Annotated in this window: 95 protein-coding genes, 1 tRNA gene and 3 pseudogenes (2 of these 99 cut by a window edge); 64 read left to right on the plus strand and 35 right to left on the minus strand. The window is 61.9% G+C overall.

Going from position 1 to position 115,343, the window contains the following annotated elements; translation table 11 throughout:
• From QUH67_RS14530 to QUH67_RS14555, 6 genes are all read left to right on the plus strand, one after another.
• Window positions 1-249: the 3' portion of an EAL domain-containing protein gene (locus tag QUH67_RS14530; protein ID WP_300947365.1), read on the plus strand. It extends 54 nt beyond the left edge of the window; 249 of the gene's 303 nt are visible here — the last part of the coding sequence; its start codon lies beyond the left edge, outside the window; its stop codon occupies window positions 247-249.
• A 342-nt stretch (window positions 250-591) separates the two neighbouring features.
• Window positions 592-1,317: a hypothetical protein gene (locus tag QUH67_RS14535; RefSeq protein WP_300947366.1), complete on the plus strand. Its 726-nt coding sequence runs from the start codon at window positions 592-594 to the stop codon at window positions 1,315-1,317.
• Between the two features lie 141 nt (window positions 1,318-1,458).
• Window positions 1,459-2,241: a hypothetical protein gene (locus QUH67_RS14540; protein ID WP_300947367.1), complete on the plus strand. Its 783-nt coding sequence runs from the start codon at window positions 1,459-1,461 to the stop codon at window positions 2,239-2,241.
• 30 nt (window positions 2,242-2,271) lie between these two features.
• The gene (locus QUH67_RS14545) at window positions 2,272-2,943 is read left to right on the plus strand and encodes a transposase (protein ID WP_300947368.1); all 672 of its coding nucleotides are present in this window, start codon (window positions 2,272-2,274) and stop codon (window positions 2,941-2,943) included.
• A gap of 152 nt (window positions 2,944-3,095) precedes the next feature.
• The gene (locus tag QUH67_RS14550; RefSeq protein WP_300947369.1) at window positions 3,096-3,632 is read left to right on the plus strand and encodes a hypothetical protein; all 537 of its coding nucleotides are present in this window, start codon (window positions 3,096-3,098) and stop codon (window positions 3,630-3,632) included.
• A gap of 21 nt (window positions 3,633-3,653) precedes the next feature.
• The gene (locus tag QUH67_RS14555) at window positions 3,654-3,995 is read left to right on the plus strand and encodes a hypothetical protein (protein ID WP_300947370.1); all 342 of its coding nucleotides are present in this window, start codon (window positions 3,654-3,656) and stop codon (window positions 3,993-3,995) included.
• Window positions 3,996-4,117: 122 nt separating this feature from the next.
• Here QUH67_RS14555 and QUH67_RS14560 read toward each other — a convergent pair whose 3' ends face one another.
• Entirely contained in the window at window positions 4,118-6,571 is a 2,454-nt protein-coding gene (locus QUH67_RS14560; RefSeq protein ID WP_300947371.1) for a PAS domain S-box protein, read from the minus strand.
• Between the two features lie 64 nt (window positions 6,572-6,635).
• A complete protein-coding gene (locus tag QUH67_RS14565) occupies window positions 6,636-7,394 on the minus strand; it encodes a thermonuclease family protein (protein ID WP_300947372.1) in 759 nt (252 codons plus the stop codon).
• A 196-nt stretch (window positions 7,395-7,590) separates the two neighbouring features.
• Here QUH67_RS14565 and QUH67_RS14570 point away from each other — a divergent pair, with 196 nt between their 5' ends.
• From QUH67_RS14570 to QUH67_RS14585, 4 genes are all read left to right on the plus strand, one after another.
• Window positions 7,591-7,800, plus strand: a complete 210-nt coding sequence (locus QUH67_RS14570) for a hypothetical protein (protein WP_300947373.1) — start codon at window positions 7,591-7,593, stop codon at window positions 7,798-7,800.
• A 138-nt stretch (window positions 7,801-7,938) separates the two neighbouring features.
• Window positions 7,939-9,954 carry an acetyl-CoA carboxylase biotin carboxylase subunit gene (locus QUH67_RS14575; RefSeq protein WP_300947374.1) on the plus strand — a complete coding sequence of 672 codons (2,016 nt, stop codon included), beginning with the start codon at window positions 7,939-7,941 and terminating at the stop codon, window positions 9,952-9,954.
• Between the two features lie 48 nt (window positions 9,955-10,002).
• Window positions 10,003-10,872, plus strand: a complete 870-nt coding sequence (locus tag QUH67_RS14580) for an isocitrate lyase/PEP mutase family protein (RefSeq protein ID WP_300947375.1) — start codon at window positions 10,003-10,005, stop codon at window positions 10,870-10,872.
• Entirely contained in the window at window positions 10,869-11,168 is a 300-nt protein-coding gene (locus QUH67_RS14585) for an acylphosphatase (protein ID WP_300947376.1), read from the plus strand. The genes QUH67_RS14580 and QUH67_RS14585 overlap by 4 nt, the downstream gene beginning before the upstream one ends.
• 52 nt (window positions 11,169-11,220) lie before the next feature.
• On the opposite strand, the gene QUH67_RS14590 is transcribed toward QUH67_RS14585, so the two are convergent.
• Window positions 11,221-13,173 (minus strand): diguanylate cyclase, encoded by a 1,953-nt coding sequence (locus tag QUH67_RS14590; protein ID WP_300947377.1) that lies wholly within the window; start codon window positions 13,171-13,173, stop codon window positions 11,221-11,223.
• Between the two features lie 242 nt (window positions 13,174-13,415).
• Between QUH67_RS14590 and QUH67_RS14595 the strand changes: the two genes are divergently transcribed.
• Genes QUH67_RS14595 through QUH67_RS14610 form a run of 4 tightly spaced genes read left to right on the plus strand, consistent with a single transcriptional unit; the run spans window position 13,416 to window position 16,545 of the window.
• Window positions 13,416-13,973 (plus strand): GbsR/MarR family transcriptional regulator, encoded by a 558-nt coding sequence (locus QUH67_RS14595; RefSeq protein WP_300947378.1) that lies wholly within the window; start codon window positions 13,416-13,418, stop codon window positions 13,971-13,973.
• A gap of 28 nt (window positions 13,974-14,001) precedes the next feature.
• Window positions 14,002-14,667 (plus strand): DUF4166 domain-containing protein, encoded by a 666-nt coding sequence (locus QUH67_RS14600; protein ID WP_300947379.1) that lies wholly within the window; start codon window positions 14,002-14,004, stop codon window positions 14,665-14,667.
• Window positions 14,664-16,100 carry a TIGR01777 family oxidoreductase gene (locus tag QUH67_RS14605; RefSeq protein ID WP_300947380.1) on the plus strand — a complete coding sequence of 479 codons (1,437 nt, stop codon included), beginning with the start codon at window positions 14,664-14,666 and terminating at the stop codon, window positions 16,098-16,100. Before QUH67_RS14600 ends, QUH67_RS14605 begins: the two co-directional genes overlap by 4 nt.
• Window positions 16,101-16,110: 10 nt before the next feature.
• On the plus strand, window positions 16,111-16,545 hold the full coding sequence (locus QUH67_RS14610) for a hypothetical protein (RefSeq protein ID WP_300947381.1): 435 nt from the start codon (window positions 16,111-16,113) through the stop codon (window positions 16,543-16,545).
• A gap of 6 nt (window positions 16,546-16,551) precedes the next feature.
• On the opposite strand, the gene QUH67_RS14615 is transcribed toward QUH67_RS14610, so the two are convergent.
• The 3 genes from QUH67_RS14615 to QUH67_RS14625 form a co-directional block, all read right to left on the minus strand.
• Window positions 16,552-17,646 (minus strand): hypothetical protein, encoded by a 1,095-nt coding sequence (locus QUH67_RS14615; RefSeq protein ID WP_300947382.1) that lies wholly within the window; start codon window positions 17,644-17,646, stop codon window positions 16,552-16,554.
• A 117-nt stretch (window positions 17,647-17,763) separates the two neighbouring features.
• On the minus strand, window positions 17,764-19,287 hold the full coding sequence (locus tag QUH67_RS14620) for a PAS domain-containing sensor histidine kinase (RefSeq protein ID WP_300947383.1): 1,524 nt from the start codon (window positions 19,285-19,287) through the stop codon (window positions 17,764-17,766).
• Between the two features lie 81 nt (window positions 19,288-19,368).
• Window positions 19,369-20,223, minus strand: a complete 855-nt coding sequence (locus QUH67_RS14625) for a LysR family transcriptional regulator (RefSeq protein WP_300947384.1) — start codon at window positions 20,221-20,223, stop codon at window positions 19,369-19,371.
• A gap of 117 nt (window positions 20,224-20,340) precedes the next feature.
• Between QUH67_RS14625 and QUH67_RS14630 the strand changes: the two genes are divergently transcribed.
• Complete coding sequence (locus tag QUH67_RS14630; protein WP_300947385.1) at window positions 20,341-20,769, plus strand: tautomerase family protein; 429 nt, start codon at window positions 20,341-20,343, stop codon at window positions 20,767-20,769.
• 48 nt (window positions 20,770-20,817) lie between these two features.
• On the opposite strand, the gene QUH67_RS14635 is transcribed toward QUH67_RS14630, so the two are convergent.
• On the minus strand, window positions 20,818-21,222 hold the full coding sequence (locus QUH67_RS14635; RefSeq protein ID WP_300947386.1) for a tautomerase family protein: 405 nt from the start codon (window positions 21,220-21,222) through the stop codon (window positions 20,818-20,820).
• A 114-nt stretch (window positions 21,223-21,336) separates the two neighbouring features.
• On the opposite strand from QUH67_RS14635, the gene QUH67_RS14640 reads away from it, so the two are divergent.
• Window positions 21,337-22,209 (plus strand): LysR family transcriptional regulator, encoded by an 873-nt coding sequence (locus tag QUH67_RS14640; RefSeq protein ID WP_300947387.1) that lies wholly within the window; start codon window positions 21,337-21,339, stop codon window positions 22,207-22,209.
• 6 nt (window positions 22,210-22,215) lie between these two features.
• Here the strand turns inward: QUH67_RS14640 and lipB are convergent, their stop codons facing one another.
• On the minus strand, window positions 22,216-22,944 hold the full coding sequence (gene lipB / locus QUH67_RS14645; RefSeq protein WP_300947388.1) for a lipoyl(octanoyl) transferase LipB: 729 nt from the start codon (window positions 22,942-22,944) through the stop codon (window positions 22,216-22,218).
• 63 nt (window positions 22,945-23,007) lie between these two features.
• Here lipB and QUH67_RS14650 point away from each other — a divergent pair, with 63 nt between their 5' ends.
• Together QUH67_RS14650 and QUH67_RS14655 are read left to right on the plus strand one after the other, a co-directional pair.
• Window positions 23,008-23,250, plus strand: a complete 243-nt coding sequence (locus tag QUH67_RS14650) for a FliM/FliN family flagellar motor switch protein (protein ID WP_300947389.1) — start codon at window positions 23,008-23,010, stop codon at window positions 23,248-23,250.
• A 96-nt stretch (window positions 23,251-23,346) separates the two neighbouring features.
• Window positions 23,347-23,431: transfer RNA gene (locus QUH67_RS14655), tRNA-Leu, on the plus strand.
• Between the two features lie 26 nt (window positions 23,432-23,457).
• Here the strand turns inward: QUH67_RS14655 and QUH67_RS14660 are convergent.
• From QUH67_RS14660 to QUH67_RS14675, 4 genes are all read right to left on the minus strand, one after another.
• Complete coding sequence (locus tag QUH67_RS14660) at window positions 23,458-24,921, minus strand: site-specific integrase (RefSeq protein ID WP_300947390.1); 1,464 nt, start codon at window positions 24,919-24,921, stop codon at window positions 23,458-23,460.
• A gap of 1,218 nt (window positions 24,922-26,139) precedes the next feature.
• Window positions 26,140-27,285 carry an NAD(P)/FAD-dependent oxidoreductase gene (locus QUH67_RS14665; protein WP_300947391.1) on the minus strand — a complete coding sequence of 382 codons (1,146 nt, stop codon included), beginning with the start codon at window positions 27,283-27,285 and terminating at the stop codon, window positions 26,140-26,142.
• Window positions 27,269-30,169, minus strand: a complete 2,901-nt coding sequence (locus QUH67_RS14670) for a LodA/GoxA family CTQ-dependent oxidase (RefSeq protein ID WP_300947392.1) — start codon at window positions 30,167-30,169, stop codon at window positions 27,269-27,271. The genes QUH67_RS14665 and QUH67_RS14670 overlap by 17 nt, the downstream gene beginning before the upstream one ends.
• A gap of 521 nt (window positions 30,170-30,690) precedes the next feature.
• Window positions 30,691-31,005, minus strand: a complete 315-nt coding sequence (locus QUH67_RS14675) for a hypothetical protein (protein WP_300947393.1) — start codon at window positions 31,003-31,005, stop codon at window positions 30,691-30,693.
• Between the two features lie 201 nt (window positions 31,006-31,206).
• Here QUH67_RS14675 and QUH67_RS14680 point away from each other — a divergent pair, with 201 nt between their 5' ends.
• From QUH67_RS14680 to QUH67_RS14690, 3 genes are read left to right on the plus strand one after another with little or no spacing between them, the layout of a single operon-like run.
• Window positions 31,207-32,820, plus strand: a complete 1,614-nt coding sequence (locus QUH67_RS14680; protein WP_300947394.1) for a hypothetical protein — start codon at window positions 31,207-31,209, stop codon at window positions 32,818-32,820.
• Entirely contained in the window at window positions 32,817-34,346 is a 1,530-nt protein-coding gene (locus tag QUH67_RS14685; protein ID WP_300947395.1) for a hypothetical protein, read from the plus strand. Before QUH67_RS14680 ends, QUH67_RS14685 begins: the two co-directional genes overlap by 4 nt.
• Window positions 34,347-34,406: 60 nt before the next feature.
• Window positions 34,407-34,631, plus strand: a complete 225-nt coding sequence (locus tag QUH67_RS14690) for a hypothetical protein (protein WP_300947396.1) — start codon at window positions 34,407-34,409, stop codon at window positions 34,629-34,631.
• Window positions 34,632-35,026: 395 nt separating this feature from the next.
• Here QUH67_RS14690 and QUH67_RS14695 read toward each other — a convergent pair whose 3' ends face one another.
• Together QUH67_RS14695 and QUH67_RS14700 are read right to left on the minus strand one after the other, a co-directional pair.
• Window positions 35,027-38,578 carry a Dyp-type peroxidase gene (locus QUH67_RS14695; protein ID WP_300947397.1) on the minus strand — a complete coding sequence of 1,184 codons (3,552 nt, stop codon included), beginning with the start codon at window positions 38,576-38,578 and terminating at the stop codon, window positions 35,027-35,029.
• Entirely contained in the window at window positions 38,575-39,969 is a 1,395-nt protein-coding gene (locus QUH67_RS14700) for a hypothetical protein (protein WP_300947398.1), read from the minus strand. The genes QUH67_RS14695 and QUH67_RS14700 overlap by 4 nt, the downstream gene beginning before the upstream one ends.
• 879 nt (window positions 39,970-40,848) lie before the next feature.
• Here QUH67_RS14700 and QUH67_RS14705 point away from each other — a divergent pair.
• The 7 genes and pseudogenes from QUH67_RS14705 to QUH67_RS14735 all read left to right on the plus strand — a co-directional run bounded on the left by QUH67_RS14705 (window position 40,849) and on the right by QUH67_RS14735 (window position 56,364).
• Entirely contained in the window at window positions 40,849-43,167 is a 2,319-nt protein-coding gene (locus QUH67_RS14705) for a tellurite resistance TerB family protein (RefSeq protein WP_300947399.1), read from the plus strand.
• Window positions 43,164-44,483 (plus strand): annotated as a pseudogene (locus QUH67_RS14710) (ATP-binding protein). The gene QUH67_RS14705 and the pseudogene QUH67_RS14710 overlap by 4 nt, the downstream one beginning before the upstream one ends.
• Window positions 44,452-46,707, plus strand: coding sequence for a DEAD/DEAH box helicase (locus QUH67_RS14715; RefSeq protein WP_300947400.1), 2,256 nt, complete (start codon window positions 44,452-44,454; stop codon window positions 46,705-46,707). Before QUH67_RS14710 ends, QUH67_RS14715 begins: the two are co-directional and overlap by 32 nt.
• A 24-nt stretch (window positions 46,708-46,731) precedes the next feature.
• The gene (locus QUH67_RS14720; RefSeq protein WP_300947401.1) at window positions 46,732-50,127 is read left to right on the plus strand and encodes a TM0106 family RecB-like putative nuclease; all 3,396 of its coding nucleotides are present in this window, start codon (window positions 46,732-46,734) and stop codon (window positions 50,125-50,127) included.
• A 266-nt stretch (window positions 50,128-50,393) separates the two neighbouring features.
• Window positions 50,394-51,344 carry a DUF4365 domain-containing protein gene (locus QUH67_RS14725; protein ID WP_300947402.1) on the plus strand — a complete coding sequence of 317 codons (951 nt, stop codon included), beginning with the start codon at window positions 50,394-50,396 and terminating at the stop codon, window positions 51,342-51,344.
• A gap of 622 nt (window positions 51,345-51,966) precedes the next feature.
• Window positions 51,967-53,262, plus strand: a complete 1,296-nt coding sequence (locus tag QUH67_RS14730) for a restriction endonuclease (RefSeq protein WP_300947403.1) — start codon at window positions 51,967-51,969, stop codon at window positions 53,260-53,262.
• Between the two features lie 1,114 nt (window positions 53,263-54,376).
• Window positions 54,377-56,364, plus strand: a pseudogene (locus QUH67_RS14735) (ParB/RepB/Spo0J family partition protein).
• Window positions 56,365-56,535: 171 nt separating this feature from the next.
• Here the strand turns inward: QUH67_RS14735 and QUH67_RS14740 are convergent.
• Entirely contained in the window at window positions 56,536-56,808 is a 273-nt protein-coding gene (locus tag QUH67_RS14740) for a hypothetical protein (RefSeq protein WP_300947404.1), read from the minus strand.
• A 265-nt stretch (window positions 56,809-57,073) separates the two neighbouring features.
• Between QUH67_RS14740 and QUH67_RS14745 the strand changes: the two genes are divergently transcribed.
• The 5 genes and pseudogenes from QUH67_RS14745 (at window position 57,074) to QUH67_RS14765 (ending at window position 62,955) form a co-directional block, all read left to right on the plus strand.
• Window positions 57,074-57,385, plus strand: a complete 312-nt coding sequence (locus tag QUH67_RS14745) for a DUF736 domain-containing protein (protein ID WP_300947405.1) — start codon at window positions 57,074-57,076, stop codon at window positions 57,383-57,385.
• Between the two features lie 643 nt (window positions 57,386-58,028).
• Window positions 58,029-58,352 carry a DUF736 domain-containing protein gene (locus QUH67_RS14750; RefSeq protein ID WP_300947406.1) on the plus strand — a complete coding sequence of 108 codons (324 nt, stop codon included), beginning with the start codon at window positions 58,029-58,031 and terminating at the stop codon, window positions 58,350-58,352.
• A gap of 596 nt (window positions 58,353-58,948) precedes the next feature.
• Window positions 58,949-60,037: pseudogene (locus QUH67_RS14755) on the plus strand (IS110 family RNA-guided transposase).
• A 502-nt stretch (window positions 60,038-60,539) separates the two neighbouring features.
• Entirely contained in the window at window positions 60,540-61,604 is a 1,065-nt protein-coding gene (locus QUH67_RS14760; RefSeq protein WP_300945523.1) for an IS110 family RNA-guided transposase, read from the plus strand.
• 1,171 nt (window positions 61,605-62,775) lie between these two features.
• On the plus strand, window positions 62,776-62,955 hold the full coding sequence (locus QUH67_RS14765; protein ID WP_300947407.1) for a helix-turn-helix domain-containing protein: 180 nt from the start codon (window positions 62,776-62,778) through the stop codon (window positions 62,953-62,955).
• Window positions 62,956-63,084: 129 nt separating this feature from the next.
• Here the strand turns inward: QUH67_RS14765 and QUH67_RS14770 are convergent, their stop codons facing one another.
• From QUH67_RS14770 to QUH67_RS14780, 3 genes are all read right to left on the minus strand, one after another.
• Window positions 63,085-64,134 (minus strand): TIR domain-containing protein, encoded by a 1,050-nt coding sequence (locus tag QUH67_RS14770; protein ID WP_300947408.1) that lies wholly within the window; start codon window positions 64,132-64,134, stop codon window positions 63,085-63,087.
• Entirely contained in the window at window positions 64,118-64,552 is a 435-nt protein-coding gene (locus QUH67_RS14775; RefSeq protein WP_300947409.1) for a hypothetical protein, read from the minus strand. Before QUH67_RS14775 ends, QUH67_RS14770 begins: the two co-directional genes overlap by 17 nt.
• A 127-nt stretch (window positions 64,553-64,679) precedes the next feature.
• A complete protein-coding gene (locus QUH67_RS14780; RefSeq protein ID WP_300947410.1) occupies window positions 64,680-65,534 on the minus strand; it encodes a restriction endonuclease in 855 nt (284 codons plus the stop codon).
• Window positions 65,535-65,636: 102 nt separating this feature from the next.
• Here QUH67_RS14780 and QUH67_RS14785 point away from each other — a divergent pair, with 102 nt between their 5' ends.
• The gene (locus QUH67_RS14785; RefSeq protein ID WP_300947411.1) at window positions 65,637-66,839 is read left to right on the plus strand and encodes a toll/interleukin-1 receptor domain-containing protein; all 1,203 of its coding nucleotides are present in this window, start codon (window positions 65,637-65,639) and stop codon (window positions 66,837-66,839) included.
• A 97-nt stretch (window positions 66,840-66,936) separates the two neighbouring features.
• Here the strand turns inward: QUH67_RS14785 and QUH67_RS14790 are convergent, their stop codons facing one another.
• Complete coding sequence (locus tag QUH67_RS14790) at window positions 66,937-67,479, minus strand: hypothetical protein (RefSeq protein WP_300947412.1); 543 nt, start codon at window positions 67,477-67,479, stop codon at window positions 66,937-66,939.
• Window positions 67,480-67,968: 489 nt separating this feature from the next.
• On the opposite strand from QUH67_RS14790, the gene QUH67_RS14795 reads away from it, so the two are divergent.
• Window positions 67,969-69,729 (plus strand): UvrD-helicase domain-containing protein, encoded by a 1,761-nt coding sequence (locus QUH67_RS14795; RefSeq protein WP_300947413.1) that lies wholly within the window; start codon window positions 67,969-67,971, stop codon window positions 69,727-69,729.
• A 143-nt stretch (window positions 69,730-69,872) separates the two neighbouring features.
• Here the strand turns inward: QUH67_RS14795 and QUH67_RS14800 are convergent, their stop codons facing one another.
• Together QUH67_RS14800 and QUH67_RS14805 are read right to left on the minus strand one after the other, a co-directional pair.
• The gene (locus QUH67_RS14800; protein WP_300947414.1) at window positions 69,873-73,496 is read right to left on the minus strand and encodes an AAA family ATPase; all 3,624 of its coding nucleotides are present in this window, start codon (window positions 73,494-73,496) and stop codon (window positions 69,873-69,875) included.
• Window positions 73,483-75,291 carry a hypothetical protein gene (locus QUH67_RS14805; RefSeq protein ID WP_300947415.1) on the minus strand — a complete coding sequence of 603 codons (1,809 nt, stop codon included), beginning with the start codon at window positions 75,289-75,291 and terminating at the stop codon, window positions 73,483-73,485. Before QUH67_RS14805 ends, QUH67_RS14800 begins: the two co-directional genes overlap by 14 nt.
• Before the next feature lie 905 nt (window positions 75,292-76,196).
• On the opposite strand from QUH67_RS14805, the gene QUH67_RS14810 reads away from it, so the two are divergent.
• Entirely contained in the window at window positions 76,197-76,526 is a 330-nt protein-coding gene (locus QUH67_RS14810; RefSeq protein WP_300948323.1) for a hypothetical protein, read from the plus strand.
• 33 nt (window positions 76,527-76,559) lie between these two features.
• Here the strand turns inward: QUH67_RS14810 and QUH67_RS14815 are convergent, their stop codons facing one another.
• Window positions 76,560-77,525, minus strand: a complete 966-nt coding sequence (locus QUH67_RS14815; protein WP_320416143.1) for a polysaccharide deacetylase family protein — start codon at window positions 77,523-77,525, stop codon at window positions 76,560-76,562.
• 8 nt (window positions 77,526-77,533) lie between these two features.
• Window positions 77,534-78,664, minus strand: a complete 1,131-nt coding sequence (locus QUH67_RS14820) for an FAD-dependent oxidoreductase (protein WP_300947416.1) — start codon at window positions 78,662-78,664, stop codon at window positions 77,534-77,536.
• A 308-nt stretch (window positions 78,665-78,972) separates the two neighbouring features.
• Between QUH67_RS14820 and QUH67_RS14825 the strand changes: the two genes are divergently transcribed.
• Genes QUH67_RS14825 through QUH67_RS14840 form a run of 4 tightly spaced genes read left to right on the plus strand, consistent with a single transcriptional unit; the run spans window position 78,973 to window position 82,180 of the window.
• Window positions 78,973-79,944, plus strand: coding sequence for an ABC transporter substrate-binding protein (locus QUH67_RS14825; protein ID WP_300947417.1), 972 nt, complete (start codon window positions 78,973-78,975; stop codon window positions 79,942-79,944).
• On the plus strand, window positions 79,941-80,762 hold the full coding sequence (locus QUH67_RS14830; protein ID WP_300947418.1) for an ABC transporter ATP-binding protein: 822 nt from the start codon (window positions 79,941-79,943) through the stop codon (window positions 80,760-80,762). Before QUH67_RS14825 ends, QUH67_RS14830 begins: the two co-directional genes overlap by 4 nt.
• A gap of 3 nt (window positions 80,763-80,765) precedes the next feature.
• A complete protein-coding gene (locus QUH67_RS14835; protein ID WP_300947419.1) occupies window positions 80,766-81,527 on the plus strand; it encodes an ABC transporter permease in 762 nt (253 codons plus the stop codon).
• 32 nt (window positions 81,528-81,559) lie between these two features.
• Entirely contained in the window at window positions 81,560-82,180 is a 621-nt protein-coding gene (locus QUH67_RS14840; protein WP_300947420.1) for a MarR family winged helix-turn-helix transcriptional regulator, read from the plus strand.
• Here QUH67_RS14840 and QUH67_RS14845 read toward each other — a convergent pair.
• On the minus strand, window positions 82,177-82,422 hold the full coding sequence (locus QUH67_RS14845) for an Lrp/AsnC ligand binding domain-containing protein (protein WP_300947421.1): 246 nt from the start codon (window positions 82,420-82,422) through the stop codon (window positions 82,177-82,179). The genes QUH67_RS14840 and QUH67_RS14845 overlap by 4 nt on opposite strands.
• Window positions 82,423-82,498: 76 nt before the next feature.
• Between QUH67_RS14845 and QUH67_RS14850 the strand changes: the two genes are divergently transcribed.
• The 3 genes from QUH67_RS14850 to QUH67_RS14860 all read left to right on the plus strand — a co-directional run bounded on the left by QUH67_RS14850 (window position 82,499) and on the right by QUH67_RS14860 (window position 84,986).
• Entirely contained in the window at window positions 82,499-82,639 is a 141-nt protein-coding gene (locus tag QUH67_RS14850) for a hypothetical protein (RefSeq protein ID WP_300947422.1), read from the plus strand.
• 173 nt (window positions 82,640-82,812) lie between these two features.
• Entirely contained in the window at window positions 82,813-83,994 is a 1,182-nt protein-coding gene (locus tag QUH67_RS14855; protein WP_300947423.1) for a GAF domain-containing sensor histidine kinase, read from the plus strand.
• Window positions 83,995-84,611: 617 nt separating this feature from the next.
• Entirely contained in the window at window positions 84,612-84,986 is a 375-nt protein-coding gene (locus tag QUH67_RS14860; protein ID WP_300947424.1) for a hypothetical protein, read from the plus strand.
• A 109-nt stretch (window positions 84,987-85,095) separates the two neighbouring features.
• Here QUH67_RS14860 and QUH67_RS14865 read toward each other — a convergent pair whose 3' ends face one another.
• Window positions 85,096-86,439 carry a polysaccharide deacetylase family protein gene (locus QUH67_RS14865; protein WP_300947425.1) on the minus strand — a complete coding sequence of 448 codons (1,344 nt, stop codon included), beginning with the start codon at window positions 86,437-86,439 and terminating at the stop codon, window positions 85,096-85,098.
• A 143-nt stretch (window positions 86,440-86,582) separates the two neighbouring features.
• Entirely contained in the window at window positions 86,583-87,329 is a 747-nt protein-coding gene (locus tag QUH67_RS14870; RefSeq protein WP_300948049.1) for a polysaccharide deacetylase family protein, read from the minus strand.
• A gap of 153 nt (window positions 87,330-87,482) precedes the next feature.
• Here QUH67_RS14870 and mgtE point away from each other — a divergent pair, with 153 nt between their 5' ends.
• The 4 genes from mgtE (at window position 87,483) to QUH67_RS14890 (ending at window position 91,199) form a co-directional block, all read left to right on the plus strand.
• Window positions 87,483-88,916 carry a magnesium transporter gene (gene mgtE, locus QUH67_RS14875; protein ID WP_300947426.1) on the plus strand — a complete coding sequence of 478 codons (1,434 nt, stop codon included), beginning with the start codon at window positions 87,483-87,485 and terminating at the stop codon, window positions 88,914-88,916.
• Between the two features lie 74 nt (window positions 88,917-88,990).
• On the plus strand, window positions 88,991-89,389 hold the full coding sequence (locus QUH67_RS14880) for a helix-turn-helix domain-containing protein (protein ID WP_300947427.1): 399 nt from the start codon (window positions 88,991-88,993) through the stop codon (window positions 89,387-89,389).
• A 105-nt stretch (window positions 89,390-89,494) separates the two neighbouring features.
• Window positions 89,495-90,313, plus strand: coding sequence for an aldo/keto reductase (locus QUH67_RS14885; protein ID WP_300947428.1), 819 nt, complete (start codon window positions 89,495-89,497; stop codon window positions 90,311-90,313).
• A 61-nt stretch (window positions 90,314-90,374) separates the two neighbouring features.
• Window positions 90,375-91,199, plus strand: coding sequence for a hypothetical protein (locus QUH67_RS14890; protein WP_300947429.1), 825 nt, complete (start codon window positions 90,375-90,377; stop codon window positions 91,197-91,199).
• Here the strand turns inward: QUH67_RS14890 and QUH67_RS14895 are convergent.
• Window positions 91,186-91,884 (minus strand): DUF599 domain-containing protein, encoded by a 699-nt coding sequence (locus tag QUH67_RS14895; protein ID WP_300947430.1) that lies wholly within the window; start codon window positions 91,882-91,884, stop codon window positions 91,186-91,188. The two genes, QUH67_RS14890 and QUH67_RS14895, sit on opposite strands and share 14 nt — an antisense overlap.
• A gap of 95 nt (window positions 91,885-91,979) precedes the next feature.
• Between QUH67_RS14895 and QUH67_RS14900 the strand changes: the two genes are divergently transcribed.
• The 4 genes from QUH67_RS14900 (at window position 91,980) to QUH67_RS14915 (ending at window position 94,680) form a co-directional block, all read left to right on the plus strand.
• Window positions 91,980-92,636 carry a glutathione S-transferase family protein gene (locus QUH67_RS14900; protein WP_300947431.1) on the plus strand — a complete coding sequence of 219 codons (657 nt, stop codon included), beginning with the start codon at window positions 91,980-91,982 and terminating at the stop codon, window positions 92,634-92,636.
• Window positions 92,637-92,880: 244 nt separating this feature from the next.
• A complete protein-coding gene (locus tag QUH67_RS14905) occupies window positions 92,881-93,084 on the plus strand; it encodes a hypothetical protein (RefSeq protein ID WP_300947432.1) in 204 nt (67 codons plus the stop codon).
• A gap of 149 nt (window positions 93,085-93,233) precedes the next feature.
• On the plus strand, window positions 93,234-94,199 hold the full coding sequence (locus QUH67_RS14910) for a hypothetical protein (RefSeq protein WP_300947433.1): 966 nt from the start codon (window positions 93,234-93,236) through the stop codon (window positions 94,197-94,199).
• 40 nt (window positions 94,200-94,239) lie between these two features.
• The gene (locus QUH67_RS14915; protein WP_300948050.1) at window positions 94,240-94,680 is read left to right on the plus strand and encodes a DUF1489 family protein; all 441 of its coding nucleotides are present in this window, start codon (window positions 94,240-94,242) and stop codon (window positions 94,678-94,680) included.
• 25 nt (window positions 94,681-94,705) lie between these two features.
• Here QUH67_RS14915 and panC read toward each other — a convergent pair whose 3' ends face one another.
• Window positions 94,706-95,557, minus strand: coding sequence for a pantoate--beta-alanine ligase (panC, locus tag QUH67_RS14920; protein WP_300947434.1), 852 nt, complete (start codon window positions 95,555-95,557; stop codon window positions 94,706-94,708).
• Between the two features lie 267 nt (window positions 95,558-95,824).
• Between panC and QUH67_RS14925 the strand changes: the two genes are divergently transcribed.
• The 4 genes from QUH67_RS14925 (at window position 95,825) to QUH67_RS14940 (ending at window position 100,161) form a co-directional block, all read left to right on the plus strand.
• Window positions 95,825-96,760, plus strand: coding sequence for a division plane positioning ATPase MipZ (locus tag QUH67_RS14925; protein WP_300947435.1), 936 nt, complete (start codon window positions 95,825-95,827; stop codon window positions 96,758-96,760).
• An 840-nt stretch (window positions 96,761-97,600) separates the two neighbouring features.
• Window positions 97,601-98,509, plus strand: a complete 909-nt coding sequence (locus tag QUH67_RS14930) for an alpha/beta fold hydrolase (protein WP_300947436.1) — start codon at window positions 97,601-97,603, stop codon at window positions 98,507-98,509.
• 97 nt (window positions 98,510-98,606) lie between these two features.
• Window positions 98,607-99,368: a vWA domain-containing protein gene (locus QUH67_RS14935; protein ID WP_300947437.1), complete on the plus strand. Its 762-nt coding sequence runs from the start codon at window positions 98,607-98,609 to the stop codon at window positions 99,366-99,368.
• A gap of 67 nt (window positions 99,369-99,435) precedes the next feature.
• Window positions 99,436-100,161 (plus strand): DnaJ domain-containing protein, encoded by a 726-nt coding sequence (locus QUH67_RS14940; RefSeq protein WP_300947438.1) that lies wholly within the window; start codon window positions 99,436-99,438, stop codon window positions 100,159-100,161.
• Window positions 100,162-100,499: 338 nt separating this feature from the next.
• Here QUH67_RS14940 and QUH67_RS14945 read toward each other — a convergent pair whose 3' ends face one another.
• Window positions 100,500-102,290 (minus strand): serine hydrolase, encoded by a 1,791-nt coding sequence (locus tag QUH67_RS14945; RefSeq protein ID WP_300947439.1) that lies wholly within the window; start codon window positions 102,288-102,290, stop codon window positions 100,500-100,502.
• 400 nt (window positions 102,291-102,690) lie between these two features.
• Between QUH67_RS14945 and QUH67_RS14950 the strand changes: the two genes are divergently transcribed.
• From QUH67_RS14950 to clpA, 3 genes are all read left to right on the plus strand, one after another.
• Window positions 102,691-103,029, plus strand: coding sequence for a phasin family protein (locus QUH67_RS14950; RefSeq protein WP_300947440.1), 339 nt, complete (start codon window positions 102,691-102,693; stop codon window positions 103,027-103,029).
• 524 nt (window positions 103,030-103,553) lie between these two features.
• A complete protein-coding gene (gene clpS / locus QUH67_RS14955; protein WP_212421771.1) occupies window positions 103,554-103,886 on the plus strand; it encodes an ATP-dependent Clp protease adapter ClpS in 333 nt (110 codons plus the stop codon).
• Between the two features lie 320 nt (window positions 103,887-104,206).
• The gene (clpA, locus tag QUH67_RS14960; protein ID WP_300947441.1) at window positions 104,207-106,609 is read left to right on the plus strand and encodes an ATP-dependent Clp protease ATP-binding subunit ClpA; all 2,403 of its coding nucleotides are present in this window, start codon (window positions 104,207-104,209) and stop codon (window positions 106,607-106,609) included.
• A 184-nt stretch (window positions 106,610-106,793) separates the two neighbouring features.
• Here the strand turns inward: clpA and QUH67_RS14965 are convergent, their stop codons facing one another.
• Together QUH67_RS14965 and QUH67_RS14970 are read right to left on the minus strand one after the other, a co-directional pair.
• On the minus strand, window positions 106,794-106,979 hold the full coding sequence (locus tag QUH67_RS14965) for a DUF1737 domain-containing protein (RefSeq protein ID WP_407080433.1): 186 nt from the start codon (window positions 106,977-106,979) through the stop codon (window positions 106,794-106,796).
• A 36-nt stretch (window positions 106,980-107,015) separates the two neighbouring features.
• Window positions 107,016-107,372, minus strand: coding sequence for a PilZ domain-containing protein (locus QUH67_RS14970; protein ID WP_300947442.1), 357 nt, complete (start codon window positions 107,370-107,372; stop codon window positions 107,016-107,018).
• A 224-nt stretch (window positions 107,373-107,596) separates the two neighbouring features.
• Here QUH67_RS14970 and QUH67_RS14975 point away from each other — a divergent pair, with 224 nt between their 5' ends.
• The 5 genes from QUH67_RS14975 (at window position 107,597) to tsaA (ending at window position 111,383) form a co-directional block, all read left to right on the plus strand.
• Window positions 107,597-108,562 carry a lytic transglycosylase domain-containing protein gene (locus QUH67_RS14975; protein ID WP_300947443.1) on the plus strand — a complete coding sequence of 322 codons (966 nt, stop codon included), beginning with the start codon at window positions 107,597-107,599 and terminating at the stop codon, window positions 108,560-108,562.
• Window positions 108,563-108,775: 213 nt separating this feature from the next.
• Window positions 108,776-109,519: an AzlC family ABC transporter permease gene (locus tag QUH67_RS14980; protein ID WP_300947444.1), complete on the plus strand. Its 744-nt coding sequence runs from the start codon at window positions 108,776-108,778 to the stop codon at window positions 109,517-109,519.
• Window positions 109,516-109,860, plus strand: a complete 345-nt coding sequence (locus QUH67_RS14985) for an AzlD domain-containing protein (RefSeq protein ID WP_300947445.1) — start codon at window positions 109,516-109,518, stop codon at window positions 109,858-109,860. The genes QUH67_RS14980 and QUH67_RS14985 overlap by 4 nt, the downstream gene beginning before the upstream one ends.
• A 59-nt stretch (window positions 109,861-109,919) precedes the next feature.
• A complete protein-coding gene (locus QUH67_RS14990) occupies window positions 109,920-110,891 on the plus strand; it encodes a Bug family tripartite tricarboxylate transporter substrate binding protein (protein WP_300947446.1) in 972 nt (323 codons plus the stop codon).
• A 3-nt stretch (window positions 110,892-110,894) separates the two neighbouring features.
• Window positions 110,895-111,383 carry a tRNA (N6-threonylcarbamoyladenosine(37)-N6)-methyltransferase TrmO gene (gene tsaA, locus QUH67_RS14995; RefSeq protein WP_300947447.1) on the plus strand — a complete coding sequence of 163 codons (489 nt, stop codon included), beginning with the start codon at window positions 110,895-110,897 and terminating at the stop codon, window positions 111,381-111,383.
• A 186-nt stretch (window positions 111,384-111,569) separates the two neighbouring features.
• Here tsaA and QUH67_RS15000 read toward each other — a convergent pair whose 3' ends face one another.
• From QUH67_RS15000 to QUH67_RS15015, 4 genes are all read right to left on the minus strand, one after another.
• Window positions 111,570-111,992: an HIT family protein gene (locus QUH67_RS15000; protein WP_300947448.1), complete on the minus strand. Its 423-nt coding sequence runs from the start codon at window positions 111,990-111,992 to the stop codon at window positions 111,570-111,572.
• Between the two features lie 51 nt (window positions 111,993-112,043).
• Window positions 112,044-113,282, minus strand: coding sequence for a GNAT family N-acetyltransferase (locus QUH67_RS15005; protein WP_300947449.1), 1,239 nt, complete (start codon window positions 113,280-113,282; stop codon window positions 112,044-112,046).
• A gap of 106 nt (window positions 113,283-113,388) precedes the next feature.
• Window positions 113,389-114,141 (minus strand): glycerophosphodiester phosphodiesterase, encoded by a 753-nt coding sequence (locus QUH67_RS15010; protein WP_300947450.1) that lies wholly within the window; start codon window positions 114,139-114,141, stop codon window positions 113,389-113,391.
• Between the two features lie 13 nt (window positions 114,142-114,154).
• Window positions 114,155-114,622 (minus strand): RidA family protein, encoded by a 468-nt coding sequence (locus QUH67_RS15015; protein WP_300947451.1) that lies wholly within the window; start codon window positions 114,620-114,622, stop codon window positions 114,155-114,157.
• 386 nt (window positions 114,623-115,008) lie between these two features.
• Here QUH67_RS15015 and QUH67_RS15020 point away from each other — a divergent pair, with 386 nt between their 5' ends.
• On the plus strand, window positions 115,009-115,343 hold the 5' end (the start) of the coding sequence (locus tag QUH67_RS15020; RefSeq protein WP_300947452.1) for a cell envelope integrity EipB family protein. The gene runs 526 nt beyond the window's last position; only the first 335 of its 861 coding nucleotides appear in the window; it begins with the start codon at window positions 115,009-115,011; its stop codon lies beyond the right edge, outside the window.

A 115,343-nucleotide genomic window follows, 5' to 3' on the forward strand; every position in this document is an offset into this window, starting at 1 on the left:
GACCGCTCCTTCGTCAGGGAAGTGACGCGCAACGAGTCATCGGCCTCGATCATCCGCGCGGTGGTCAGCATCGCCGCCGACCGCAACATGCTCACCACCGCCGAAGGCGTCGAGACGCTGCAGCAGCGCGAGACGGTGCAGACTCTCGGCTGCACCCGGATGCAGGGTTTTCTGTTCGGCGCGGCAAGGCCGGCACAGGAGATTCGGAAGCTGCTGGTGGCGAAGGCGGGTGTCGAGGACGCGGCGTGAGTGGAGGGCGTTGCGCGGGGCCAGAACACAAAATCTGCAAAACAACCCCATGCAAAGTAGGATGCAGCGCCTTCAAGTGAAGTAGAAATCGTGTCAAAACAACGGGTTCGAGTTCAATTCCAATTCGATCCGAACGTAGCCCTAACGCCTCTCGCTTAGTCCAGGGTTGGGTGAAAGCGTGTATGTGCAGCCGGCGAGAAAACGCCTGCTCGCAGCCAGTCGGCGGTGCGAAGCGCAGCGTTGGACTTCCTTCATCGATGCTTTGAAGCTTCCAAATCACTGTTCGGCTGAATTGTCTTCCGGTGCGTGTTCCCGGATAGAAATGTTCGGGATTGAGCTCGCATGACAAGATTTGTCGGCCGCTTGCCCTATGCTCTTGTCGTGGCGATTTGTGCAGCGGGCGCACCTCTTTTGGTTATGTTGCCCTTTGCTACCGCGGAAGTCCGGCCGTTGGTTGTCGTGCCCGGCATGGGGCTGGTTCTTGGATTTTTCGCAGCGATCATCATCCTGTGGAGCAAGAATCTTCGCTGGTCGGCGACCACGGGCGAGTTGAGGTCAGCGATCCGCGCGGAAGGTGGAGCCGACAGCGGAGCAATCTCGTGGTCGTGGCGAGAGAGCCACGAAGTCGAGAGTGGAGTTTTTTGGACGCGCGCAGTCAGCTTCAGTGATTTCTGTTTGCTAAACCGACCGCAAATCGTTCGAATGTGGATCGTCGATGGCCTCCTCGGAATTTTAGTTTGGAGTGTGGCCTTTCTTCTTTTCAGCGGGCCAAGTTTTGCGCTGACTGTGACATTAGCCGGCTTGCTGGCAGGACATATCGCCCGGATTGCGTGGCTAATACGCCAGCGCAATTTAATGCTGACACTCAACCAATCCACAGTGACAATAGTAGTTGGAGGAGTAGCAGGCGCAATAATTGTACTTCTCGCCTATGCGATCAGTGCGCTGGACCTCATAGGATCGTGGTCAGTGTACCGCAGCGTCAGCCTCGCACTTGCCCTGCTTGCCTTCTTCTTCGTGCTTGTCGACATCGCAATCGCTTCGATTTTGCGTAAGCTCCAGAGATAAGAAAAGGAAGGCCGTCATGTCAGTGCTTGAGCCTTTGGACACAATTACCGGAGCTTATAACAACTGGGTGGACGGCATTAAGGATTACGACCCAACGTTTGTCGGTCAAATAAAGGGAGACCTACATCTCGGAGTCCGATCATGACTAATGAGGGCAAGCCACCGCCGTTCAAGGTAAGGTCCACGATTCCAGGCCGAGGAATGGGACTTAAGGAGTGGTCTCAGGAAGAGCTCTCTATTGCCTCGTATCAAGATCGTTTTCCGGAGCAGTGGAGCGCTTATTTTGACTCTGAGAGCGAGCGTGGCTTCATCACCAACGCGATGAACGATCATATCGTGGCTCACCTGGAGCAAGTTGTGCCGGGACTTCATACCAAACACTATCGAGTGGGAGTCATTGACTTCCGCTTTGCTAATGAGCGCACCTTTCGCTTTCGCATGTGGCAACCTCAGAATCGGCTGATCCGTTTAGAGCAATATTGGGCTTACGTCAGGGAAATGCAGGCTAGTCGTCAAGCGCTGTGTGTAAACGGACATGCCGAGTGGACGATTGAGCAGATTCACATATTCATGTCGTATCTGCAGCAAGAGGTTCCCGCCTTCTGGGTGAAAATCTGCGAAATTTACAATGAGATTGGGTTTTCCGAAGCGTCGATTGTGCAAGAGAACCGAAAACAGGCTGCCGCTGTGTTTTCGGTGCCGGAAGATATCGATTACGCCACCATCGGAGGGGGGCTAATCGAAGAGGCCGATCGGATCCATCATTTCGAGATGCTGAAACCAAAAAACCAGGACGAGCGAACTCGTCTGCAGGACGAGTGGTTCAACAAAAATGAAGCGGGCCTAACTTTTGATGAATGGCGGCTCGCCGTCAGGGCTCGAAAGAACGGCCAGCGGGTTTACGGTGACAGTGCACTAAATTGACTTCCCGTTTCCCGTGCGGCATGTTGCGGCATGGCTCGTCTCGCCCGCGTTGTTATTCCCGGCCTGCCGCACCACGTGACGCAGCGTGGCAATGGCGGGGCGCGGACGTTTTTCGGCGATGACGATTTTGCGTGCTATCGCGACCTGCTGGCCGAGGCGTGCCGCGCGGCCGATGTCGAGGTGTGGGCCTGGTGCCTGATGCCGAACCACGTCCATTTGATCCTGGTGCCGTCGGATGCGGACGGATTGCGCCGTGCGCTGGCGCCGGTGCACCGCCGCTATGCCGGCATCATCCATGCGCGGCGCAAGCGGACCGGGCATTTCTGGCAGGGGCGCTTCGGCTGCGTGGCGATGGACGGGGAGCACCTCGCCGCGGCGTTGCGCTACGTGTCGCTCAACCCGGTGCGGGCGCGCCTGGTCGGCCGCGCGCGGGACTGGCGCTGGTCCAGCGTGCGGGCGCATCTCGGCGGCGGGCGCGACGGCGTCACGACGCTGGCGCCGGTGCGCGAGCGCTACCCGGATTTCGCGGCGTTCCTGTCCGAGCAGGCCGATGACGAGGCGATCACGCGACTACGCCGCGCCGAGACGATCGGCCGTCCGATCGGCAGCCGTCGATTCCTCGATGGGCTCGAGCGCAAGACGAGGCGGGTTCTCAAGCCGGCCAAGCGCGGACCGAAGCCGCGGGCCGGGGAGGAGAGTTAAGTGCACTGTCACCGTAATTCTGTCACCGTAATCTCGGGCCATTTTGTTTTATTCAGTCGCGAGGCGACTGAACGAGCGATTGAATGTAACGGAGCGTCTTGTTGATCTGAAGAGTGCAATGTTGACGAAGGTGCTGATGTGGAGTTGCGAACTTGCGACGAAAGATTTTCAGATTTAGTCGATCGCTCAACCGCTTCCTCTTCGGAGCGAGAATTGCTCACGCCAACGACCAAATCACTCAGCTTGAGGCGATCATTGCTGCTTACGCGGCTAATCTCGTTCTGGTTCTATGCCTCGTTTATATGTTGTTGGTTGCCGGCGGCCTTTATCAGTCACTTCCCGAGCCCTTTTTGTCGGTGCTCCCTCGCGCGCTGGCAATATCCAACATAGTCACGTTCGTGCTCACTTTCCTGGCGTCGTTGACTTGGATGGCAAATAGCCATCTTGTTCGACGCGCCCGTGAATTTGTCAGCGCTCAAGGGTCACTTCATGCGTTCATGGGCCGATACGTGGTTCCTGTTGCCATGGTGTTATGGGGATTGCTTTCTCTCACGCTCATCGCATTGCTTTTTCGTACGCTTGAACTTGGTTTGATGCACCCCTTAGCCATTGGTAGTTTGGCTGGAAGCGTTGGCGCGAACGCTCTCTTATTTCAAATGATCCTTATGCGTCGATCGCTGCGAGTCTAGACTGGGAGATTGAGATGAGCGTTGACATCATTCAACTTGCGGCCCAAATCGAGAGGCGGATGGATAGTCATATCCAGTTATACGTTCTGGCGCGTCTGGCAACTGAGCACTCAATCCCTTGTCGTCAACGAGATGAGTTTTGCCAAGGTAATAGGTTGCGTGTTCATCATTGGGTTGATGACCAGCTTGTTGTATCTGGGCGTAGTCACAAGCTACGACCCGGCCTCGGATAACATCGCGTGGCGGATTAAGGGGGCCTTTGCGGGCAACCTTGCCGTTGCGCTTGATAGTGCAACGCTTGCCGTGTTCGGAACCTTTGTGGTTGAGCAAGTTTGTGCGTTACTAAATCGGTATAGGATGTAGGAAGAAGAGATGGGCGTCGTAGTGTCGAATTACGGTGACAGTGCTGGACTGCACCCCTCGAGTGAGACACGATAATTGCGGCGACTATGCAGTTCCCGCGCCTCGTCTGATCCCGTCCCGCCTCAGCGGCGGCCCTCGGAGATCGCCTTCCTCAGACTGCGCGACAGCAATTCCACCGAATAGGGTTTTTGGATCAGCTCGAACCCGCGGTGGGCGTTCTCCGCCAACACGTTGCTGTAGCCGCTGGTCAGCAGCACGGGCAGGCCGGGATAGCGCTCGCGCACGATGCCGGCGAGTTCGACGCCGTTCATGCCGGGCATGATGACGTCGGAAAACACCAGGTCGGCGGAAAATTCGTTTTCGGCAAGGATGGCGAGCGCGGCGTCCGCGGTGGCGACGCGGCGGACGGTGTAGCCGAGATCTTCCAACAACTCGGTGGAAAACTGTCCGACGTCGTCATTGTCCTCGACGACGAGCACGCGGAAGCCCCGGCCGCGCGTCGCGGGTTCGCTGGCGATCGCGGCATCGTTGACCGCATCGGCCGGCACCGCGGCCTGCGGCAGGTAGATCGTGAACGTCGCGCCCCGGCCGGGCTCGCTCGCGACCGCGATGTCGCCGTTGGACTGCTTGGCAAAGCCGAACGCCTGGCTGAGCCCGAGGCCGGTGCCCTTGCCGACTTCCTTGGTGGTGAAGAACGGTTCGAAGATCGTCTCCAGCAGGGCAGGGGCGATGCCGGGGCCGGTGTCGGTCACGGTGATGGCGACGAAATCGCCGTTGCGGGCGGGATGCGCCCGCAACGGAGGAATGCTTCCCGCCTTGCGCACGCCGATGGTCAGCCGGCCTTCTCCCTCCATGGCGTCGCGGCTGTTGACCGCGAGGTTGATCAGCGCGGTCTCGAACTGGGCGATGTCGGCAATCGCAAAGCAATCGTTGTCCGATATCTCGACCTCGATCCGGATACGGGCGCCGACGAGGGGACGGACCATCTGGACGACGGCCTCCACCTGCGTGCCGACATTGAATATCTGCGGCTTCAGCGGCTGCCTGCGGGCGAATGCCAGCAGTTGCCCGGTCAGCTTGGAGGCGCGCTCCACGGTTTCGGAAATGGCGTCGATGTAGCGCCGCCGGCGTTCCTCCGGCAGTTCGCGACGGCGCAGGAAGTCGGTCGCGGAGCGGATGATGGTCAACAGGTTGTTGAAATCGTGCGCCACGCCGCCGGTCAATTGCCCGACCGCTTCCATCTTCTGCGACTGCCGCAAGGCTTCCTCGCTCTGGCGGCGCTCGGTGACATCGACGGCATCCGGCACGGCGCCGACGATGGCGCCGTGCTGGTCGCGCAGCGGACGCATCGTGAAATCGAAATAGCGCTCGCCGATCGGCAGGCTCAGCCGCATATCGATCCGGACTTCTTCACCTCGCATCACCGCGATGAAGGCGCCGCGGACGGCGTCGCCCGTGCCTTCCGTGCCAGAGAACCACGGTGTTTCCCAGAACGGCTTGCCGAGAACCGCGCCGGCCTCGGCGCGGATTCCGGCGAGCGCCGTCTTGTTGGCAAACAGCACGTCGCCGTGCAGGTTGAGCAGGCCCTGATACTGGTGGCTGGTCTCGAGGATGGCGCGCATCTGGGCCTCGTTGGATTCCAGCTGCGCGGTCCGCTCCGTGATCCGCAATTCCAGGATCTCGTTCAGCTGCCGCAGATCGTGCTCGGCCTGCTTCGCCGCGGTGATGTCGTGGGCGACGCCGATGAAGCCGATATGCTTGCCGGTCGGGTCCCAGCGCGGCTGGGATTCCGAGCGCAGCCAGCGGTATTCGCCCGAAGCGTTGCGGTAGCGCGCTTCCAGCACGAACGGCTTGAGCGAGGCCTCGCCGGCGATCGACTCCTGCACGACCCGCTGCTGGTCCTCCGGATGAAGCCGCTTGCGCCAATCGAACGCGATGGCTTCCTCGAACGGCAATCCGAGAAAGTCGATATAGGCCTGGTTTGCAAAGGAGCGGGTGCGGTCGAGCTTGGTGACCCACATCGGCACCGGTGCGCTGTCGGCGATGAGGCGGAAGCGCTGCTCGCTTTCGCGCAGCTTTTCCTGCGCCAGCATGCGGTCGGTGGAATCGATATGGGCGCCCACCAGCCGCAACGCGCGCCCGCTGCTGTCGCGTTCGATCTTGGCGACGACGTCGATCCAGCGCGTCTGGCCGTCGCTCGGTCGCACGATGCGGTAGGTGGCGGCATAGTCTTCGTCGCGGCCGGCAATGGCCTCGAGAAATTGCCTGACGGTGTGCTCGCGATCGTCGGGATGAATACGGTTGACCCAGTCTTCGTGGGATTCGTTGGCGGCATCCGCCGGCAGGCCGTGGATGATGAGATATTCCGGCGAGCGGCTGTTCTTGAAGCCCTCACGAAAGTCGACCTCGACGCCGCCGACGCCGGCGATGCGCTGGATCCGCACCAGCTCGGCTTCGCGTTCCTGCAGGGCGCGATGGGCGCGATCGCGCTCGCTTTCGATTTCCTGCAGATGTTGCCGCAAGCGTTCGTCCGCGGCAATTTCGGGCACGATGTTCAAATCGTCGGAAGTGGTCATTCGGCCCGGCAACCTCTGCCCGCAGTTTCACACAGGAAGCGGCGGCTTTGCCAGCTTCATTTGCTCATTTGCCCTTGGCGGGTGAGCGGCAATTGTAAGCCCGGCGGAACCCGGCGGCCTGTGCATCATCCTCGGAACAAAACCAGCGGTCCGGATGGGTCAGGCCCGGATAGGAGCGGCATGCCTGCAGATGATAGATGCCGAGGTTCCCGGTGACCCGGGCGCGGACGGCAAATTTGCCCTTGATGTTGCAGCTCGCCGGCATCACGAGTTCCTCGGGGAACAAGGCCTCGCGGATTTCGCGGTCGCGATCGGCGCGGCACGCGGCGCCGAGCAGGCCGCCATCCTTCTTCGCAACGCGGAACTCGCGCGGCGCGACGAAGCAACCTTTCCATAGTCCCTGACGGTCGTCCTTGGCGCGGGCCTCGTCCGCCTTGAAGCGCCCGCCGGCATCGGCATTCAAGGCAAAGCCGCTGCGGACCAGCAACTGGCTGAGGCTTGTGGTTTCGCCCTCGACCTTGCAGAGGCCGATCTGCCGCTTCCTGGTTGCGGGATCGGGACCGAGATCGTCGCAACGGACCTGCTTGCCGCCGGTCAGTTTGACCAGCTGGTCGCGCGCCTCGATCCCGCAGGTCCAGCTATCGGCATTCTGGTCGATGCAGAGTTGATCGACGGTCGGGGCGTCGATGCCGTCGAGCCGGTAGGTGACATTGCCGAGCTGAAGCGTGCCGCCATCGCGGACGATGGCGGTGGCGGCCGAACCCGGGCCGGCCGGAAGGACGATCGATAGCAACGCCGCAACCAGGAAAAATCGTGACCGCATCTGTTTCATTTCAAATCAATTCCAACTGAGAACGCGTTCTAGCATATGGTGAAGTGATTGAACCAAGGCGCCAATCGCGCATGAACCGGATTGGGGAAAACCGTCTGTGTGGAATCGGCGTCGGTCAAATGGCGCATTGACTTTGTGAGAACAAAATAGGAACATAAGTGCCGTTGCTCAACACGGAAATATTGCCATGTCGTCCTCTTCACAGCCGAGCTCCGAAGAGGACGACGGGCTGGAAGCCGCGGTGGATCAGGCGATTTCTGCCTGCGGGGGTGATACCAGGGCCACCATCCGCGCGCTGATCGTCGCCAATGAATATCTGGAATCCGAGGTCAGTGAGCTGATGAAAGCGGTATCCCGCGCCTATGCGCGGGGCCGGTTCAAGGCCTATTCGGGGTGAATTGCCGGCGGCCGGCGCCATCCGGCGCTACGAGACCGTTGCCTCCATCGATTTTTGCTGTACGACGGGTTTGTTACCCGCGTTGGCACATGTCATATGGCGGGTGAGGATCCTGCCCAAAGCTCAAGCAAGAAGAACATGTTCAAGAGAATTCTGATCGCAAATCGCGGCGAGATCGCCTGCCGGGTCATCAAGACTGCGCGCCGGATGGGGATCGAGACGGTGGCCGTGTATTCCGAGGCCGACCGCGACGCACTCCATGTCGAAATGGCCGATGATGCCGTGCTGATCGGCCCGCCGGCGGCCAGCGAGAGCTATCTCCTGATCGACAAGATCGTGGAAGCCTGCCGCAAGACCGGCGCCGAGGCCGTGCATCCCGGTTACGGCTTCCTGTCCGAGCGCGAGGCGTTTCCGCGCGAGCTGGCCAAGGCCGGCATCGTCTTCATCGGGCCCAATCCGGGCGCGATTGCCGCCATGGGCGACAAGATCGAATCCAAGAAGGCCGCCGCGAAAGCAAAAGTCTCGACCGTGCCGGGACATCTCGGCGTCATCGAGGACGAAAAGCACGCGGTGAAGATCGCCGACGAGATCGGCTATCCCGTGATGATCAAGGCTTCCGCCGGTGGCGGCGGCAAGGGCATGCGGATCGCGCATTCGAAAGCCGAGGTCGCCGAAGGATTCAACGTCTCCAAGGCGGAAGCGAAATCCTCGTTCGGCGACGACCGCGTCTTCATCGAAAAGTTCATCGTCGATCCCCGCCACATCGAAATCCAGGTGCTGGGCGACAAGCATGGCAACGTGATCTATCTCGGCGAGCGCGAATGTTCGATCCAGCGCCGCAACCAGAAGGTCATCGAGGAGGCGCCGTCGCCGCTGCTCGACGAGACCACCCGCCGCAAGATGGGCGAGCAGGCGGTGTCGCTGGCGAAGGCCGTGAACTACGATTCCGCCGGCACGGTCGAATTCGTCGCCGGCCAGGACAAGAGCTTCTATTTCCTGGAGATGAACACCCGTCTGCAGGTCGAACATCCCGTCACCGAACTCGTCACCGGCATCGACCTCGTCGAGCAGATGATCCGCGTCGCCGCCGGCGAAAAACTGTCGATCGCGCAGAAGGACGTCACGCTGACCGGCTGGGCGGTGGAATCGCGTGTCTATGCCGAGGACCCGTTCCGCAACTTCCTGCCGTCGATCGGCCGGCTGGTGAAGTACCGGCCGCCCGCCGAGGCGAGCCATGACGGCATCACCATCCGCAACGACACCGGCGTGCAGGAAGGCGGCGAAATCTCGATCCATTACGATCCGATGATCGCCAAGCTCGTCACGCACGCGCCGTCGCGGGCGGCCGCGATCGAAGCGCAGTCCGCCGCGCTGGATGCGTTCTACGTCGACGGCATCCGTCACAACATCGCGTTCCTGTCGGCGCTGATGAACCATCCGCGCTGGCGCGAGGGCAAGCTCTCCACCGGCTTCATCGCGGAGGAATTTCCAAAGGGCTTTTCCGCGCGTCCGCCGGAAGGCGAGGTGGCGCGACGGCTGGCGGCGGTGGGCGCTGCAATCGACCACGTGCTGGGCGAACGCAAGCGGCAGATTTCCGGCCAGATGAACGGCCGGCTGGTGCAGCGCGAACGCCGCCGCGCGGTGTGGCTCGACCGCGAGGAAATCGCGCTCGACGTGGCGCGCGAGGCCGAGGGCATCGCGGTGCGCTTCATCGGCGCCGACGGCCTGCCGGGCAACCCGCACAATCTGGTCTCGAGCTGGACGCCGGGTGAGCCGGTCTGGCAGGGCACCATCGACGGCCATTTCGCGGCGATGCAGGTGAGGGCGATTCCGAACGGCATCCGCCTGGCGCATCAGGGCTTTGATGTTGCGGTCAACGTCTTCACCGAAAGCGAAGCCACCGCCGCGCGGCTGATGCCGGTGAAGTCGGCTGCCGACACCGGCAAGAAGCTGCTGTGCCCGATGCCGGGGCTCGTGGTGTCGATCGCCGTGACCGAAGGCCAGGAGGTCAAGTCCGGCGAGACGCTGGCCGTGGTCGAGGCGATGAAGATGCAGAACGTGCTGCGCGCCGAGCGCGACGGCACGGTGAAGAAGATCCACGCCGCGGCCGGCGCCACGCTGGCGGTGGACGCGCTGATATTGGAGTTTGCGTAGTCGTCGCTTCGCATCTCGCAATGACGGCCGATAGGACTGAGGGCAACCATGGCTTTTCGTCAGCGCCGCGAAAAACTGCGGTCCATCCTCAACGGCGCGGCCTGCATCCGGCCGGGCTCGGTCTATGACGCCACCTCGATCCGGATTGCCGAAGACCTCGGCTTCGAGCTCGGCATGTTCGGCGGCTCGGTGGCTTCACTGGCCGTTCTCGGCGATCCCGACATTGCGCTGATCACGCTCACTGAACTGGCCGAGCAGATGCGCCGGATGTCGCGCGCCGCGGCGCTGCCGGTGCTGGTCGATGCCGATCACGGCTACGGCAACGCCCTCAATGTCCGCCGCACGGTGCAGGAACTCGAAGCGGCCGGTGCCGCCGGCCTGACGATCGAGGATACGCTGCTGCCGCAGGCGTTCGGGCAGAGCGGGATGCAATTGATCCCCATGGAGGAGGGCGTCGGCAAGATGAAAGCGGCAATCGACGGCCGCAGCGACCCATCGCTGGTCGTCATCGGCCGCACCGGTGCGGCATCCGTCACCGGTCTTGACGATGCCATTGTACGGGCCAAAGCGTATGAGGCTGCCGGCGTCGATGCGCTGTTCTTCACGGGCATCCAGAACCGCGGCGAACTGGAGGCGATCTCGGCCGCCACCGCATTGCCGATCGTGCTCGGCGGTGCGCCGGAGGACATGGCCGCGCCCGACTATCTCGCGGGGCGGCGGGTGCGGGTCGCGCTGCAGGGCCACGCGCCGTTCGCTGCTGCGACACAGGCCGTCTTTGAAACGCTGAAGGCGCTGCGCGAAGGCGCTTCGCCAAAGAGCTTGAAAGGCCTGCCGTCGTCCGAACTGACCGGCCGGGCGATGCGCGAGGCCGACGCGAAAGCGCGCAGCAGCGAATTCCTCGGATTGAAGAAGCCATGAGCGAGGCCATCCGCCACGTCACGGTCAACGGGCGGGTGCAGGGGGTCGGCTATCGCTACTTCGTGGAGCGCGAGGCGCAGTCCCGGGACATCGAAGGCTGGGTGCGCAATCGCCGGGATGGCAGCGTCGAGGCGGTGTTCGCCGGCCCCGTGGAGGCCGTGACGGCCGTAATCGCGGCATGCCGGCGCGGGCCGTCACCGGCGCGGGTGGAGGCGCTGCGGGACGAACCGGCCAATCCCGACATGCTGAAGCTGCGGGATGCAGGCGAGCGGTTCTCGGTGCTGCAGACGGTCTGAGGGCTTGCGAAAGCGCTCACGGCCCGGATGAGCGAAGGTGATAGCCCCGGGCTCAGGTCGGGGCCAGCCGTCCGGCCAGCGCGGACTCGCCGTCAGGCTGGATGGATTCGCTTGCGACATGTCGCAGGGCGAGCGAGGAAGCCACGACGCTGCGGTTGCGACCGAGACGCTTGGCTTCGTAGAGCGCGGAGTCGGCGTCTCCCACCAACGCGGAGTCGTCGCGTGTCGCGTCGGTCCTGGCGGCGACGCCGGCGCTGACCGTAATGTATCCGCGGCTGCTGATCGGGTTGGCAATACCCAGCGCCCGAACCGCCAGCCGGATCGCCTCGGCAACCTTCAAGGCGTCACCCTCGCCGGTGTCCGGCAGCACGACTGCGAATTCCTCGCCGCCATAGCGCGCGGACAGGCCGGATGTGTTCAGGGTCGCGTCCCCGATCACTTTCGCCACCGCGCGCAGGCAGCGATCGCCCGCCTGATGCCCATGGGTATCGTTGTAACCCTTGAAACCGTCGATATCGAGCAGCAGCACCGAAATCTCGTCGCAGCATTCGTATTGCCGCAGCAGGAAATCGTCGAAGGCGCGGCGGTTGGTCAGCCCGGTCAGGCCGTCGGTGGCCGCAAGCTGGGTGAGACGGCGGTTGAGCTGGTTCAACTCATCCTCCATCCGCTTGCGTTCGGTGACGTCGCGGATGACGCACAGGAACTCAGCCTGCGCCGGTTTGACCGGCAATGCCGCCAGCTTGAAGTTGCTTTCGACCCAGACCGGCGTTCCGTCGGCACGCCAGGTCCGAAATACCACCGTGCTGACGGTGTCGATCCCGCTCAGTTGCGCCGTCGCTGACCTGACGCTTTCCTGGTCGTCGGGATGGATCATTTCGAAGCACGACTTGCCCAGCATATCCTCCGGACGCTGTCCCAGCACGGGCTCGACGGATTGCGAGACGTAGCGGAGTACGCCGCGGGCATCGATCAGGATGATGATGTCGGCGATGTTGTTGGCGAGCAAGCGGTAGTGCGCCTCGCGCTCACGCAGCGCGAGTTCGGTTCTCATGCGGAAACGGAACTGCGAGAACAGTACGGCGGCGAGCAGCAGGATCATGAATAGCAGAGCGGCAGAGACGAGCACGTCGGTGCGCAACGTTTTCTGCCAATCGGACAGCACCCACGCTTCCGGAATCGCCACGGTGACGACCGCGGGAAAATGCCTCGCTCTCTCGTAACCGATATATTTCTCGATACCGTCGAAAGGAGAGGTGGTCTTGTAATACCCGACCGCACTGTTTTTCAGGTGCTTGGAAAACAGGTCGGTCGATGCAAGGTTCGTGCTTCTCTCCGACGCCGGCCAGCGGATCAGAACGACACCGTCGTCCCGCAGCAGACTGATGCTGCTGTCGGGGCCGAACTGGAACTTCCGGTAGAACCGGTTGAAGTAGTCGCTGTCGATCGTGGCGGTGAGGACGCCGCCGAAGCTGCCGTCCTGGCGGTCGATACGCTTCGACAGGATGATGGTGGAGCGTCCGGCCAGACGCGACTGCAATGGTTCGTTGATGCGAAGCGCACGTCCCGGTGTGTCGCGATGATAGCTGAAATAGGCCCGGTCGGGATCGTTTTGCAGCGGGGGGGGCGGCAACGACGAGTACAGCCATTTGCCGTGGACATCGAGCACGCCGATCTCGCGCAGCTGCGGCAGCGAATTGACTGTCTCCGTCAGGTACCGGTTGAACCGCTCAGGGACCGGGTCGCGATATTTCAGCAATTCGACCATCCCAGCCATCGCGATGTCGGCTGATTGAATGGCGTGGGTCGCGTGCTCGGCCAGCGAGTGCGCGAGGTTCATGGTGTCGGTCTGGCCGCGCGCGAGCGTGTTCTTCTTGGCGTCGAGCGCCTTCCAGGCCACGACGCCCAGCACGCACGCCGTCATGACGAGCGCAAATGCGACGACGACCACCGCCGGCGATACGCGGCGGAGCGGTCCGTCGGGTTCTCGAAGCTGAGGATCGGGCATGCTTCGCCTTGGTGAACGTGCCGAATCCATTGGCCGGCAACCGGCAAAGCTTACGGAGCGCCGGTGCCGAAGTGGTTAATACAACCATTACGAGATGTGGAACCCCGTGATGCCGCGGGGGTCCCGGCGTGGATCAGAGGACAACGGGTGGTGAAGTCGAGCGATCGAGCGGGGGAATTGGCCGCGAAAGGCAACGCGCCGAGGCCCTTGACAATGGATCCGTATCGTCAGATATTTCTGTCATGACAGAAATAACCGAAAAGAAAAAGCTCCCGCCCGTCGTCGAGCGCTTCATCCTGCACTGGGGCGACATGGGTGACGAGTGGGGTGTCAACCGCTCGGTCAGCCAGATCCACGGCCTGCTGTATCTCGCCGAGGCGCCGATGACCGCGGAAGACATCGCCGAAACGCTCGGCATGGCGCGGTCCAACGTCTCCAACTCGATCAAGGAATTGCTGGCCTGGAACCTGATCAGACGGGTGCCGATCCTCGGCGACCGCCGCGATCATTTCGAGGCCGAAACCGACATCTGGGAAGTGGCGGCGCGGATCGCCGCCGGTCGCAAGGCGCGCGAGATCGATCCCGCGGTCGACGCGCTGCGCGCCTGCGTCTCCGACGCGGCTGACGATCCGACCATCAGCCCGGTCGCCAGCAAGCGGCTGAAGGAGATGCTGGCTTTCACCGAGCTGGTCGACCGCTGGTACACGCAGATGCTGAACGTGCCGCGGCCGCGGCTGGTCGCGCTGATCAGGCTCGGCGAGAAGATCGTCAGCTTCCTGCCGGCGGGGAAAAACAAATAGCGCAGAGGGGCAGGACAGGAGCGTTGAGATGGCGTCCACCAGACTACCAAGGCTTCCCGCAACGTCCGCCGCGAACACCATCCTGCTCGACGATCGCCGCTTCCATAATCTGTTGCCCGACGAGGCCTGGGGCCGCCTGCCGCTGGCGATCTGGCGGCGTTTTTCCAAGCGCTTTGCCGATGGCGAGACCGTCGTCTATGTCGGCACGGTGGAGGAGGCGAATTTCAGCCGCGCCGGCTGGTGGCTGGCGCAGCTGGCGCGCATCATTGGCGGGCCGCTGCCGACCGGCGCCGAGACCGGCGTGCCGATGATCGTGACGGTAACCGAGGATGCGGCGAGCGGCGGCCAGATCTGGACCCGCATCTGCGCGCGCAGCAGCGGCTTTCCGCAAGTGATCCATTCCGCAAAACGCTTCGCCGGGCCGACCGGGCTCGAGGAATATGTCGGCCACGGCGTCAGCATGGCGCTGACCATCTCGGTCGAGCACGAGGCGCTGGTGTTTCGCAGCGCCGGCTATGCGTTGCAGATCGGGCCGCTGCGATTGCCGCTGCCTGATCGTTTCACGCCCGGCGATCTCACCGTGACGCATTCCGATCTCGGCGGCGGCCTGTTCCGTTTTACGCTGGAGATCGTGCATCCGCGCTTCGGCCAACTCCTTCGTCAATCTGCGGTGTTCCGGGAGTCTTCATCATGACGTCGCTGCTTTGGATCCTGATCGCCGTTCAGGTCGCGATGGGGGTATTCGACACCTTCTATCACCATGAGCTGACCGAGCGGCTCGCCTGGCGGCCCTCGCAGCGCTATGAGCTGCAGCTCCACAGCCTGCGCAACATGCTCTATGCGCTGCTGTTCCTGGTGCTGGGCTGGCTGGAGGTGCACGGCATCCTCGCCATGCTGATCATCGCGGTGCTGGCGGCGGAAGTGGTCATCACGCTGATGGATTTCGTCGAGGAAGACATGAGCCGGAAGCTGCCGGCCAGCGAACGCATCAATCACACGCTGCTGGCGATCAACTACGGCGCCATACTGGTGTTGCTGCTGCCGGTCCTGACCGGCTGGGCCGCGCAGCCGACCGGCGTTAAACTGGCCTATGCGGGATGGCTTAGCCTGGTCGCGGCGGCGGCGGCCGTCGGCGCCGGGCTGTGCGGCCTGCGCGATTACGCGGCGTCGAGACGACTTTCGCGCATGGTCTGCACGCCCGCGGCGGGTCTCGTGGAAAAACTGCCGGCGCGGCAGACCGTGCTGGTGACCGGCGCCACCGGCTTCATCGGCAGCCGTCTCGTCGCGGCGCTGGGCGGGGCAGGGCATCAGGTCATCGCGTTGGTGCGCAATCCCGCGAAGGCCGACATGCTGCCGCCGCCGATCACGTTGATCACCAGCCTCGACCAGCTACCTGATGACACGCGGATCGACGCGATCGTCAATCTCGCCGGCGAGCCGATCGGCAACGGGCTATGGACCGACGCCAAGCGCCGCAGGATCATCGCTTCCCGCGTCGACATGACCGGCGATGTCATAGCCCTGATCGCACGGCTCGAACACAAACCGGCGGTTCTGATCTCGGGCTCCGCGATCGGCTGGTACGGGCTGTGGCAGGACCAGGTGCTGACGGAGTCGGCCAAATCCCATGCCTGCTTCAGCCACGCGCTTTGCGAGGCCTGGGAAAGCGCGGCGCGTCCGGCGGAGGCGCACGGCGTGCGCGTGGTGTACCTGCGGATCGGGCTTGTGATCGGCACCGAGGGCGGCTTCATCACGCGGATGCTGACGCCGTTCGAGTTCGGCCTCGGCGGGCCGCTCGGCTCGGGCCGGCAGTGGATGTCGTGGATCGAGCGCGACGATCTGATCCGACTGATGGCCCATGTGATGGCGCGCCCGGAGATTTCGGGGCCCGTCAACGCGACGGCGCCGATCCCGGTGACGAATATGAAATTCAGCGAAGAGCTCGGCCGCCGGCTGGGCCGGCCGGCGCTGTTCCGGATTCCCGATGCGCTGCTGCGCCGGATCGGCGGCGATTTCGCCGGCGAATTGCTGCTGGGCGGCCAGCGCGTGCTGCCGAACAAGGCGCTCAGCCACGGCTTTGTGTTCCGCCACGAAACGCTGCGCAGCGCATTCGAGGCGATCCTGTGAGGAGGATAAGTTGAAGTCCGGTTGGCTTTGTCGTGTGATGCAAGGTTGGCTCGCGGCATGCGCGACCGCAACCGCTGCCATCTACGTACTCGCGTTGCCGTTCTCGATATCCGGGGCCAGCGCACGTTCGATGATGCTCAGCTGGGTCGACCTCGTCGCGAGTCTGATTTTCTTCCCTGTAATTCTCGTCTTCACCTGCGGGCTGACCGCCATTCCGGCCGCTCTTGTGGTCTGGATAGGCGAAGTGTCTCGGATACGCTCGCCACTGTTCTTAGGCGGGGCCGGCGGGACGATAGGGGCCTTGAGCCAAACGATTGCCTTCAGATCGTTTGACCTCATTTTCGCGACGCTATTCGTTCTGGTCGGGGTTCTCGCGGGGCTGACCTATTGGCGTGTTGCGGTAAAACCTGCGGACGGCGAGCCAGACCAAGTGCCGTCAGCGTGACGGCGATCAGCCGCCTCTCAACATCGACAAAATCTGTCGCGTCGATTTGTAGCTGGCGATCGCGTTGTCGCGAAAACCCGGGGTCCAGTTCACGGCCTGGCGTTCCTCCGAACTCATCGACGAATAGGCATTGAGGATTCCGAGGCTGAGCTGGGACGGGTCGCCGCTGGTCTGGCTCTGGTTGAGTGCGGCCAAAATGCTGGCGCGGCTGCGCGACCCCAACAACTGCTTGGCGGCAAAGCTTTCCTGATTCGAGAACAAGCCGTCCTGGTTGAGCGAGATCGCCGCCAGCGAGCGGTTGTCGAACGAGCCGAGGTCGGCCTGCTGGCCGGTCTGGCGGCCGGGGTCGTACACCAGTTCCTTACCGGCGGCCGTGGCTGCCTTGGCCTGCGCGTCGAGTGCGGCGCGGACTTTCTTCGCGACGGTCGAGATGTTCTGGGTCGCGGGGCTGCTGCCGTCGGCATTCCGCGACAGATAGGCCGCGACCGGATCATTGGCGATATCGGGCGCCGCTGTCGGATTTTGCTGGGTGGCCTGGACGCCCTTCACGACCGCCGCCCGCTGCGCCGACCAGGTCGCGGTCGCCTTCTCCTCGTTGCTGGCGCCGTCGAGATAGTCGAGTGCGGCCTTGTAGAGCGAGGAGAAGTCGCCGGTCAGTTTTGAGGTCGCCGCGGGCGGCGCCAGAACATTGTCCAAGCGGTTGCCGAGTTCGGTGGCGGCGGCCTTCTGTTCGTCGGGGCTGAACTTGCCGCCATTGTTGGTTGCGACCGCAAACAGCGAACGGCGGTCGAGCGAGGACAGATCGATGGTCGTCTTGCCTTCGGCAGCAATCGGACCCGTGACCTTGGCGGCGGAATAGAGCGCATCGAGCGCAGCGCGCGCCTCGCTCGTCACCGTCGTAAAATCCTTCGATGATGTCCCGCCGGCGAGTTGCGCGCGCGCCGCCTGCGACAGCGTCAGATTGGTCGCGGAGTTGTCCTGGGGATTACCGGCCTCGGCATTGTTGAGCGCGGTGGCCAGCGATGTCTGGGTGGCAGCCGCACGGGCATAGGCGGAGCCCATCTGGGCGTAGGGATTGAGTCCGGTGTTTATCGAGGTCATTCGCGTTCCCCGTTTGGGCAACGGTTAATAGACCGTTACGGCCGCGCACCATTTCAAAGCATGGTTAAGGGATCGTGAATGCCTCGGTATTTTTACCGATAGTTGCCTCTTGCGCCGTCAGCGCTGCAGCTTGGCGATCGCCTGGCTGAGTTCGTGGATCTCGTAGGGCTTGCGCAGGATCGGAAAATCGCCGCGCACATTCAGCGCCGCGTCGCTGTAGCCGCTGGTCAGGAGGATAGGGAGGCCGGGCCTGACCGCTCGCAGGTGACGCGCGAGCCCGAGGCCATCCATCTTGCCGGGCATCACGATGTCGGAGAACACGAGGTCAATTCCGTCGAACTCGAGTTCGCGCAAGGCGGCCTCGGCGCTTGCTGCCTGGCGGACGGTGTAGCCGAGCTGTTCGAGCAGGCCGGCGCTGACGATTGCGACATCCGGATTGTCTTCGACCAGCAGCACGGTGCCGCTGCCGCCGGTATCGGCGATCCGGACTTCCTTGGTCACGGGCAAGCCCTCCCGCCGCGGCAGCAGGATCGTGATTTTGGTACCCTGGCCGAGTTCGCTCGCCACCTTGACCGTGCCGCCGGCCTGGTGCGCAAAACCGTGAACCTGCGACAGCCCGAGACCGGTACCCTTGCCGATCGGCTTGGTGGTGAAAAAGGGGTCGAAGATCTTGCCGAGGGTGTCGGGCGCAATGCCGGCGCCGGTGTCCTGCACCGAAATCGCGACATATTCAGTATCGGTTTCGCCGCCGGACGTTTTGTTGCGCGCCGATATCGTGATGACGCCGCCGGCCATGGCGTCGCGCGCGTTGATGACCAGATTGACCAGCGCGGTCTCGAATTCGGCGACGTCGACCATGACCGGCCAGACGTCGGGCGCGATGTCGAGTTGCAGCGTCACCGCGCTGCCGACACCGATGTCGAGGACGTTGCGCACCGCATCGATGTGCCGGGCGACGTCGACGGCCTGCGGGTTGACGCTCTGCCGCCGGGCGAAGGTCAGCAACTGGCTGGTGAGGGAGGCGCCGCGTTTGCTCGCTGCGTCGATCGCCGCCAGCGCCCGCTGGCTTCTGGGATCGTCGCCTATCGACTTTCTGAGGATGTGGAGACTGCCGCTGATGATCATCAGGAGATTGTTGAAATCATGCGCCACGCCGCCGGTGAGCTGGCCGAGCGCGTCGAGCTTTTGCGATTCCGCCAGTTGCCGGTGCATCTGCTCGAGCTTGATCTGGGCCTCGCGGCGCTCGGTGATGTCCCGGGTGATCTTGGCGAAGCCGACGAACTTGCCGTCCTCGTAGATGGGATCGATGACGACGCTGGCCCAGAAGAAGGTGCCGTCCTTGCGGACGCGCCAGCCTTCCTCCTCATAGCGGTGCTGTTCGCGGGCAATCTGCAAGGCGCGCTGCGGCTTGCCATTGGCGCGGTCGGATTCGGTATAGAAACGGGAAAAGTGCTGCCCGATGATTTCGTCCGGCGCGTAGCCCTTGATCCGTTCGCCGCCGATGTTCCAGCTGGTCACCACCCCGTCCGGATCCAGCATGTACAGCGCGTAGTCTGCAACTCCCTCAACCAGAAGGCGGAAATTGCGTTCGGATTCGAGAAGATCTCTTTGCTGCTGCTGCTGCTGATCTTTCCCAAACATCCCGACTGCCCATTTAATTGGCACAAACGCGCAGCTCGGCAATTGGTTCCCTCAAAATGGACTTATTGACGAGATGGTCCATTACGCCGGGCCAACCACACTTCTGAATGCCGCCGCCAACGTTCGCAACGCGGCGCGCTTGGCGGGATCGCTAACCTTCGCGTGCAGCATCACCTTCGAGGAAGCCAGCCGCGGCAGCCCTTCGGTCGGCCCGATATCGAGCAGACCCGGTGGCGCGATCCGCCGGGCGAGCGGCGCGACCGCAAGGCCGGCCAGGGCGGCGGCGACCACGGCGCTGACGCCGCCGCCGACAAAGCGCTCGGTCCAGGCGATGCCGGCCTTGTCGAGCGCGCGGATGGCGAGCGCGCGCACGCCGCAGGGCGGCGCCAGCACGGCCAGCGGCAACGTGTCGCCGCGCCGCCAGCCAGGGCGTTTTGCGGCGAACCAGCCGAACTCATCCACGGTCAGCTTCTCGCCGCCGCGGCGGCTGCCTTCCTGCCGCACCACCACGGCATCGAGTTCGCCGGCGTCGTAGGCGTCCAGCATCTGGCGCGAAAAGCCGATGGTCACGGACAGCGCCAGTTGCGACGACAGCGCGTGCAGCCGTTCGAGCATCGGCACCAGCTCAGGCCCCGCAGCGTGATCGGAGATCCCGAGCGACAATTGCTGGCGCGCGGGCGTCTCGCCCGACAGCGCGCGATCATGGGCTTCCAGCAGCGCGCGGGCGTTGGGCAGGAACGCCGCGCCGGCGGCGGTCAGCGCGACCGCCCGCGGCGAGCGCTCGACCAGCCGCTTGCCGACCACGCGTTCCAGCCGCTGCAGTTTCATGCTGACGGATGCTTGCGTCGTGCCCCGCGCCTCGGCGGCGCGGGTAAAGCTCTGCAGCTCTGCGACCAGGAGGAACGCCTGAACGGTGTCGATATCCAGTGTGTTCATGCCATCATCAATAATCGTTATCACTGTTATGAATAGAGATAAGGTATCAAAATGATAGACCCGGGTTTACATCAATGCCAGCGCGATGTCAGCGCGTCCTATCGAAGGAGAACGACCATGCCGCTCATCACCGTCACCTATTCCAGCGTGCGCACGTCGCCGTCGCTGAAGGCGGAGATTGCCTCCGCCGTCAGCGACCTCACTGCGCGCATCCTGCGCAAGGATCCCAAGGTCACCGCCATCATCGTGAAATCGGTCGATGCCGCCGACTGGTTCGCCGGCGGAAAGTCGCTCGCCGACCAGAGCCTCGCCAGCTTCTGGCTCGACGTTCACGTCAGCGAGGGCACCAACACCAAGGACGAGAAGGCCGCCTATCTCGCCGCGCTGTTCCAGCGCATGGGCGAACTGCTCGGGCCGTTGCACGAGGAAAGCTACGCCCATGTCGATGAAGTGAAGGGCGACGCCTATGGCTTCGGCGGCCTGACCCAGGAGCGCCGCTATATCGCCGGCCAGCTCGAGGTCGCGCCGCGCAAGGCTGCGGCGTAAGAGCCTGACTAGCGGACGGCGTTTGGGGCGTCGTCCGCCCATGCGCCGTCAGCGCGACACCGTCATCGGCGCGTGCTGGTCGCCGAATGCAAGGCCGCGACCGAGCGACCAGTCCACCGGGGCATTTTCGGTGAGCGCGATCATGACGTCGTCGCCGGAAAATCCGGCGCGGACGGCATGATCCGCGATGCGCCGAAACAGATTTCTCTTCTGATCGACCGTGCGACCCTCGAGAAAAAGAATCTCGATGATCGAGGCATCCGACGTGCGCGCGAGGTCGGGAAAGGTCGGATCGATGAACATCATTTCCCGCGCATAGGTCGAAACGAGCTGAAACCGATCGTTGGGTGGTACGCCGCAGGTCTCGACAAGACCTTCGTGCGCAGCGTCGGCCAGGGCGCGAATTTTGGCCGGCGCCAGATGGGCCGGAACGGATATGCGGGCGAGAGGCATGGGAGAGGTCTCCGGGTTGCTGGGACCTCCGTGCTATTCGTGCTATAAGCGGAGATAAACATCGCTTTTGAGAAGTACTCCTGCCAAAAAGTCATGAATATGCTGATGCACCCGATGTCCGACCTCGCAGTCTTTGTCCGGACGGTCGATTTGGGGAGTTTTGCGGCCGTGGGCGCCGAAGTCGAGCTGACCGCCTCAGGCATCTCCCGCATTGTCACCCGGCTGGAGCGCCGCATCGGGGCCAGGCTTCTGCATCGGACGACGCGGCGGCTGGTGCTGACGCAGGAGGGCGAAACCTTCCTCGTTCATGCCCGCGGCATCCTCGCTGCGGTCGAGGCGGCCGAAGCCGACGTCGCGTCCGTCCACGGACGGCCGCGCGGGCATCTGCGGATCAACAGCGGCACCGCGTTCGCACGGCACCGGCTCGCGCGGCTGCTGCCGCCTTTCATGGAGCAGTTTCCCGAAATCACCGTCGATCTGTCGGTCTGCGATCACCGCATCGATCCGATCGCTGACCAGGTCGACGTCACGATCAGGGTAGGGCCGCTTGGCGATAGCGAGCTGATCGCGGTCCGGCTCGGCGAGGTCAGGCGCATCATCGCCGGCAGCCCGCGATATCTGGAGCGCCATGGCGTGCCTGCACAAGCCGCCGATCTCGCCCGGCACAATTGCCTGCAGCTCAGCGGCTTCTCGCGACTGGCGCCATGGCCGATGGTCGAGCAAGGCAAGCGGGTCATGGTGCCGGTGAATGGATCGATCCGCTCCGACAGCGCCGACTTTCTGCTCGATCTCGCGCTGGCGGGCGCCGGCCTCGTGCGGTTCGGCGACTTTCTGGGGGAGGCGGCCTTGAAGGATGGCAGGCTGGTGCCGGTGCTGTCGCATTGCCACGATCCCGACCCGCAGCCGATCACGGCCCTGATCCTGCCCGGGCGGCAAAACATCCCGCGGGTTCGCGCGTTCGTTGATTTCCTCAAGGCCAGCGTTTGACGACAATCAGATGGTTGCTTCCGGCAGGCGTGCAGCGGTTGCGCCGAACACATCTTCAAACGCCCGCCGCAGCGCAACGTCGACGTCTTCCATCGTCACGGGCAGGCCGAGATCGACCAGCGAGGTGACGCCGTACCTGACATCGACGACGCCGCAGGGCACGATCGCGGAAAAATGCGACAAGTCCGGCTCAACATTGATGGCGATGCCGTGGAACGAGACCCAGCGTCGCAGCCGCACGCCGATAGCGGCGATCTTGTCCTCATAGCCCGCGCCCTTGTCCGGCCGCCTGACCCAGACGCCGACGCGATCCTCGCGGCGCTCGCCGCGCACGTTGAAGGCGTCGAGCGTGCGGATGATCCATTCTTCGAGGCCCGCCACATAGGCGCGAACGTCCGGCCGTCGCCGCTTGAGGTCGAGCATCACATAGGCCACCCGCTGGCCGGGGCCGTGATAGGTGAGCTGGCCGCCACGGCCGGTGGTGAACAGCGGAAAGCGCGGGTCGAGCAGGTCGCCTTCCTTGCCGCTGGTGCCGGAGGTGTAAAGCGGGGGATGCTCCAGCAGCCAGACCAGTTCGGCGGCCTTTCCATCGGCAATATCGGCCGCGCGCGTCTCCATCGCGGCCACGGCGTCGGGGTAGGGCACGGGGGCCGCCGAGATTCGCCATTCCACCTCGCCGCCGCCCGAGGCCACCGCGAACGTCGTCAAATCAAGGCTTTGGCGGTCATTAACCATTGGCTAACCATAACGTGGTCAGGTGAAACCAGCTCAATCTACTCCCTCTTTGGCGGTAAATAAGTGGCCACCCTCGATAAAGTCAGCGTCGATCTGATGGTGGTGCTCGGCACCACGACCATGCCTATCCACCAGGTGATGCGGCTGTCCCGCGGCGCCATCATCGAGCTGGACGCCACCGAGGCCGACGAGGTCAAGATCCTTGCCAACAACCTGCCGGTGGCTTCCGGCGTCGTGCTGGTGGATCGCAACCGCATTGCCGTCGAAGTCAAGCGTATGCTGCCGAAATCCCCTGATGTCAGGTAGTTATCGGGGAGTAAAACCTCCTTGTCGCCCCATCCCTGATTTGTTACATCGGCGCCGTTGATCCGGCGGACGCCAGTCCTTCAGCCGGTATCCCAAGCGCTCGTGGCGGAATTGGTAGACGCGCTGCCTTGAGGTGGCAGTGAGTAAAATCGTGGGGGTTCGAGTCCCTCCGAGCGCACCATAAACCCACATTTCACATTGAAATGATTAGGCTTTTTTCTGGGTTTTACCCGGGAAAGTTACCACTCCGTTCCGGCTTTGCGTTCGCTTGCTGTTCTTGGCTGCTGGTGCCCCTAGCCAGTCATCGAGCGACTGGTTCTGATCGAACGTCACGATCTTCTCCATCCCGCTGATTCCGAGCCGCTCTCGATTGGCTTGCGCGATGTAGTGGGCCGGCATTTTGGGGTCGGTCCAGCCGAACATGGCCATCATCTGGCTCTCCGTGCAGTCAGCGTAAGCCGCCACTTCGGCCCGGGCCTTGCGGACGCCATGACAGCTTTTCTTCGGCTCATTCACACCGGCCAGGACCGCGTATTTCTTCAGTTTGGCAGCCCATGCCTTCTTGTTCATGGGCAGAACCCGACCGCGGACGAGCTTGCCGGTGAATACCTCGGCCCCGATGATGTTTGCCGCACGGGCAGCCCTCAGGCTCTCGGCGAACTCCGGATGGACGGGCACCGTGACGGTGGTATTGCCCCGGCTCTTCTCGGTGGCGATCTGCACGGCCATTTTCCGAACGATCTGACGCAGGTGAGGTGGCCCGAAACGGTGGGCATCTCCAAGCCGAAGGAACGTGTAGTGCAGGATGTCGAACATCAGCCGCGCTTCGGTGCCCAGCGGCCACTTCGCCCGATAGCGGGCCATGTCGTCCTCGGTCCAGGGTAGAAAGCCGCCACTCTCGCGGCTCGCTCTTGCCTTGCCGGACTTCAGGCCGATGGTCGGATCGTCGTCCTCGTCGAGATGTCCCTCGTCGATCATCCAGCGCATCATGCCGCGAACCGCAGATAGCAGATTGCCCGCTTGCGACGGGGTACGCGCCTTCATCTCCGCCCTGATGACTTTGCGCGTCAGCACCGCAAAGGGCTTCTCGCCATTCTCAGGCAGCAGCGACTCGATCAGTCCGGTACGCTGGAGCCGGGTGGACTCCGCAAGGCCCTCGTGACCGACGCTGAGATCGCCGAGCCAATGATCGCTTCGCTTATAGCCGTTCCAGTACCAGCGCAGTGTACCAGGTCGCGCCGGTGTCTTCGGTAGAGCAGGGCGCTCCTCGTTGCGCTGCTTCTGCGCATTGATGTAATCGCTCTCGTCGCCGTATAGCGCGATCTGCGCCGCAATCGCAGCATCAACCTCGGCGCCAAACTCAGTCGTGCCGTATTCAGACTTGATCCGGATCTTCGGCAGGCGGTTGCGCAGTTGCACGTAGTACCTGACTTGACCACGTTGGCTGACGTCGACGTACAGATAGCGGCGTTCCGGCTGGTCCGGCTTCGCCATGCCCTTGACGCGACGCATGCGCAGAACTCCTCCCAGCGCCGCAACGCTCGCCTCATAGGCGGTGTCGAAGGCTGTCGTTCCGTATTCCTCGGCGATCCCGATCCTGCGGCCTTTTGCGCTGACCTTTACATACCAGCGCAGCGAGCCGGACTCGGAATAGTTGAAGTAGAGATACATCCGGCGATCCCCAGGAGCGCGGGGGTGGCGTCTTTCCGTCCCAAGCATTGGCGTCTCCGTGGACCCATGCCTGGAGTCTAGCGATGCGGTGACTCCGCATCAATTGTGTAAGGTGCGTTTCACCCGCTTTCGGTGCTTTTCAGGTGACGCCGCAATGCTTCCGATGGTGTCCATACCTCGTCGGCATCGCTTGTCGGGGCGACCGGTGTGGCGTTTGCCGTTAGTGCGATCCGAATATTGCCCTGTCCATCGACAGTGACCGCGCTCGCGCCGGCTTCTTTGGCGGCGCGGATCGCGCGAGCGATTTCTGCTTGTGTAACTCTGGCTGGACGCCGCGGCATGGCCCTTCCTATAGTGTTGCAAAATCGGCTTCTCGCCATCCCGGACTGGCGACCGCGAAGTCGAATAGGAAGAAGGGAAGGCGCGCCGCGTGCGTTCACTTAACTACGCGTCCAATAGTGACTCTAGGGAAGAGAAAGAAAGCCTGGAACACTATGGGATAGCTGGGGAGCAAAAGCATCATCGTGCGGCAGCGAAATCAAAGCAGCAGATAGTGTTCATTTTCTCTTGATCAGCTTTTGCCGCGGTGCGTCTCGCGACCAATCCTACGTTTCGCCCCGCGTGCAGCTCAGAAGGACATTTCGCGACCTCGCGCTCCGTCTTAGGGAGCGATCGCGGTGGCTTGGTTGACTTTCGAGATTCAGACGCCACCTGCGCGTAGGCAAATCTGAAATCCAAGTGCCTGTGATTTGAATGCGCTAGAGCGATCCATGACTGCGACGATGGTTTTCGCAACAGTTGACCGGATTTCATCTGGAAGTGGAGCGCGGTGTGGACTGCGCTGACAAACCTATTCGGAAATTCCCTGTTCCTGATGTTAGAAGCAACGTACGAGGCGCCGATGCGCATGCCTTGGGTCTGGCGCGTGACCTACGGGTCCGAGTTGTAGCCGTAATCTCCCTAAGTTCGGAGAAGCTCTTCCATCGCTTGGTTCTGGGATCAGTTGCGACTTGAATGCTCATCAAATTCAACTCAAAGCTCTGACAGAACGTTATATGCTCGCGTGTCTTCTGCCAACACAGACGTTTTGTCTCATCAAGACACGGATCGCACTAGATTGCTTTTCGGCCCCGTCGTCAGGAAGATGAGCTACCTATACCCTGTTGGTGCTCGAACATGCACCTCTATCTCTCTGCCACTGCACTCAAGCTCGCGGGTTCACTCGGTGACCGACTGACGTCTAGCCCAAAACTCACTACCTCCGAATCGCGTCTCCATTCGATACACGGCAGCGATATTCCGTCGATAGGCCTCTCGTACGCGCACCAGCCGAGACCGGTAGTTCGCAAGAGAATTTGTGTCTCCAGCTAGCTGCGCCGAGATTGCCTGTCCGCCTCTCAATCCGGTATAGAGCGCGTTGAAGAGTCCTTGCGAAGAGAGTGGGTCGAATGCGACGGCGCTGTCCCCGATCGCGCACCAACCCTCCCCAGAGGCGTTTGCCAGCCACTGACTGCGTGCCGATACACGTGCGACGGAGTCTTGCCCTCCATCGCCGCACACACAGTGCATCCAGCGCGTCTGCCTTAGCAGACGACGAAATCCATCCGTCGTCAGTGACAGCCGCGCAGCCGGAAGGTCGGAATCAGTATGGAAAGCAACTATTCGCGCGTGGTTGGGAAGCGTTGCAGTGTACCACCATCCATGCTCGACCGCCTCGACAACAGAGAAAGCGTCGAGATCTTTCAGATTCGATGAGGGCTGAAAATGTGTATAGCGACAGACAAGCCGATCCGCTGAAATGATGCTGTTTGCGTCCAAGCGACGAGCTATCGAAGCAGAACGACCGGTTGCATCAATGATCGCTTGCGCGTGCAATTCGCGCTGCATCGATCCGTCGTAGATGAGCACTCTCCACGCGAAGGCACTGTCTTTATTCCGGGACAGATGAGAAATACGAGCGGGAGCAAGAATTGTGGCACCGCGCGCGATCGCAGCGTTCATCAGCATAATTTCGAAGGCAAGACGATCGATCCTCCAACCCGGGCCACGTGGGTCGACGATCGAATCGCGCCGTACCATCTCGTAGCTGCCCCATACGGAGGCTTGGCCGAGCGACTGAAGATGGTCAGCGCTGGCAAACTGTGCAGCAACGCCAAGATCGCGCAGTAGCGGCGCGGCCGCGCCGATCAGGCTTTCTCCAATTTGGGGGCGCCGACTGGCATGGCGCTCAACAATGACCACAGAGTGGGCCGGCGCGAGTATGCAAGCTGCTGTTGCACCCGCGGGCCCGGCGCCTACGATCAGAACATCAGCGGTCAGCGCAGTCCCCAGCCCTGCAGTCGACGGTCTATCGTGTGGGGCCAAGAGGGAAACGACCTAGCCGCTCAATAAAGCCTGTCGGTTGAACCGTCCGCTGCGGCGCTCCAGCAACTGTCGCGGTCACGCTGATTGGGTCCTTTTCTTCTGGCTTCCTTCCGTCGCTCACGTAAATCTTCTCTGGAATGTCAGGATCGTTCGGTAGCCCGTCACGCTGGGCAACGACGCCCATATTGCCGAACCGATCGAGCATCTCACGAATCTGGATTAAATAGCCCGCGTCGCTCAGTGTTTGCGTTATCCAATCGGAACGATCTTTGAACGCAGCGATGCGTTCGGCTCGGGGCTTCGTGGCGTCCATGATCGTCCGATATGCCGCCTCGGTAATAATCTGATTTGGCACGCGAGCCGGCCAAAACGTTGGCACGTAGGGGTCGTAGCTCGGGTCGTAATCTGCCTGGGAGCGGCAGCTCGCCGTGTCCGTATGCCAGGGGAGTGCCATCCAACGCGTGAGCCATCCGGCACGCTGACCGTAGAGCGGCCCGTCGAATGAAAGGGCCTCCGCCGAGCTTAGGACATCTCCAATCGGATACGTCCGCTCGTCGGCGCGGCGGTGGCGAATACGAAATGGCGCCATGAACATGGAGGCATGGCGCATTGGCCAGGTAATCTCACATCCGGGATGGAACACATCTGCGAGGCAATAGTCGAGCGCCGCTCGGTCGAGCATCGCCGGCTGCTCCGCGATTGAAAGCTCCTCAATCCGATCGTGGCGGGGTCTCGTATCAGGATAATCTGATTCGAAGTTTCCTTCCGCCCAACGCTTCAGATACAGCAACTGATGTTTTGCGAGCCTGCTGTTTTGCCGGGGCGACTGCGTAAAGGGAATATCCATTGCGTCGCCGTAAATCCAGGGCCAAGGGTCCGGTGACCAGCCGTCTTTGTCATAGTCCCGAAACGAATTGGCGATCTGTGAGCGAAACGCTTTATTTCCGGCGCTCTTGTCTGCAAGTCGCGCGAGATTTGCCGGCGCAAGGAAATCAAGCCAGCCAGTGTGTCCGAAAGCCGCGGCGTAGCCAGCGTTGACCCACTGGAGCTCGGCCATCCGTTCAAAAATCGGCAGGACGTCATCTACAAACGAGACGCTCGCCTTGAACGGTAACATGCCTGCATCCATGAATACGTCGACCAAGGCGTCGTACATCGTGCAGATGCCCTTTAGATCGGGCGCGTAGTTTGGTGGCGCGACTACCACCCATGCAGGATCGACGGGGATGTCACGGCCGCCGATCGAGACGGTGGCTGTTACAGGGCCATCCGCGACATCATCATGCCAGCCATCATTGTTTGCGAAGGTCGTAATTTCAGCGCCAGGGATGCTTCCGGTTTTTCCACGGCCGCCAAGTACAACTAGACGGCCTTCTTCGTCAGTCTTCAGTTCTCCCAGATAGACGGGCTGATCGTAGAACCTCCCTTCGAACGCGACGGAGCCGCTCGCAGGCGCGTTCCTTCCCGAGATCATTTTTTCGCCTCCCAGAATGGCGAGCTTTTGTCTATCCTTCTCGTCCTTATTCCGACGTACTGAGGGTGGCGCTGTTGCCGCTTCCGGAATGTCGAGCGCAATCTGAAACTGATACCACGCAGCCTTGAGATTGGAGAGCTCCACCTTCCAGTTGATTGCCGCGTAGTCAGGAGTAAGTTCACTCACGACGTCACCGGCCCTGTTGTATCCATAAATGCGGAACCGCGCCGCTTGGCGCTTTAGCGCGCCGTGCGAATCTCTTTGTTCGTCCGGCTTGACCCTGGGCGGCCGAACGACCTCAGGACCAAAGTAATAGGCATCATCAGCATTACCGACGCGTGCGACGCCAAGTGCTGGGTGAATTTTTGCCTTAACGATTACGGTGTCGCGACCCGGCGGGTATATTTCGAGTGGACGTGGCTCAAGGGGTTCGCCGTTCGGCACGCCGTTCACGTTGTGCCTGAGCTGGGACGACGCGGCATACACGACCTTTCGTGCATCTGACAGCGAACCCTGCGGAGCGTGCTCGGCAAGGGTTCTCCAAGGGTGAATTGCGAGATTTTCACCATACTCTGCTTGGCCCCGGGCAAGGATGTCCTGCGTAGGGATAACCAAGGTCGCGACCTCGATCGGAACGCTGTCAGTTTCGCTCCAGCGCACCGTCGCGCGATCGAGCGGCATGGCTTGGTCATTCGTTTGGAATTGAACCAAGAAGCGAAACCGAGCCTCCGATTTCGCAAGCGTGGTCTGCAAGTCGATGGCCAGATAATTCGGATCGTTTGTCTCGGGATCTGCAGGGGCTTGTGATAGAGGCTCGAGCTTGTACTTCACGAAGCGATTTGAGCCGAACGCGTACGGTAAGACGCTCCAATAGGGAACGGCGAGGACACTTGGTACGACCTTTCCCATGTCTTTCAGGACGGTGTCAGTCACTGGGTGCGCTTTGCGATACTCAGTCTCGTTCCCCTCAAATGCCGCCCGCGTAAAGGCGCACATGTCAGCCGCAGTGTCGACAAAGAATACGTCATGATTCTGCAGAATGAAGTCGTGCGTTTGATCGGTGGGATTGCCGAGTTGCTTGGTCCCCGGCACATCGAAGAGCTTGATACCAATTCCGACCGTCGTTGTCAGATCCGGCAGCATAGGTATGGTGTCGCTCGAGATCCGAATCCAGGCGGGGTACTCAACGTTCTGCGCAAAAAGACCTACCTTAAGTTCTGCAGGCAGATTGTTGTTGACGATAAAGCGAGCTCGGGCCACGCCATGTGGTTTCAAGAAAACTGGGCGTCGGGCCGGTGATTGGCCGCGGGCCAATCGCGGTCCCATGGTCATATCGACGAACATCTGTTTGATCGCGCCGATCGGATCGCTTTCGCAGTCGATCACTTGCCTGGTTTGGTCATCTGCCATGGGAACGCCGTGCCAAGATTCAATGAAGGGAGTACACTTAGTCGCTTCGCCGCAACGCGTGTGGCTCGCCGTCCATTAGCCGAGGCTGCCCGCCGGCGACCTCAACGAGCGCTGCATTCGTCGGGTCACCCACGGTCGCGATTTGCGGACAACGAAAGCATGCAGCGCTCCTTTTCTGCTGAAACCAGCGGCAGGTTTGTCGAATTGTGCAGGGAGGGAGGCGGTCAGCAACGGCGGGTAGGCCCGTGACGATGCGTTCAATCAACTGACAGCGTGAACCGTTGAAGTGGGTGCAACGCGATTCCTGACATGGAGCGGCAAGCCGAAAAATGGCGCCCACGGGCGCGGGCTCAGCCATTTGCAAAATGTCGGGAGTTGCGGCGACTCGTTCACTTAAATACGCGACGCTAGGTTCGTCCCCGCTCGCGTCGACAATACCGAGAATGTGTGCGTCGGCCATTCCTGGCTGAGCACTCGGACACTGCAAGTCAGGCGCGGTGCGCTTCTGCGCAGCCATAACGCTACTCTTTGAACAATGTGACGGCCGATTCTTGAATAAAGCCGATGATTATGTGGCCGCCATGTACGAGGGCAGCGGGCTGGGCTCCCTTTGCCGCAGGAAGCGATTTAGCGACGTCGGCCGCGAGCTGGTTGAGCTCGCCGATCGAGCTATCCTTCAAATCCACATCCCGGATTAAGAGGCCGAGGATTGGTGGCTTAATCGTAGCAATGCCAGGGCTTGCCGAGGTGAGTTGCCTGAGAGTCTCGTTTTTGGCGACCGCCTTGCGCACTGCGCTTGTAATTTCTTTCGCTGAAATCGATTGTACCTTCGCCATAAGGGAAGCTCCAGCCTGAAATAGCAACTTATGCTACCGCAACTATCGCGGGTGGTCCAGAGATTTGTTATAGATTATCGCTGGGACTGGCGGACGCGGCGTCGGATAGCCGAAGATCCACTCCGTCCCGCCAATTACCTTTTCTACTTGTCCCGGGATTTCAGTATCGAGCTATTTGCAACAGGAAGAGGATTGCAGCCAGTGGATCCGAAGCTAGTCAAACTATTGGTCAAGTATGGATTGAAGCTAGCGAGCCCGCTTGTCGGCGCGTTTGCTTCGGATATTAGCGCCGAGGTTGCTGGTCTGTTCGTCGATGCAAATGCCTCGCGCTCGAAAGAAGATATCTTAGCGCGCCTCAACCGAGCCATCGCACGCGACCTCGAACAAATCCTTGATGCTGAGCACGCAACCCTCGAGGCAGGGCCGCTCCTGGCAACGCTCGAAGCTGCCATCTCGGACGAGCGCACACTCCGGTCCGCCTGGCAGGCAAGTGGCTACGATGCGGATACGGCCGCAAGGCAGATTATGTCCAGCAAAGCGGAGTTGATACGAGGGCTCTCCCAGGAGGAGACGGCGCTCTGCAAACAATTGATTGGAGCACTATTCGCGGCCGCAGCGCAGGAACGGAAAATTCTGGACGCGACTGAAGCTGAGTTCCGCAGGACGGTGCTGGCGAAGCTTGATTTGCTCGCCGCCCAACCAATTCCTTTGCCGCTTCGTGACCAACTGCTACGCGAAGCCGTTCTCTGCGTGCCATCGCGCCCTTTTATTCCTGGAATCTCGTCTCCGGGAGCCTTGCTGCGTGCCGACATCGACCGTCCGGTACCGTTTCACGGCCGCCACCCGGAGCTTGACGATTTACGTCAGTGGCTTGCGTCCTCTCAGCGGCTCCAGGTTCGCCTGCTGACTGGCGCCGGTGGTATGGGAAAAACGCGCTTGATGACCGAAGTCTGCCTGACGGCACGCGGGCTGGGGTGGACCTGTGGGTTTCTCGAACGGACGATGAGCAGCGATTTCAGAGGTGTGCTCAAGCATATTCTTGCTGGAGCGAAGCACGCCCTTGTGGTCATTGACTACGCGGAAAACCGTCGATCTGATGTCGCCGATGTAATAGCCGCGTCGCTTGAGGCTCACGACCGCTGCATCACACGTATCGTTTTGCTCGCTCGCGCTGCTGATGACTGGTGGGAAGCGTTACGCAGTGAGAGTAATGCAGTCGGCGACGTACTCTCCGGGCCTGCCTGCAGTCGATCGGCGCTCCGGCCTCTCGCTTCTACCGGTGACGAACGACGCGCGTCGTATGAACTCGCTCTAGAACACTTCACCAAGGTGCTCGGACGATCGCGAAGTGATGCCACTGCGCTCGACCTCTCCGATCCCAGCTTTGACAGGGCGCTGCTGCTGCATATGGCGGCGCTCGCCTCCGTGGAGGGGGTAGTCGTGCGTGGCGACCAAGGTGTGCTCGATCACGCCCTGGCTCGTGAACGGCGGTTTTGGCATGGCCGGGCGCAATCGTTGGGACTCGAGCAAATATATGAGCCCGCGATCCTGCAGGCCGTCGCGGCATTTGCGCTTACGGGCGGAGCTGCTGATCGAGATGTCGCTATCCGTGTGATCTCGACCCTGCCGTTGCTTCGTGATGAGCGCCCCGTTGTGCTCAACGCAGTCGGACAGCTGCTTCATGACGTGTACGCTGGCGAGCGATGGATTGACCCGATCTTGCCCGATCTGTTGGGCGAGCATGTTGTGCAGACCGCGCTTGGAGGGGAGCCTGGTGAGTTTCTTGCCGCGATTTTCGAGCATTCACCCCAATGAATCCCGCATTACATGCACTAACGATCCTAACCCGCCTCGCCGGTAGGCGTGCGGAGGAGACGGGCAAGCTCCGCGCGGCTCTCAGTGGCCGCATTGATAGTCTCGGAGCATTGGCAATTCAAGTTGGCATCGAAACGGGGGACCCCATCGGACGGGTGCTCGATCAAGTCCTGAGCGAACAGGGGAATGACCAAGTCGCACAGCGTTTGTTTCAACTGCTGCCAGAAAATAGCGTCGCGCTGCGCGAGTTGGCCGCGACCGTTACCTCGATGGTCTTGAGTGCGAAGAGCACCTCCTTGTCTCCGGAGGATACCGCGGTCCTCCGCCTGGATCTTTCATCGCGATTGAGTGCGATTGGTGAAAGACAAGCAGCGTTACGGGAGGCAGAACGAGCCGTCGAATCATTGCGCGGTGAGCACAAGCAGCGTGCTGCTGACCTTGCTCGTGCGCTGGAAACGTTGTCATCGTGCCTTGATGAGGTCGGAAGGTACGCGGACGGCCTCTCCGCCATTCGTGAGTCGGTAGAGATACGCGAAGGACTAGCTCGTATCTCCGATCCGGAGAGCCAAGCACGACTCGCACGAGCGCTGGGATTGCAAGCCGCGTCATTGCGGTCGATGGGCGAGCGCCCTGAGGCCGTCAGATGTTCAAACAGGGCCGTCGATCTAGTGCGTAGGATTATGCTGCAGCACCCAGGCAAATATCGCACGCTGCTTGCGGAACAACTCTCCAAACTTGCCACATTTCGCATTGAGGCAAATGATGTTGATGGGTCGATCGCTGCTGGAAAAGAAGCGCTCGATTTGTATCGAACGTTAGCCGATCGAAATCCCGACCAGTTCCTGCCGCTACTGGCCGTTGAACTCAACAACGTCGCAAACGAGTTGGCGATTGGCCGTTCCTTCAATGAGGCGCTCGGACTGCTTGAGGAAGCAGACAGCATAATGGCAAAACTGGCAGCCACGCGACCAGATGCGTTTGCCGAACAGCATGCTCGGATTCTAAACTCGCTTTCTAATCGACTAAATGACGTCGATCGAACAGAAGAAGCAATCGAGACGTCCAAGAGAGCTATTCAGATACTCAGACCCTTGGTAGAGCGAGATCCGGAAGCATTCCAACAGCGGCTTGGTATGGCATTGCACAGCCTGGCGTACCGATTCTTTGAAGCCAGCCGTATCGACGAATCCCTCGCAACGATTGACGAAGCGATTTTGATCCGCCGAGGTCTGCTTAGCGCCGCCCCCGCTGCCATGCGGGTCGCGCTAGCCATGTCTGGCGCAGTTCGAGCCTCCACATTGCGCAAGGCAGGACGGATACTCGAGGCCTGCGAGCAGATAAGAGAAGCGACTGAGAGTCTGATCGTAGCCGCGCGTGAGCTCGGAAGCTCCGTCTCGCGCGAAGCGAAGGAAATTGGTGGTCGGACGCTGAACTGGCATACGGAGGCCAACATTCCCTTGCCGCCACAATTGCTGACAGAGCTTGGGCAGCTCACCGGAGTAAAATCGTTCGGCGCGATCTCGTGACGGCTTTGTCGCATCGCTATCCTATTCGACCAGACAAGTAATCACTCAGAGGAGAATGCAATGACAGTGTACGATGGACCCCAGGTCTTTGAGGGTGTCGCGGATAGCCTTGAGCGCGCCGTTGAAATTGCTACGCTGAAAATTCCGCCGAGACAGGGGCGTGATTTCGTTGTAGCCCGCGTTGTCAGTTGGGGCATGCAATTTGGAGGATTTGCTCAGCAGAAGATGTTCTTTGCTCAGGTTGCCGAGGACCCTGAGGCGCCGTTTAAGCGAACAAGCGAGTAAACGCTGCTCGGTAGCTGCGGCGCCGGACCGCGTGCGAGGGTAGTGGCGTTGGCGAGGCGAAGGACAAGTGCGGCGGCATGAAAACAAGAACGTGACTGAAATGCCTGTGCCTCAGGGCTTTCGCGCATTCCATGTGGTGCTTTGAGCAATTATGCCCTGGCCGACAATCACCTAGCAACATAACGAATTGAAGTTGCGAAGGGTTTAGTCACCGATAGCTGCAAATACCAACAAGATGAACAGCGGCGTTCAGCTCGCAGGGATAAATGCAGGCGCTCGGCAGCAGATGAGGGAGACGAGCGCTTATGAGGTGCGCGATCCCTTCAATGGGCCCCGGAAAGGTTGTGCTACCGAGTGTCGGCGGTCAAGAAAGTGAGCGCGCTCGGGCGATCCCATCAAACAGCCGGAGCACGGGCAATGGGTGCGACGAGTTCCTTGCCCGCGCGATCAAACAGATCCTGGTTCTGCTCCATCACGTCGCGCAGCGTCATCCGGTAGAGGATGTCCGGCACGATGCCGACATCCTCCAATATCCGCCCCTCGTTGATCTTGACGCGCACCGCGCGGCGCATGGTGAGGCTTAGGATGAGCCCGGAAGGCAGATCTGCGAGCCCCGACAGGCTGTGATCAAGGTAGACTTCGAGGTTCGGGCTCATCCAGCTCTGGTCACGGACCGTGTGAGTAAGTGTATCGTCCTGAATGGTCCAGATCGTGTCGCCATCGTTGACCACGCCGGTCGATAGCGTCGCTTTCGCGGAAAGGGAGACGCCGCCCGTGTTGAACGCGTCTACGATACCGGCTGTGAGCGTACCTGTGGCCATGTCGGCCTTCAGCTTGGCGTCGAGCCGGAAGTCGGGGTTGTAGATGCGCACTACATCCCAGGTCCAATTGTTGCCACCAGCGGCCGCCATATTGCTGTCGGTACAGATCACCTTGCCTAGACCGTTGTCGATGAAGCCCGCAGCGAAAATGTCAGCAGTGCTGAATGCGAGTGCATCGCTGACGAGGACAACCGGGCCAGGATATTTGCGACCAACCTTATTGTAGTCTGCATCTTCTCCTTCGATGGGAATGCCGCGGGTATACTCTTCCCCCGTTGCGAACGCCTCGGCGAAGGACGGACGCCACCTGCTAAATTCGTCGCTCAGGTTCACCATCGCACGGGTCAGGTCGGTCACCCGGAATTCAAAGCGTGCCGGAACGATCGGCGTCGCGCTGAAGAGTTGCAGAACGCGTTCTCCCGCCGCGATGTAACCGCCGCTGTTCCCACGCATGTCGAAGATGAGGCCGTTCTGCGGGAGCGCGGGAAGGATCGGGGTTAGTGCATTTACGAGATCATCGACTGCGTTGGCTTGGAACGACCAGAAGCGAAGATAGGCAAAGGTGCCATCGCCAGTCGTCACAGTCCCGTAATCGATAACGCCAGCCGCAGCGTGGCCCAGGACCCTGGGAACGCCGATCGGCTGGGCCGCCGGTGCGGCAGGTGCTACATCGAAGCTTTGCGGCGCGAGTCGGATACGGCGCGCATTCTGGAGGTCGAGAAGCGGCAGGTCGCCACCAAAACCGGTAATGTTGCGACCGAGGCCGGGATAGGCGGGGGCGGCGGTAGGATTGAAACCGACCCATGAGAACCGCTCCTCAGACACAACGCCGTTGAGAGTGAAGCGAAGGTCGACCCACTCCTCCAGAGGCGGCCCAAAGCGATTGAGCGGCCTATGCGTCAAGAACGCCAAGCTGCGGGCGAGCGCTGCAGCCTCATTACCTCCGTCGAATAGATTGGAATTGAGGCGGATGTAACGATCGATCGGGATGCCGTTCCAATGGCTAACGCGTGCGCCCGGCTTGAGCGTTTTGGTCTGTGCGCTCGGATCAATCTTGGTCACGACATAGAGCTGGTCGCCGTTTTCCCAGCAAGTCTCGATAGTGAATGGCACCATCGTGGCCGCACCATACGGAGCCCGACCGAGCAAGATGACGTGCCTATCGCGCACTCGCGCGAGCAACTCGACGAGAGCCCCATGAAATTCACCGTCCGACATCGTGTCGATCTTGGGCGCCAGCAGCGCGAGTGCGCGAACTGGATCGAAGCCGTAGATCGCCTTCTTACGGTTGAGATGGACGTAAAAACTCACCAGTGCGAGCGTCAGCTGGTCGATCAAGCGGCGTCGATCGGCGATGGGATAAACCGGTACCGCAAGTGGGCCCGGCGGTAGCGTGAAGTTGGTCGCGAGCAGTCTTCCCGCGGGAGATAGGAGTAGCGTGCTGGTATCCTCTGCACCTAACGCCTTATTACGAGGCTTCTTTTGCGTTTTCTTGGCAACCGCCATGATCGCTCTCCACTCTCGCTCGAAAGCTTGCCCGGCCAGAGCGCGCACAGCGCTTATAGCCGGCGAAAAATAGAAGCCACCGCCAGTGGCAAAGACCCAATCCGGTTGAGCGGCTCCGGTCTCGGTGCGCGCCGCAGTCGCGCCGTCGTAGCAAACGAAGAAGCGTTCACGCTCTCCATCTGGATTTGACCCGATCACCATGTCGAACCCGTCTCCTACCACAACGCCAGGAAGTGCCGGCGCCACTGAAGCCACCGGGCGGTTCGCCGCATTGGCCCAGCGATTGGCTAGGAACATGAACTGATTCTGGATATCGGTCTGATAGGATAGGAAGAGCAGTCCTCGATCGACTCCATCGGCCGGAGCGCCTGACGCAAGCGGCGCTCCATAAGGGATACCGCGCCGCAGCAGGCGATGGCCGAGCGTGTGGGGCGCTATCCCGTCATCAGTCGCGACACCACGCGGGTTCACCTTGCGGATATGGGCGGCGAGCGGACAGACGCGGCCGTCCTGATCGTCGAGTAAGGTGAAGTCATTGTTGCGCGCATCGTCACCGCCCAGAATGGCATCATCGGCATTGGGCGATAAGCGAACAGGCGCGCCGCTCGGCCACCGGCCAACCACGAGTGCCGCAGCCCGTTCAGGGGACATGGGCTTGGCGAAGGCGGTCGAGGCGCTAGCCGCAACTCTCTGACAAAATCCCAGAAAAGCGGGTACGTCCTGATGTAGCCGGCGGAAGGCGAGGAAAGAGCCGTTCGCAGCCCACCAAGGTGCGACCGCGCTCTGATCGATCGCTGGGGCCGGTGGGCCGAGCTTTCGCCCTTTCGCGCTCAGCCGGACGAAGCTCAAGTTCTGCTTTGGATAGCCGAATACGAATTCGCCCGGCCAAACGAGGATCTGGCCGGGCTGTGCGAATTCTGGGTCGGTTGAAGGGCCAGGCTGCGCTGCGGGCCGCGGAGTGAGCCAGTCACCATCCGCGGCCGAGAGCTGACCACGCACACCCGGTTGCGAGATGCCGTCGCGAAATCCGAAATGCTCATGCCCGGCATCAAACTGATGCGCCGCGTCCGAATAGAAGGACGGGTCATGCCCGGCGTCGACGTGAATGATCGTGCAGCCCGCTTTGATCAACTCCGCTTGCCGGGCGGCCAAAGCGGCATCGAGTTGAACTGGATCGTCCGCGGCGATGATTAGGATTGCATCAGGAAGCGTGTCCGGACCACCAATTTTCCAAGTTGATATCTCACCCGGCGCGCCCGCAGTGGTCGGATCGCCGATGGTACGGGAGGCCGTCCCATCCAGTCCATTTATGAAAAGCGTATCGGTAAACTGAGTAGCAGTCGGGCTGAGCTTGACCAATCCCCGATAAGTGAAGGCGATATTCTGCCAACAGACCTTCATGGCCGAGGTATCGTTGCCGGCGACCTTCATCGCTAGGAGTTGCCGCTTGAACGCGACCACCTCGGCTAGGTCCGTAAGCGCCAAACCCTGCAGCCATTGACGCAGGGCGGCAAGGTCTACGGGGAACGCGAAATGCACGAGTGTCTGATGGTTCTTGTTGAAGCCTCCGAGCGAGTTGCCCTGGATCTCGCTGGTCGCGAGGACGGGCTCCGCCGTCATGGGATCACGATCGTCCCGGTGCGGCGTGCAACGCGCACCGTGGGCGCCGCGAGGCCGGCATCCTGGAGTCCGCCGCCGAGCCCCGCTTTGGCGGTCGCGTGCAGGTTCTTCACTAACGCCACTGCCGCGTCGCCATTATCGGGACACGGCGTGCCATAGTCGACTCCGTCGATGTAATCGGGATGGTCATGGTTCGGGCAAGGACTGAGTTGGCAGACTCTCGGCTCCTGGTGCGGTGCTCCCGCGACCGCTAGCCCGTACAGGGTCATCGTGACGTAGCGAGCCACTTGTCCGCCGGTTGCGATCGCTGTGCCGTCGACCGCCATGTCGCCGACGCGGAGTTGTTTGCCGCCATGCATTACCCCATCCGGCACCGCGAAGCGCGCGCGCAGGATCATGTCCTTGACGTCGGCGGGCTTGGGCCGGATTGGCACGAACCAGCTTGCGATGTTCTGGACCGGGTTACCGTCCAGGCTGAACGCGGTGGTGTCCAGACCCTTGATGTAGAGGCCGACCGGGTTGCGAAGGCTGACACTGTTCCCAGCTCGCACGAGGGAGTTGACCTTGGCACCGATGGTGGGATCGCTGTTGCGGTTAATCTCACCATAAGCGGCGCAGCAGATCAGATCGGGGTCGGATGTCTTGAGGACATCTTTACCCCAGAGATAGCTCGCATCGCGCCCGAGATTGACCTCAGCGCCTAACGAGTTGGAGTCGTGGGTCAGGTGGATTGCATATTTGAGATTCCATTTGTTCCAAGGATTGTAGTCGTGGACGGCGAAAGTGCGCGTCACGTTGCCGCCACCGTCGACCATCTCAGCGGGTCTGGAGAAATAGAGATCGGCGGCCGGAATGTGTTTGTCGCCGCTGAGCTCGCCATAGAGAGTTTCTAGGAGCGCCCGATCAGTATTGCCGATCGTCTCCCAATATTCAGGCCCTTCGCAGGTAAAGTTGACGGCCGTTATGATCCCATCAGCATCCTTCTCGAGCGACCATTCGAGATACTCGTCTTGGGGGCGGTAGAACAGGTCGAGACGCTGACGCGTCGCAGCATCTCGGACTAGCGAATAGGCAATCCCCTTGGGATGGCCGGGATCCTGGTCGCCCCAGCGGATCGGGGACTCGGCGACACGCGCGGCCGCGAGCACGTCACCGTCGTTCATCGCCAAGAGCATGTTGGGCATACCAGACCATTCAGGACTGGCCTGAGTAATCTGTCCTGCAGGCGGGTGGAGCGGGTTGAAGAAAGCGGGTGTCGCGGCGCGATTGCGGTTCACGGCGGTCATGTACCGGTCTATCGTCTGGTGCCACGCATCGTAGAGTGCCTGCTTATGAGCCAGCGATCTGTCGAAATCGCCGATCATCGCTGGCGGACCAAATGTTCCAGCCATCCCTTCCCCCTAAAAAAAAATCAATTATCTTGTGACGAGTCCGAGGCGTCCAACGGACTAGAGCTAGAAAAGACTAACCGTGTCACTTCTCGGCTTCTTATCTCGATAATTTCTTCAACAGCAATTCAACACGATTGTAATTTCAAGTTGTATCGTTTGCAAGACGCAAGTCGCCGCGCATGCAGATCGTACTTCACGCACCAGCAATCCGGCTTTCGTCATGCTTGGACCGCGTAGGCTTTTGAATGGACCGATGCTGCTGCGCATCACAAAGACCTGCTAGCAGTTATGTGATGTGTCGCTCGCCTGAGGCACTCGCGCGGACGGCTGCCGCTTCGCGGCTTCGCTATCACTGCGCGTCGCGCGCGTGCCCGGTTAACCGGTCTCGCGACTGCATCGGTCCCGAATCCCGCCGCTTTCGGCTCGGCGCTACGCTGCCCCTCTTGCGGGTGCCTCTTTTGGTTCTTTCACTCTTGCTCTTGTTTTCAATGTTTTGTTTTAACCCGCGCTGGCTTGCTCAATATTCCAACGCTTGAAATCTCACCCGAGCGGTCTCCCCGGTCTTCCGCGCTTCCGCTTGGCGCTCATTCTCTCGAAGGGCCGCCAAGCGACCGAGCAGAGACCTGCTCTTGCGAGCGGTGATCGCCGGGGGCGATCCCCCGTTGCCGCCGGGGCGGCCAGCGCTTGAGGTTCGCCCGCCCGGCGAGACCCCTTTTCAATCGGGCGTCGAAATCCCTCCGAAATATCGAGGCCGGGCCCATTCCCTACGGTTGTGCATCGTGCGAATGTCGCCCCATTAGACGGGCCGGGACCGGTGGTATTATCTCACGGATTTTCATGGCTAGGCGACGGGGCAATTCGTCGAGTGGAACGATCTTATTGATTTTGTTCGGCGCTTTGGCCGCCGCGGTGTCGGCCGTCTATCGCTTTGCGGTTGAGAATGCGCAGGCGATAGGTGTCATAGTCCTGATTTGCGCACTGATCGCCATCCCGTTCCTCATTGCCCGCTTCAGGTCGACGAAACGTGCGGATCCAGCCGGTCCCAGGCCACCGCCTCTGGACACCGGGTTGCGGACCCGCACTTCGGGGGCTTCCTCCACCCGGGGCGAACGCTCCCCTCCGGCCCGGTGGATCCGGAGCGGCGAAACCGTGAAGTTCGGCACTGCCGCGCTTTCCGGCGGCATGTTCTACTACGGGGACTGGCTCGCGCTCGCGGACAGTGCCACGCGCCAATACGCCATCAACCCGAAACTCCCGGCCTCTGGAGTGGCCGACGTCGAGGGCCGCTCGATGCCTTACTGGCCGTCCTACGCTGACATCTCTCCTGGCGCTCGCCGTGCCTTCCTCAATTGGATGGCCGGCGGCAGGCGGGATCCGTCGTACGGCATCGGGATGGTCTTCATCTTCCTGTATGGCCTCGAACATCGGCTGTTCCTGGAAGGAGGAGACGATGCAGACCTGATCGTCCGAGAGGTCGAGAGACTTCTGGCGATCTACGGCGCCAACAACTCGTTCCAAGGCTACGCTAGCAATTTCGTTGACTTCGCACGACTGGCCCAGGGCGAACGCCTTGAGGTGAGCGAGCTATCTCCGGAGCGGCGCGGCGGACCCGAGATGGACTTGCCGACCCGCCTCTACCTCGGCAGCCGCCTCGCTGAAGCACCGGCGTTGTCGGCTGAAGACGCGCTGCGCTGGGTCCTTGCGATACCCGACACCTATCTGAGGACGCCGGCGGTCCGTTGCTTCGACGAGTTCGTCGCGCTGTGGCGGTTGCGTTTCGACCGGATCTATCCCACGGGCCTTCCGGTGAGCGGCAAAGATCGGATCTCGCTGCGCTACCGGGCGGCGAGCGGCGCTTTCGACGTCGCGGTCAGCGGACCGCACGAGCAGTACGTCGATGTGGCCCGCGTGACGAAACCGGTGCCGGCATTGCAGAAGCTGGTGACTGACTGCACCGACGAGTTGGACTCCTTCAGCCGCTTCCTCGGCCGAAAACCTTCGGCCAGGAACTCGATGGCAGCGGCGAAATTGCTGCCCACCGATCTGCAACAAAGCACGACCGCGGGGGCGATAGCCGATTTCCGGCACCGGGTCGAAGCCGTCATGGGCGACCACGGACGCGGAAGCTGCACGGCGCAGATACTGTTGGAAATGGCAGGAATCGAAGTACCCGCGGACGGCAAGATTTCGGCCGCGTCTGCCGACGAACTCGGCCGCGCGCTGGATTCCATCGGAGTCGCCATCGAGCCCGACCGCCGATACGGAAGCAGCGTCCCACGCGCCGACGAGCAGGTGTTCGTGTTCAGGGCCGCGAACGGCGGCCCCGTCGATCCCGCTCGGGCTTCGTTCAGGGCCGTCAGGGCCCAAGTTGAGGTCGCGGTGCTGGCGGCCGCGGCGGACGGAGATGCATCCTACGAGGAGCTCCAGCGCACGATCGCGCGAATACGCTCCGCCACCGATCTGTCTGGAGTCGAGCAGGCGCGCCTCATCGCTTTCGCGGTCACGACGTTCAATAATCCACCTAAGCAGTCGAGAGTGATGCGGAAGCTCGCCGAAACCACCGAAGACGAACGCCAGGCTATCGCGGACGCAGCCATAGCGGTGATCGGCGGAAACGGAAACGTGGACGCCGGCGAGGTGAAATTCCTGGAAAGGCTTCACAAGTCGCTTGGGCTGCCGAAGGAGCGCGTGTACACCGGCCTCCATAGCGCCGCCGCAAGACAGGCCGACGATCCCGTGCCCATTAGCGGCGAGGATCGCGCCGTAGGGGTACCGTTACCGAAGGAAGCGCCGTCGCCCATTCCTCCTGCGGTTGCCGCCAGGGGAATTTCCATTGATGCTGCGCGACTAGCCCGAACGCGCAGGGATACGGAGGCGGTATCGGCTCTCCTTTCGGATATCTTCGCCGAGGACGTCGTCCAGCCGCAACAAGCTCCTCCCGAACAGGCCGCTCTCGATGGACTCGACGGGCCGCACACCGAACTGGTGGAGCTCTTGGAGCTTCGCGGGTCGATGACGCGGACCGAATTTGACCGACACGCGAAGGAGATGCGTCTTCTGCCGGACGGCGCCATCGAACGGATCAACGACTGGTCGTTCGATCGCTTCGACGAAGCGCTGATCGATGACGGCGATGAAGTCGTCGTCGCGCCGCATCTTCGAGGGAAAATCGCCGAAATGAAGGACAAGGCCGCATGAGCAAATCCGCCAAGACTATCCGGCCCAAGGAGCGCGATACGATCATCCAGGCGCTGTCGGCGGGCGTGGTTCCTCGCCTGGGACTGGCGCACATCCAGGTGGGGCGTGCCGGAGAGATCGCGGCCCTGCTGCGCGACGTCGACCGGATAGCGGACTCTGGAACCGCGGTGAGATTCATCATCGGCGAATACGGAGCGGGAAAGACCTTCTTCGCGAGCATCGTGCGTCTCATCGCGCTCGAGCGGAAATGCGTGACGATGCACGCCGATCTGTCGCCCAACAGGCGCATCCATGCGAGCGGCGGCCAGGCGCGTGCGCTCTATTCCGAAGCCGTGAACAACATGGCCACGCGAAACAAGCCCGAAGGCGGCGCGCTCCAGAGCGTGATCGAAAGGCTGGTAACCGACGCCGCAAAGGAAGGCGGCGAGAAGGGAGTGCCGGTCGAGAAGGTCATCGATGAAAAGCTCGCGCCGATCACCGGTTTCGCCGGCGGGTACGATTTCGCGACCGTCCTTAAGGCGTACTGGCGGGGTAGCGAGGAATCGAACGATGCCCTCAAGCAATGCGCCATCCGATGACTGCGCGGCGAATATTCGACGAAGACGGATGCGAAGAAGGATCTCGGAGTTCGGACGATTATCGACGACGAGAATGTCTATGACGCGCTGAAATCGCTGGCATGCCTCGTGAGGGTCGCGGGCTATGCCGGTCTGGTCGTGATGTTCGACGAGATGGCCAACATCTATAAGCTGCAGAATTCCCAAGCGCGAAAGCAGAACTACGAGCAGATCCTGGACATCGTGAACGACTCGCTGCAGGGCACTACGTCCGGCATCGGATTCGTCATGTGCGGGACGCCCGAATTTCTGCTCGATACCCGCCGCGGCCTGTTCAGCTACGAAGCGCTCCAATCGCGGTTGGCGGAGAACACCTTCGCGCAGGGCGGTCTCGTCGACCTTTCGGGACCCGTCATCAGACTCCAGAGCCTGACACCGGAGGATCTGCTGGTGCTCTTAGGCAACATCAGAATGGTCTTCGCAAGCGGCGACCCATCCAAATATCTAGTGTCCGACGAGGCCCTGACCGCATTCATGGAGCACTGCGATCGAAAGATCGGAGAAGCATATTTCAGGACCCCGCGGTCGACAGTCAAGGCGTTCGTCCACATGCTGTCGGTGCTCGAACAGAATCCGGGCACGCGATGGGAAGATCTTCTGGATCGCATACCAATCGCACCGGACGCACCGGAAGTTTCGGCGGATGCCGATGCAAGCGGAGACGGCGATGAGCTCACCAGCCTCCGACTCAACCCTTGAAGGCGCCTACGACAAGCTTCATCCGACGATCCGTCGCTGGATCCGAGATCAAGGTTGGGACGAACTGAGGGAAATCCAGGCTCGCACCGTGAACGCGGTGCTGGACGGCGATCGTGACATCCTGATCGCGGCGACGACCGCGGCCGGAAAGACGGAAGCAGCTTTCCTGCCTATCCTTACGCAGGTAGCGGAGCGCAAGGAGCCGGGCTTTTCCGTGCTCTACGTCAGTCCCTTGAAGGCGCTAATCAACGACCAGTTCAAGCGCCTGGACGAATTGTGCGACAACATGGGCATTCCCGTCGTGAAATGGCACGGGGATGCGCCGCAGGCCGATAAGAAGCGGGCCTTGGCCAAGCCGCAGGGTATCGCCCTGATCACGCCCGAGTCGATCGAAGCCATGTTCACTCGCCGACCGGCTGACGCCGCTCGGTTGCTGTCGACGGCCGCGTTCATCGTGATCGACGAACTCCACTCCTTCCTTCAGGGGCCACGGGGACTTCATGTGGCGAGTCTGCTGCGCCGCATCGACGCGATGTCGAGAAAGGCCGCTCGGCGCGTCGGTCTGTCCGCGACGATCGGCGATCTTCCGCAGGCTGCAGCCTGGTTACGTCCCGCGGTACCGCATTCGGTCGAGATCCTCGAGGCGAAATCCGATTCGCCCGAGCTCAGGCTTCAGATACGCGGATATGTCGAGCCGCCGGAGCTCGACGATCCCGATCATGCTGAAGGTACCTCCGGTGCGGAAGAGACGCCCAGAAGGATCGCGCTGGACGACATCGCAGATCATCTGTTCGCCACGCTCCGCGGGCCGAACAATCTCGTCTTCGGCGGATCGCGCCGCACCGTGGAGTCTGCAGCGGACAGATTGAGGAGGCGTTGCGAAACGGCGAAGGTTCCGAACGAATTCTTTCCCCATCACGGTAGCCTTTCGAAGACCTTGCGCGAGGATCTCGAGGACCGATTGAAGGACGCGAAGCTTCCGACGACCGCCATCTGCACGTCGACCTTGGAACTCGGCATCGATATCGGATCGGTGAAGTCGGTCGCGCAAATAGGGTCGCCCAGATCCTTATCGTCGCTGAAACAGAGGCTAGGACGCACGGGGCGCCGGCCTGGCACGCCGTCGATCCTGCGGGTCTACGTGCGCGAACCCAACATCGATCAGGACTCGGGCATTTTGGATAGGCTTCGGTCCAACACGATACGGTCGGTCGCTGTCGTGAGGTTGCTCTTGGAAAGGTTCGTTGAGCCGGCCGGCGAGGTGCCCGAAACGGCGTCGACGCTCATTCACCAGATTCTGTCGGTTATCGCAGAACGCGGCGGCATAAGAGCTAGACCGCTGTACGATCTGTTGTGCGGCCCCGGTCCCTTCGCATCGATAACCGTCGCCGAATTCGCGGACCTGCTCCGACATCTGTCTTCGGAGGCGGTCAAATTCGTCGAGCAAGCAAGCGATGGCACCATCATGCTCGGAAAGGAGGGTGAGCGGATCGTGCAATCGCGCAATTTCTTCGCCGTGTTCGAGTCACCCGACGAATGGCGCCTAACGGTCGGAGGGCGGACACTCGGAACTCTCCCGATTTCGTTTCCCGTCCATAAGGACAGCTTGGTCGTCTTCGCCGGCCAACGCTGGATCGTGCAGGATCTCGACGAAAAGACGAACACTCTGTTCGTGGCGCCGCATCCGGGCGGCGTGGTGCCCCGGTTCGAGCGGGCCAACGGAGAGCGTCTCCACGACCGCTTGGCGGCAGAGATGCGACAGGTCTACCTGGCATCTGACGTGCCGCCCTATCTCGACGACAAGGGGCGTTCGCTGTTGGCACAAGGAAGAGAGATGTTCCGATCCCTCGGCCTCGAGACGACGACCTGTGTGCAGGAGGAGAAGAACCTTCACGTCTTTCTGTGGCGGGGGTCCCAGGCGACCGCTGTCTTTGGGGCCGCCGCCGCTATGGTCGGCATTCCGGGAGAGGTCCATGACCTCGGTCTTACGCTTTCCGAAACGAACGTGTTCGATGCTTCAGCAAAGTTGAAGCTCCTGGCAGATACAGAGGACGTAGACCCCATGGGGGTAGCGGCGTTCGTCGAGAACGTGGCGGCCGGCAAGTTCCGGGAGCAAGTCCCGCAGCCCTTGGCCAAGGCGTTGTGGGCCAAACAGAACGTCGCGGCCATAGCCGGTATCAACGGCATGGCGCGGACCGTATGCGAGGCGGACGGACTCCACTGACGCGCTCCAACGAGCGGGGGAAACATGTACAAAGTCGCGGGAACGCTCAATCTCAGTGCCGGCGATCTGGTGGGGCACCTTAACTGCCGCTATCTGACGTCGCTCGACCTCAAGGTCGTGGACGGCGAGTTGGACAAGCCCAAGATCTGGGATCCGATCCTCGAAGTGCTGGCCGAGCGGGGTTCGCTGCATGAACGTGAATTCGTTGAGCATCTCAAGGCCGACGGTCGAGTCGCGACGGTCGTAGAAGGTGTCGGCGTCGACGCCAATTCGCTCGCGGCCACTAGCGCTGCCATGGCAAGGGGTGACGCGATTATCGTCCAGGGCGCGTTGCAGGTAGGGCGCTGGAACGGCCGTGCGGACATCCCCACGAGAGTCGAAACGCCGAGCCGCTTCGGCGCCTGGTCGTACGAAGTCATCGACACCAAGCTCGCGCGACAGACGAAGGGCAGCACGATCCTTCAGATATCCCTCTATTCGGACCTCTTGTCCGAAATTCAACAGGCCGAGCCGACATCCGCGCTGGTCGTCACGCCAGGCACTAACTTCACGCCGGAGACGTATCGGGTCGCCGATTACGCAGCCTACTACCGGCATGTCCGCCGCAGCTTAGAGGAAGCCGTGTCGGGGACGCTCTTGGGCTCTGTCTATCCCGAACCTATCGAGCACTGCGAGATATGCCGATGGCGGAGGCACTGCGACGAGCGAAGGAGGGCCGACGATCACATGTCGCTCGTCGCCGGTATCAGTAAATCGCAGATGGGCGAACTGGAGAGGAATGGGGTGGAGACGATGGCTGCGCTCGCCGCCTTGCCGTTGCCGCTGCAGTGGAGACCCGAGAGAGGAAACGTCAAAAGTTTCGAGAAGATCCGCGAGCAGGCCCGAATACAGGTCGAAGGACGCGAGAGCGGCGCGGTGCTCTACGAGACCTTGCCGCCGATTGCAGGATTTGGCCTGTCACGGCTGCCCGAACCCTCCCAAGGCGACATATTCTTCGACTTCGAGGGCGATCCGTTCGTAGGTGACGGCGGATTGGAATTCCTCTTCGGATACACGTACTCCGACGAAGACGGCCAGCCGCGGTACGTCGGCGATTGGGCTTCCAACCGACAGGAAGAAAGGATCGCGTTCGAGCGTTTCGTCGATTTCGTGACCGATCGCCTCAAAACCTATCCAGACCTGCATATCTACCATTTCGCGCCCTACGAACCGGCCGCGATGAAACGGCTTATGGGCCGCTATGCGACGCGCGAGAACGAGGTCGACAGTCTGCTGCGCGCCGAAACTTTCGTCGACCTCTATTCCGTAGTCCGCCACGCCATCAGAGCCAGCGTCGAGAGCTACTCCATCAAGAAGCTCGAGCCTCTGTATTCCTTCGTCAGAACCGTTTCGCTCGACGACGTCGGCGCGGTGATGGCACGGACGCAGGCGCGACTGGAGTTGTCGGACGCCGCCGGCATACCCGAAACCGACAAAGAAGCGATAAGGGGTTACAACCGGGACGACTGCTCCTCCACGGATGCTTTGCGACGTTGGCTCGAGTCGGTTCGGGCCGAGGTCGTCGCTGGCGGGGCAATAGTCGACCGGCCGGCGCCCGGGACGTCGGAGGTCAGCGCCGAACTCGACGAATGGCACAAGAAGGTCGCCGCGCTCGTCGGGCGTCTAACCGAGGGCGTGCCGGACGACGTCGCGGAACGAAGCTCCGAGCAGCAAGCGCGCTGGCTTTTGGCGTTCATGCTGGATTGGCACGGGCGCGAGAACAAGGCCGTTTGGTGGGAATACTTTCGGCTGCGGGACCTGTCCGCCGAAGATCTGCTTCACGAGCGCGACGGGATCGCGGAACTGACGTTCCTGCAGCAGGTCGGCGGAACTGCCAAGGTCCCGATCCATCGGTATCACTTCGCGCTGCAGGACACCGACATCCGCGTCGAAGACAAATTGCACAGCGTCGGCGGCGCCGATTTCGGACGGGTCGTCGCGATGTCGCTCGACGATCGTACCATCGACATCAAGAAGCGCGGAGACACGGCCTCGTTGCATCCCGAGGCGGTCTTCACGCACAGCTTCGTCGGCACTCAGGTACTCGCCGACTCGCTGATGCGGATAGGCGAGTACGTGGCCGACCGTGGAATGGTCGGGGAAGGCGATTATCGCGCCGCCCGTGATCTGTTGATGGCGGCGGCTCCGCGACTGATGGGGCAGCAATTCCAGGTGGACGGTGAGACGACCATGGAGGCTGCGATCCGGACAGCGCTCCACCTCGACAGCAGCGTCTTTCCGGTGCAAGGCCCCCCGGGGGCGGGAAAGACATATACCGGCGCTCGTATGATCTGTGCCCTCGCCAACGAGGGTAAGAAGGTCGGGATCACGGCGAACAGCCATAAGGTCGTCCGCAACCTTCTGGACGAGGTCGTCTCCACCGCCCGCCAACAGAGCCTTTCGATCGAATGCATCCAGAAGCCGTCCGAAAAGGAGGACGATCTCCCGGGACTGCGCTTCACGACGGACAACGCGGCGTTTCTCGATGCGCTGAATTCCGACTGCATGGTCGGAGGTGCGACCGCCTGGTTCTGGGCCCGACCCGACGCAACGGGGATCGTCGACGTTCTGTTCATCGACGAAGCTGCCCAGATGTCGCTCGCGAACGTTCTCGCCGTCTCGCAGACCGCGCGGAGCATCGTTCTATTGGGCGATCCACGGCAACTCGAACAGCCGATCAAAGGGAGCCATCCCGACGGAGCTGACGTCTCCTCTCTGGACCACATCCTCGGTCCCCACGCCACCGTGCCTCCCGACCGAGGGCTCTTTCTCCCCGAGACTTGGCGCCTGCATCCGCAAATCTGCTCGTTCAACTCCGAGATGTTCTACGACGGCCGTCTGCATCCTCATCCCGGTCTGGAAAATCAGGAGATCAGGTCGAGTGGTAGAATTTGCGGCGCCGGTCTCCGCTATCTACCGGTGACGCATGACGGCAATCAGAGTTCGTCGCGGGAGGAAGCCGACGCGATCCGCGAGCTTGTCTCGGAGATTCTAGGTACCCGAACGACCTGGACCGATCGCGACGGCGTCGAGGCACCGGTCGGTTTGAGCGAGATCCTGATTATCGCTCCCTACAACGCGCAGGTGTTCGAGCTTCGGGAGCGCATTCCCGGCGCCCGCATCGGGACCGTGGACAAGTTCCAGGGACGCGAAGCCCCCATCGTGATCTTTTCGATGACGACGTCCAGCTACCTAGACGCTCCCCGCGGAATGGAGTTTCTCTATAGTGCGAACCGGCTGAACGTGGCGACTTCGCGCGCGAAATGCATCTGCGCCATCGTAGCATCTCCTCGACTTTTCGAGGTGGAATGCAGAACGCCTCGACAGATGCAACTCGCGAATGCTTTTTGTCGATATCTGGAATTGGCGACGCATCTTTAGCTGGCAGAACTCGCATAGAAAGTCGGTCGAATATAAGGGTTCATATTTCCCTGAGTAGTGACTGGTGGGGCGCCATTTTCGTTCGAGGTCAGCGACGACCTCATCTTGCCGCGCAGTGTGGCGGAAGGGGGCCGTCCTCCCAACACGAGAGACGTGCCGGAGGTCGCGCGCTTTGTGGAAAGAAGCTGGACAGCTCAAGGATCGTGACTAACCTGTAAAAATATCGGTTTGGTGGCGCGATAGCCCTCGGTCAAATGGTGAGTGCTGTGGACGAAGAGTATCCTGAATACGCGGTGACTGCTGAACTTGGAAATAAGGGGCGTCGTATGGTTGAAACGCAGGTGCACGAAGCGCTTGGCTGGCTATTTCGCGATGTTTCGAGGGACGATCTAGGAATCGATGGGCTTGTGGAAGTCGTTGATCCCAACCGAGAGTCGCGGGGGCGGACATTCGCCGTTCAGATCAAGTGCGGGCATTCCTTTTTTAGCGAGGAGACCTCCGAGGGGTACATCTATCGCGGCTCTTTTAATCACCTGAACTACTGGCTAGAGCACTCGCTGCCTGTGGTGCTTGTCCTTTGCAATCCAGATAGCCGGATCTGCTACTGGATACCCATCGAGCCTCAGTACGTTGAACGCCACCAGAAGGGGTGGTCTGTTGTGGTTCCAAAATCTAAGACACTTACCGTTGAGTGTAAGCATGACCTTATGAATGTTGTCGCGCGTCCACTCGCAGACGACGTAATTCCACTCGCGCTGTATCGACTTGTTATGGAGAAGTTTCCGGGCGTCAAAATCGCACAGGTTCTCGAAATACCGCGGGATTTCTACTATTTCACCGAGTTGGCGCGGCACGACGGCAAGATACTGCTGATCACTTATATCTACAAGCCGACACGCAAATTGGATGTGGCTGACCTCGACGAGGTGATTGAGGGGCGAGCACAGTGCATCACGGGCTGCGGATGGGATTCACACCCAATGTCCGAGGAAGTTAGGACCGTCATCTTTCTGGTCGCGCACACTGCCCGAGAGCTAGAACTTTCACCCGAGGTGAAAGCGTGGCTGGCCGAATCGAAGGATGTCGATTTGTACAGAGTGACGTGCAACTTTCGCTTCGGCGTTAGTCTGCACGAGGTGACGGATGATGGCGGTTTAGTGCAGCTCTACGACCAGAGAACGGGTGCGCCTGAGACGTTCGGTTGGAAAGCGTCGTGAGGCGATTAAACGCGCGGCTTCGGTATGTTTCGAAGGTTTGCTAGATGGGAGCTTAAATCATCCCGTACTTCTTAACTCCATCCGACTGAGTGCCGCTGGACATTGCAAGAGGTCGCACTCCGTATCCGATTTGATGCGGATTTCTAGTGTGCTCTTGAGACAGAGTCCGACGGCCGATAATATTATTGCGGTTTGTGCAGAAGCGTTCCGACGGTATCGGCGAAGCACTCCTCGCAGCGCTTAAACGGCCGTCGAAGATGACTACGCCGTCTAAAAAACCAGGTACACGTTGGAGGGACAGCATAGCGCCGACGCGGTCCCCGGGACCGAATACAGTCGCGCGACCGGTTAAGGCACCCCGGGGCGGCGACAGGCAGTGGGCTGGAACGGCAGCCCTTCGGCGAGTCCCTCCGGCGAGCGACACCGTGTATAAGCGTGAGGATCGAAGTTGGATGGCCTAGACGCCACGCGGCTGCAGGTGACCCTGGTGTGGAAGTTTTTGGTGTGACGAAGAAGTCCTTCGAGTTGATTCCCCTGCTTAGTTCGGTGGCGCGATGCTAAGAATGGCTTCGCCTATTTCGCATACTATGTCGGTCCGTCGCGCTATTGATCGAGCGAAACCATGACTGAATATTTTTCGTCGGTGTTTGAGAACAATGTCAATCCATTGCGCACTTTTGTGAACCGTGTGGACGAAATCGAACGCATCGCCTCTGGTTTTTTCCGACGTGGCGAGCGGGTTATCGCGGTTACAGGGGCACGGGGGCACGGACGAACGAGCCTCATTGAGAAATTTTCGCATGATTATAGAGGGCATTTCGCCGACACCCTGCGGCTCGGAGGAATGGACACTCGAGAGTTTTATGAAATGAAGCGCCGGGGTGCGCTGGAACGCAGTACGATTGTGAAAATTGGACAAGCGGATGGAGATCTCGCTAGGATCAGCACGCCAGAGTGCGACCCGATGCCAATCATCGTCTCGGGAAATCTTTTGCGCTTCTGTAAACGTGTTGCGAGGAATTTTTCTGCACGCTATCTCGTCCTCATAGACGGGTTTTTTGACGAGTCGGACTATTACCTAAGTGTTCTTCGCGAATTGCTGCCTAATTCGTGTTTTTTGATTGTGACGACCGACGATGAAAAGCTCGACAATGTTGACCACTTCATTAAGCTCGGTCCGCTCAATAGATTGCATTTTCGCGAGGCTGTTCTGCGGCATTTCGGGTTGGCGCTGGATCAATACGCTCTCGACTCCTTCTTTGAAGGAAATAAGGATTGGCTCGCCGAATGGGAAGAGAAAGCCTCGGCCTTGAAGGCTACTATGGGCCTCACAAGCGAGGTATTTCGAAAGAGCTTTTCAGGCGATACATTGCGTGCCCGCTTGACGATGATCTTTGAGCGTCGGCATTTACTGACCGATTTTTTCTACTCGGGCTTAATTGGACCGGACGGAAAGTCATTGGCGCGAAGGCGGGAAGGTGCCGTCCTTGCTCATGTCCTTGCTGCTGATGCAGCGCTTTTGCAAATGGCTGCGAAAGACCCAACGTCAATGCACTCGATGTCACCGCGTCAATTCGAGGAACTAGTCGCCCATGTTTTAGAGCGGCTAGGATATTCCGTCACGCTAACACCAGCGACCAGGGATGGTGGCCTAGATATATATGCCGCAAAAAATGACGATCTGGGTCAGTTTCTGTATCTAGTAGAATGCAAAAAGTTTGCGCCCGATAGGCCCGTAGGTGTGCAACTCGTGAGATCCCTCTACGGGACGTTAGAGCATACGAAAGCGACCGCTGGAATTTTGGTGACAACGTCATCGTTCACGCGCGATGCGAAGTCTTTCCAAAAGGAGATCAAGGCGCGCCTCAGCTTACGAGATTATGTCGATCTTCAGAGTTGGCTAAACCAGTTGCGGTGATGTTGAGTGTGCAAGCGCGATCGGTGATGTATCTAAGGTGCAAAGGCTCGGTGCCCAAGAGCGGTTCCCGAAGGAGCGCGCCGAAAAGTAGATTTAGGTTCCCTAGGCAGATACTCGGCCTTTTGCGTCGTTTCCTTGTGCCGGTACTTCTAGGATTGAACGTCCACATACATCGTTGGGTTAAGCTGCTGTCCAATGACGACAGCAAGCCGGGCTGGCCCAGCATGGAACAAAGGCGCTCTCTTTGCCTTTGGCCAGCAATTGCCTGGTGCGTTTGCAGGCGCTCCTAGCCTCCCATGTGGCCCGTGACGGCTGATCTGGATGCGAAAGCCACCCTGTGCTTGGCTCGGCCACGCGAAACTGCAAAGTCGCGTGGGTCGCAAGTCCGGAGGAAGCGGCCTGTGGCAAAACCCGCATTCTGGTTTGCCTCGTCACTGGTCGTACTTTGACGTAGACCAGCTTCGCGATGCTTGGTTACATGCCGTTCGATCTGGGCGCGTGCGGCTATTGCCGCACGGGGCTCTTGTGAACCGAGCGCGTCGCGTTTCGGCCTTCGGCTTCGATCCTTCGCGCAAGAGATATTAATGTGTCGCTCGCCGGAGGCACCCCCACGAAGGGCTGCCGCTTCGCGGCACCGCTAGCACTGCCCGTCGCGCGGGTGCCTTGTTAACCGGTCTCGCGACTGCACTCGGTCCCGGGTCCCGCCGCGTCCCGCGTCGGCGCTATGCTGACCCTCCTGCGGGTGCCTCTTGTTCTCACCTGCGCTGGCTTCCTCAACATTCCGACACTTGAACTCAGGGGCTCCGCCCCTCGCGCGAGCCAGGGTAAAGCGCCGGCTATTGCCGGCGCCGGCCCGAACGGTATCCCCGGTCTTCCGCGCTTTTTCCACTCTGACGACTTGCAACTACAAAGGCGCACGCTTGTGCAGACCCGCTCTTCGAGCGGCCCTCGCGGGCGGGCGATCCCCCTCCGCTCGGGTCGCCCTGGCACTTGCTACCCCCTGGTCTCGCCGACGGGCAGGGGGGCAGGCGCGTGGTGCGCCTTGCACCCATGAAAGCAAAACGAAGAATGATCTTGTCGGCAAAGCTCGTTGAACAGGTGAAAATACGTTGAAATCACTGCCGCGAGCGGGACGGAGGTTCTGGTTCCGCTCAACAAGCCGAAGAAGTCACCAGACAATGCGCGCAAGACGCCGCACAGTGAGGCGGCCATCGAGGGCTATGCGGCGAGTATTGCCGCCAAGGGCATCCTGCAGAATCTGGTGGTTGAGCCGGAGTTGGATGGAGACGGAGCGGCCACGGAGTTCTATTTGGTGACCATCGGCGAGGGCAGGCGGCTTGCCCAGCTTTTGCGGGCGAAGCGGAAGGAGATCAAGAAAACCGAGCCGATCCGCTGCATCATCGACACCGCGAATGATCCCCATGAGATCAGCCTGGACGAGAACGTCACCCGGGAAAACATGCATCCCGCCGACCAGTTCGAGGCGTTCAGGAGGCTTGCGGAGGAGCGCGGCTTTGGTGCTGAAGAGATCGCCGCGCGCTTCGGGGTGACGCCGCATGTGGTGCGGCAACGGCTGCGGTTGGGGGCAGTTTCGCCCAGACTGATCGAGCTGTATCGCGAGGGCGATCTGACCCCTGAGCAGTTGATGGCCTTTGCCATTACCGACGATCAAGCCCGGCAAGAGGGCGTTTATGAGCGGCTGTCCTACGACCGCGATGCCAGCACCATCCGTCGTCTCCTCACAGAAACCCATGTCGCCGCAACGGATCGCCGCGCGCGGTTTGTCGGGCTCAAGGCCTATGTAGAGGCGGGCGGTACGATCCTGCGCGACCTCTGCACCGAGGATAGCGGCGGTTATCTCGAAGACGTGGCTTTGCTTGATCTCTTTGGTGACGGCACGGCTTGGTCGGGCGGCGGACGCGTTGCGGGCGGCTGAGGGGTGGAAATGGACCGAGCCCCATCTGGATTGCCGCAGGCCCACGGCATGCACCGCACCTATCCGCATCCGGTCGAGCTTTCGGTGGAAGACCGCTCCGCCCTTCATGCGCTCCAAACCAAGTTCGACTGGCTGACTGAACAGCATCAAACGGCGGACGAACTTCCCGATGAGGTGGATGCCCGGTTCGGTGAACTGGAGACCCAAATCGAGCAGCTGGAGGCGAAACGGCAGGCCTACGCGTCCGATGATGTCGCGCGCGGCGGTGCGTTCGTGGTCCTCAATCATGATGATTCGGTCAGGATCGAGCGCGGTTTCGTCCGCGCAGAGGACGATAAACCCCGTGCCGAAAACGGGCAGGAGGGCAACGGTCACGCCTCGGATGAGGAGGGTGGAGAACACGATCACGCCGGACGCGATGGAGAAGGAGAGGACGGAGAAAACAAGAATGAGGAGGAACAGCGGCTGTCCGATACGCTGGTTCGCGACCTCACTGCGCATCGCACCTTGGGACCGCGTCTCAATCTAAGTGAGCAGCCTGACGTCGCTATCGTGGCCGTCACCTACGCACTGGCCGCACAAATCTTCTATATCGGGCCAATGCCCGCGTCATTGGCATCCAGCCGGTCAAGACGGATTTGACCGTGCATGCGGTCGGGATCGAGGACACTCCGGCCGGCAAAGCGTGGTCGGATCGCCATGCCAATTGGGCGAGGCAAATGCCCCCGGGACGTTGCCAAGCTATGGGAGTTCGTGGTCGAACTGGACCACGACAGCCGCATGGCGCTGTTCGCGCATTGCGTGGCATTGACGGTCAATTCGGTCAAATTGGCATTTGACCTGCGACCGCGCGCGTTGGCGGCGGCGAGCCGTCTGGCCGAGGCCGTCGCCCTCGACATGACCGGATACTGGCGGCCGACGGTGCAGAGCTATGTCGGGCGCATCACCAAGGCGCGCATTCTGGACGCCGTCCGCAAAGGCGTTAGCTGGGGACGACCGAGCGCTTGTCGGGGATGAAAAAGACCGAGATGGCTGCCGCCGCCGCGCAGTTGCTGGCCGCAACTGATTGGTTGCCGCCGTTGCTGCGCACGCCAAAGACGGCGGATAATGCTGATGCGCCAGACACGGCGCAGCGCCATCAGTTCTGCTCGCAAGCAGCGGAATAAGAGTGAGCCGGGGCCGCAAAGACGACCTCGGCGCATCAGATTTTGCGGCCGCGCGCCTGACGGCGCGCGGCCGGTTTAGTTGAAACGACGCGGGCGGTGACGCGCGCTAGCCCGTCTCCAAATGCGGGCCACGGTCGGTTGATCTACGCCTTTTGCAGCGGCCTATGAGGCTCAGCCGCGCTTCCCTTTCTGGCCATGGCGAGGCGATCGAGTTGGGGACCGGATGGTGTCCAGACCTCGCATATCGAGAGCGTATTCGAGCGCATCGTCCCAGTCAGTGCCGCCGTTTCCCTCTTCGAGAATGTGGTGTGTGCGCTCTCGCTGCCCGGCGCTTTTTGACCCTGCCATGAGGTGCAGACGCCAATTTTTCTCTGATCGATCCGGCCGATTTCCGATGCTGTACTGGACGTTGGCAGCCAGGGCAATGACCGTCAGTTCGGTCAAGGGCTCGCGTCCAACGCATCCACGAATGGCTCATCTGGCCCGAGGGACGGCAAGAGCCTCGATCGCCTTCCCGCAACAGCTCACGCCTGCTTTTTTCCCCTGCCGCCAAGCGGCGGCATTCCTCGCGCGAGACAAAAAAGCAGGCGTTCGCCGTCCTCCGCTGCGCTGCGGGCCCAAGGGCTGCGGGCCGATCGCTCCCCCGGCCAAGGATCGCCATCGAGGCTGCCATAGGCGCGGCCCGAACAACAGACAGACGGAGATTACCATGGCGACCATCGGCACCTTCACCGCTTCGGACAACGGCTACACCGGCTCGATCAAGACCCTGACGCTGAACATCAAGGCCAAGTTCACGGCCTCCGAAAAGGACAAAGACAACGCTCCCGACTACCGGATTTTCGCAGGAGCGACCGAATTTGGCGCCGCCTGGAAGAAGACAGTTCGCGACAGCGATCGCGAATATTTCTCGGTCAAGCTGGACGATCCGAGCTTCCCCGCTCCGATCTACGCCTCGCTGGTCAAAGTCGAGGGCGAGGAGGGGTACACCCTAATCTGGTCGCGCCGCAGCGGCGACTGACGCCGGGGATCATCGGCCCCGCCTCTTCGGAGGCGAGGCCTTTTTGCGTTTACTGCGTCGCTTTCAAGAGAAGTAGAAGGGCGCGCAGCTACGGATGCGTTGCGCGACTCCGAGACCGTTCGAGGCTCTGCGTTGGAAGTGAATCGGGCTCCTGGGCGCGTTTTCGTTGGGGGCTTCGCGAGCTCAATCGCCATCTGTGAGGTCGACTAATCCTGCGGGCTTTGACTTGATGGCCGACAACAGGACCACGCCGCAAGATGCGAAACCAAGCCGCTCGCCAAGCCAAATAGCCCGGTCTGGATCGCGAGAAGATCGAGTTGTGAATTGCCTGCCAAGTCGCTGTGCACGCGCCGTTTACGCGGGTGAATGGGGTTCCGCGGAAGGCCTGGCTCCCACGTTTGGAGGTCACGATTCCCTACTCATAGCGCTACGACCTATGGCAGCCGTCCCCCATCCGAAACCCTCGCACGCTTCCTTTTTTCCCCGCCGGCAAGCCGGCTCCTCGCGGCCGCTTCGCTGCAAAAAAGGAGCGCGCTCGGGTGCGCCGCTGCGCTTCGCCCCAAGGGTTCGGATGGGGGCCGGCCGCCATCAGGGTCTCGCCATCGCAGGGCATCGGCCCTTGCGGCAACGAAGGAGACAGACCATGACCGCGATCGGATTCGTCACCCGCACGATGCACGGCGGCTTCAGAGGCCAGCTCAAATTCCTGCCAATCTGCGCTGATATCGACATCGTTCCGAACCGCGACAAGTCCGGTGATATTGCACCCGATTTCCGCATCTTCACTCAGGGGCTTGAGGTCGGATCCGGTCGGATTCTGCGCGGCGAAAGCCGAGGAAGAGATTACATCAGCCTGTCACTGGCGGCACCTGGTCTTGGGATCCGCAAGCTCTGCGCCAACCTTGGTCGAACGGTTGGGCTTAACGGCGACGGCAGCTTCTTCCTGATCTGGAATCCTGTCGATTAGATCAAAATGTTGGGCTCTCGCGCATCGCGCGGGAGCCCTTTTTCGTCTGCGGGACAGCAGGCTGGGAATATCGCCGATGGGTACGGGACAGCCCTCGACTGACTCCAAGTAGGGGGCGCAGGCGGGGCTGAGCAGCTTGCGAGACGTCCCATTTTGTTTGAAGAAATCTACTCGCTCGGAGTGAAATTGTGCCTTGAGACGGACGGTTGTTCGAAGATCTTTTCTCAACATTTCGAGACAGAAAATCGCTGCTCGGCATTGGAATTTGTGCCAATCGATGGACGGCTGAGAGGCTTCAATTGACGGCTTGGAAGCGTGCCGAGCGCTCGCTTTTTTCTACGAAGTTAGCGTGCTGATGTCATATGGGCGATGCCTTCGGTCCGCGCTCTACTCGTCGCTTCGCTTCTCACCGAGTCACCCTACGGTGTCTCGGCCCTGCGGGTAACGATCGCTATCGCAAAAGAGAGGAAAGCAAAAAAGCAGCGGAAGGGAGTGCCGCCCGTAATCGGTCTGCGCCGGGACTCGCGGCTGATGGCGTGGCTCGCCGGCTGAATATCCCCCACACTGCGCTGCCTCAGCAACGCGGGAGGCGTGCGATGGAATGGTTCTGTGGACTGGATGTCGGCATGGACGAGAGCGCGATTTGCGTGGTCGACGACAAGGGCTGTGTGGCGCTGCAGACGACGGTCTTGACCGATCCGGACGCGATCAAGGCGGCGCTCAAACCGTATCTTGGCCGCTTGCGGCGGCTCGGCCATGAGGCTGGATCGTTGTCGCCCTGGCTGCATCCGGAGCTCATCAAACTGGGCTTGCCGGCGGTGTGCCTCGAGACCCTTCACGTCCGCGCGGCGCTGAAAGCGCAGCGTAACAAGACCGACAAAACCGACGCGCTCGGCATCGCACATTTGATGCGCACGGGCTGGTTCCGCAAGGCGTATATCAAGAGCGAACCGTGCTACCGGCTGCGGTTGTTGTTGACCCACCGGCGCAATCTGAAGCGCAAGTTTCTGGACCTGGAGAACGCGGTCCGGCATTCGCTCAAGGCGTTCGGCATCCGTCTGAACCGGGTCGGGCGGGGCGGTTTGCGCAGGCCGTGCGCGACGCGGTGGCACAGGATGCACTGGTCGCCGAGCTGATCGACGCCATGCTGAACGCGCGCGCAGCGCTGTGGAAGGAGTACTGCCGGCTGCACAATTTGGTCGTGAAGCTGGTCGCCGGCCACGAGCTGTGCCGGCGCTTCATGCAGATTCCGGGCGTCGGCCCGATCGCGGCCTTGAGCTTCATGACCGCCATTGACGATCCTTCCCGATTTAGGCGCTCGCGCGATGTCGCGGCCTATTTTGGCCTGACCTCGCGGCGCTGGCAGTCCGGCTCCTCGATCGACGTCCAGGGCCGGATCAGCAAGGCCGGCGATGCCGATGTGCGGCGCGCCTTGTACGAGGCGGCGAGCGCGCTTCTGACCCGCTACAAGAAGAAGGACAAGGTCAAAAGCTGGGGGCTGGCGCTCGCCGAGCGCGCCTCCCATCGCAAGGCATCGGTAGCGGGTGGCGCGCAAACTGGCTGTCATCATGCACGCGATGTGGGTCGACGGCACCTTCTATTGCGGCGACCCGGACGCGTCCCAGGCCGATGTCAAGGCGCGCGCCGCCGCCAAGGAACGCAAGCTGCTGAGGGCTCACGCCTGACGCCCGCGGGAGGAATTTGAGAGCTCGATTACACGATCAACGCAACGCTTTGAACACGGAGCTCCGCCACTGGCGGAAGAGACCTGGTGCAGATCCACGACGACGGAACGCACGTTATCTTGCTTGTGGCCACGCCCCTTGTGGTGCGATTGGACCACGCGGCAGTGCCTGTGATGTGGCTCCGTCACACCGATGAAAACGGCGCCGCGACGGTTGCCAGCTGCCTTGCTGCAGCGATTTTTGGACCGTCGATGAGCGCGCAAGAGTGCACGGCGCACCCGGACTCTCGTATCTCGTGACGCTGCGTGGCGTCGATGCAAAGGTCTTGTCACAGCAGAGAGAGGAAGCGAAAATGGGTCAGATGAAGCAGGTCAGACGACCGATTAAGAGGGCTCTTCAAATCGGGCTTCGAGATACCGGTGCACGGGGATAGGAAGGTGGTGGCCGAATCCGGAGCCTGGTGCAACGACTTGGAAGGTCGTTGCCAAAAGGGAGAGCTCCGATGAAATTGTACGTTGGATTGGACGTCGGCCTTGAAGAAACCAGCGTTTGCATCGTCGATGGCGAAGGTCTCACAGTCCGCGAAGTCAAGGTCAGCACGGAGCCAGCGGCGATCCGCTCCGCTGTTGAGGGCTACGCGGATCGCCTCGATAGAGTAGGGGTCGAGGCGTCATCGCTGGGCATCTGGCTGTACCGTGAGTTGCAGCCCACTGGGGTGCCGATCGTTGTCGTGGAGGCACGCCACATGCGCGTTTCGCTATCGACGATGCGCAATAAGACCGACCGAAACGATGCACGCGGCATCGCGCAGATGATGCGGTTGGGCTGGTACCGCGCCGTGCATGTCAAGAATATCGACATGCAGAGAATGCGCACATTGTTGACCAACCGGAAGCTGTTGAAGCGCAAGCTGGTTGACCTCGAGAACCATGTTCGGGGCGCTTTGCGGGCCTATGGTTTGCTCGTCGGGGCCGTCGCCCGAGGGTCCTTTGAGGACCGCATCCGCGAGCTGATCGAGCACAGCGATCCGATTTTTGTGATGTCCATCCAGGTCATGCTCGACGTGCGCCGCGCCATCCTCGAAGGTTATGATCGGCTGCATCGCGTGCTGCTGCAGGTGGTCCAGCATGATCCTGTTTGCCGGCGTCTGATGACGGTTCCGGGCGTCGGTCCGGTGGTGGCGTTGTCATTCAAGGTTGGCGTCGATGACCCTCATCGTTTTACCCGCTCGCGTACGGTGGGCGCCCATTTTGGCCTGACGCCGAGGCGCCACCAGTCCGGTACATCGATCGACTTCGAAGGTCATATCAGTAAACAGGGCGACATCTCCGTGCGGGAGGCGCTCTGTGAGGCAGCTGCTAGTCTGCTGCTGCGGGTCAGAAAATGGTCGGCGTTGCGGGCGTGGGGTTTGCGAATTGCCAAGCGGTCGAGCATGCTGTGTGCGATTACGGCAGTAGCGCGAAAGCTCGCGGGCATTCTTCACCGGATGTGGGTCAGCGAGACCGACTTCCACGTCGGATTTGGTGCCAAGGTCACGCAACGGCTGCGCCTGAAGCCCGTGCAGTAACGACTGGAAAGACGAGCATAGGAAGGCCGCTGGGGCGACTCCCCAGCATGCTGAGGAGGGAAGGAAATTAGAGATCCGCGCGCGCGGTGAGCGTCCCCTGGCGGGGCCGCGAAACGGGGAATGTCCGCTATCTCTTGCCTGCTGCCGCCCTTCGGGGATGAGAGCGCTAAAGTGCTTGGACAGCCCTGTTTACCAACCTGATGAAGAGCATGCGACGGCCCTGGTGCTGAACGCGAAGGAACGCATGGACCCCGCCTGGTGAATGCCCGTCGCAAGCGCGGCTGTGGCGAGACTTGTGCGTGTAGATGGAGGGAAGCAGCGATGCTTGTTCTGCGAGAAGTCGAGAAAATCTGCAGGAGGGAGTTGACTTTGTCCGCCCGATTAGGAAGGCAAGATAAAAGCACTGGCGCCGAAGAGCGGCTAAGTGGTTGTCTGCACATCCAAGATTTGTTGCCATTGGTGCAACGCTTGTCGCCAACACGCGCCTAAGCCGCTCAATATTCTGCGCAAACTAGTCTGCAAGCTCGTTCGACCTGCCTCGTGGAATAGGAATGTGGACGAGAGACGAACAGTCCTTCTCGGCGTTTGATCGGGGTCGCCATTTGTTTGGGATGGAGGCACTCAGAGTTGCGCGAACCGTGCAATTGCTCGCTTTACCAGGTCCACGGAACGTTCAAGGCGATGAAGTAGAGCTTCCAATTCCGCGGGCGTAGCTTCTTCCATTCGGAGGTTGTCGTCGGCGACAGTCCGAGCAACTAGGCTGTCGACTTGTTCAGTTGCTGAGCCCGCGCCCGACGATGCTTCGACTTGTCCCGTCGGTGTTAGGACAATAGCGGTCTTCGATCGCCGAAGAATTGCCGATTCAGCTAGCGCGGCGGGTAGCTTCACCGCGCAGACGACCTCGCCGGTTTCGATAAGCCGATAGCCGGCGCTATATGACCGGTGAGCGAGGATATCGTCGCCGTCCTCTAAATCCAAGAACGCCTCTACTGATCCTGTCGAAAGGTTCACGTCATCCGCCCGTTGAGCCCTCATTCGCCTTTTGCGACGATAGCAATTTCCGAGGTCGAATGTAACTTAAAAGCGGTCGCCTTAAAGGCGTCAGTTTGGCCGATGTGTTCCTGTGAAACGGACACACAAAGGGCCCCTGCGAGACATCCTGGCGAAGAACATGCGTCGGCTTCGGGCTGCGCGTGGTCTGAGTCAGGAAGCGCTCGCGCATGAGAGTGGACTGAACAGGACCTATCTCAGCGGGGTGGAGCGTTCCGAAAGGAATGTGTCGATCGATAACGTGGCGCGGATTGCTAATGGCCTCGGGATCGAGCCTTGGAAGTTGCTTAAGGACGACTGAGCCTGATCCATTCGCCAAAGTGAAAAAAATTTTGGTTCAGGTCTATCGCGTCGAGAAGGATGAAGTTGATGCTGAGGTGAGTGACTGCGCCCCGAACGGATCGGGCGGGGCTGCATCTCCAAGGTTGGGTTAGCGGCCCGCCCGCAGAGCCGCCGTATCGATCCAGGCGCCGATGTTCTTATGGCCTTCCTCAGCAACGTAGTCATAGGTGGCCGTGACGTCGGAAATTAGTACCACAAAACCCACCTTCGGCGGGTTTGCCTGCATGTATTTCGGCAAAGATACGGGTGAGATGTACTTGCTGTACTTCTCCCACTGCCACTCCCAGGTAACCTGCCCATATTGCACGACCTGCCGCGCTACTCGTTCATAGAGGTAGTACGCGCCAGCCTGCTTCGGACACCCCACAGCCATGTAGTCAAGCGGGTTATCTCCGTGCGTATCTGGGGCTTGGCGCTGATGATGCCGCAGGCTGTTGAGGTGGACGGCCAGCAAGCCTTTCTTGTCGATAACAGAGCGTGCGATTTCGTACCTGACCCACGGCCGCACCCAAGTCTCGGTGCCTACCAGCACGCAGACCACGGAGGCGTGGGTCATGCCGGTCCGAATCAGGTTCTTGAGACCTTCCGGGTTCTTGCGCTGGACCGACTCCCACAGGCTGCGGTCGAAGAACTGCCGTTTGTCCTCACGGCCGGGGCAATTGATCTTCCAAGACTGGCGCACGTTGTTGACGCGCATGATGTCGGCGTAGTGGAAGGAGAAAAAGCCCTTCCGCTTGATCGTGGCCGGCGCGTACGTCGGTGCCGGCCTTGGAGGCGCCACAGGTGGTGCAACCAGGTCGGCGAGCCGGGGCAGGGGCCAACGAGGCGGCGCTGGCGGGGGGGCCGGGGCAGGGGTGAGAAAGGGCGCGAACGGGTTCGGCGTGGTCGAGGGCGTCGATAGCCCATAGGCGCCGAGCAGGCCCGATCCGGCATCGATGGAAGGTGACGACGGCGCGAAAGCGTTTACCAGGCCAGCCAGACCGTTTGACGGCGGCGGCGTTGGCGCAAGGAACGGTGAGAGGAGGCCCGAACCGAAAGGAGCAGTGAGACCCGAGCCGAACGCCGATTCCGTGGTCGGCGCCATCGGCTTGCCGAGCAGCGCATTCACCAGCTCATTCTTGTCATAGGAGCTTGTCATAGACCTGCCTTGCAATGCCTACCGCCACGACTGCTACGACTGCCAACGGCAGATAGAATCCCGCCACCGACCAGCTGAAGAAGGCAGGCCAATATGGCGAAACCGGGTTATTCCTGTTGCCCATGTCGAAGCCGGGCGGGGTGTCCCAGCCTTCTGCGGTGACTGCGTCGAATCGCTTCCGAAATCGGCGCTCGACCTGAAGGTAGCGCGCGTCCAGGAAGGCGAAGGCGAGGATCGGCACCAGCGTCAGCAAGGCGACGATGGGGCGCTGCAGGGTGATGGCGAAGCCGGCGATGGCGACCGAGATGGTGACGCAATAGTTCTTCAGGGTCGCGCACTGCGCCGCCATGCGCGTCACCACCCCCTGAAGCATCTCCAGTTGCTTCAGCCTCAGATCGGCGATTTTCTCCGGCGACAACGGCATCCGGGCAGGTTAGAACAGATGTGGAACATCGACAAGGCGGTTCCCGGCGCTATCCATTGGAATTTCAATGAGAAAGGGCCCCAGCTGGCAATTTGATGCGTCAAATTTCGGATGATTGTTCCTAAGGGCTCTTTTTTGCCAGCCTCACCAGCCACTCTTGAAGCTGTTTCCCGTTAACCAGTTCGAGTCGTGTCGGCATGAGCGCTGCGTACTTCGGATTCGTATAGATCTTTGGCGCGAAGTCTGAGGTGGTCGTGAGAATGCCTTTCGACGAATCTGGCTCCATCGCAAGTACGCCTACCAGTGCCCTTACATCATCGTGGCGCACCAAACGGCCAGGTCCGTATGCCTTCACCGAACCCAATATCTTTACAGTCCCGATACCTTTCCTTATCGCAATCACGTCTCGACCATCATCGCCCGAGCGTGGTGTCAGAATTACTTCATCATAGCCCTCCGCTTTGAAGGCGCCCGCGATGATTTCTTCCCATTTTTCCGGTGGGATTTCGTGCGCGTGATCCCAGTTTTTCTCCAGGTGCTTGACGATCGCTTGCCACGAGAGGGTTATTGTTTGAATGCTGAGGCCATCGGCGACAGTGGATTCGGGCACGATGAGCGCTGACATAACAAGCGTGGAAACCGGCTTCTCGGCGGCTTCTGCTTCAGGTTCAATTGTGCTCGCTGAACCATGATGAGGGACTTTAAGGAGAAACTCCCTTAATCCGGGATCGTAAACACCTTGTAGACCGTCTAGTACCCCTGTGGTTAGCAAGGCCGAAGGCTTGATGTCTGTATGAAGAGCGAAGCTTCCCTGCGTATGGATGTCTCGCGTTCGCTTGAGTAGTTGAACGGCCACCTCGCGGCGAATCTGCTCCGTTTTCGAAGTCCGACCAAAGCTCTCCACCAACTCTTCAAGCTGTCGAGCTAACTCTGGCGAGACATCGATGTTCAACCGAATTTTCGGCTTATCGGCCATAAATCGCGTTACCTAGAGTGCGGACGGGATCAAGCAAGATACCGTAATACCACTGTCCGCCGGCATCAAACGCGAAGAGCTTCTCCGCAAAGAGGTCTGCCCGTGATCAAATTTTCAATGGGGGACAAAGCGCTAGATCCCCGCAATCTCAAGGATGCTGTGATGGCATCAGTACTAGAGAGTATCCGCAATCAAATTCGCGAAAAGGTCGGCAACATTCGCGATCCAGACACAGGCGAATTCCCGACTATCGTCATTCGCGGCAACAGTCTTGACGACCTGAAAATCCAAGTCGAGGGCTCGCCAGCCCTTGTTGCGCTAGTCAACGCACGGCTGGGTCTCGAATCAGCGGGCGAACTTGGCGCGACGCCAGAGAGCCAGCCGCACGTCTTCATCAGTTATACATCCGAAGACATCGATATCGCGCAGCGTGTCGCGGAAGCGCTTCAGGGCGCTGGCATCGAAGTGTGGTGGGACAAGTGGTGCATCTCGTCCGGTGATAGCCTGCGGCAGAAAATCGACGAGGGAATTGGAGGCTGCACGCATTTTCTCGTCTTGCTCACACCACGTTCTATCAACAAGCCTTGGGTTAACCAGGAAATGGACGCGGGCCTCATTCGCAAGCTGAATGACCAATGCCGCTTTCTTCCCGTTCGTCACGAACTGCCGCCGTCCGAACTGCCGCCATTGCTTTCGGGTATTGCGTCCGCGTCGGTTGCGACCGATGCCGATGTTGCGCAGTTGATCAATGATATCTACGCACTGACGCGCAAACCGCCGCGAGGGCCCGCGCCCCCAGTCGTGCAAAACAGCAAGGCATCGCAGACCGTATATTCTGCTGCGGCCAACGCTATTGCGCGATACTTCGTGGAAAGATCTGAGAACGGGTTATTCGGCGACCCAATTTGCGAAGTCGATGAACTGGTCAAGGAAGTTGGGCTCAGTGTCGAAGATACCGAAGACGCCATCCACGAGCTCTCCGGTTTTCTCCGGCTTTCGACCGGTCACGTTCTGGTAGAAGGGGCGCTGTTTGCCGAGTTCGATCGCTACTGGAAGCCGTGGAATACGGCCGACGATGCACTTCGGTTGGCGGCGGACATCCTGAGCGACCCCAAGTTTCCCGATCCCTGCGAAGAAATCGCACAGCTGTATCAGTGGGAGCCGCGACGTCTGAACTCGACCGCCTATTATTTGTTGGAGAGGTCTCTCATTGTCGACTATCAGGGCATCGGTACAGCGCCGTGGGCCGTTTTCAGAATTGTCGGCAACCAAAACATGCGCCGTTTCGTGAAGAGCCGTCAGTGATGACAGGGCGTCACGATTGGGTAGTTGGAATTATTGTCTGCTAGGCAATTGACTGGCCGGAAAACCAGTAAGGCTCTCTAAATTAGTGTGGCGAAAGCTATGGAGAATTCAGGCAGAGGCGGCGAACCTCGGACCCTACCCGCTGCTGCAGATCGTCGGGATACCGGCCGTCCTTCTCAAAGGCGACCATATCGGCGCGCGTGAGCTTGGCCGCAAAATTGGTCGCGAAGCACTCGCACTGACTTGCCGCGCGGGCCGGCAGTTTTCCGTCGAAGCCGACCGTCTTGAGGGCTTCCGCTTTGCAGGCCTGTTCGAAGCCAGGGCGGACCACCTCGCTTTTGAAACGCTCCAGCTCGGCCTCTGAAAGCGCCGAGATGTTGAACGTCTTCGTCGACGGATACGCTGCCTTGTGCCAATCGAAATTGGCGTCCCACACATAATACGCGCCCATCACCGCGAGGACGAGGAAACCGAGCTGACCGATGAGGGGAACACAGGAGAAGAAGAGAACGGCGATAAGCGCACCAAACCAGGACCATCCCAAGAGGTGCATCACGGCGATGACGTTGAGTGGCAGCGACAGCAACGCGAAGACGCTGATCATCAGGCCGAACGTCGAGCCAAGCAGGCTGGTGATCACACCGAGAACCGCCTCACCAATACCTCGCCGTTTCGGCGGCGCAGGATATCGCAGCACGTCTTGCGTCGGTGAGCCTGCATAGGGGGGCGGCTCGGGTCGAGGTGCCGGCGCCGGTCGAGGCGTGACGGGCGCCGGCGTCGGTGTGACAGGACGGGGCTGTTGCGGTGCGGGCGCTGGCCGTGGAGCTGGTGCGGGCGCTGGTGGCGAGACCGGGCGCGCCGGCTGCGGGCTGGGAGGTGCGTCCTTCTCCACCTCAGGGTAAAGCGGCTCAAAGGGGGCCGGCGTAGGAGCTGCGGGCGGCGGCGTTCGGGGCCTTGCGGGAGGCGGGGCCCTTGGCGGGGCCGGCTCATCGCAAACATGCTGCTGGTCGCCCTCAAAGGCTACCCACTTGCCGTGCGGCATTTGCCGCAGGTTAATCCTGCGCCCGCAATGCCTGCACAGTCTGGTGTAACTGGACATCGCTCCCCTGCTCAGCCGGGAGTACCACCGATGGTAGCAGCGCTTCAAGTTGTTGTGATAATATGTAGGGCTGCTGCAGGGAGGCATTTCTCGGTGTCGCGCCAATATGCGAGTTGGTCGATTGCGCAACTCGAAGAGGAATTTGAACGCGCCCAAGATGGCGGTGACAGAGCGGTAATAGAAAGAGTGGTCAACGAACTCGGCTTCCGCACCACCGCGAAGGCTCGTTCGCTGCTTCAGGCAGCGCAAAGATTCTTGGGCGTTTCCGAGCAGCCGCGCAGCGAACCGCGGGGCGCGCCGAAAACGCCACCGAACGCAAAGACGGGCCCAGCGCCAAAGCCACCTCCCGCTGCGAAGGGCAAGCCATCGCGCAAGCCGACAGCGGAGCAGCAGCAAGCCATTGATCAGTTTCAGCGCGGCGGCTCGGTGAAGATCAACGCCTACGCGGGTACCGGCAAGACCTCGACACTCGAATTCTTGGCGCACAGCACATCCAGGCGCGGTCAATACATCGCGTTCAACCGCGACATTGTCCGCGATGCCAAAGAGAAATTCCCCAACACCGTGAACTGCTCGACCAGCCACGGTCTCGCCTTTAGGGCGACGTCGTCAGCCTACCGAAGCAACTCGGAGAAGATGACCGGGAAGGTCAACGCCAATCAGCTTGCCGAGATGCTGAACCTGAAGCGGTGGAACGTCGACGGCCGGCACGTCCTGCAGCCGAGGTCGCAGGGATATCTCATCCTTGATACGCTCCGCCGCTACATGCAGAGCGCCGACGCCGAACTAGGCGCGCATCACGTTCCCCGGCACGGCTCACTGCTCGCGGCCCCCGGCGCCACGATGCGGGCCGTGACCGAGTTCGCCCTCCACGGCGCAAAGCACGTGTGGGGCCGCATGAGGGGTGAAACCGATCCCATGCCGCTCGGCCACGACGGCTACTTGAAATTGTGGGCCCTCAGCAATCCTGCGATTGCCGCCGATTTTATTCTCCTCGACGAGGCGCAAGACACCAACCCGGTTGTGCTGGACGTGCTCCGGAAGCAACCTGCCCAGATGATCTACGTGGGCGACAAGTACCAGCAAATCTACGAGTGGCGCGGCGCTGTGAACGCGATGGAGAAGATCGAGACCCAGGGGGAGACCTACCTCACCACCTCGTTCCGCTTCGGCCCTGCCATCGCGGAATGGGCCTCGAAGCTTCTGGCTCTTCTCGGCGAAAAGCGTCCGCTCAGGGGGAACGTGGCGGTCATGAGCCGGGTCGGAAGCGTTGAGCCGCAGACCATCCTGGCGCGCACCAATGCCTCCACCATTTCGGCAATCATCGAGTGCCTGGATGAAGGCAAGAAACCCCACCTGGTCGGCGGCACCGATGAGGTGATGGACATGCTGCGCGGCGTACAGGATCTCAAGGAAGGCAAGCAGAGCACTGTCCCAGATTTCTTCGGGTTCGACAAATGGAAGCAGGTTGTTGAATTCGCCAAGAGCGGCGAGGGAGACCACCTGTTGTCATTCGTCAACCTGGTCGAAGCGCGCGGCGAGCGTCAACTGATGTGGGCCCTCAACCGAACCGTTGACGAAGAGCGAAGCGACCTGACCATCTCGACCGCCCACAAAGCAAAGGGTCGCGAATGGAGCACTGTCCGGCTCATGGATGATTTTCTGCGCAGTCAGCCGGGAAAGCCGAACACCAGCCCCGATCCGGCCGAGGTACGGCTTTTCTACGTTGCCCTTACGCGCGCAAAGGAAGCCGTTGAGCTCCCGTCGGTTGTCTTGTCGTTGATCAGATGATTGTAAACACCAGCATCGACTGTTCACTTGGGCCCTTCCCATCGAATTTTTCTGCTTGCTCGTGTCTGGAATCCCGTCATTTAGCTGGATTGTTCCCTGGCGCTACGATCTGACAAAGCCATCTCGTCCGCTCGTTTTACAATTCAGGAACCGACTCGCTCGATGAGTGGGCCGTCTTCGCCAATGGCGCGGAAACGGTAGAAGCGAACGCTGTTCTGCAAATAGTTGAATTTCTGGCGCGCGAGCTGGAAGAGCTTTTCGTCGCACGTCGAGATTATGAATTGTCGAGCGCCGAAGTCTGACTTGAGCAAACCCATGATCAGATCCAGCAGTGCGTACGTATTCAGATCGTCGAAATGCGTGACGGGATCATCGAGAAAGACCGGTGCCAAGGATGACCAGTTCTGACCGCTGCAAGCCGTGAGAAAGAGCCCGAGCTGCAGCGTCTGCTTTTGCGATTCGCTGAAATAGTCGACGGGCCGCAGATCGACGCCGTGCCGCTTAACCGTGACAGAAATCTCGGACCTGCGACTACTGATCTCGACGTCGTCGAAGCCGTAGACTGATCGAAGCCGACGCTGAATGACTGAGGTCCTCGGGCCGTACTGGCGCGTGAAGTTGGCGATGGCTGCAGCCTGTTCGTCGGATAAAATCTTCTCGATCGCAGCGAAGTAATCACGCCAGGGTTTTCGAGCGGCACGCGACGCCTTCTTCTCGGCGATGAGCTTTTCTTTCTCCGCTACGCCTGCTTCAAGCCGAGCAAGCGCGGCCGCCGTCGTCGCAGCATCGAGGCCGATTTCGGCACTTGCAACACGTTGGAGCAGGGCGCGCAGGCGGGCAAGCGCTTGGGTTTCGTCTCCCAGCTTGCTGATTAATTCCTGCTCGTCGGAATCTTCCGGTAAATCGGCATTGGCAAGTCGCGCAATGATCGCCTTCCTTGCCTGCTCGTTCTCGTTTGCGCGCCTGCGAAGGACCGGGAGTTCGCCTGCAAGCTCGGCGAGAGCGCGTGACTCCGCATCGAGCAGCCCCTGTAGCCTTGTCTGTTCCTGTGTTGAGGCATCGTGAGATTTGCGAAGCTCATCGAGCTGCCCCGAGCGACCTCGTTCCGCTTCATTCAATTCGTCATCGCTCGAATCCAACGTCACGCCACTCAAGCGCGGGTCGCTACGTAATGTCGTGAGCTCCTTGCGGATTCGCTCCAGCTCCGAAATCACCGCAGTCCTCGTCGACTCCTGCTGTGAAATCGACTTGGTGAGCGCGTCAACGGCACCCTTTGCCGCATCAGCAGCATCCGCAACCAACTTCACGGCAGAATTGCTATCTTCGATCTCCTTGCGTGCTTCGGTGGAGTTGGCCGCGATCTGTCGGGTCAATGCAGCCAGACCTGCAGATGCATCCAGACCGAGGCCATTTGCAGCGCTCGCCCAGAGATTAATCTCGCGATCACGTGCGATGCGATCGTTCGCGAGTTGGCCTAACTGCGCTTGGGTGGACTTTTGCGCCTCACGATTTCCTGCGAGCTGGCGGGTGATTTCCTGGATACGCTGCCGCAGCCCGGCAAGTTCGGTGCGTGCCGTTCCCGCGCTGTCGAGCGTCATCTGCTCCTGAATGTGACGGACCAGCGCATCCTGGCTACCGTGATCGACGCCGCACAGCGGGCAGTTGCCGTCCGTGATATGGTTTTGCAGCTGGGAAAGCAATCGTCGAAGCTCGGATTGGCTGCGATCGGCATCAGCGATCACCCGCTCGAGCGCTGCCTGCGGCGGAGCATTCGAATCCAGTTGCGCTTGAAGCGTGGGCTCCGCCGCGCGCAACTCCAGCAAGGTCTCGTTCTGAGCGGCCTCCTGTTGCCTAATTTCGGCGAGGCGGTCGGCGCTTGACTTCCAGGGGCCCAAGGCCGCGCGGAGTGCTTCCAGATCGGCGGAACGTTTTCTCGCCGCAGCCTGCCGTTCAACGGACATCTCAAGCTGATTGGATTTTTGCTGCAGATCGGCCGAGGCGGTTGCTAACCGGTTGCGATCTACGGCGATTTCGTCGGTCGCCCGATTGAGGCGCTCGGATTGGACGTTGAGCGAGTTGAGCGCGGTCGCGTAGCCCGGGCGTTGATCACGCACCCATTTGAGATTGTCGAGCGCCGATTGAGCCTGCCCGATCTGGGGCGCGATCTCTGCAACGCGCTTGCGGGCCGCGTCGAGTTGCTGCTGGACGGACGCTTTCGTTTGCTCGGCGGTCGCCCTGCGGGCATCGCCCGCTGCGAGCTGCGCCCGCAGGTCCTTCCCTTCCTGGACGAGAGGGGGCAGCCGAACCACTTCTTTCGCAAGCTCGGAAAGAAGGGCGATCCTGCCGTCGCTTTCAGCAATGCGGGCCTCCAGCGTTGCCCGCCAGCCACGCACCGCCGTGGCATCGGCTGCACCGGCGCCCGCGTCGACGCCGATATCTTTCAACGCGGCGCGCAAGTTGCGCAACTCGGCATTGAGTGCGCCAATGTTCGACTTGTCCTTGATGGTGCGACGAAGTCCGTCGAGCTCGGACTTGTCCGTCTTCAAGGAAGCCGTGGTATCCGATATCTCGGAGGAAAGCGCATCGAGGCTGTTCTTGAGTATCGCTACGATGCTGGCGGACTTTTTCAACGCGTTCTCATAATCCTCGAACGCCAGCATGCGCGAGACAATGTCGCGCGGCAGGGTGCAATGATCCTTGAAACTCTGCGTCAGAGCCTGATTGTCTTGGCTGAACAGGTGAGACGCACGAAACAAGTTGATGAGATTGTCGATTCGCTCGGCGACGGCCTCTCCACTCTTGGTCAGTTGCTTGAGGATGGGCTTTCGGTCGGTCGGCGATCCATCCAGCAATGCATGCGTTGGGTCGGCTACTGTCCGGTCGATCGTGTGCAATCTCCCATCTGATCGATACGTCAAGGTGACCCGGGCATCTTCCGGCTTGCTGTCGAGATGGGCGGCGACCTCGCGGAAGCGGTCGGTATCGGTAATCTTGAGGCGACCGATCGATCCAGTGATGCCGAAGTCGATGGCGTCGAAGAACGAGGTCTTGCCGAACCCGTTGGGTCCAAAGAGCACGGTAATCTCGCTGCCGATATCGAACGTCATCGGAGAGCGATATGCTCGGAAGTTCTCGATCGTGACAGATTCGAGTAACACGGGCGCGCTAGTTGGTTCGCCGGAAGCGGCGGACAACGTTGCCACGCGCGTCGGTGCTTTTGGACTTCCATACTCGTTGACAAGACAGGCTTCGACGATCCGTTCGGCGCTCCGTTCGTGCTGAACCACGATTTGCCGGGCCAGCGTCGTTGGGACCCCGGACTGTTGAAGGAATGTTTGGGCCGATGCCGGACGAAGGGCCGGGCCGTCAAGTTGCGTCAATGGAAGGAAGGGCAGCCGCGCCAGCGCATTCCCGACTTGCTCAGTGAGCGGCACCACGAACTTGCGGCAAAAATAGACGTCGGTTTCGATGTTCGATGCGAGCTGGTCGAGCTTGTCAGTGTCTGTCGCTATGCAGAGCACGTAGGACAGATCGTATTGATCCCATTCCTTCGATCGCTCGGCCTCGACCTTGAACGCCTCGTAAGTTTCTTCGAATGTTATGCGTGGGTCGGAACCCGCAAAGGCAAAGGCCGCGACGACCCGATCGGTTTGCAGGATGATGACCGGGACGCCTGTTCCTGCCTGCAACACCGACAGGGTGCCTCCCGGCACCCGACCGAGGCACGCCTTCACTGCTTCCGCGTGACCTTCGTTAAGCGCCGACATGGGCAGCTACTTTTTGTGAGAGTTCCTCAACGGTGGTCGCATCGTTGAAGGCGGCTATCAATCCTTGATAGTCTACGTGGATGATCGCACTTTCGGGATCGGTGATCTTGCGCTCATCACCGAGCTTCGGCACGGTGGTTTGAAGGATGCTGCCAGACCGGCGTTTGCGCGGCAGGTTGTCACGATCGCGCGTGACCAGGATCGCCTGCCGGCGAGTATTCGGCGTGAATTGGGTTTGGGCGTATTTGTGGCATTGGTCATGTGTCTTGCCCCGTACGGCGAGCAGGTCGAGTGTCTTTCCGCCGATCGACACCGTGGCATGTCCGGCATCCGGATTGCCTGCCGTGACCCCGCCGCACACGCCGAACAAATCGAGCGTATTCACTACGTGACCAAGGGCGCCGCGTTCATCGGCGTCCCACGCATCGGCGTCGTCTTCGAAAGCGGCGCGGCTGTTTGCGTCGCGCGCGGTGGCCAACTTAATCACCCGGTTGCAGGAGGGTGCGGAGAGCGCGCGCAACTCCTGAATCGACGTCGCATGAGCAGCGTCGGCGCGGGCGCCGAGGTCGCCCGCAGGCTGCACGTCGCTGAGGCTTGTTATGTCGTCGAGCTCATCGTTGATCCATTTTACGCAGGCCGGGACCATGTTGGATGGTGTGCGTGGATCGGGGGGAGCGGCCAGCGGGTAGACGAACGGTCGATCGACTGCGAACGAGCGGTGTGCTGCTCCAGCAATGACGGTGTCAGGGTTGATCTGGACGAACGAATGAATGCATGCGCCTTTCTCACGGAAATACGTATCGCGGAAGGCATTCAACAGCGGATTGCCTCTGAAGCGTGGACCGCCCCTCGCGACCGTAGGCCTTGAAGTGGCTTCCTGAAACAACGTTTGCGGTGAAAAAACCACGCTGGTGCCGCCGTAGAGTTCGGATCGTCCGGGGACGGGCTTCCCTGCGCTGTTGGCGAACACGAGGCATGTGCGGTCTCGCCGGACGTTCGGCACGATTGTTCCATCGAAGAAGGAATCTACCTGGCTCATGAAGGTTGGATGAGAGGGGCGCGGGTTGTACTGGATAACGAACATCCATGAAAGCGCCAGCTCGCCTTCGCCGGCTTGGATGCCGAGATCATCGAGGGCCCATCGCCATGACCGCTTGGCGCCGATCGTGGCGATCCAGTCGAAACAGACCAGCGAGGAAAAGCGGTACCTCAGGCCATTCGACAAATTCCCCTTGAAGGAAAAGATCGATTTGCCCCGATACATATTCTGGTAGCTGATGTCTTGCTCTTCCCAAGCTGGCCAAAGCTTGGGCTGCAACCAGCGCTCGACCGTACCATCTGCGGCCTTCGTCCAGGTGATCGCGCAATTGATCCATTCGTCGGCGCCGATGCTGCCCAGCCCGTTATGCACGGTGTCGGAGTGGCTACCGGCGCGACCCGCCAGACTTGCGAAATCGTGCTTCGAGAGCGCATCCACTCCGCCGATGACGATCGTTCCGGTGGGCCACTGCTGGTCCGCGAGCGTGGAGTCGATCAGGTCAACCCCATCCAAGCCGGGGATGCTGTATTCCGGGAAGATCGTGAAATGTGTTTTCCCGGCGTGATGCGGCGCGGCTCGCGAGACGGTCAGCGTGGCTGTCAAATTGGCCAAGAGCTCGGCTTTGCAGGCCGGGACAGTCCTGAACGGTTCCTGCTGCGTCAATGTCAGATGAGGTTGGGCAATCACTATGCCCACGCGATCGTGCGGCAGCAGGATGCCCCGCTCTGTCAGGTCTACGCGCTCGATGTGGATCATGCCGGAACGAACTTGCAGGAAGGCGTCGAAGTCTTGGACTCCGACTTGGGTTGCACCACGCGAATTGCCGCCCCTTAGGAAGGGTGTGGCCGCCGCCCCTACAACTTATAGGCTAGGCGGCAAAATCCGCACAAGGGAGTTCCTTGGATGTGCCGCGGACCTCCGTCGCGGGTGGCCGACGAATGCCACGGCCCGATCGCAACCTGCCTTATCTCCGAAAGATGAGGCCTGCTTTATCTAGGGAGCAACTGATCGCACGGAAGACCGGGGCAGGCCGTGCTGCGGCTCCGCTGGGCACGCTTTATTGCCCATAAACATCTGAAATATCATCAGTTCTGGCGGTTTTTCTGACAAAGCGAGTGGCGTAAACGCCTCGGGCGCTGCGATTTGGCCTTGGCGGTCTCGGCGAGGGGCCCGGCAAGACCTACACGTGCAGCCCGTTATGATCGGTCAGGCGCACTTGGCTGGCTTGACATATGACGGGTCACCCGTAGCCGTTTTCAGCGCCGCCCAAAGGCACCTTTGAGCGTGAAATGCACCTCAACTCGTTCATCGTCGCTGTAAGCCATTGAAATCGCGCCAAATGCGAACGCCCTCCGAGCGCACCACAAACCCGCATTCTCCATTGAAATCATTAAGCTTTTTGCCTGGGCATGCTGCCACTTCGGCCCCGCGTGGTGTTCGCGCGCTGTTTTCCTGAGGCGGGGACATAAAATCGTTGGGTGATTGGCTCTGATCGAACGCGTCGATCCTGTGCATTCCACTGATGCCGAGCCTCTCTCGATTCGCCTGAGCGGTGTGGTGCGCTGGCATCTTCGGATCGGTCCAGCCGAACGTTGCCATCATCCGGCATTCGGTACAGTCGACGTAGGCCGCGACCTCGGCACGGAGGCCTGGCGCACTCCATGGCAGCTCTTCTTGGGCTCATTTATGCCAGCCAGAACGGCATGTTGAACTTGGCCGCCCATGTCTTCTTGTTCATCGACACGACGCGGCTGCGCCCAACCTTGCCAGCGAATAACTTATTCTCATCGATCGCAGGAGCCGGGCCGGGAGACCAGCTACGGAAATTCTGGAGTGATTCAGAACGAAGCCGTGCGCCCGTACGCGATGCCCCTCAGTCCAAAGATGCTGGCGGATATCGCGCTCGGCGCATAGCGTCGGAGTTCCATATTCCGCTCGCGGTCGACAACGAGCAGGGCGGAAGTCTCGCCGAGATGATGCCGGCGCGATGACCGTGGGCTATCGCGCGCTTTGTCGGAAAATCCTCAGCTGGCTGGCGGAAAATGCATGCTCCAGTGTCGCGCGATGTCGATGCCGCGACAGAACCAGACGCCGTCAAAGGCCTTCATGTGCTGCAGCAGCTTGATCAGGCCGCCGGCGCGACCGGGACGGCCGATCAGACGGTCGTGCAAACCGATCGACAGCAGCTTCGGCGATCCGGCGACGCCTTCGGCGTACAGGAGATCGAAAGCGTCGCGCATGTAGTCGAAGAACTGCTCGCCGGTGGAGAAGCCGGAATTTTCGTTGAAGCGGTTGTCGTTGGCTTCGTACGAATACGGAATGACCAGATGGGGTCGATGCGCGGTGGCGATCCAGTACGGCAGTTCGTCGGCGAGCGAATCGCGATCATAAAGAAAGCCGCCTTCCTCAGCGATCAGCCGGCGCGTATTGGGACCCGGCCGCCCCGTCATCCAGCCGAGCGGGCGGCTGCCGGTGAGTTTGGTGAGCGTGTCGACGGCCTGGCGGATGTGCTCGCGCTCGGTCGCCTCGTCGACATCGCAATAATCGATCCAGCGGTAGCCGTGGCTGACCATCTCGTGGCCGCGCTCGACACAGGCGCGGGCCAGCGCCGGATTCTGCTCCAGCGCGCGCGCCACGCCCAGGATGCTGACCGGAACAGAGAATCGCTGCAGGATATCGAGCACGCGCCAGGCGCCGCGACGGCTGCCATATTCGAAGACGGATTCGACCAGCGGCACGCGCACGCCGCTCTTGGCGGCAACACCGATGTCGTTGAGCATCCCCTCCGACACGGCGTCGCCATTGGCCAATGTGGACTCGCCGCCGCCTTCGATGTTGAGGCTGAAGCTGACGGCAATCTTCGCGCCGCCCGGCCAGCGAGGATCGGGCGGCGTTTCGCCATAGCCGACCAGATCGCGCGCCTGCATCGGATCGGGCCGGATCTCGCCCTGCGCCATGGATTTGATGTCAATGGGTTCGACTTCAGACATGTCGGCTCCTATGCGGCGGCGTCGAGCGGGACAAGACAGGGATCGTAACCGAAGAACCAGTCGGTCTCGGTCGGGCCGTGCATCCAGGTGTTGTCGATCGAGATCTGCTGGACGTCGGCGACGCGGGGAATCCGGATTGCGGCATATCGCGCAAAGGCGCTCGATGGATCGGCGAACTCCGAGATGCAGCGGCTGAGAATGGCGGCGTCCTCGATCGCCATCGAGCCGCCGGCCGCCATGAACGGGCGCACCGCGTGGCACGCATCGCCCATCAGCACCACGGCCCCCTTGCTCCAGCAATCGTTGCGCGGACGATCGTGGATCGGCCACACCGTCACATCTTCCACGGCCTCCGCCGCGCGTATCAGGTCGCGATGCGCACCGTCGAAGGCGGCGATGAACGCGTCGCGGTTGCCGCGCTGCGGCGAACCGTCGCCGTCCCAGCGCTCGGCCGGCAAGGCAGCCATCACGTAGACCTCGTCGCGGCGCGCGGTCATGTAATACGCCAGCACGTGGCGGTCTGCCGCCCACCATTTGGTGCAGTCGCCGATCGGCTCGCCCTTGATCCGATCCGCCGGAAACACCGCGCGTGGCGCCGTGCGACCGATGAAACGCGGCTCTTCGGCGCCCAGCATGATCTCGCGCACCTTGGAGCGAATGCCGTCGGCGCCGATGGCGATATCGGCCTCGGCGGTTGCGCCATTGTCGAACGACAGCGTTACGCCGTGCGCGGTCTCCTCGATCCCCGCGAGTCTGTGTCCGTACCGGATCGTGCCGGGTTTGAGCGGCTGCTGCAGCAGCTCGTGTAGGTCGGCGCGGTGGATATTGACGAACGGCCCGCCGAACCGCTTCTCGCAGGCCTCGTCGAATTCCAGCCTGTAGAGTGTTTCACCGCTGTCCCAGGCGCGGCTGACGAAGGCGTCGGGCCGGATGCCGGTGGTGGCGAAAGCCTGCTCCAGATCGAGACGGCACAGCACCTTCGCGACATTGGCGCCAAGAATGATGCCGGCGCCGATGCGTGAGAAACTCGGTGACTGCTCAAACACTGCGACCGGGAAGCCGGCGCGCTGCAGCAGCCCGGCGACCGTGAGTCCGGCGAGCCCGGCGCCCAGAACGGCGATCCGCGTTCCGCGATCCATCTCAACACCTCGTGTCAAACCGCACCCATCGCCGTTGCGGCATATTGTTCGCTATCTAATGAAATCGCTTAAAGCGTCGAAGACGGGCCTGTCAAGAAAAGCCATGCAATGCCCGAGGATCGGGCGAAATGCGCATAGATTGCGCTGTCAATTGCGCATGCTGATCAAAATTTGCGCGGGCAGATCGTTGATCTTATTGGGCAGAAATCCAATTATCGTTCGATAGCGAACGAAACCATCGGCGTGCGCTTCATGACGGCGCTGGACGCCCGGCGCATTCAACACGCCCATTCAATGAAGGTAGGACCATGACACTGCGTGCTCGCCTTGCCGTTGCTCTCGCATTGATGCTGGCGGCGGCCGGCGCGCGGCCTGCGGATGCCGCCGAAATCAATTTCATCACCGATTTCGGTTTCAACGGCCGTCACGCCTATTTCTACGTCGCGCGGGAGAAGGGCTACTACAAGGCCGAAGGTTTCGACGTGAACTTCGTGCGCGGGCAGGGCTCGGCCGATGCGATCAAGAAGGTTGCTGCCGGCGTTGCGACATTCGGCTTCGCCGACGCGGGATCGCTGGTGCTGGCGCGCGGCAACGACGGCGTGCCGGTGAAACTGGTGTCGATCGTCTACGCCAGGCCCCCGCAGGCGATCTTCGCGATCAAGGGCAACGGCATTGCTTCGGCGAGGGATCTCGAAGGCAAGACGGTCGCCGATACCGCATCGAGCTCGGTCCGCCTGCTGTTTCCGGCGTTCGCCAAGGCGGCCGGCATCGATGCAAACAAGGTGAAGTGGGTGGTGGCGGAAGGCTCTGCACTGCCGTCGCTGCTGGCGAATGGCCGCGCCGATGCGATCTGCCAGTTCTCGGTCGGTGAGCCGCTGATCGCGGCCGCGACCGCGCCGAAAGAGATCGTCCGCATCGATTACAAGGACTCCGGCCTGGATTACTATGGCAATGGCCTGATCGCCTCCGAGGAGACGATCGCAAAGAATCCCGACCAGGTCCGCGCCTTCGTCCGCGCGACCGTCAAAGGCATGAAGGACGCCTTCGCCAATCCGACCGAAGCTGCCGCGATCATGGCGAAGTACCAGAAGGAATTGTCGCCGGCGGTGATCGAAGGCGAGACCAGGCTGGTGAGCGAACTCGCCGAGGTGAAGGGCAAGCCGCTCGGCCAAATCGACCCGAAGAGCATTGCGGGCACCGTCGAGGTGATGTCGGCAAATTTCACGCTGAAGAACCCGGTGCCGCCCGCCGAACTGTTCGCGCCCGGCTTCGTCGAATGATCGCGGCGACCGGCCTTCGCGCAGCGCCGGCGCCATCACCCGCGGCATCCGTTGCGGCGATCGACCTCAAGGGCGTCACCAAGGTCTATGCCGGCCGCGACGGCGGCGCGGTGCATGCGCTGGGTCCGGTCGATCTGCGGATCGAGCCCGGCAGCTTCGTCTCGGTGGTCGGCCCCTCCGGTTGCGGCAAGTCCACGCTGCTGCGGCTGGTCGCCGGGCTGGAGATGCCGGACCAAGGCAGCATGCAGCGTTACGGCGCGCCGCTGGACGGCCCATCACATGAAGTCGGCATCGTGTTCCAGGAGCACGTGCTGTTTCCCTGGATCTCGGTGCTGGAGAATGTGCTGCTGCCTGCGGACGTCCTGTCGCTGCCGAAGGCGGCGTCCAGCGCGCGCGCGATGCGCCTTTTGGAAATGACAGGCCTGAAGGATTTTGCGAACCAGCGCCCGCAGATGCTGTCGGGCGGCATGAAGCAGCGCGCCGCCTTCTGCCGCGCGATGCTGTCCGACCCCCGCCTGCTGCTGCTCGATGAGCCGTTCGGTGCCCTGGATGCTCTCACGCGCGAGGAACTATCGCTGGAATTGTCGCGGTTGTGGCAGGATCTCGGTCGCACCGCGCTACTGATCACCCATGACATCGAGGAAGCGATCCTGCTCGGCGACCGCATCCTGATCATGTCGGATCGGCCGGGCACGATTCGCGCCGAGATCGCCGTGGACCTGCCGCGCCCGCGCAATGCCGAGACCGTCAAGCTGCCGCGCTTTCAGGAGATCAAGAATCAGGTGCGCGACATCATCTTCAACCGCGCGCAGGCGTGACGGATGGCTGCTTCCTCTTCCTCGAAGTTGGTCAAACGCGCGGCCACGCCACTGATCTATCTCTCGCTGCTCGCGTTGTGGGAGCTGCTGGCGCACCTGCTCAAGGTGCCGACTTGGATTCTGCCGGCGCCCTCCGCGATTTTCGAGGCAGCGGTGAAATGGGCGCCCGAACTGGCGCACAACACCTGGGTGACCCTGCGTGAGACGGTTGTCGGCTTCCTGCTGGCGATCGTATTGTCGCTGCCGCTTTCGATCCTGATCAGCCTCAACCCGCTGGCGCGCCAGTTGCTCTACCCGATCCTGCTCGGCCTGCAATCGGTGCCCAAGGTGGCGGTCGCACCATTGATCATCCTGTGGTTCGGGCTGTCGGAATGGCCGAAGATCATCGTCGTCGTGCTGGTCTGCTTCTTCCCGATCCTGGTCAACATGGTCGCCGGGCTGGAGGCGGTGCCGAAGACGATGCTCGATCTGATGCGCTCGCTCGGCGCGTCGCCGCACAAGGTGTTTCGGCGTCTCCGGGTTCCGGTGGCGTTGCCGCACTTCTTCACCGGCTGCAAGGTCGCAGTCACGTTCGCCGTGATCGGCGCGGTGATTAGCGAATTCGTGGCGGCGCAGGACGGCCTCGGCTATCTCATTCTGATATCGACCGCGCAGTCGCAGACACCACTTGCTTTTGCGGCCATCGCGCTGCTGACTGTGCTTAGCATTGCGCTTTTTCACGGGATTGAATTTCTCGAGCGGCGCGTGGTCGACTGGACGCCGTGAGCATGGCGTCCGGCGCGCGACAAGGAACGAACATGAGCAGGTCGAAGCCGACAGCAGGTCGGTCGAAGGATAACGCGACGGCGACACCGCCGCTGCGCCGGGTCGCGAAGGGGCGTGCCGCGCGCGAGCAGGTCGACGCGATCTTTTCGCAGTGGCAAACCGAGCGGCTGGACATCGACACCAGCCCGGTGCATGTCTACGGCCTGATCGGTCGCATCCAGATGCAATGCACCGCTTTCATCGAGGAAGCACTTGAGCCGTTCGGACTGACGCGCGGCACCTTCGACGTGCTGACCGCGCTGCGCCGTGCCGGCTCGCCTTACTGCCTGTCGCCGAAGCAGATCGCGCAGTCGCTGCTGCTGAGCGGCGCGGGGCTGACCAGCCGCCTCAACAAACTGGAGGCTCAGAATTTTCTGGCGCGGCTGCCGGAGCCGAATGATCGCCGCACCCTGCGGGTGCAACTGACCGCGTCAGGCGAGGTCGTCATCAACGAAGCGATCCCGCGCGTCTTCGAGGCACAGCGCCGCCGGCTGTTGCCGCTGGGGTCCGACGGTCAGAAGCGGCTCGTCCAGGAGTTGACGAGGTTTGCCGAGGTGATCGACAGTTGGCCATCTGTCCCAACCGCCCAGCCGCTACGGCCGAAACTTGTTTAGCTCAACCGATAGCGATCTCTTGAGCGTTCGGATGCCGAACGTTGTCCTTGATTGGCGTATTCCGGGAACGCGGTAGAGCGATTCCCGCAAGAACCGTCGTAGTGATCCGTATCTCGGACCGCGAGCTTCACCAGATAATCGTAGTCACCCGTCACGAGATAGGCCTCCATTACCTCGGGTATTTCGGCCAGAGCGATGCGTGCGTGGACGCGGTCAGCCTCCGCCAGCGGTTTGTTCGGCATCCAACTCTGTCGTTCGTCGAACACGGGGCCAGGGCGTCGACCTGCAATTCGCCGGTCTGACGATACGGAGAAGTTGATGGCGGTTGTCCCGTTGCAGTTTCACGTGGCGAAGCCCGCCAGTCGTCCGGGTGAGAAGCCTGATTTCTCCCATGTGGCAATCCCGGAGGCGGGCGCCATCGCGCGGCCTGCCGTCGGCTGCTGCCTGCCGAAACGATAAGATCTTCAAAACGGCCCGCCAGGACAAAACGCACTTTTAAAACGATTAGTTAAATCTATTTGCGGAAAGCTTCGAAGCGGCAGCGTTCGAGAAGTGCCGGTGGCCAAACCGCCGGGCTTCTGTAAGATCGAAATCTCAGGCGATGGCGCAGGCGGTTTTTGGGTTTGTAAGTAATGGAAGGCTCGTTTCAGGCGGACATCGATGCGATCCAGCGCATCGATGCCGTTTCCAGGATTCTCAATGTGGTTTGCCGCGTGACCGGCATGGGTTTCGCGGCCGTCGCTCGTGTCACCGAGCAACGCTGGATATGCTGTGCTGTCCGCGACGAAATACAGTTCGGCCTCAAGCCGGGCGGCGAGCTCAAAGTCGAAACGACGATCTGTCACGAAATTCGGCAAAGTCACAAGGCTGTCGTCATCGACCATGTTGCTGAAGACCAGACGTTCTGCGGCCATCACACGCCGGCGATGTACGGCTTTCAAAGCTATATTTCAGTTCCCATAATTCTCGCGGACGGAACGTTTTTCGGCACGCTCTGCGCCATCGATCCTCGTCCGGCCCGGCTCAACAATCCCGAAACAATTGAAACTTTCAAACTGTTTGCCGAGCTTATCGGAAGCCACCTTGATGCCGTCGACCGGCTGGCCCAGAGCGAAGCCTCGTTGCTTGACGAGCGTCAATCGTCGGAATTGCGGGAACAGTTTATCGCGGTGCTGGGCCATGACTTGCGCAATCCGCTCGCATCAATTGCGGCGGGCGCGAGATTGATAGGGAAGAAAACGACTCCTGAGGCCGTCACCGAGATTGCCGACCTGATGCAGGCCAGCGTCAACAGAATGTCTCGCCTGATCGATAACATTCTGGACTTTGCGCGTGGTCGATTGGGCGGCGGTCTCAGCCTGGAGCGCACCACCAACGAGCCGCTTCAGCCCATTCTTGAACAGGTCATTGCAGAACTTCATTCGGGCAATTCTGCGCGAACCATCGAAGCCAGCTTTGATATTCGCAATCCAGTCTATTGTGACGTCCAGCGAATTGGGCAGTTGTTCTCAAATCTGCTTGGCAATGCCATTGCGCACGGGGCGCCCGATATGCCCGTTCGCGTACGGGCCGCGACCTATGGCAGTTCATTCGAACTGTCGGTCGCCAACTCAGGTGAGCCGATTTCTCCCGCCGCGATGGAGAGGCTGTTTCAGCCTTTCTATCGCGGCCAGGACCGCGCGTCCTTGCAGGGGTTGGGGCTCGGCCTGTTCATAGCATCTGAAATCGCCAAGGCGCACGGCGGCACCATGGAAGTCGATTCAAACGCCGAAGAAACCCGTTTCACTTTCCAGATGCCAACGGCGCTCCGATAGCCGGATCGGGCTCAGTATCTGCCCAGCTAGGTGAACGCCGGGAAAAACGCCGGAGAAGCCCCGGTGACGGGGTGGTCGGGGTATTCCAGCGTCCGCCGACAGCAGACCATCGCCGCCGCCGAATGCCTGCGCGTGCCCGGTGCCTGACAAACGCCAGAGCCACGCCAGGCGCGACACCTGTCATTAAGTCTACCGGCAACCGTCGGCGAAAGTCCGTAGTACACACAGGTGCCGCGCTCGCCTTAATTTGCTAGAAATTCCGGAAACTTGGACCCGCCGCAAATCGCGGTCGTTTTGCGATGTCCGACCAACAGAAGCCTCAGAGCGAGGAGTGGGCGCCCGGAGCAGCCCGCCTCCGTATTTGAGGAATCCGTCCCCCTGCGACATGCACCCTAGCGCTGCAATTTTGGTACATTGCAATCACTTCCGCGAGACCGGCGCGTGTCCTCAATGCCACGGCGCGCGAATCCTTTGCGGCAGGACGCGGGTTGTTGTCCCCGCCGGCGCAGCATTCGCGTAAACTGGGCGCGCCCGCCGCTCATCGATTCCGGCCGGCCTTGCTGCCGTCCGGCGTTTCCTGGAACTACGAAACTACGAAGACCACCCGGAGCATCTTCATGCTGTTTTTGAGTTACGCCTATCGCGTCCTGTCCAACTTCGTGTTCCTGGCGCTGGTGTATTTCGCGCTGAATTTCATGGAAAAGTACCAGCACCGCGTCGTCTTAGCGCTTCTCATGCTGATCTATGCCGGGATGCATGCGGTATCGGCGCTGCGGTCGTTCAGCTTCTTCCAGCGGATCGAACGGCTGGAACTGGAAACACGACGCGTGGCGGCGGCGATGGCCGAGGGGCCGAACACAACGTCGACGCGCAAGCAGGTCATCACCGACGTCACCGAGCTGCGTCATGCCGGCGAGATCAAGGCCTATATCGACCTGCTGTTTCTCGCCATCGTCATCCTGCTTTGCATCGCCAAGATCGTGACGAACTAGCGAAAGCGTGCCCCGGACTTGATCCGGGGCGGGCACCGGTTCGCGCTCACAAAACGCGCCAAAACAAAAACTGGAGCCCCGCTCCGGTTTAATCGGAACAAGCCCCAGGTCAGCGCTTCTTCAACCCGGCGACATCGACCGATCGCCCATTCCGCCTGGCTTGGGCCGCCGGCTTGGCGACAGCCGTGCTGGTGATTTGCGGAGTCGGCTCGCCATGCCCGGCAGGTGTCAGTAACCGGACTGCGACCTTGCCGTCCTGGCGGCTGCGTTTGCCGCCGGCCTTTGCGGCTGAGGCTTCCGTTGCGCGCGCTTGCGCCGCGGCCACGCGGCGGGTGGGGGAAGCCAGCAGGGTCAGGCGCGCCGATTCCGGAATCTTGAAAAGAATCGCCGCTGGAATCGGTAGCGCCGCCAGCGTACCGGCCGGCGGCAAATTCGTTGGTTGCGGCCATAGCGCCACCGGCGGCAACGGGGCCTTGCGTCCGCGTCGCGCGGCCTGCGCACCGAAATCGCTGGTGCGCCAGTCGAGGTGGGGCAGCGCCGGCGCGGGCAGCGCCGCTGGGCCGGCCGCGGCAAATTTCGGAACCCTTGGCCAGCGCGCGATGGCCACCGTCTCCGATGCCGGACGTAGCTGCCATTGCGGAGGCTCGGTCGGCGTTACCGGGCGGTCGGCGGCGGCCGGCACCACATGGACGATGCGGTAGCCGCGCGCCTTCAGTTCATGCAAAATCCGCGGCAGCGCCTCGACCGTGCGCGGCTGAATGTCGTGCAGCAGCAAAATGCCTTTTCCCTTGGCCTCCAGCCGCTGGATCGCGAGGTCGTAGACCCGGCCGGCGGTGACGTCGCGCCAGTCGTCGGCAGGAAAATCGGCACTCCAGATCTGCAGTCCCTTGGACCGGGCGAACGCCTCCATGCCGTCATTGACGCGCAGGCCCGGAATGCGAAGGAACGGCGCGGGCGCAGTCCCGTCGCCCAGCGCCGCGGTGACCGAGGCGATGCCCTGTTCGATCTCCTGCAGGGAGCGATCGAGCGGCAGGAGATGCATGCCGGCCGGGTGGTTCTGGGTGTGGGTGGCCACGGTGTGGCCGGCGTCGCGCACCTTGCGTACACCTTCAGGATTGCCCTGGGCCTGACGTCCGACCAGGAAGAAGGTCGCCTTGGCGCAATGCGCAGCGAGAATGTTGAGGATTTGATAAGAGTATTTCGGCAGCGGACCGTCATCGAAGGTCAGCACCACCTCGCGGTCCTCGAGCGGCAGAGTCTGGGCATACTGCATGGTGCCGATGACGGGATGGGCGCGCGGATCGACCACGATGGTGCGTGAGGTGCCGATGGCGTCGGGATGGCCCGGGCAATCGGCGGCCGACGCCGTCTGCGCGGCAATCGCGCCCAGTAGTCCGACGCACAGGGCTGTGAAAGGCCGCCGCCGAAGTTCTCCAAGCACGCTAGCAGTCATTGAACCCCGGCTTCATTCCATAAGCACGCAACAGCCTACATCCGGCGACATGAATGCCGCCCAAATCACCTTAATTCTACACCTAATTGGCCATTCGGTGGCGATCCACGTCACAGAACAGCGTCAACCAAACAGATCGTGATCTATTGTGGTTTGTCGGACACGATTTTGGCTCCAACCGGCACGATGTGGACCACGCGATATCTGTTGTCGCGGAGCCAGCGCAGGAACGCCGGCAGCATGGCTGATGTTTGCGCCTTGGGATCGTGCAGCAGGATGATGCCCTTGCGCGCGGCCTGCAGCCGCTCGGTGAGCAGCTTCAACTGTTCCGCCGGCGTCATCGGATTCCAGTCGCTGGCCCAGAGGTCGGCGCCGAACACCGCGATGCCGCGCGCCTGCAAGGCGTCCAGCGTCGCGGGCGTCATCTCGAAATAGGGAAAGCGAAAGAACGGCGTACTCGGCGTGGTCGTGGCCTTGCCGTGAAGTGCGGCTTCCACCGCCGCGATGCCCTTGTCGATTTCGCCGATCGCGGCTTCCGGCTTCATGTGTTTGAGATTGTGATGGGTCCAGGTGTGGTGTGCGACGGTATGACCTTCCGCTGCCATCCGCCGCACCAGTTCGGGATGGGCGGAGGCCGACCTGCCGATCAGGAAGAAGGTGGCGCGTACGCATTCCTGCGCCAGCGCCGCCAGGATCTTGCGGTCGGTCGCCGGCCATGGCCCGTCGTCGAAGGTCAGCACCACCTCGTGGTCCTCCAGCGGCAGCGTCTGCGGAAAGCTCTTGAGGCCGACGCGCGGCGTGACGGCAGCGTCCACCGTCAGAACGCGCGAGGTGCCGAGCGCGTCCTTGCGGGGGCATTCGGCAGCCGGGACCGCTGTCATGCAGGTCATCAATGCTGCGACCGACGAGCACAGCGCCGCGATGAAGTTCCGGGTCATTTGGCGTTGGACATATTTGGCATTGCGCTGGGTGTTACCGATTGGGTAAGCGTGCAGCGTAACTCAGACAAGTTCCCTTGATCTGTCAAACCGGCGAGGCGCGGCATGGCCGAGAATACCGACGTTGCCCAAGCCGGGGCACAACCTGCGGAAGGCTCCGTGCTCGACCGTCTCCCGATGCGGGATGACGAGGGGCAGCTGCGTCACGAATTCGTCGCAGAGATCGCGCGCGCCATTCACGCCGCCGACCGGCCTATGCTGTGCGAAGTGGTGGCGGAACTGCATGAGGCCGATCTCGGCGATCTGATCGGGGCATTGCAGCCCGAGGATCGCGTCACCCTCGTCGAGATCACGGGCACGGATTTCGATTTCTCTGCGCTGAACGAAGTCGACGATGCGGTCCGCGAGGAGATCCTCGAGGAACTCGAGCCTGAGACGGTCGCGGAGGGCGTTCGCGAACTGGAATCCGACGACGCCGTCGAATTGCTCGAAGGTCTCGATGAGGCCGACCAGGAAGAGATCCTGGAAAAGCTGCCGCCGGACGAACGCGCGCCGCTGGAACGGAGCCTGCTGTATCCGGAAAACTCCGCGGGCAGACGGATGCAGTCGGAGTTCATCGCGGTGCCGCCGGACTGGACCGTGGGGCAGGCGATCGACTACATGCGCGATACCCCCGATCTGCCGGACCGATTCTACGAGATCTACGCGGTGGATTCCGACAAGCACTGGCAGGGAGCGGTGTCGCTCGACACGCTGCTGCGGGCGCGGCGGCCGGTGCCGCTCGCCGACCTGATCGAGGAAGACCGCCGCCGCGTTTCCGTACTGGACGACCAGGAAGAGGTCGCGCGGATGTTCGGCAAGTACAATCTGGTCGCGGCTCCTGTCGTCGACACCACCAACAGGCTGGTCGGCGTCATCACCATCGACGACGTCGTCGACGTCATCGAGGAGGAGGCCGACGAGGACCTGAAGGCGCTTGGCGGCGTCACCAGCGACGAAGAACTGTCCGACAGCGTCTGGACCATCGCGCGCGCCCGCTTCAACTGGCTCTTGGTCAATCTGGCGACCGCGTTCCTGGCGTCCTCCGTGCTCGGCCTGTTCGAGGGCCAGCTCGAGCAGATGGTGGCGCTGGCGGTGCTGGCGCCGATCGTGGCGAGCCAGGGCGGCAATGCCGCGACCCAGACCATGACGGTGGCGGTGCGGGCGCTGGCGACCCGCGAACTCGGCTCCAACAATGCGTATCGCGTGGTGATGCGCGAGGCGATGGTCGGCCTCGTCAACGGGCTGGCGTTTGCCGTGATCACCGGCGTTGCCGCGGTGGCGTGGTTCAAGATTCCTGGCCTCGGCATCGTGATCGGGCTTGCCATCATCTGCAACCTGGTGGCCGGCGCGCTCGGCGGCATCCTGGTCCCGATGGTGCTGGACCGCGTGCGCGCCGACCCCGCAGTGGCGTCGGGGACGTTCGTCACCACGATCACCGACGTGGTCGGGTTCTTCTCCTTCCTCGGCATCGCCACGCTGTGGTTCGGGCTGAAGTAGCCGCGCCTTCGCCGCTTTTATCGTTAATCGCGCCTTAACGCGCTTGGCGGATGATGCACTCTCAAGAGGGCAACATGCAGCGCTTGCGGCTGAAAGCGGACGGGCGGATCGTCGAACTGCGGGACGGGCAGGAGTTCCCGCTTGCGCCGGCGATGCCCGGGCTCGCCGCTGCGATGCCCGGGCTCGCCGCGGCGATGCCCGAGCTCAATCCGCCGGCGGATTCCGACACAGCGCCCGCCGTTGTATCAGGCGAAACCCCGGCTCTGCCGGCGGTGCGCGACCTGCGCCGCCGCGCGCAACTCACTCAGACCGAATTTGCCGCCCGACTTGGCGTGCCCGTCGAGACCATCCGGAACTGGGAGCAGGGCAAGCGTGCGCCGCGCGGCCCGGCGCGGGCTTTGCTCGCCGTGATCGCACATTCGCCGGAGACCGTGTTCGCCGCGCTGGCGCCCGAGGAACCGTCGCCAGCCTAGGCGTCATGGTTGACGATTCCTTGCGCGATCCGGATACCCAAACGCTATCTGTTGGCAGGGCGAATTCCGCAGCCCATAATGGGTCAGATACAGCGGGTGCAACCGATGCTGTCTATCGAAGCCAATGGCGCAAGAATTCCGGCGATCGGGCTGGGTACCTGGGATTTGCGCGGCCGCGCCTGTGCGCGGATCGTCGAGCAGGCGCTGCGGCTCGGCTATCGCCACATCGACACCGCACAGATGTACGAGAATGAACGCGAGGTGGGCGAGGGACTGCGTGCCTCGGCCGTCAAGCGCGAGCAGGTCTTCGTCACCACGAAAATCTGGACGACGCATTTCGCGCCTCACGATCTGGAGCGGTCGGCCAAGGAAAGCCTGGTGCGGCTGCGCCTGACCGAGGTCGACCTGTTGCTGCTGCACTGGCCGAACCCGCATGTGCCGCTGGTGGAGACGCTCGGCGCGTTGGCGCGGGTCAAGCAGCAGGGGCTCGCGCGGCATATCGGCGTATCCAATTTCACCGTGGCCCTGATCGAGGAGGCGGTGGCCTTATGCCCGGAGCCGCTGGTGTGCGACCAGGTCGAGTATCACCCCTATCTCGACCAGGCCAAGGTGAAGGAGGCCTGCGCGCGCCACAAGATGGCGCTGGTGGCCTATAGTCCGGTCGCCCGCGGCCGCATCAAGAACGAGCCCGCGCTGCAGCAGATCGGCGAACGCCATCGCAAGACGGCGGCGCAGATCTGCCTGCGCTGGCTGGTGCAGCAGGGCGCGGCGGCGATCCCGCGGACTTCGAAACTGGAGCGGCTTTCGGAGAACATCGAGATCTTCGATTTCGAACTGTCGGACGACGAGATGCAGCAGATATCCGCCTTGGGCAGCGCCGCCGGCCGGCTGACGGATTTCGGTTTCGCGCCGAAATGGGATTGAGCCGCCGCGCCGGCCGACGCTATGCTGCGGGCAGGGGAAAATCGAACATCGTTCCGATCCAATGGAACCGCGGCGGATCATACCATCTGACATCACGGCGTCGGCGGTCGCGCATGTCTCGCTGCTGACGCTGCTCGTGCTGTTTTCGGACGTGCGTCCGTTCGGCGCGGTGACCGCCGATGAGGTCCCGGTGGAGATCGTGACGCCGCAAGAACTGGCCGAGCAGCAGTTGACCGCTCAACCGCCGGCTGCGGAGAACAAGCCGGAGTCGCAGCTCGATTTCTCCCGGCCCGACAAGCCGCCCGCCGACACCACGCCTCCATCTCCGCCGGCCGCGGCCCCCGCGCCCGTTGCGCCGCCGCCGCAGAAGCAGGCGGCGCTCGCCCCGCCGCGTGCAGCCCAGCCGCCACCATCGCAACCGGCGGCGCAGGCCTACAAGCCGCCCGAGCCCGACGTCTCGATCAAGTATCAGGTGCTGCTCGGCCTGCCGCCCGACATCTCGCCGATGCCGCCGGCGCCGGCGCAGGGTTCCGGCAAGGGCGAGGACAATTTCGATGCGCCGGCGACCGAGGCCGCCGATGTCGCGAGCACGCTGATCGCGGCATTTCGCCGTCACCTCAAGACCTGCTCGAAATTGCCGGCCTCGCTGTCGGGTGCCGACGACGTCAAGGTCAAGCTGCGCGTGTTGATGACACAGGATGGAAGGCTCGCCGCCGAGCCGATCCTGATCGAGGCCAGCGCGTCGATGAAGGGACCGTTGCTGATGCAGGGCGCAATCCGCGCGCTGCAGGCCTGCCAGCCATACGCGATGCTGCCGGCGGACCGCTACGGCGAATGGAAGGTGCTCGACCTCAGTTTCACGCCGCTGGATTTTACGCCGTCGTAGATCCACGCTGATGCGCCATCGCCCGCCACGCGGTCGACGCGAACTGCCGCCGCCAGGTGACGATGACGACCAGCGCGGTGGTCGCCAGCAACAGCCAGGGGCTGACGAACCAGCCGAGATAGCCGAGCGCGAAGAAGAACGCGCGCTGGCCGCGGTTGAAATGCCGGCCTGCCGCCTCGAACAGGCGCGTGGTGCGGATGACATGGGCCTCGGCTTCCGCGGTGTCGCGTTCGGTCGAAGGCGGCATCGCGCCGAGCAGGATCGCGACATAGTTGAACAGCCGATACGACCAGGCGAATTTGAAGAAGGCGTAGATGAAGATCAGGATCAGGCCGACACATTTGATCTCCCACAGCGCGGGCGAGGGCGTGAGGTCGACCGGCAGTTCGCGCATCACGGCCAGCGCATCGTTGGTGGCGCGCAGCAGCGCCAGCCCGCCGCCGATCGCAAACAGGCTGGTGGAGGCGAAGAAGGCCGTGCCGTTCTGCAGCGAGGCCATGATCTGCATGTCGACCATGCGTGCCTCGCGATCGAGCATGGTCCGCATCCAGACCTCGCGATAGCGGTTCATGCGCGCCGACAGGCTGTCGCGGCCGTAAGCCGTGTGCTCGAGCGTGAAACCGTAGGCCAGCCACTCCACGACGAAGAAGGCGACCGCGGCAATATCGACCCAATAGGCGCTCATGCGGCGGATCCCCCGGCGGTGACGTGGTGACGTACAGGTTGAACGCGTCCGGGCCGCTGTGGCAAGGTCGGGAACGCAACAGGACAGCCCCGCAAATGTTGAAACTGGTCATCGGCAACAAGAACTATTCGTCATGGTCGATGCGGCCATGGCTGGCGCTGCGCGCCAACAGCATTCCGTTCGAGGAAGTGTTCGTTCCGCTCTATACCGACAACAAGGCGGACAAGGACCGTATTCTGAGGTTTTCCCGCGCGGGCAAGGTGCCGGCGCTGGTCGACGGCGACGTCACGGTGTGGGATTCGCTGTCGATCATCGAATATCTCGCCGAAAAATTTCCGCAGACGCGGCTGTGGCCGGAGGACCGCGCGCGACGGGCGCATGCGCGGTCGATCTCGGCGGAGATGCATTCGGGCTTCATGGCGCTGCGCAACGAGTGCGGCATGAACCTGCACCGTCCGATCGGCGCGGTTGCGCTCTCCGATGATGCGCGGGCCAATGTCGTGCGCATCCAGGAAATCTGGGCCGATTGCGCGCGCCGTTACGGCAAGGACGGTCCGTTCCTGTTCGGCGTGTTCGGCGGCGCCGACGCGATGTTCGCGCCGGTGGTGCATCGTTTCCGCACCTACGCGATCGAAGTGAGCGGCGAAGCGCGGCAGTATTACGAGGCGATGCAGGCGTTGCCGGCGTTCCAGCAATGGACCCGGGACGGACTTGCCGAAACGCTCCGCATCGAACGCTTTGAGACGGTCTGACGCCCTGACATTCCGGTTGCAGGTATCGCGATCGGGGTGTCCGATTCCGGGAATACCGGCGGCCGGCCGGTTTCCGGGAACCCTCCGATTCACTGCGTATCGCCCTGAAAAACATGCCGAATTTGCGCGTTTGCCATGCCCCGATGTTGCTGGCTTTTGGGCGACCGGCTGTGCTAGGTTGCCGCAGGGTTCTCAAGTCGGCCGAAAGCTAGCGGGACCGTGAGCGCGGCCGGCGTTCTTGCGTATGGAGAGGGCGTTGAAGCATAAGTACTCCGTTGGAGAGACTGTCTATTTTACTGCCAGCAACGTTGCCCGTCCGGCCGCCAGCGGCACCTACGAGGTGATCCGCCTGCTGCCGACTGAAGGCGACGACTGCCAGTATCGTATTAAGAGCTCGACCGAAGCTTTCGAACGGGTTGCCAAGGAAAGCCAGCTCGCGATTTCCTGAATCAGTTGTGTGCAAGCGGCCGGCTGACGGGGTTCCCGTTGGACCGCCGTCAAAAGGCCCCGTTCGCAGAACCATCTGCCGAAAAGCGGATGCGATAAAGACGCATTCGTCTTTCGACGACGTTTGATGCTGCGTAAGGGACACCGCGCATGAACTGGGACTGGGCTGCTCCGCTGGATAACATCTGGCGCTCGCCGAACCTTCCATTGTACCTGACGCTGGCGGCGGGAGTATTCGTCGCGATCATCGTTCTGATCACGCTGCTGCGCTCGGAGAGATCCGTGGCCAACAGCGTGCTGGCGCTCATCACGCTGCTGGCGATGGGTGTCGCCGGGGTGGTGACTTTCCGTGGATTCGGTTCGGCCGGCCCGGCACCGTCGGGGGAGGTGCGTCCGGTCCAGACGGCGGCCGCGCCGTTGCCCCAGCTTTCCTGCATCGACGAACTGGCCGGCGATGCCGTGCTCGCCGCGTGCGAAAAAGTGCTCTTTGGATCGGCGGAGTCGGTGGCCGCGGCGGTGGCCTATGCCGCGTCGCAGATCACGCTGTTGACCTCGCTCGGGGACGTTGCCTCCGCGAACAAGGGCGGCGGTTCCGACCTCCTGGCGTTGCGCCGGGCCATCGAGCGCGACCGCTACGGGCTGATGGCCTATGTGCTGACCGCGCGGGACCGCTGCACGCCGACGTCCTGCCGCGCGTTCCGCTCACTGACCGAGCCGCGCCAGATCGTTGCCAACATGGAAGACCGCGTCTACGAGAGCTTGATCACGCGCTATGCAGCGTCCTGGAACACACCCCATGCCGCCGGCATGATCGCGGCCCTGCCGCCGTCGGCGCCGACGGGCAAGCCGACCAGCGCCGAATTCCCGACGTCGGCTTCGACGCCGCCCGTCAGCATCATGAACCCCGAGCCGCCGCTCGGCGCCGCGCCGAAACCGCCGCCGGCCGCCGCGCCGGCAGCGCCGGCAGCGCGTTCGGTCGCGGCACCCCAGCCTGCCGCACCGACGCAGGCACAGGCCGCCGCCAAAAAACCGCCGCCGGCGCCGAAGCGGCCGGCCGCGGCGGGACCGGTCCAGCTCACGCCGGGCGCGGCACCCACAGCTGATAACAGCGAGTGATCTTTCCAAAGTGCGCATGGGCCGCTACATCGGCTCCATCATGCCGCTTCATCTCATCAAGCTTGCCGTCGGTTGCGAGTCAGTCAAGGAACTCAAGGGCTGGGTCGCCGAACGGATGGCGACCGCCAAGAAAAAAGGCCTGCCGCTCCGCCACGTTCACATCACGCGGATGACGCCGAAGCGCGACACGGAAATCCTCGCCGGCGGCTCGCTTTACTGGGTGATCAAGGGCGAAATCGCCGCCCGCGAAAAGATCATCGCGATCGAGCCGTTCCGCGACAAGGACGGTATCGGCCGATGTCGTTTGGTGATGCAGCCCAAGGTCGTCGCAGTCTCGCCGCGGCCGATGCGCCCGTTTCAGGGGTGGCGCTACCTTACCGAAGACGCGATACCCGCCGATCTCACCAAATCCTCCGCCGCCAGCGTGGCCGCGATGCCGGAACCGATGCGGCGCGAGCTGCGCGACCTCGGGCTGCTCTGATCGGTCAGGGCGTAGGAAGCCAAGTTCAGACTCCGATATTGTCGATCAGCCGCGTCTTGCCGATCTTGGCGGCAACGAGGATCCGCACCGGTCCGTCCTTGATCGAGGTGATCGGTGCCAGCGTAGCGGCGTGGCGGGCTTCAAAATAGTCCAGCGCGAAGCCGGCGGCGCTGATCAGTTCGCGGCCGGCATCCATCGCGGCCGCCATGTCCTCACCAGCCTTCAGCTGCTTGGCGCTCTCCTTCATGGCGCGGTATAGCACCGTCGCCGTCTGGCGTTCCTCCGCCGAGAGGTAGACGTTGCGCGACGACATCGCCAACCCGTCGCGTTCCCGCACCGTGCGCGAGCCGATCACCCGGACGCCGAGGTCGAGATCGGCGGCCATCTGCGTCACCACCCGCAATTGCTGAAAATCCTTCTCGCCGAAGATCGCGACATCCGGCCGGACCTGGGTGAACAGCTTGCCGACCACGGTGGCGACGCCGCCGAAGAAATGCGGCCGGAACCGATCTTCAAGACCGGCGGTGGCCGGCCCTTCCGGCACGATCCGCGTGGCGAAGCCTTCCGGGTACATCGCCTTGACGTCCGGATTCCAGATCAGCTCGACCTTTTCGGCGGCGAGCTTGGCGACGTCGGCTTTCCAGGTACGCGGGTAGGAACCGAAATCCTCCGTCGGCGCGAACTGAGTCGGATTGACGAAGATCGACACGACCACTTTCTGGGCACGGCGCCGGGCCAGCCGCACCAGCGACACATGTCCGTCATGAAGCGCTCCCATCGTTGGCACCAGTGCGACGGTGGCCTTGCGGGCGCGCAGCGACTCGATGGCGCGGCGCAGGGCGGGGACGGTACGGACGACCACGGGACTTCGCGACATCTGGCTTCGATCTCTTGCAGTGACGGTGAGAGGGCTTGGCGGTCCCGGACCTTCCGGGCGGGCGCGCCGACCTTATAAGCACGGCGCAGTGCCGCCAAGCTTGCCCGGACCTGGTCGCAAGAAAATGCAGCAACACGAGTCCGGAAGCGTCGCCGCAACCGCTGCGATTCATGATTAAGACACACGTCGCGCGATTTGAATGCGCCGTCGCGCATTTCACTTGACCGCAGCCGCGCGTGGTTGAAGATATCTTGCGGGGATTGAGTCATGTTGGTTCAGACGAGTCAGGGACAATCCGGTTCGGCGCATGTCGTCGTGCTGGGCAACGAGAAGGGCGGATCGGGAAAATCCACGTCCGCCTTGCATATCGCTGTGGCCCTGATGAAGGCCGGACAGCGCGTCGCCACCATCGACCTCGACTGCCGCCAGCGCAGTTTCACCCGCTACATCGCCAACCGGACCGCGTGGGCGCGCCGCACCGGTCTCGATCTCGAAATCCCCGTGCACTATTGCGTCAAGCTCGGCGAGACCATGCAGATCGCCGACAATGAAAATGCCGAGTTCCTGCAGTTCATGGAGGCGGTGAGCGCGATCGAGCGCGCCTTCGATTTCATCGTCATCGACACCCCTGGCTCCGACTCCTACCTGATGCGCCTGGCGCATTCGATGGCCGACACCCTGGTGACGCCGATCAACGACAGCTTCCTCGATTTCGACGTGCTCGGCACAGTCGACCCCGCGACCTACGCTGTGACCGGTGCTAGTCATTACGCGGAGATGGTGCGCGACGTCCGGCGCAAGCGCCGCCAGCTCGACGGCACCACCACCGACTGGATCGTGGTGCGTAACCGCCTGTCGATGATCGGCTCGCGCAACAAGCAGCTGGTTGCCGACAGCCTGAAGGACCTTTCGCTGCGGCTCGGCTTCCGCTCGATCGACGGCTTTGCCGAGCGGGTGGTCTACCGCGAATTCTTCCCGCGCGGGCTGACGGCGCTGGACGACCTCGACGAGGCGACCTTGGGAACCCGGCCGAGCATGGGCCATGTCACCGCCCGCGAGGAGGTGACCAGCCTGCTGCGCCAGCTCAAGCTGCCGCTCGACGAGCGCGGCCGCCGCCGCGCCGCCAACCGCGCCGAATGGTTCACCCAGGTCGACAAGCCGCTCGAAGTCCACGACATCATCGGCGACATCGCCAGCGCCTGAGACTTCAGCCGCGCGGCGGCTCGATCACCGTCATCTTGAAGGGGCCAGCGTTGGCGGCGGCAGGCGTCACTGCACCGAGGTGATCAGGCGTGCGCGTAGGGCCGCCCCGCGAAGACGGCAGTCCCGCACCTGCACGGCATTGGCTGCGCATCGGCACGGTGTAGACGCGGGCGCCGAACCGCCGCGAGAGCTCACTCGGCGCCTGCCCGTTACGCCGGGTCGCGACCTACACGACGCTCCGATCCCCAACACGACGGCGGCTGTTCGGCGCCGCATGGGCGGATGAGCCCCGGCGCATCGTTGCCCAGTTCAGGTGGCGCATGACTTTTGGGCGGCGATACCGCCTTCCGCGACGAAGGCTGTCTCGGATTTGAAGGGCTGGTGGAGGCCCACGACGTCTGCGGGGTCGCGGCGGGCCGCAAGGCCTTGATCCATCCCAAGAAGGGCCGGCTCAAACTGGAGTATCATGAACTCCTAGCCAATGACGATCCGGCCCTATCGAGCTCGTCATGTACACGACATTCCCAGCGTTGGCGCAGAGGCTGGTATATCAGCACCGTTGATGATCGTTTGGTGCCGGGAACCAGTACTTTGGTCTGCCGTTTTCGTTAGACTTTTATCTATCGCTCGAACCGAAGCTTGATAGGAGGCGTCGTAAACAGTACGGGGCGATTTGGCGGGCATTGGGCGCTGCACAATGGATAGGTGCATCGCACAACGATCAGGCGGTCAACACACAACATTTGGCCTTTATGTCACTCCATCGTGACATATATCATCAAGAAGAGACCGGAAGAGTCTTTAAACAGGGATGGCCCCTCGCGGGGCACGAGGACGAATATGAAACGTGGAATTCTCGTTCTGCTTTCACTCGCCGTGCTGGTCGCTGTCGCGTATGTCACCGCGAGCAAGTGGGCGATCCGGCACGAGACGATCGCATTCCACGATCCCGATCGCGGCAATCGCCTGGTTGCCGTCAGCGTCGCGGTTCGACGCGACAAGGAAATGCAGGCCAATGCCGGCCTGATCAAACTTCCCGTTGCCGTCCTCAATCACGGCAACACCGTCAAGAATACCGAATATTCTTTCCTCGCAAACGTGTTTGCCTGGCGCGGCTATCTCGCGTTCAGTCCGCAGCACGACTTGCCGACCGATCCGCCGATGGTGACCAAGGTCGGCGAGCCCTATGTCGGCCGCCTGCCGCAGATACAGCGCGGCGTGGCCAACATTCGTTTCGCCGTCCACGAAATGAAGAAGCTCCAGCCAAACGCCGACTACGACAAGGTGACGATGGTGGGTCACTCCATGGGCGGCGACATCACGATGTATTTCGCCAAGGAATATCCCGACGAGATCAAGAAGGTCGTGACGCTGGATAATCTGCGCGTGCCGTTCCTGACCGACGGCAAATTCAAGATTCTTTCGTTCCGCTCCCAGGATTCGCACTTCAAGCCGGACCCCGGGGTGGTGCCGGACGACGAGCAGTGCGAACAGTCCGGCATCACAGTCGTGAACACCGGCTTCCAGCACAATGACATGCGGGACACCGGCCCGGACGCCGCCAAATCTTCGATCCAGTCGATGCTCGACAAGTTCCTGGACGAGTCCGAAAAGAGCAGCGCGTTGAAGCCGGTCCCGACCAGGGTGCCGGACATTCTCGCCGCCAATCCGGGCCCGGTGCCGCTGTCAGCGCCGCCGGCCGTACCTTTGGCCAGCAATCGCGCGCCGAGCAAGCCTGTCACGAATTAGGACCACACGGCGCGCGCCGTTGCACCCTTGGGCGACGCATTGACCGCCGCTTGACGCCATCCCACATAGTGCTTGCAACTTTTACCCGCGAGCGCTCATGGCCGGCGAACCCATCAAACCGAAATCAGCAGACGTAGCCTCGGCAAAAGCCGGGATGCGTAGCGAAAGCCGCGTGCCCGAGGCCCGACCGTCGACCTCGGAAGATATCGCCGCCTTTGTCGCGAAAGCCCGCGCCATGTCGCCGCACGGCGCAGGCGCCAAGGGCCGGCTGGTGTTCGCGCTCGACGCCACCATGAGCCGGCAGCCGACCTGGGACATGGCGTGCGCGCTGCAGGCCGACATGTTTCGCGAGGCGGGTTCGCTCGGCAGCCTCGACATCAGGCTGGTGTATTACCGCGGCTTCAACGAATGCCGCGCGACCGGCTGGATCTCCGATTCCGCGCAACTGGCGCGGCTGATGGGCAAGATCGATTGCCAGGGCGGCAACACCCAGATCGGCAAGGTGCTGTCGGAAGCGCGGCGCGAGGCGGTGGCGTCAGGCGTGCGCGCCGTCGTGTTCGTCGGCGATGCCATGGAGGAACAGGTCGACGATCTCTGCGCCAAAGCCGGTGAGCTCGGCCTGCTCAAGGTACCGGTGTTCATGTTTCAGGAAGGCCACGATCCCACAGCCGAGCAGGCGTTCCGCGAAATTGCCCGGCTCACCGGCGGCGCATGGTGCAGGTTCGACCCCGGGGCCGCGGCACAGTTGCGCGAGCTGCTGCGCGCCGTCGCGGCCTACGCCGCCGGTGGCCGTGAAGCGCTGCTTCGGCTGTCCAAAACCATGGGCGGCGCGGCCGCACTGATCGGTCAGATGAAGTGATTGCGACTTTGGCTGCCGGCGTATTGGCCGCGATGCTTTTCCGCTCCGATGCCCCTATATTGGAATCATGCCAACCCTGATTGCCGGCGTTGTCGCCGTTGTCGTTATCTATTTGCTGCTGCAGATGTTTCGTGCGGCCAACCCGGTCCTGCTCGCGCGCGGGATCAAGATCGCAGGCGGTGTGGTGGCGCTGGCGGTCGCAGCCTTTACCGGGCTGCGCGGCGAACTGGCGGTGGCGATCCCGCTCGGCATCTTCGGCGCCGGCCTGCTCGGCTGGTCGCCGTTCGGGCCGGGCAGCTTCAGCAATCTCGGCGGCATTTTCGGCGGCGGCGCGTCGCGCTCCGCGGGTCAAGCCTCGCACGTCCGCTCGCAGTTTCTCGACATGAGTCTCGATCACGACAGCGGCGCGTTGTCGGGCCAGATCATCGACGGACCGAATGCCGGCCGTCCGCTCGACGCGTTCGACCTGCCGCAGCTGATCGCAATGATCCCCGCCTTCGACGCCGAGAGCGTCGCGTTACTTGAAAGCTATCTTGACCGCCGGTTTCCCGCTTGGCGTCAGGACGCGCAGGGCGACGCGGCAGGGCGGCAGCGTGGTGCGGCGTCGAGCGGAAAAATGACGGACGAGGAGGCCTATCAGATCCTTGGCCTGCAGCCGGGGGCGGGGCGCGACGACATCAGCCGGGCGCACCGCGCCCTGATGAAGAAACTGCATCCCGATCAGGGGGGCTCGACGTACCTCGCCGCCCGTGTAAACGAGGCCAAGGATACCCTTCTTCGCACGCATCTCTAGCTCACTCCGGCTCACGCCACTGACGCTACAAACCCGAGAGCTGCTAACCTGTCGTATTCTGACTGACGTCCCACATCGCCCGCCGTTGCCCGGCGTGGTCGATCGTTCATTGCCGGTAAACCTAACCGCAAATTCTTGACGGAAAGTTTTCACCGGGCCGCGAATGGCCCCGATCGCACGATGGTGCGCTACGGCAACACGATACGCCTGGAAGGCTCACACAGGTTCCGAGTGCAACTGTTGGCCGCCTTCTTTCAACGAAGCGGGTTGACGCACGATTGAAACGAAAAAGCCGGCGCTTGCGGCGCCGGCTTTTCGAATTCAGCGGAAATTCTGGATCAATTGCGTACGGTCATGCAGGAAATGTCGGCGCGCTTGAGTGTCTTGCACACCGCTTCGGCGGAATCGCGATCGAGACCGGCGAAGCGGGCACGGTACAGCGTGCGATTGTCCTTGGACGTGACCGTTTCAGTGAAGGGATCGGCCTTGCTGAGCAGGGCGTTCGCCTTGGTGCGGGCGAGATCGATCCGCTGCTTGGCTTCGCTTTCGCTGTCGAGCGCACCGACCTGGACGATCCAGCCGGTGCGAACCACCGGCGGCGCGGCCGGCTTGACGGCTTCGTTCTGCTGCACGGCCGGCGGCTGGGCACGGGGCGCCGGATCGGCAAAGGCCATCGCCTGGGCGTGCGGCGACGCCTGCGCGGGGGCCTGGGTGAGGCTGGAGGCGGGCAACACGCCGAGGACGCCGTGGCCGGTGCCATGGCCGGCCGGCTGCTGCGGCATCGCCGCCCGGAGCGCTTCCCTGGCGGCTTCGACCTTGGCCTCGGCGACATTGGCCACCACCGCGCTGGAGGTTTCGGCGACTTCGGGGCGGGCAGGGATGGCGTTGGTGGTGGTCGGTGGCGCCACGGGCTGCGACGGGCCGGCAGACGCCAGCTTCATCGGGCCGGCCTTGACCTGAACCGTCTTGACCTTGACCGGCTTCATCGGCTCGGCAGAGCCCGGGATCGCGGACATGGACTGGGTCTGGATCACGCCGCTGGTCAACGGGGCGGGTTCGGGCCTGGCTTGTTGCTCGATCCTGGCCTGTGGCGCGGGCAGGGCCGCAGCGGCGGCGGCCATCAGCGACGGTTTTGCCGGCGCGATCGAGCGGGTGGTCGGCATGGCAGCGAGGCCCGGCTCGGCTTCGGCAACATCGACGGCGCCGTCGGCAGGATTGCGTTCGCTGATCGCAGCGACCGTGCGCTTGGACGCGCCCTTCTCAATATTCTCGGCCAGCAAATTGCGCATGGTGGCGTCGCGCGAGCCGCCGCTGCGGCCGCCCAGCACGACGCCGACGAGATGGCGGTTGCCGCGGCGAATCGAGCTCACGAGGTTGAAGCCGGAGGCGCGGGTGTAGCCGGTCTTGATGCCGTCGACGCCTTCGACATTGCCGAGCAGGCGATTGTGGTTGCGGATCGACTGGCCGCGAAAATTGAACACGGTGGTGGCGAAGTAACGATAGTAGCGCGGAAAGCGATCCTGGATGGCGCGGCCCAGTGTGGCCTGATCGCGCGCCGTCGTGAGCTGTTCGTCGTTGGGCAGGCCGGAGGCGTTGCGATAGGTGGTCTTGCTCATGCCGAGCGCGCGCGCCTTGCGGGTCATCAGCTTGGCGAATTCGTCTTCGTCACCGGCAATGGCTTCGGCGATCACCACGGAGGCGTCGTTGGCCGAACGCGTTACCAGGCCCTTGATCGCATCCTCGACCTTGAGCGTCTGGCCGGGCTTGAGGCCAAGCTTGGTCGGCGCTTGTTCGGAAGCGTGCTCGGAAACTTCCATTTCGGTGTCCAGCTTCATCTTGCCGGCGTCGAGGCGCTCGAACAGCAGATAAAGCGTCATGATCTTGGTCAGCGACGCAGGGCGGCGGATGGCGTCGGGATTGTTTGAACTGAGCACCGCCCCCGAATTGCCGTCGACGATGATGGAGGAAAACTGCGGATTGTAGCTTTCGCGGACGACGTGGTGGCGGCGATGCTTGTAGCGGCGCGCCTCGGCGCTCTCGCTGCTGATCAGTATCGCAGTGGTGAAGGTGATGAGCCCGAGGGCGCACATGCGCAAAACGCGCGAGGAAGCCAAGGTTGTACGAAGCATTTACTTCCCCGTCCCAATTTCTGTCTTGATCACCGGCTCGTGAGGCAAAATTGTGCCCGAGAACCGCTGACGCTGCCCCGTTCGAGTTGCCGATCTCGCCATCAGGCGCGGCCGGCTCGGCCGATCAGGTCGCTGTTCACGTTAAGATGCTGTTGCCAAACAGCTTTCGAGCTGCATGTCGGTAGGCCAACAAGTCCGGAAATCAGGTTAGGCGGGGCGGGTTTCCAAAAGATTAATTAAGCGTTGCGTAAGACCTCAGGATTTAGCCCGAGTTGGTCGCAATTGTGCGGCGCACAAATTTTCTTGACTTAATTGTGCGGTGCACATATATGATGAAGGGTCAGGGGGCCGGGACCTCCCGGCAATCGGTTTTTGCTGCAGTCTGGGAAAGGACACCACGATGGTCAAGGTTGAGGACATTCAGAATTACGGCAAGGAGCATCTCGAGTCGGTTGCCGCTTCCGCGAGCAACATGCAGAGCGGCGTCCAGGCCATTGCGAGCGCCTATGGCGACTATGCCAAGAAGTCGTTCGAAGACACCAAATCGTTCGTCGAGAAGCTCTCCGGCGTGAAGTCGCTGGACAAGGCGCTCGAAGCGCAGACCGAATTCGCGCGCTCGTCCTACGAGACCTTCGTTGCGGAATCGCAGAAGATCGCCAGCCTCTACAGCGATCTCGCCAAGCAGACTTTCAAGCCCTACGAGGGGCTGGTTTCGAAGTTCACCCCGGCGACGCACTAACCGCCGCGATCCGAACCTTCGGAAAGTCAAAAGCCCGGCCGCAGCGCCGGGCTTTTTCGTGGCGAGGGCTCACCCGCCTGATCTCGCCATCGTCAACAGCCCTGTCGCACCGACCTCGATGCGAGGTTCCGTAAAATGACGGGGCTCGCGGGTGTGTGCCACCCGCCCGGACAATTCCGGTCTTTGTCAAATTCACCGGAAACGATTAATCTTGCCGCAGATGGCCGAGCCCGGAATCGGGTCGGCTGCCAGGTCGCGCCAGGGCAGGTGACTGCGCTTGCGGCGATCCGGTGGCGGACCCATATTCGAGGTGCCGATCCGGTTTGAGGATCGGACCGGGAGCGGCGATCTGGAAAAATGCGTTGCTGGTGCTTCGCGATGGCTCACGCCTGAGCCAGCCGCGAATCCTCGTCGATGTGCTCTCCGGTCACCCCTTTTGGAATTCGAACGCCTGAGCCATGTTGCAGCCAACCCTCAAAGCCCGTTCGCCCGCGCCGGCCACGTCATCTGCTTCTGCTTTGCGAATGAGCAATGACGAAAACCGCAATACTGGAACTGGCGGGCCGTCGACCTCGGTCATCACCAAGGTCAAGCCGAAGACCAAGCGTCCCAATTTGTATCGCGTGCTGATTCTGAACGACGACTACACGCCGATGGAGTTCGTCGTCCACGTGCTTGAGAAGTTCTTCCAGAAGGATGCCGAAGCGGCCACCAAGATCATGCTTCATGTGCATCACCACGGCATCGGCGAGTGCGGCGTCTTCACCTACGAAATTGCCGAGACGAAGGTGACGCAGGTCATGGACTTCGCGCGCAAGCACCAGCATCCCCTGCAGTGCGTGATGGAAAAGAAATAGCCGCGCATGACGCGTGACCCGGTCGGCAGGAACGGACCTTGCGTGGGAACGGGTCTTGCATCCATCGATTGGTGCTGACGGAGGCTGATCGCAATCCCGGTAGTTCTTCGGGGAGGGGTTGCGTGCGGCAGATGTGTGCAGCAGACTTGTGCGGCCGATTTGCGCCGCATATTTGGGCCGCGAATTTAGAAGAAAAACACGTTTGCGGAACCGGTCTTTCGCCATGATCGCAGGTAACTATATGACGGGGGATGACAAAGGTTGTTGTTGCCTGACCGGGTAATGGCGATCATGATGGCCGGGGGCCACAGAGGACGCGAATGCCAACTTTTTCCCAAAGCCTTGAACAATCCCTGCATCGTGCGCTGGCGATTGCCAACGAGCGGCATCACCAATATGCGACGCTCGAACACCTTCTGCTGTCGCTGATCGATGACTCGGATGCGGCGGCGGTGATGCGGGCATGCAGCGTCGATCTCGACAAGCTGCGCACCAGCCTCGTCAACTATCTCGAAACCGAATTCGAAAATCTGGTGACGGACGGCGCCGATGACGCCAAGCCGACCGCCGGCTTCCAGCGCGTGATCCAGCGCGCGGTGATTCACGTGCAGTCGTCCGGTCGCGAAGAAGTGACCGGCGCCAACGTGCTGATCGCGATCTTCGCGGAGCGCGAGAGCCACGCTGCGTACTTCCTGCAGGAGCAGGACATGACGCGCTACGACGCCGTCAACTACATCAGCCACGGCATCGCCAAGCGGCCGGGCGTCTCCGAAGCGCGGCCCGTGCGCGGCGTCGACGAGGAGACCGAGACCAAGGGCACCGAGGACGCCAAGAAGAAGGGCGAGGCGCTCGACACCTACTGCGTCAACCTCAACAAGAAGGCGCGTGACGGCAAGATCGATCCGGTGATCGGGCGCAACTCCGAGATCAACCGCGCGATCCAGGTGCTGTGCCGCCGCCAGAAGAACAATCCCCTGTTCGTCGGCGAAGCCGGCGTCGGCAAGACCGCGATCGCCGAGGGGCTCGCCAAGCGCATCGTCGATTCCGAAGTGCCGGAAGTGCTGGCCGCCGCCACCGTGTTCTCGCTCGACATGGGCACGCTGCTCGCCGGCACGCGTTACCGCGGCGATTTCGAGGAGCGGTTGAAGCAGGTGCTGAAGGAACTGGAGGCGCATCCGAACGCCATCCTGTTCATCGACGAGATCCACACCGTGATCGGCGCCGGCGCCACCTCCGGCGGCGCGATGGACGCGTCCAATTTGCTCAAACCGGCATTGGCGTCGGGCACGATCCGCTGCATGGGCTCGACGACCTACAAGGAATACCGTCAGCACTTCGAGAAGGACCGCGCGCTGGTGCGCCGGTTCCAGAAGATCGATGTCAACGAGCCGACGGTGGAAGATGCGATCGCGATCCTCAAGGGCCTGAAGCCCTATTTCGAGGATTACCACCGGCTGAAATACACCAACGAGGCGATCGAGGCGGCGGTTCAGTTGTCGTCGCGCTACATCCACGACCGCAAGCTGCCGGACAAGGCGATCGACGTGATCGACGAGTCGGGTGCGGCGCAGATGCTGGTGGCCGAAAACAAGCGCAAGAAGACCATCGGCATCAAGGAGATCGAGACCACGATCGCGACCATGGCGCGGATCCCGCCCAAGAGCGTATCGAAGGACGATGCCGAGGTGCTCAAGCATCTCGAACAGACCTTGAAGCGCGTGGTGTTCGGCCAGGACAAGGCGATCGAGTCGCTGTCGGCGTCGATCAAGCTGGCGCGCGCCGGCCTGCGCGAACCGGAGAAGCCGATCGGCTCCTACCTGTTCTCGGGCCCGACCGGCGTCGGCAAGACCGAAGTCGCCAAACAGCTGGCCGCCTCGCTCGGCGTCGAACTGCTGCGCTTTGATATGTCCGAATACATGGAGCGGCACACCGTGTCGCGCCTGATCGGCGCGCCTCCCGGCTATGTCGGTTTCGACCAGGGCGGCCTGTTGACCGATGGCGTGGACCAGCATCCGCATTGCGTGGTGCTGCTCGACGAAATCGAGAAGGCGCATCCAGATCTCTACAATGTGCTGCTGCAGATCATGGACCACGGCCGGCTGACCGACCACAATGGCAAGCAGGTCAACTTCCGCAACGTGATCCTGATCATGACCACGAACGCGGGCGCCGCCGATCTGGCGCGCCAGGCCTTCGGCTTCACGCGCAACAAGCGGGAAGGTGACGACCACGAGGCGATCAACCGCCAGTTCGCGCCGGAATTCCGCAACCGGCTGGATGCGATCGTTTCCTTCGCCCACCTCAATGCCGATGTCATCGGCATGGTGGTGGAGAAGTTCGTGCTGCAGCTCGAGGCGCAGCTCGCCGATCGCGACGTCACCATCGAGCTATCCGAGCCCGCCAAGGCCTGGCTGATCGAGCACGGCTACGACGAGCAGATGGGTGCGCGGCCGATGGCCCGCGTGATCCAGGAGCACATCAAGAAGCCGCTGGCCGACGAACTTCTGTTCGGCCAACTCAAGGGCGGCGGCCATGTCAGGGTCGTCCTGCTCAAGGACGAGGTGGAGAAGGACAAGATCGGCTTCGAGTTCGTCGATGGACCGGTCACGCCGAAGCCGGAAAAGCTGCCCGGAGCCCGCAAGCGCAAACCGAAATCGGGCGGTCCCAACGGAGGTGGCGGCTCGAAGGGGCCGGCGTCCAAGGGCCCGCTGGTCAAGGCGTAAGCGGCAACAATCTGAAAACGAAAAGCCGGCGTGTCGCGAGACTGCCGGCTTTTTGTAGTCGGAGCGTTTTCCAGCGAAAGCCTGCCCCGGACTTGATCCGGGGTGGAAACCGGTTCGCGTCAAGAAAACGCGTCGAAACAGGAATCTAGAGCCCCGTTCCGATTCAATCGGAACGGAAAAGGCTCTAGTCGCCGGGCCAGACCAGCGCCTGCGCGGCCACGACATATTCGCCGTTGAAGGTCAGGGCAGGCGAGCCGTACAGGACATAACCGAGTTCGATGGCCTCGGAAACGCGCCGGCAGAACGCGGCGTCGTCCTTTCCGGTCAGCAGGCGGTAGACGGGCAGGTCGTCCGGCGGTTTTGAAGGCATGCTGCGCCCCAATGTTTGGGTATGGTGGCGCTTAGACTAGCGCTCGTTGAGCAACTGGTCGATCTGCCGCTGCAGCTGCCGCTTCTTGATCTCACTTTTGCGCAGCCGTTCCTCGATGTCGGAAACGGGCGCGGCCGGGCTTTCCGCCCGAAAGGCGACGCCGACGAAATTGTCGCGCCACCAGATCACCCTGGCGAGGAAGGAGCGGCCCTTGCGCGCGATGCGCAGCGAGAGCTGCTCTCTCGGCAGCTGGAAATCCTTGCTGAATTCGATATTGGCGCCGCTGTCGGAGATATTGCGGACGATGCATTCGCGCGTCGTGCCGAAGTTGCCGATCTCGGCCACGCCGCCATACATCACCTTGTCCCTTACGCTCTCGCGCCGGTCCCGCATTTCTCGTCTCCCAACAAAGAGGGAGACTTTTACCCCGACTGGTTCCCCGTAAAAGCCCGCCTGCCGCAAAATGCAGCGTTAACGTAAATCAACGCCGGTTCCGATTTCGCCGATTTCAGGACAATTACAGTGCAAAATGGCGGTGGAGGCAGCGGATCCAGCTGCCAGCTCGATTGTTTGATTAACGTTTCCATTGCCATCGGCGTTTCCGGATTTCAACGGTCATGCAAAGAGCCCTCTTTCTTCGCGCCCTATGCTGCGCCGTGTCGCTGTTGTGCTCGGTCGGGCCTGTCGGCGCGGAGGACGCCGATGAGGTCAACCAGTCGAGCCTCAAGCCACCCGAGCTACCGGCCCCAAAGCCGGCTGATGGGGCGCGGGAGAGCGACGCGCGCGAGGCGATGTGCCTGATGATGGAGTCGGCCGCGAAGGCTTCAAACCTGCCGCTGGAATTCTTCGCCCGCGTGATCTGGCAGGAGAGCCGTTTCCGCTCCGACGCCATCGGGCCGGTGACGCGCAACGGCCAGCGTGCCCAGGGGATCGCGCAGTTCATGCCGGGCACCGCAAGCGAGCGCGGCCTGCTGGATCCCTTCAACCCGGTGCAGGCGTTGCCCAAATCGGCCGAGTTCCTCGCCGAACTGCGCGACCAGTTCGGCAATCTGGGACTGGCGGCCGCGGCCTACAACGCCGGTCCGCGCCGGGTTCAGGAATGGCTCGCGGGCACCGGCGGGATGCCGCAGGAGACGCGCAGTTACGTTCTCGCCATCACCGGTTCGACCGTCGAGGATTGGGCCGGCGCGCAGAAGGGCGGCAGGACGCCTGAGCGGCTACCGACGTCGAACTGCCGCGAGTTGATGGCGCTGTTGAAGCAGGCGCCCAACCCGTTCGTCGCCGGGCTCGAACAGCGCATTACGCTCGGTGCTGCCAAGGTATGGGGCGTGCAACTTGCCGCCGGCTTTTCCCGTGACAAGGCGCTCGCGATGTACGCCCGCGCCATGAAGCGCCTCAGCGCCGTGATCGGCGACCAGGATCCGAGCCTGCTGTCGTCAGTGATGCGCAGCCGCGGCACGCGCGCCTTCTACCAGGTGCGGATCGGCGCCGACACACGGCCGGCCGCGGACGCGCTCTGCAACCGCATTCGCAAGGCGGGCGGGGGGTGTTTTGTGCTGAAGAACAAAGGCGTGGTGGGGTGAGAAATATTTGTAGCCCGCCATGAGCGAAGCGATATGCGGGTTGATGTCAGCGTTGTCCCGTATGTCGCTACGCTCATGGCGGGCTACGGGACTTGGCAGGGCGAGCCTGGCGTCGCCGCCGTCGATTGCATAGCGGCCCCGACCCGCGCTTGCTTGACGCAGGCGGCATTCGCCAGCCCTATGCCCGCGACGACTCAAACCTTACCGGTCACTTTGGCGCTTCCCGCTCTCGACTCCCCCCAATGGCAAAGCCCCATCCGCGCCTTCGCGTGGGGCATGAGTTCGGTCGCGTCGACCGTGCTGTCGCTGGTGCTGTTCGCGACTTATCTCGGCATCGGCGCGCTGGCGCACGATAGCAACTTCAGCCTGGGCTGGGTGCTCGGCTCGACGCTGCTGGTCTGGGCCGGTCCGGCGCAGATCATCCTGATCTCGACGCTGGGCTCCGGCGCGACGGCCGTCCAGGCCGCGATCGCGGTGACGGTGAGTGCGATCCGGCTGTTTCCGATGGTGGTGTCGGTCCTGCCACTGTTGAAGACGCCGCAGACGAAGCGTCGTCATCTCGTGCTGGTGACGCATTTCATCGCCGTTACCTTGTGGGTCGAATGCTATCGGCTGCTGCCAAAGGTGCCGCGCGCGCGGCGGATTGCCTTCACGCATGGGCTGGGCTGCGGGCTTCTTGTGGTCTGCATGGTCGCGACCACGCTCGGTTACGGCCTGGCCGCCAATCTGCCGCCGCTGTTCGCAGCCGCGATTCTGCTGCTGACGCCGCTGGCGTTCCTGCTCTCGACGGCGCGCAACTGCCGGCAGGTATCGGATGTGCTCGCGCTGGTGCTCGGGATCGCGCTGTTTCCGCTGATCTCACAGCTGCACACCGGCGTCGACATCCTGATCAGCGGCGTCACCGCCGGCACCATCGCCTATGGCGTGCACTGGTGGCGCGAAAGGGAGCGCGCATGAGCGAGTTTTTCGGCAGTCCGCAAGCGCTGCTGGTGCTGGTGCTCGCCGGCTTCCTGCCCAATGAGGTCTGGCGCATGGCCGGCCTCTGGTTCGGCGCCGGCGTCGACGAGGGCTCGGAAATCCTGGTGTGGGTGAGGGCGGTGGCGACCGCGATCCTCGCCGGCGTGATCGCCCAGATCCTGGTGCAACCGCCCGGCGCGCTGGCCGCCGTACCGGACTGGCTGCGTTATGGCGCGGTGGCGTCGGGCTTTGTGGTGTTCATGCTGACGCGGCGCTCGATCTTTGCCGGCGTGGTGTTTGGCGAGGTCGTCCTCGTGGCCGGGAAATGGTGGCTCGGTTGATTGCGGGCCGCGGATAATCCGCTACTGTTCGGCCCACAAAAAAACCTGAGGAAACGCAAATGAACTGGCTGAAACTGTCGGCGATGGCCTGTGCGCTGGTCTGCGCCGCGCCGCAAACCCATGCCGCGGAATATCCGGTCCGCCCGATCAAGCTGATCGTGCCCTATGCCGCGGGCGGCCCGACCGACGTGCTGGGCCGCATGGTCGGCGAATATCTTGCCCGCGACCTGAAGCAGCCGGTGGTGGTCGAGAATAAGGCCGGGGCGCAGGGCGCAATCGGCGCCGAAGCGGCGGCGCGATCCGAGCCAGACGGCTACACGCTGTTCTTCACGGCGGCGTCGATCTTCGTTCTCAATCCGATGCTCTACAAGAAGCTGCCCTACGATCCGACGCGGGATTTTCGCCTGCTGGCGCTGGTCACCGATCTGCCGGTCGTGATGGAGGTTCATCCCTCCGTGCCGGCCAAGACGGTCGCCGAGTTCGTGGCCTACGCCAAACAGAACCCGGGAAAGCTCAATTTCGGTTCGGCCGGCACCGGCGGCACCATTCATCTCGCCGGCGAGATGTTCAAGCAGATGGCCGGCGTCGACATGGTCCATGTTGCCTACAAGGGCGCTGGTCCCGCGCTGACCGATCTGCTGGGCGGCAACATCCAGCTGATGTTCGACACGCTCGGCACCGCGCTGCCGCCGGTGAAGGGCGGCTTGCTGCGCGCGCTGGCGGTATCCTCGGCAAAACGCATCCCTGATCTGCCCGATGTGCCGACCATGGCCGAGAGCGGCTATCCGGAATATGGCGTCAGCGTCTGGTACGGCGTCTCCGCGCCCGTCAAATTGCCGGACGACATCGCGGAAAAGCTCACCGCCAGTCTGAACAAGGCGCTGGGCGATGACGCGTTCCGCGCTTCGCTCGACAAGGTCGGCTTCCCGCCGCTGCGTCCGCAAAGCCAGGCCGAGATCGACAAATTCGTCGCGACCGATCGCGCGCGGTGGGCGGGTGTGATAAAGGCACTCAACATCTCACTGGATTAGGCAATGGTTCAGACTGACATTCGTGATGGCGAACTCACCGTCGACACGCCGCCGGCGCGTGATGCGGTACTTTTCTTTATCGGCCGCATCCGCACGCCCTGGAAATCGCGGCTGGATACGCCGCGGCAGGGCCGTCACGACGGCCCGGTGTGCCGGCTGGAGATCTTTGAGCCGTGGGTGCCCGCCATCAAGGGCGTCGAATTCTACGAAAATCTCGAAGTGATCTACTGGCTGCACCAGTCGCGCCGCGATCTGGTGCTGCAGAGCCCGAAGAACAACCAGAAGACCCGCGGCACGTTTTCGCTGCGCTCGCCGGTGCGGCCCAATCCGATCGGCACCTCAATCGTGAAATTTGTCGGCATCGAAGGCAATACGATCCTGGTGCGCGGCCTCGACTGCCTCGACGAAACGCCGCTGCTCGACGTCAAGCCCGACCGCTGCGAGTTCTCGCCGCTGGCGCAAGGCAAGGGTGGCGACGGGGAGACGGAGTAGTGCCCGTCGTTCCGGGGCGCCGCGCAGCGACGAGCCCGGAACCCATCTAGCACAGCTTGTGAGTTGCTGAAGCGGATATGCAAAACCTAACGGCGGGGTTTAGCGAGCGGGACAATCGTTGACCGCAAATAAGGATATTGGATTCCGGGTTCGCGCCAATCGGCGCGCCCCGGAATGACAGCGAATCTACCCCAGCGCCGCGACCAGCTTGGTCGCATTGTCTTCCAGCACCTTGACATCCTCCCTGCGGCTGGCGGGCGGCAGCAAGGCCACGCCGTCATGGCGCGGCATCACGTGCATGTGCAGGTGAAACACCACTTGCCCGCCCGCCGGCTCGTTGAATTGCTGCACTGTGATGCCGTCGGCGTTGAAGGCCTTCATGGCGGCGGCGGCGATCTTGTGGGCGGTGCGGGCGACGTGGGCGTAATCGTCGGGGGTGATGTCGAGGATGTTGCGTGCTGGGGCCTTTGGGATCACCAGCGTATGGCCCGGCGAACGCGGCATGATGTCGAGGAACGCCAGCACGTGCTCGTCCTCGTAGACCTTGTGGCAGGGAAACTCGCCGCGCAGGATTTTTGCGAACGGGTTGTTGGTGTCATAGGCGGGCATGGTTGTTCCCTCAAGGTTCGTTGTCAATTTCATGTCGGCCGCCGCGCGAGGTCAAGCCTCGTCCGTAGCCTTGCGGAACGGAGCGGATTCCGCCAGTTCACGCCCGACCTCGGCGACATAGGCGCGCTCGCGCTTCAGGTAATCCGCGATCGCGCGGCGCAAATCGGGATCGGCGATGAAGTGCGCGGAGTAGGTGGTTTGCGGCAGGTAGCCGCGCGCCAGCTTGTGCTCGCCCTGCGCGCCCGCCTCGACGATCTTCAGCCCGCGCTGGATCGCGAAATCGATCGCCTGATAATAGCAGACCTCGAAATGCAGGAAGGGATGATGCTCGACCGCGCCCCAGTTGCGGCCGAACAGGGTGTCCGAGCCGATGAAATTGATCGCGCCGGCGATCCAGCGGCCGTCGCGCCTGGCCATCACCAGCAGCACATCGCGGCTCATGCTCTCGCCGATCAGCGAGAAGAACTTTCGGGTCAGATAAGGCCGGCCCCATTTGCGTGAGCCGGTTTCCATGTAGAACGTAAAGAACGCGTCCCAGGCGTCCTCGGTGATATCGCTGCCGGTCAGATGGTGGATCGTGATCCCGGCCGCCAACGCCTCGCGCCGTTCGCGCTTGATCGCCTTGCGGTGACGCGAGTTCAGCGAGGTCAGGAAATCGTCGAACGTCCCGTAGCCTTCATTGCGCCAGTGAAACTGCTGGTCGTTACGCTGCAGAAAGCCATGATCGCCCAGAAACTTTGCTTCGGCCTCGCGCGCAAACGTCACGTGCACGGAGGAAGCGTTGGTCGCGTTGCACAGCGCCATCAGGCCGCTGACGAGCGCGGTTCCGATCCGCTCGCGATCGACGCCGTCGCGGATCAACAGCCGCGGTCCGGTCGCGGGGGTGAACGGCACCGAGGCCTGCAGCTTTGGGTAATAGCGTCCGCCGGCGCGCTCATAGGCATCGGCCCAGCCGCGGTCGAAGACGTATTCGCCTTGGGAGTGGGATTTCAGATAGCAGGGCACGATGCCGGCGATTTTGCCGTCGAGCCGCGCCAGGAGATGCCGCGCGCCCCAGCCGGTGCGGGCGCAGGCCGAGCCTGACGCTTCGGCAGCGCTGAAAAATGCGTGGGAAACGAAGGGGTTATAGGCAGCTTTGCAAGCGTCGCCTTGAAGCCCGCCAACGGCCAGCGTGTCGAGATTGTCGAGACCGTCCGGGTTCGGCTTCGGGTTGGCACAGGCATCCCATTCGGCAGCCTGGATGTCGCTGACGGCGGGGACGGCTTCGAGGGTGATTTCGGATGACGCCATCGAGAAATTCAGACCGGTCCCATCGTGCGATCAGCCATCGCGCAGGGTGGCCAACACTCTAAAGATCGTGCATCGGGCGCGGGAGTTCAAGGTGGCCGTGCGCGGGTCAGGTTCCCGGCAGAAACCCCTCAAAAATCATCTGGTCCGCGTGCTGCGCGGCGCGGGCGCGCTGTTCCGGTGTACGCACGGTCCAGGTCAGTAGCGGCAGCCCAAAAATGTTGCGGGCGATCCAGGGGGCGGCCGCCGGCAATTCGTTCACCCAGTAGGCGACGAAATGCGGCCGGGTGCGGAAGGCGTGGCGCAGATGCATCATGCCGCGGCGCTGTTCGGCGGAGGCTTCCGGCCATTCCTCGGCGGTGTATTCGCGCTCGGCCACGATGCCGCGCGCGCGGTCCGGAATCAATTCGCGCAACGCCATCACCTGGTCCGGATCAAAGGACATGCCGACCGCCGGGCCGTCATAGGCGGCGAGCACCTCCGCCATCCGCTTGACCAGCCGACGGTCGCCGTCAAAATGGCTTTTGACCTCGATCACCAGCGGCACGCGGCCGGCGACCAGCGCACAGAGGTCGCTGAGCGTCATCATCCGTTCCGGCGTATTCTTGAACGCGACCGCCTTCAGTTCGGAAGCGGTCTTTTCGCGCAGCGCGCCGGAACCCTCGGTGAGGCGGCCGAGCGCATTGTCATGATGCACCATCGCTTCGCCGTCGGCGCAAAGCTGGATGTCGCATTCGATGGCGAAATTGCCGTCGACGGCGGCCCGGGCGGCCGCCGGCATGTTCTCGACGATGCCGCGCGCGATGTCATGCAACCCGCGGTGGGCGACCGGCCGTGCCGTCAGCCAGTCCGGCGCACGCATGGGAATGCTCCGCTCAGGAGACTTCGAAGATGGCGTCCACCTCGACGGCGGCGTCCGAGGGCAGCGATGCGACGCCGACCGTGGTGCGGGCATGCCGGCCCTTGTCGCCGAAAGCCGTGACCATCAGATCGGAAGTGCCATTGAGCACTTTTGGCCCGTCGAGGAAGTCGGGGGTGGAATTGATGAAGCCGCCGAGGCGGACGACACGGACCACCTTGTCGAGATCGCCGAGCGCGGCCTTGACTTGCGACAGCAGATTGACGCCGCAGCCCTGCGCGGCGGCGTAGCCCTGTTCGATGGTGACGCCGGCGCCGAGCTTGCCCTTGGCGATCAGCTTGCCTTCCGCATTGGCGCAGACCTGGCCGGACACGAACAGCAGGTTGCCCGAGCGCACGAAGCCGACATAGTTCGCCATCGGGGTGCGCGGCTCAGTCAGCACGATGCCTTGCGCCGCCAGCTTCTGTTCGACCGTCCCCGCCATCTTGTATCGTCCCTGATTGATGTGACCGTCCTGATCCGCGATCAGGCCGCACTGTTTCGCGCATCGCGCCGCCTGTTGCAAGAGAGTGACGGATCGCTGTCCGTATACACGTAGCCGTCGTCACCCGCCTTGTGCGCAATTGTGCACTGGGGCGGGTGACCCAGTACGCAGCCGCGGCCTCTCGGTATATTACTCCGGCCTCTGGCATACTGGGTCTTCCCGCTTTCGCGGAGGACGACGGTTCAGGTGTTGAGATAGCGACCCCTAGAACTGCCGGGAATCAGAGCGCCCCGCCGCCAAATTCCTTCGTTTCCGGGCGCCGCCCTAGTTGCGACGCAATAGGGCCATCACTAATGTATCGAATCCATATCGAGGATATACAGCACATGGCTTGCTCGGTTCCGGTTCGCGCCTTGGCGTTTTCGGCTGCGGCCTCCTTGCTCACGGGTTTTGCAAACGTACCGGCGCTGGCAGCCGCCGGCGGGCCGTTCCTGGCCCATCAGGCGCTCTATGAATTGAAGCTGGTCAAGTCGCGCGGCAGCAACGCGATTTCGGGCGCTCGCGGGCGTATCCTCTATAATTTCTCGGGCAGCGCCTGCGAGGGCTACACCTCCGAATTCCGCCAGGTGTCGGAACTCGACAGCGGCGAGGGCAAGCTGACGCTGAGCGATCTGCGCTCGCATTCCTGGGAAGACGCCGCGGGCAAGAGCTACCGCTTCAA

The sequence above is a fragment of the Bradyrhizobium roseum genome (assembly GCF_030413175.1).
In the GTDB taxonomy this organism is placed as follows: Bacteria; Pseudomonadota; Alphaproteobacteria; order Rhizobiales; family Xanthobacteraceae; genus Bradyrhizobium; species Bradyrhizobium roseum.

Bases quoted from the DNA above. Each gene is read 5' to 3' on its own strand.
- QUH67_RS14860 (WP_300947424.1), top strand. From the start codon at position 84,612: ATGCTGTTTTTGAGTTACGCCTATCGCGTCCTGTCCAACTTCGTGTTC.
- QUH67_RS14545 (WP_300947368.1), top strand. From the start codon at position 2,272: ATGGCTCGTCTCGCCCGCGTTGTTATTCCCGGCCTGCCGCACCACGTG.
- QUH67_RS14730 (WP_300947403.1), top strand. From the start codon at position 51,967: ATGACTGAATATTTTTCGTCGGTGTTTGAGAACAATGTCAATCCATTG.
- QUH67_RS14570 (WP_300947373.1), top strand. From the start codon at position 7,591: ATGTCGTCCTCTTCACAGCCGAGCTCCGAAGAGGACGACGGGCTGGAA.
- QUH67_RS14605 (WP_300947380.1), top strand. From the start codon at position 14,664: ATGACGTCGCTGCTTTGGATCCTGATCGCCGTTCAGGTCGCGATGGGG.
- QUH67_RS14715 (WP_300947400.1), top strand. From the start codon at position 44,452: ATGAGCTCACCAGCCTCCGACTCAACCCTTGAAGGCGCCTACGACAAG.
- QUH67_RS14835 (WP_300947419.1), top strand. From the start codon at position 80,766: ATGGCTGCTTCCTCTTCCTCGAAGTTGGTCAAACGCGCGGCCACGCCA.
- QUH67_RS14930 (WP_300947436.1), top strand. From the start codon at position 97,601: ATGAAACGTGGAATTCTCGTTCTGCTTTCACTCGCCGTGCTGGTCGCT.
- QUH67_RS14815 (WP_320416143.1), bottom strand. From the start codon at position 77,525: ATGTCTGAAGTCGAACCCATTGACATCAAATCCATGGCGCAGGGCGAG.
- QUH67_RS14810 (WP_300948323.1), top strand. From the start codon at position 76,197: ATGGCAGCTCTTCTTGGGCTCATTTATGCCAGCCAGAACGGCATGTTG.
- QUH67_RS14600 (WP_300947379.1), top strand. From the start codon at position 14,002: ATGGCGTCCACCAGACTACCAAGGCTTCCCGCAACGTCCGCCGCGAAC.
- QUH67_RS14850 (WP_300947422.1), top strand. From the start codon at position 82,499: ATGGCGGTTGTCCCGTTGCAGTTTCACGTGGCGAAGCCCGCCAGTCGT.
- QUH67_RS14865 (WP_300947425.1), bottom strand. From the start codon at position 86,439: ATGACTGCTAGCGTGCTTGGAGAACTTCGGCGGCGGCCTTTCACAGCC.
- QUH67_RS14690 (WP_300947396.1), top strand. From the start codon at position 34,407: ATGACAGTGTACGATGGACCCCAGGTCTTTGAGGGTGTCGCGGATAGC.
- QUH67_RS14795 (WP_300947413.1), top strand. From the start codon at position 67,969: ATGGTAGCAGCGCTTCAAGTTGTTGTGATAATATGTAGGGCTGCTGCA.
- QUH67_RS14560 (WP_300947371.1), bottom strand. From the start codon at position 6,571: ATGACCACTTCCGACGATTTGAACATCGTGCCCGAAATTGCCGCGGAC.
- QUH67_RS14620 (WP_300947383.1), bottom strand. From the start codon at position 19,287: ATGTTTGGGAAAGATCAGCAGCAGCAGCAGCAAAGAGATCTTCTCGAA.
- QUH67_RS14890 (WP_300947429.1), top strand. From the start codon at position 90,375: ATGGAACCGCGGCGGATCATACCATCTGACATCACGGCGTCGGCGGTC.
- QUH67_RS14870 (WP_300948049.1), bottom strand. From the start codon at position 87,329: ATGACCTGCATGACAGCGGTCCCGGCTGCCGAATGCCCCCGCAAGGAC.
- QUH67_RS14900 (WP_300947431.1), top strand. From the start codon at position 91,980: ATGTTGAAACTGGTCATCGGCAACAAGAACTATTCGTCATGGTCGATG.
- QUH67_RS14895 (WP_300947430.1), bottom strand. From the start codon at position 91,884: ATGAGCGCCTATTGGGTCGATATTGCCGCGGTCGCCTTCTTCGTCGTG.
- QUH67_RS14760 (WP_300945523.1), top strand. From the start codon at position 60,540: ATGAAATTGTACGTTGGATTGGACGTCGGCCTTGAAGAAACCAGCGTT.
- QUH67_RS14830 (WP_300947418.1), top strand. From the start codon at position 79,941: ATGATCGCGGCGACCGGCCTTCGCGCAGCGCCGGCGCCATCACCCGCG.
- tsaA (WP_300947447.1), top strand. From the start codon at position 110,895: ATGGTTCAGACTGACATTCGTGATGGCGAACTCACCGTCGACACGCCG.
- QUH67_RS14635 (WP_300947386.1), bottom strand. From the start codon at position 21,222: ATGCCTCTCGCCCGCATATCCGTTCCGGCCCATCTGGCGCCGGCCAAA.
- QUH67_RS14825 (WP_300947417.1), top strand. From the start codon at position 78,973: ATGACACTGCGTGCTCGCCTTGCCGTTGCTCTCGCATTGATGCTGGCG.
- QUH67_RS14585 (WP_300947376.1), top strand. From the start codon at position 10,869: ATGAGCGAGGCCATCCGCCACGTCACGGTCAACGGGCGGGTGCAGGGG.
- QUH67_RS14840 (WP_300947420.1), top strand. From the start codon at position 81,560: ATGAGCAGGTCGAAGCCGACAGCAGGTCGGTCGAAGGATAACGCGACG.
- QUH67_RS14905 (WP_300947432.1), top strand. From the start codon at position 92,881: ATGGAGAGGGCGTTGAAGCATAAGTACTCCGTTGGAGAGACTGTCTAT.
- QUH67_RS14660 (WP_300947390.1), bottom strand. From the start codon at position 24,921: ATGTATCTCTACTTCAACTATTCCGAGTCCGGCTCGCTGCGCTGGTAT.
- QUH67_RS14985 (WP_300947445.1), top strand. From the start codon at position 109,516: ATGAGCGAGTTTTTCGGCAGTCCGCAAGCGCTGCTGGTGCTGGTGCTC.
- QUH67_RS14630 (WP_300947385.1), top strand. From the start codon at position 20,341: ATGCCGCTCATCACCGTCACCTATTCCAGCGTGCGCACGTCGCCGTCG.
- clpA (WP_300947441.1), top strand. From the start codon at position 104,207: ATGCCAACTTTTTCCCAAAGCCTTGAACAATCCCTGCATCGTGCGCTG.
- QUH67_RS14765 (WP_300947407.1), top strand. From the start codon at position 62,776: ATGCGTCGGCTTCGGGCTGCGCGTGGTCTGAGTCAGGAAGCGCTCGCG.
- QUH67_RS14750 (WP_300947406.1), top strand. From the start codon at position 58,029: ATGACCGCGATCGGATTCGTCACCCGCACGATGCACGGCGGCTTCAGA.
- QUH67_RS14615 (WP_300947382.1), bottom strand. From the start codon at position 17,646: ATGACCTCGATAAACACCGGACTCAATCCCTACGCCCAGATGGGCTCC.
- QUH67_RS14640 (WP_300947387.1), top strand. From the start codon at position 21,337: ATGTCCGACCTCGCAGTCTTTGTCCGGACGGTCGATTTGGGGAGTTTT.
- QUH67_RS14595 (WP_300947378.1), top strand. From the start codon at position 13,416: ATGACAGAAATAACCGAAAAGAAAAAGCTCCCGCCCGTCGTCGAGCGC.
- QUH67_RS14990 (WP_300947446.1), top strand. From the start codon at position 109,920: ATGAACTGGCTGAAACTGTCGGCGATGGCCTGTGCGCTGGTCTGCGCC.
- QUH67_RS14800 (WP_300947414.1), bottom strand. From the start codon at position 73,496: ATGTCGGCGCTTAACGAAGGTCACGCGGAAGCAGTGAAGGCGTGCCTC.
- QUH67_RS14910 (WP_300947433.1), top strand. From the start codon at position 93,234: ATGAACTGGGACTGGGCTGCTCCGCTGGATAACATCTGGCGCTCGCCG.
- QUH67_RS14805 (WP_300947415.1), bottom strand. From the start codon at position 75,291: ATGATCCACATCGAGCGCGTAGACCTGACAGAGCGGGGCATCCTGCTG.
- QUH67_RS14670 (WP_300947392.1), bottom strand. From the start codon at position 30,169: ATGGCAGATGACCAAACCAGGCAAGTGATCGACTGCGAAAGCGATCCG.
- QUH67_RS15005 (WP_300947449.1), bottom strand. From the start codon at position 113,282: ATGGCGTCATCCGAAATCACCCTCGAAGCCGTCCCCGCCGTCAGCGAC.
- QUH67_RS14695 (WP_300947397.1), bottom strand. From the start codon at position 38,578: ATGACGGCGGAGCCCGTCCTCGCGACCAGCGAGATCCAGGGCAACTCG.
- QUH67_RS14675 (WP_300947393.1), bottom strand. From the start codon at position 31,005: ATGGCGAAGGTACAATCGATTTCAGCGAAAGAAATTACAAGCGCAGTG.
- QUH67_RS14885 (WP_300947428.1), top strand. From the start codon at position 89,495: ATGCTGTCTATCGAAGCCAATGGCGCAAGAATTCCGGCGATCGGGCTG.
- QUH67_RS14935 (WP_300947437.1), top strand. From the start codon at position 98,607: ATGGCCGGCGAACCCATCAAACCGAAATCAGCAGACGTAGCCTCGGCA.
- QUH67_RS14845 (WP_300947421.1), bottom strand. From the start codon at position 82,422: ATGCCGAACAAACCGCTGGCGGAGGCTGACCGCGTCCACGCACGCATC.
- QUH67_RS14855 (WP_300947423.1), top strand. From the start codon at position 82,813: ATGGAAGGCTCGTTTCAGGCGGACATCGATGCGATCCAGCGCATCGAT.
- QUH67_RS14970 (WP_300947442.1), bottom strand. From the start codon at position 107,372: ATGCGGGACCGGCGCGAGAGCGTAAGGGACAAGGTGATGTATGGCGGC.
- QUH67_RS14580 (WP_300947375.1), top strand. From the start codon at position 10,003: ATGGCTTTTCGTCAGCGCCGCGAAAAACTGCGGTCCATCCTCAACGGC.
- QUH67_RS14700 (WP_300947398.1), bottom strand. From the start codon at position 39,969: ATGGCTGGAACATTTGGTCCGCCAGCGATGATCGGCGATTTCGACAGA.
- QUH67_RS14940 (WP_300947438.1), top strand. From the start codon at position 99,436: ATGCCAACCCTGATTGCCGGCGTTGTCGCCGTTGTCGTTATCTATTTG.
- QUH67_RS15015 (WP_300947451.1), bottom strand. From the start codon at position 114,622: ATGGCGGGGACGGTCGAACAGAAGCTGGCGGCGCAAGGCATCGTGCTG.
- QUH67_RS14770 (WP_300947408.1), bottom strand. From the start codon at position 64,134: ATGACAAGCTCCTATGACAAGAATGAGCTGGTGAATGCGCTGCTCGGC.
- QUH67_RS14575 (WP_300947374.1), top strand. From the start codon at position 7,939: ATGTTCAAGAGAATTCTGATCGCAAATCGCGGCGAGATCGCCTGCCGG.
- QUH67_RS15000 (WP_300947448.1), bottom strand. From the start codon at position 111,992: ATGCCCGCCTATGACACCAACAACCCGTTCGCAAAAATCCTGCGCGGC.
- QUH67_RS14590 (WP_300947377.1), bottom strand. From the start codon at position 13,173: ATGCCCGATCCTCAGCTTCGAGAACCCGACGGACCGCTCCGCCGCGTA.
- QUH67_RS14685 (WP_300947395.1), top strand. From the start codon at position 32,817: ATGAATCCCGCATTACATGCACTAACGATCCTAACCCGCCTCGCCGGT.
- QUH67_RS14565 (WP_300947372.1), bottom strand. From the start codon at position 7,394: ATGCGGTCACGATTTTTCCTGGTTGCGGCGTTGCTATCGATCGTCCTT.
- QUH67_RS14915 (WP_300948050.1), top strand. From the start codon at position 94,240: ATGCCGCTTCATCTCATCAAGCTTGCCGTCGGTTGCGAGTCAGTCAAG.
- QUH67_RS14945 (WP_300947439.1), bottom strand. From the start codon at position 102,290: ATGCTTCGTACAACCTTGGCTTCCTCGCGCGTTTTGCGCATGTGCGCC.
- lipB (WP_300947388.1), bottom strand. From the start codon at position 22,944: ATGGTTAATGACCGCCAAAGCCTTGATTTGACGACGTTCGCGGTGGCC.
- clpS (WP_212421771.1), top strand. From the start codon at position 103,554: ATGAGCAATGACGAAAACCGCAATACTGGAACTGGCGGGCCGTCGACC.
- panC (WP_300947434.1), bottom strand. From the start codon at position 95,557: ATGTCGCGAAGTCCCGTGGTCGTCCGTACCGTCCCCGCCCTGCGCCGC.
- QUH67_RS14780 (WP_300947410.1), bottom strand. From the start codon at position 65,534: ATGGCCGATAAGCCGAAAATTCGGTTGAACATCGATGTCTCGCCAGAG.
- QUH67_RS14540 (WP_300947367.1), top strand. From the start codon at position 1,459: ATGACTAATGAGGGCAAGCCACCGCCGTTCAAGGTAAGGTCCACGATT.
- QUH67_RS14975 (WP_300947443.1), top strand. From the start codon at position 107,597: ATGCAAAGAGCCCTCTTTCTTCGCGCCCTATGCTGCGCCGTGTCGCTG.
- QUH67_RS14820 (WP_300947416.1), bottom strand. From the start codon at position 78,664: ATGGATCGCGGAACGCGGATCGCCGTTCTGGGCGCCGGGCTCGCCGGA.
- mgtE (WP_300947426.1), top strand. From the start codon at position 87,483: ATGGCCGAGAATACCGACGTTGCCCAAGCCGGGGCACAACCTGCGGAA.
- QUH67_RS14625 (WP_300947384.1), bottom strand. From the start codon at position 20,223: ATGAACACACTGGATATCGACACCGTTCAGGCGTTCCTCCTGGTCGCA.
- QUH67_RS14950 (WP_300947440.1), top strand. From the start codon at position 102,691: ATGGTCAAGGTTGAGGACATTCAGAATTACGGCAAGGAGCATCTCGAG.
- QUH67_RS14535 (WP_300947366.1), top strand. From the start codon at position 592: ATGACAAGATTTGTCGGCCGCTTGCCCTATGCTCTTGTCGTGGCGATT.
- QUH67_RS14965 (WP_407080433.1), bottom strand. From the start codon at position 106,979: ATGCCTTCAAAACCGCCGGACGACCTGCCCGTCTACCGCCTGCTGACC.
- QUH67_RS14745 (WP_300947405.1), top strand. From the start codon at position 57,074: ATGGCGACCATCGGCACCTTCACCGCTTCGGACAACGGCTACACCGGC.
- QUH67_RS14880 (WP_300947427.1), top strand. From the start codon at position 88,991: ATGCAGCGCTTGCGGCTGAAAGCGGACGGGCGGATCGTCGAACTGCGG.
- QUH67_RS14925 (WP_300947435.1), top strand. From the start codon at position 95,825: ATGTTGGTTCAGACGAGTCAGGGACAATCCGGTTCGGCGCATGTCGTC.
- QUH67_RS15010 (WP_300947450.1), bottom strand. From the start codon at position 114,141: ATGCGTGCGCCGGACTGGCTGACGGCACGGCCGGTCGCCCACCGCGGG.
- QUH67_RS14720 (WP_300947401.1), top strand. From the start codon at position 46,732: ATGTACAAAGTCGCGGGAACGCTCAATCTCAGTGCCGGCGATCTGGTG.